The organism is Ruminococcus turbiniformis (genome assembly GCF_020687545.1).
Lineage (GTDB): Bacteria > Bacillota > Clostridia > Lachnospirales > Lachnospiraceae > Mediterraneibacter > Mediterraneibacter turbiniformis.
Genome location: NZ_JAJEQX010000004.1, coordinates 1 through 113,217 on the forward strand (window position 1 = coordinate 1; position 113,217 = coordinate 113,217).

Annotated in this window: 126 protein-coding genes and 1 pseudogene (1 of these 127 only partly in view); 10 read left to right on the top strand and 117 right to left on the bottom strand. The window is 49.4% G+C overall.

Features of this window, described 5'->3' with window-relative positions:
- Nucleotides 1–118 precede the first annotated feature (118 nt).
- Both LKD70_RS03070 and LKD70_RS03075 read right to left on the bottom strand, forming a co-directional pair.
- A complete protein-coding gene (locus LKD70_RS03070) occupies nt 119–373 on the bottom strand; it encodes a hypothetical protein (protein ID WP_265104731.1) in 255 nt (84 codons plus the stop codon).
- A 159-nt stretch (nt 374–532) separates the two neighbouring features.
- Nucleotides 533–1,093, bottom strand: a complete 561-nt coding sequence (locus LKD70_RS03075) for a flavodoxin family protein (RefSeq protein WP_227706586.1) — start codon at nt 1,091–1,093, stop codon at nt 533–535.
- Between the two features lie 105 nt (nt 1,094–1,198).
- On the opposite strand from LKD70_RS03075, the gene LKD70_RS03080 reads away from it, so the two are divergent.
- Nucleotides 1,199–1,540: a winged helix-turn-helix transcriptional regulator gene (locus LKD70_RS03080; protein ID WP_191493666.1), complete on the top strand. Its 342-nt coding sequence runs from the start codon at nt 1,199–1,201 to the stop codon at nt 1,538–1,540.
- 148 nt (nt 1,541–1,688) lie between these two features.
- Here the strand turns inward: LKD70_RS03080 and LKD70_RS18500 are convergent, their stop codons facing one another.
- A complete protein-coding gene (locus tag LKD70_RS18500; RefSeq protein WP_265104732.1) occupies nt 1,689–1,820 on the bottom strand; it encodes a hypothetical protein in 132 nt (43 codons plus the stop codon).
- A 177-nt stretch (nt 1,821–1,997) separates the two neighbouring features.
- A complete protein-coding gene (locus tag LKD70_RS03085) occupies nt 1,998–2,897 on the bottom strand; it encodes a Fic family protein (protein WP_227706587.1) in 900 nt (299 codons plus the stop codon).
- 384 nt (nt 2,898–3,281) lie between these two features.
- Here LKD70_RS03085 and LKD70_RS03090 point away from each other — a divergent pair, with 384 nt between their 5' ends.
- The 3 genes from LKD70_RS03090 (at nt 3,282) to LKD70_RS03100 (ending at nt 5,260) form a co-directional block, all read left to right on the top strand.
- Nucleotides 3,282–4,493: an ISLre2 family transposase gene (locus tag LKD70_RS03090; RefSeq protein WP_227706588.1), complete on the top strand. Its 1,212-nt coding sequence runs from the start codon at nt 3,282–3,284 to the stop codon at nt 4,491–4,493.
- A 227-nt stretch (nt 4,494–4,720) separates the two neighbouring features.
- Nucleotides 4,721–5,053, top strand: coding sequence for a putative quinol monooxygenase (locus LKD70_RS03095; protein WP_227706589.1), 333 nt, complete (start codon nt 4,721–4,723; stop codon nt 5,051–5,053).
- 6 nt (nt 5,054–5,059) lie between these two features.
- A complete protein-coding gene (locus tag LKD70_RS03100; protein ID WP_227706590.1) occupies nt 5,060–5,260 on the top strand; it encodes a MerR family transcriptional regulator in 201 nt (66 codons plus the stop codon).
- A gap of 114 nt (nt 5,261–5,374) precedes the next feature.
- Here the strand turns inward: LKD70_RS03100 and LKD70_RS03105 are convergent, their stop codons facing one another.
- On the bottom strand, nt 5,375–6,268 hold the full coding sequence (locus tag LKD70_RS03105) for a Fic family protein (protein ID WP_227706591.1): 894 nt from the start codon (nt 6,266–6,268) through the stop codon (nt 5,375–5,377).
- A 429-nt stretch (nt 6,269–6,697) separates the two neighbouring features.
- Complete coding sequence (locus tag LKD70_RS03110) at nt 6,698–7,216, bottom strand: tyrosine-type recombinase/integrase (RefSeq protein WP_407690889.1); 519 nt, start codon at nt 7,214–7,216, stop codon at nt 6,698–6,700.
- A gap of 718 nt (nt 7,217–7,934) precedes the next feature.
- On the opposite strand from LKD70_RS03110, the gene LKD70_RS03115 reads away from it, so the two are divergent.
- A complete protein-coding gene (locus LKD70_RS03115) occupies nt 7,935–8,546 on the top strand; it encodes a hypothetical protein (RefSeq protein ID WP_227706592.1) in 612 nt (203 codons plus the stop codon).
- An 89-nt stretch (nt 8,547–8,635) separates the two neighbouring features.
- On the opposite strand, the gene LKD70_RS03120 is transcribed toward LKD70_RS03115, so the two are convergent.
- The 9 genes from LKD70_RS03120 to LKD70_RS03160 form a co-directional block, all read right to left on the bottom strand.
- On the bottom strand, nt 8,636–8,983 hold the full coding sequence (locus LKD70_RS03120) for a hypothetical protein (protein ID WP_227706593.1): 348 nt from the start codon (nt 8,981–8,983) through the stop codon (nt 8,636–8,638).
- The gene (locus tag LKD70_RS03125) at nt 8,983–9,336 is read right to left on the bottom strand and encodes a PqqD family protein (RefSeq protein ID WP_227706594.1); all 354 of its coding nucleotides are present in this window, start codon (nt 9,334–9,336) and stop codon (nt 8,983–8,985) included. The genes LKD70_RS03120 and LKD70_RS03125 overlap by 1 nt, the downstream gene beginning before the upstream one ends.
- Before the next feature lie 178 nt (nt 9,337–9,514).
- A complete protein-coding gene (locus LKD70_RS03130) occupies nt 9,515–11,404 on the bottom strand; it encodes an OPT family oligopeptide transporter (protein ID WP_407690890.1) in 1,890 nt (629 codons plus the stop codon).
- A gap of 176 nt (nt 11,405–11,580) precedes the next feature.
- Nucleotides 11,581–12,456, bottom strand: a complete 876-nt coding sequence (locus LKD70_RS03135) for a NifB/NifX family molybdenum-iron cluster-binding protein (protein ID WP_227706596.1) — start codon at nt 12,454–12,456, stop codon at nt 11,581–11,583.
- A gap of 256 nt (nt 12,457–12,712) precedes the next feature.
- Nucleotides 12,713–13,453: a metallophosphoesterase gene (locus LKD70_RS03140; RefSeq protein WP_227706597.1), complete on the bottom strand. Its 741-nt coding sequence runs from the start codon at nt 13,451–13,453 to the stop codon at nt 12,713–12,715.
- A gap of 40 nt (nt 13,454–13,493) precedes the next feature.
- A complete protein-coding gene (locus LKD70_RS03145) occupies nt 13,494–13,844 on the bottom strand; it encodes a DUF2200 domain-containing protein (protein WP_227706598.1) in 351 nt (116 codons plus the stop codon).
- 43 nt (nt 13,845–13,887) lie between these two features.
- Entirely contained in the window at nt 13,888–14,439 is a 552-nt protein-coding gene (locus LKD70_RS03150) for a histidine phosphatase family protein (protein WP_227706599.1), read from the bottom strand.
- Between the two features lie 36 nt (nt 14,440–14,475).
- Entirely contained in the window at nt 14,476–15,960 is a 1,485-nt protein-coding gene (locus LKD70_RS03155; protein WP_227706600.1) for an AAA family ATPase, read from the bottom strand.
- A 145-nt stretch (nt 15,961–16,105) separates the two neighbouring features.
- Nucleotides 16,106–16,714 (bottom strand): ATP-binding protein, encoded by a 609-nt coding sequence (locus LKD70_RS03160; RefSeq protein WP_227706601.1) that lies wholly within the window; start codon nt 16,712–16,714, stop codon nt 16,106–16,108.
- A 174-nt stretch (nt 16,715–16,888) separates the two neighbouring features.
- On the opposite strand from LKD70_RS03160, the gene LKD70_RS03165 reads away from it, so the two are divergent.
- Entirely contained in the window at nt 16,889–17,500 is a 612-nt protein-coding gene (locus LKD70_RS03165; protein ID WP_407690898.1) for a Crp/Fnr family transcriptional regulator, read from the top strand.
- Between the two features lie 17 nt (nt 17,501–17,517).
- Here LKD70_RS03165 and LKD70_RS03170 read toward each other — a convergent pair whose 3' ends face one another.
- The 5 genes from LKD70_RS03170 to LKD70_RS03190 form a co-directional block, all read right to left on the bottom strand.
- On the bottom strand, nt 17,518–18,627 hold the full coding sequence (locus tag LKD70_RS03170) for a histidine phosphatase family protein (protein WP_227706603.1): 1,110 nt from the start codon (nt 18,625–18,627) through the stop codon (nt 17,518–17,520).
- Nucleotides 18,624–19,286 (bottom strand): nucleotidyltransferase family protein, encoded by a 663-nt coding sequence (locus LKD70_RS03175; RefSeq protein WP_227706604.1) that lies wholly within the window; start codon nt 19,284–19,286, stop codon nt 18,624–18,626. The genes LKD70_RS03170 and LKD70_RS03175 overlap by 4 nt, the downstream gene beginning before the upstream one ends.
- A 97-nt stretch (nt 19,287–19,383) precedes the next feature.
- Nucleotides 19,384–21,738 (bottom strand): FAD binding domain-containing protein, encoded by a 2,355-nt coding sequence (locus LKD70_RS03180; protein WP_227706605.1) that lies wholly within the window; start codon nt 21,736–21,738, stop codon nt 19,384–19,386.
- A gap of 13 nt (nt 21,739–21,751) precedes the next feature.
- Complete coding sequence (locus LKD70_RS03185; RefSeq protein ID WP_227706606.1) at nt 21,752–24,046, bottom strand: xanthine dehydrogenase family protein molybdopterin-binding subunit; 2,295 nt, start codon at nt 24,044–24,046, stop codon at nt 21,752–21,754.
- Between the two features lie 15 nt (nt 24,047–24,061).
- Nucleotides 24,062–24,544, bottom strand: coding sequence for a (2Fe-2S)-binding protein (locus LKD70_RS03190; RefSeq protein WP_227706607.1), 483 nt, complete (start codon nt 24,542–24,544; stop codon nt 24,062–24,064).
- A gap of 228 nt (nt 24,545–24,772) precedes the next feature.
- On the opposite strand from LKD70_RS03190, the gene LKD70_RS03195 reads away from it, so the two are divergent.
- Together LKD70_RS03195 and fliB are read left to right on the top strand one after the other, a co-directional pair.
- Nucleotides 24,773–25,432, top strand: coding sequence for a Crp/Fnr family transcriptional regulator (locus LKD70_RS03195; protein ID WP_227706608.1), 660 nt, complete (start codon nt 24,773–24,775; stop codon nt 25,430–25,432).
- 48 nt (nt 25,433–25,480) lie between these two features.
- Complete coding sequence (fliB, locus tag LKD70_RS03200; RefSeq protein WP_227706609.1) at nt 25,481–26,758, top strand: flagellin lysine-N-methylase; 1,278 nt, start codon at nt 25,481–25,483, stop codon at nt 26,756–26,758.
- On the opposite strand, the gene LKD70_RS03205 is transcribed toward fliB, so the two are convergent.
- The 46 genes from LKD70_RS03205 to LKD70_RS03430 form a co-directional block, all read right to left on the bottom strand.
- Nucleotides 26,716–29,151, bottom strand: coding sequence for a cation-translocating P-type ATPase (locus LKD70_RS03205; protein WP_227706610.1), 2,436 nt, complete (start codon nt 29,149–29,151; stop codon nt 26,716–26,718). The genes fliB and LKD70_RS03205 overlap by 43 nt on opposite strands.
- 56 nt (nt 29,152–29,207) lie before the next feature.
- A complete protein-coding gene (gene ftsH, locus LKD70_RS03210; protein ID WP_227706611.1) occupies nt 29,208–31,070 on the bottom strand; it encodes an ATP-dependent zinc metalloprotease FtsH in 1,863 nt (620 codons plus the stop codon).
- 59 nt (nt 31,071–31,129) lie between these two features.
- Entirely contained in the window at nt 31,130–33,748 is a 2,619-nt protein-coding gene (locus LKD70_RS03215; RefSeq protein ID WP_227706612.1) for a cation-translocating P-type ATPase, read from the bottom strand.
- Nucleotides 33,749–34,037: 289 nt separating this feature from the next.
- Nucleotides 34,038–35,372, bottom strand: a complete 1,335-nt coding sequence (gdhA, locus tag LKD70_RS03220) for an NADP-specific glutamate dehydrogenase (protein WP_227706613.1) — start codon at nt 35,370–35,372, stop codon at nt 34,038–34,040.
- A gap of 323 nt (nt 35,373–35,695) precedes the next feature.
- Nucleotides 35,696–35,872, bottom strand: coding sequence for a 30S ribosomal protein S21 (rpsU, locus tag LKD70_RS03225; protein ID WP_004054229.1), 177 nt, complete (start codon nt 35,870–35,872; stop codon nt 35,696–35,698).
- A gap of 125 nt (nt 35,873–35,997) precedes the next feature.
- Nucleotides 35,998–38,637 (bottom strand): alanine--tRNA ligase, encoded by a 2,640-nt coding sequence (gene alaS / locus LKD70_RS03230; RefSeq protein ID WP_227706614.1) that lies wholly within the window; start codon nt 38,635–38,637, stop codon nt 35,998–36,000.
- Nucleotides 38,638–38,722: 85 nt separating this feature from the next.
- Entirely contained in the window at nt 38,723–40,243 is a 1,521-nt protein-coding gene (locus tag LKD70_RS03235; RefSeq protein ID WP_407690891.1) for a 4Fe-4S dicluster domain-containing protein, read from the bottom strand.
- Nucleotides 40,244–40,273: 30 nt separating this feature from the next.
- Complete coding sequence (locus tag LKD70_RS03240; RefSeq protein ID WP_227706615.1) at nt 40,274–41,722, bottom strand: 4Fe-4S dicluster domain-containing protein; 1,449 nt, start codon at nt 41,720–41,722, stop codon at nt 40,274–40,276.
- 123 nt (nt 41,723–41,845) lie between these two features.
- Nucleotides 41,846–44,260 (bottom strand): homocysteine S-methyltransferase family protein, encoded by a 2,415-nt coding sequence (locus tag LKD70_RS03245; RefSeq protein WP_227706616.1) that lies wholly within the window; start codon nt 44,258–44,260, stop codon nt 41,846–41,848.
- Nucleotides 44,261–44,386: 126 nt separating this feature from the next.
- A complete protein-coding gene (locus LKD70_RS03250) occupies nt 44,387–45,028 on the bottom strand; it encodes a vitamin B12 dependent-methionine synthase activation domain-containing protein (protein ID WP_227706617.1) in 642 nt (213 codons plus the stop codon).
- Between the two features lie 44 nt (nt 45,029–45,072).
- The gene (gene glgA / locus LKD70_RS03255; RefSeq protein ID WP_227706618.1) at nt 45,073–46,521 is read right to left on the bottom strand and encodes a glycogen synthase GlgA; all 1,449 of its coding nucleotides are present in this window, start codon (nt 46,519–46,521) and stop codon (nt 45,073–45,075) included.
- Nucleotides 46,522–46,632: 111 nt separating this feature from the next.
- The gene (gene spo0A / locus LKD70_RS03260) at nt 46,633–47,424 is read right to left on the bottom strand and encodes a sporulation transcription factor Spo0A (RefSeq protein WP_227706619.1); all 792 of its coding nucleotides are present in this window, start codon (nt 47,422–47,424) and stop codon (nt 46,633–46,635) included.
- Between the two features lie 108 nt (nt 47,425–47,532).
- On the bottom strand, nt 47,533–48,630 hold the full coding sequence (spoIVB, locus tag LKD70_RS03265) for a SpoIVB peptidase (protein ID WP_227706620.1): 1,098 nt from the start codon (nt 48,628–48,630) through the stop codon (nt 47,533–47,535).
- A 91-nt stretch (nt 48,631–48,721) separates the two neighbouring features.
- Nucleotides 48,722–50,398, bottom strand: coding sequence for a DNA repair protein RecN (gene recN / locus LKD70_RS03270; protein ID WP_227706621.1), 1,677 nt, complete (start codon nt 50,396–50,398; stop codon nt 48,722–48,724).
- A gap of 2 nt (nt 50,399–50,400) precedes the next feature.
- The gene (argR, locus tag LKD70_RS03275) at nt 50,401–50,865 is read right to left on the bottom strand and encodes an arginine repressor (RefSeq protein WP_227706622.1); all 465 of its coding nucleotides are present in this window, start codon (nt 50,863–50,865) and stop codon (nt 50,401–50,403) included.
- A 2-nt stretch (nt 50,866–50,867) separates the two neighbouring features.
- Nucleotides 50,868–51,701, bottom strand: coding sequence for an NAD(+)/NADH kinase (locus LKD70_RS03280; RefSeq protein ID WP_227706623.1), 834 nt, complete (start codon nt 51,699–51,701; stop codon nt 50,868–50,870).
- 16 nt (nt 51,702–51,717) lie between these two features.
- Nucleotides 51,718–52,524, bottom strand: coding sequence for a TlyA family RNA methyltransferase (locus LKD70_RS03285; protein WP_227706624.1), 807 nt, complete (start codon nt 52,522–52,524; stop codon nt 51,718–51,720).
- A gap of 31 nt (nt 52,525–52,555) precedes the next feature.
- Complete coding sequence (gene dxs, locus LKD70_RS03290; protein ID WP_227706625.1) at nt 52,556–54,421, bottom strand: 1-deoxy-D-xylulose-5-phosphate synthase; 1,866 nt, start codon at nt 54,419–54,421, stop codon at nt 52,556–52,558.
- 22 nt (nt 54,422–54,443) lie between these two features.
- Nucleotides 54,444–55,334: a polyprenyl synthetase family protein gene (locus tag LKD70_RS03295; protein WP_227706626.1), complete on the bottom strand. Its 891-nt coding sequence runs from the start codon at nt 55,332–55,334 to the stop codon at nt 54,444–54,446.
- Nucleotides 55,324–55,545: an exodeoxyribonuclease VII small subunit gene (gene xseB, locus LKD70_RS03300; RefSeq protein WP_227706627.1), complete on the bottom strand. Its 222-nt coding sequence runs from the start codon at nt 55,543–55,545 to the stop codon at nt 55,324–55,326. Before xseB ends, LKD70_RS03295 begins: the two co-directional genes overlap by 11 nt.
- 17 nt (nt 55,546–55,562) lie before the next feature.
- Entirely contained in the window at nt 55,563–56,789 is a 1,227-nt protein-coding gene (gene xseA, locus LKD70_RS03305) for an exodeoxyribonuclease VII large subunit (RefSeq protein ID WP_227706628.1), read from the bottom strand.
- The gene (gene nusB, locus LKD70_RS03310; RefSeq protein ID WP_227706629.1) at nt 56,786–57,199 is read right to left on the bottom strand and encodes a transcription antitermination factor NusB; all 414 of its coding nucleotides are present in this window, start codon (nt 57,197–57,199) and stop codon (nt 56,786–56,788) included. The genes xseA and nusB overlap by 4 nt, the downstream gene beginning before the upstream one ends.
- A gap of 119 nt (nt 57,200–57,318) precedes the next feature.
- Complete coding sequence (locus LKD70_RS03315) at nt 57,319–57,702, bottom strand: Asp23/Gls24 family envelope stress response protein (RefSeq protein WP_227706630.1); 384 nt, start codon at nt 57,700–57,702, stop codon at nt 57,319–57,321.
- Between the two features lie 72 nt (nt 57,703–57,774).
- A complete protein-coding gene (locus LKD70_RS03320) occupies nt 57,775–59,367 on the bottom strand; it encodes a peptide chain release factor 3 (RefSeq protein WP_227706631.1) in 1,593 nt (530 codons plus the stop codon).
- Nucleotides 59,358–61,661, bottom strand: a complete 2,304-nt coding sequence (locus LKD70_RS03325; protein ID WP_227706632.1) for a bifunctional metallophosphatase/5'-nucleotidase — start codon at nt 61,659–61,661, stop codon at nt 59,358–59,360. Before LKD70_RS03325 ends, LKD70_RS03320 begins: the two co-directional genes overlap by 10 nt.
- 241 nt (nt 61,662–61,902) lie before the next feature.
- On the bottom strand, nt 61,903–62,514 hold the full coding sequence (locus tag LKD70_RS03330; protein WP_227706633.1) for a SpoIIIAH-like family protein: 612 nt from the start codon (nt 62,512–62,514) through the stop codon (nt 61,903–61,905).
- 14 nt (nt 62,515–62,528) lie between these two features.
- Nucleotides 62,529–63,167, bottom strand: a complete 639-nt coding sequence (locus tag LKD70_RS03335) for a stage III sporulation protein AG (RefSeq protein WP_227706634.1) — start codon at nt 63,165–63,167, stop codon at nt 62,529–62,531.
- The gene (locus LKD70_RS03340) at nt 63,157–63,549 is read right to left on the bottom strand and encodes a stage III sporulation protein AF (protein ID WP_227706635.1); all 393 of its coding nucleotides are present in this window, start codon (nt 63,547–63,549) and stop codon (nt 63,157–63,159) included. Before LKD70_RS03340 ends, LKD70_RS03335 begins: the two co-directional genes overlap by 11 nt.
- A gap of 19 nt (nt 63,550–63,568) precedes the next feature.
- Complete coding sequence (locus LKD70_RS03345; RefSeq protein ID WP_227706636.1) at nt 63,569–64,822, bottom strand: stage III sporulation protein AE; 1,254 nt, start codon at nt 64,820–64,822, stop codon at nt 63,569–63,571.
- Nucleotides 64,819–65,205: a SpoIIIAC/SpoIIIAD family protein gene (locus LKD70_RS03350; RefSeq protein WP_227706637.1), complete on the bottom strand. Its 387-nt coding sequence runs from the start codon at nt 65,203–65,205 to the stop codon at nt 64,819–64,821. The genes LKD70_RS03345 and LKD70_RS03350 overlap by 4 nt, the downstream gene beginning before the upstream one ends.
- Nucleotides 65,206–65,217: 12 nt before the next feature.
- Complete coding sequence (gene spoIIIAC / locus LKD70_RS03355; RefSeq protein WP_227706638.1) at nt 65,218–65,412, bottom strand: stage III sporulation protein AC; 195 nt, start codon at nt 65,410–65,412, stop codon at nt 65,218–65,220.
- A gap of 14 nt (nt 65,413–65,426) precedes the next feature.
- Nucleotides 65,427–65,945, bottom strand: coding sequence for a stage III sporulation protein AB (locus LKD70_RS03360; protein ID WP_227706639.1), 519 nt, complete (start codon nt 65,943–65,945; stop codon nt 65,427–65,429).
- Nucleotides 65,933–66,871: a stage III sporulation protein AA gene (gene spoIIIAA / locus LKD70_RS03365; RefSeq protein ID WP_227706640.1), complete on the bottom strand. Its 939-nt coding sequence runs from the start codon at nt 66,869–66,871 to the stop codon at nt 65,933–65,935. Before spoIIIAA ends, LKD70_RS03360 begins: the two co-directional genes overlap by 13 nt.
- A 91-nt stretch (nt 66,872–66,962) precedes the next feature.
- Nucleotides 66,963–68,414, bottom strand: coding sequence for a tRNA (N6-isopentenyl adenosine(37)-C2)-methylthiotransferase MiaB (gene miaB, locus LKD70_RS03370; RefSeq protein WP_227706641.1), 1,452 nt, complete (start codon nt 68,412–68,414; stop codon nt 66,963–66,965).
- A 26-nt stretch (nt 68,415–68,440) separates the two neighbouring features.
- Entirely contained in the window at nt 68,441–68,629 is a 189-nt protein-coding gene (locus LKD70_RS03375) for a DUF4250 domain-containing protein (RefSeq protein WP_227706642.1), read from the bottom strand.
- Nucleotides 68,593–69,201, bottom strand: coding sequence for a 5-formyltetrahydrofolate cyclo-ligase (locus LKD70_RS03380; protein ID WP_227706733.1), 609 nt, complete (start codon nt 69,199–69,201; stop codon nt 68,593–68,595). The genes LKD70_RS03375 and LKD70_RS03380 overlap by 37 nt, the downstream gene beginning before the upstream one ends.
- Entirely contained in the window at nt 69,164–69,391 is a 228-nt protein-coding gene (locus tag LKD70_RS03385; protein WP_227706643.1) for a DUF896 domain-containing protein, read from the bottom strand. Before LKD70_RS03385 ends, LKD70_RS03380 begins: the two co-directional genes overlap by 38 nt.
- A 219-nt stretch (nt 69,392–69,610) precedes the next feature.
- The gene (locus tag LKD70_RS03390; RefSeq protein WP_227706644.1) at nt 69,611–69,982 is read right to left on the bottom strand and encodes a hypothetical protein; all 372 of its coding nucleotides are present in this window, start codon (nt 69,980–69,982) and stop codon (nt 69,611–69,613) included.
- 52 nt (nt 69,983–70,034) lie between these two features.
- Complete coding sequence (locus LKD70_RS03395; RefSeq protein WP_227706645.1) at nt 70,035–71,723, bottom strand: putative polysaccharide biosynthesis protein; 1,689 nt, start codon at nt 71,721–71,723, stop codon at nt 70,035–70,037.
- A gap of 15 nt (nt 71,724–71,738) precedes the next feature.
- A complete protein-coding gene (gene ybeY, locus LKD70_RS03400) occupies nt 71,739–72,236 on the bottom strand; it encodes an rRNA maturation RNase YbeY (RefSeq protein ID WP_227706646.1) in 498 nt (165 codons plus the stop codon).
- Complete coding sequence (locus LKD70_RS03405) at nt 72,233–73,225, bottom strand: PhoH family protein (protein WP_227706647.1); 993 nt, start codon at nt 73,223–73,225, stop codon at nt 72,233–72,235. Before LKD70_RS03405 ends, ybeY begins: the two co-directional genes overlap by 4 nt.
- On the bottom strand, nt 73,200–74,456 hold the full coding sequence (locus LKD70_RS03410) for a sporulation protein YqfD (RefSeq protein ID WP_227706648.1): 1,257 nt from the start codon (nt 74,454–74,456) through the stop codon (nt 73,200–73,202). The genes LKD70_RS03405 and LKD70_RS03410 overlap by 26 nt, the downstream gene beginning before the upstream one ends.
- Entirely contained in the window at nt 74,453–74,740 is a 288-nt protein-coding gene (locus tag LKD70_RS03415; protein ID WP_227706649.1) for a YabP/YqfC family sporulation protein, read from the bottom strand. Before LKD70_RS03415 ends, LKD70_RS03410 begins: the two co-directional genes overlap by 4 nt.
- Nucleotides 74,741–74,859: 119 nt before the next feature.
- Nucleotides 74,860–75,162 (bottom strand): Dabb family protein, encoded by a 303-nt coding sequence (locus LKD70_RS03420; protein ID WP_227706650.1) that lies wholly within the window; start codon nt 75,160–75,162, stop codon nt 74,860–74,862.
- 135 nt (nt 75,163–75,297) lie between these two features.
- Nucleotides 75,298–76,314, bottom strand: coding sequence for an aldo/keto reductase (locus LKD70_RS03425; protein WP_227706651.1), 1,017 nt, complete (start codon nt 76,312–76,314; stop codon nt 75,298–75,300).
- Between the two features lie 136 nt (nt 76,315–76,450).
- The gene (locus tag LKD70_RS03430) at nt 76,451–77,437 is read right to left on the bottom strand and encodes a P1 family peptidase (protein ID WP_227706652.1); all 987 of its coding nucleotides are present in this window, start codon (nt 77,435–77,437) and stop codon (nt 76,451–76,453) included.
- Between the two features lie 217 nt (nt 77,438–77,654).
- Here LKD70_RS03430 and LKD70_RS03435 point away from each other — a divergent pair, with 217 nt between their 5' ends.
- A complete protein-coding gene (locus tag LKD70_RS03435) occupies nt 77,655–77,951 on the top strand; it encodes a helix-turn-helix domain-containing protein (RefSeq protein ID WP_227706653.1) in 297 nt (98 codons plus the stop codon).
- On the opposite strand, the gene LKD70_RS03440 is transcribed toward LKD70_RS03435, so the two are convergent.
- The 19 genes from LKD70_RS03440 to LKD70_RS03525 all read right to left on the bottom strand — a co-directional run bounded on the left by LKD70_RS03440 (nt 77,948) and on the right by LKD70_RS03525 (nt 93,450).
- Entirely contained in the window at nt 77,948–78,349 is a 402-nt protein-coding gene (locus LKD70_RS03440) for a DUF5655 domain-containing protein (RefSeq protein WP_227706654.1), read from the bottom strand. The two genes, LKD70_RS03435 and LKD70_RS03440, sit on opposite strands and share 4 nt — an antisense overlap.
- A gap of 23 nt (nt 78,350–78,372) precedes the next feature.
- Nucleotides 78,373–78,765, bottom strand: a complete 393-nt coding sequence (locus LKD70_RS03445; protein WP_227706655.1) for a hypothetical protein — start codon at nt 78,763–78,765, stop codon at nt 78,373–78,375.
- A gap of 12 nt (nt 78,766–78,777) precedes the next feature.
- On the bottom strand, nt 78,778–80,034 hold the full coding sequence (locus tag LKD70_RS03450) for a beta propeller repeat protein (protein ID WP_227706656.1): 1,257 nt from the start codon (nt 80,032–80,034) through the stop codon (nt 78,778–78,780).
- Between the two features lie 16 nt (nt 80,035–80,050).
- The gene (locus LKD70_RS03455; protein ID WP_227706657.1) at nt 80,051–80,464 is read right to left on the bottom strand and encodes a HEPN domain-containing protein; all 414 of its coding nucleotides are present in this window, start codon (nt 80,462–80,464) and stop codon (nt 80,051–80,053) included.
- Nucleotides 80,461–80,856, bottom strand: a complete 396-nt coding sequence (locus LKD70_RS03460) for a nucleotidyltransferase family protein (RefSeq protein ID WP_227706658.1) — start codon at nt 80,854–80,856, stop codon at nt 80,461–80,463. Before LKD70_RS03460 ends, LKD70_RS03455 begins: the two co-directional genes overlap by 4 nt.
- Before the next feature lie 105 nt (nt 80,857–80,961).
- Entirely contained in the window at nt 80,962–83,208 is a 2,247-nt protein-coding gene (locus LKD70_RS03465) for an ABC transporter permease (protein WP_227706659.1), read from the bottom strand.
- Nucleotides 83,186–83,965 (bottom strand): ABC transporter ATP-binding protein, encoded by a 780-nt coding sequence (locus tag LKD70_RS03470; RefSeq protein ID WP_227706734.1) that lies wholly within the window; start codon nt 83,963–83,965, stop codon nt 83,186–83,188. The genes LKD70_RS03465 and LKD70_RS03470 overlap by 23 nt, the downstream gene beginning before the upstream one ends.
- Nucleotides 83,966–84,092: 127 nt before the next feature.
- A complete protein-coding gene (locus LKD70_RS03475; protein ID WP_227706660.1) occupies nt 84,093–85,115 on the bottom strand; it encodes a sensor histidine kinase in 1,023 nt (340 codons plus the stop codon).
- Nucleotides 85,112–85,795 (bottom strand): response regulator transcription factor, encoded by a 684-nt coding sequence (locus LKD70_RS03480; protein WP_227706661.1) that lies wholly within the window; start codon nt 85,793–85,795, stop codon nt 85,112–85,114. Before LKD70_RS03480 ends, LKD70_RS03475 begins: the two co-directional genes overlap by 4 nt.
- 46 nt (nt 85,796–85,841) lie before the next feature.
- Nucleotides 85,842–86,723 carry a carbon-nitrogen hydrolase family protein gene (locus LKD70_RS03485; protein ID WP_227706662.1) on the bottom strand — a complete coding sequence of 294 codons (882 nt, stop codon included), beginning with the start codon at nt 86,721–86,723 and terminating at the stop codon, nt 85,842–85,844.
- 49 nt (nt 86,724–86,772) lie between these two features.
- Nucleotides 86,773–88,719, bottom strand: coding sequence for an AAA family ATPase (locus LKD70_RS03490; RefSeq protein WP_227706663.1), 1,947 nt, complete (start codon nt 88,717–88,719; stop codon nt 86,773–86,775).
- Nucleotides 88,720–88,873: 154 nt separating this feature from the next.
- Nucleotides 88,874–89,764 (bottom strand): phosphoribosylaminoimidazolesuccinocarboxamide synthase, encoded by an 891-nt coding sequence (locus LKD70_RS03495; protein ID WP_320442581.1) that lies wholly within the window; start codon nt 89,762–89,764, stop codon nt 88,874–88,876.
- Between the two features lie 133 nt (nt 89,765–89,897).
- A complete protein-coding gene (locus tag LKD70_RS03500) occupies nt 89,898–90,404 on the bottom strand; it encodes a helix-turn-helix domain-containing protein (protein WP_227706665.1) in 507 nt (168 codons plus the stop codon).
- A gap of 68 nt (nt 90,405–90,472) precedes the next feature.
- Nucleotides 90,473–90,652, bottom strand: coding sequence for a hypothetical protein (locus LKD70_RS18685; RefSeq protein ID WP_407690892.1), 180 nt, complete (start codon nt 90,650–90,652; stop codon nt 90,473–90,475).
- Between the two features lie 37 nt (nt 90,653–90,689).
- Nucleotides 90,690–91,160, bottom strand: a complete 471-nt coding sequence (locus tag LKD70_RS03505) for an alpha/beta fold hydrolase (RefSeq protein WP_407690893.1) — start codon at nt 91,158–91,160, stop codon at nt 90,690–90,692.
- Between the two features lie 11 nt (nt 91,161–91,171).
- Nucleotides 91,172–91,534: a VOC family protein gene (locus tag LKD70_RS03510; RefSeq protein WP_227706666.1), complete on the bottom strand. Its 363-nt coding sequence runs from the start codon at nt 91,532–91,534 to the stop codon at nt 91,172–91,174.
- 38 nt (nt 91,535–91,572) lie between these two features.
- Complete coding sequence (locus LKD70_RS03515) at nt 91,573–92,157, bottom strand: GNAT family N-acetyltransferase (protein WP_227706667.1); 585 nt, start codon at nt 92,155–92,157, stop codon at nt 91,573–91,575.
- Nucleotides 92,158–92,202: 45 nt separating this feature from the next.
- Nucleotides 92,203–92,733: a dihydrofolate reductase family protein gene (locus LKD70_RS03520; RefSeq protein WP_227706668.1), complete on the bottom strand. Its 531-nt coding sequence runs from the start codon at nt 92,731–92,733 to the stop codon at nt 92,203–92,205.
- 69 nt (nt 92,734–92,802) lie between these two features.
- A complete protein-coding gene (locus LKD70_RS03525; RefSeq protein ID WP_227706669.1) occupies nt 92,803–93,450 on the bottom strand; it encodes a flavin reductase family protein in 648 nt (215 codons plus the stop codon).
- 394 nt (nt 93,451–93,844) lie between these two features.
- On the opposite strand from LKD70_RS03525, the gene LKD70_RS03530 reads away from it, so the two are divergent.
- Nucleotides 93,845–95,137, top strand: coding sequence for an MFS transporter (locus tag LKD70_RS03530; protein WP_227706670.1), 1,293 nt, complete (start codon nt 93,845–93,847; stop codon nt 95,135–95,137).
- A gap of 84 nt (nt 95,138–95,221) precedes the next feature.
- On the opposite strand, the gene LKD70_RS03535 is transcribed toward LKD70_RS03530, so the two are convergent.
- The 32 genes and pseudogenes from LKD70_RS03535 to LKD70_RS18710 all read right to left on the bottom strand — a co-directional run.
- Nucleotides 95,222–96,268: an alcohol dehydrogenase gene (locus LKD70_RS03535; protein ID WP_227706671.1), complete on the bottom strand. Its 1,047-nt coding sequence runs from the start codon at nt 96,266–96,268 to the stop codon at nt 95,222–95,224.
- 45 nt (nt 96,269–96,313) lie between these two features.
- Nucleotides 96,314–96,682 carry a DUF3784 domain-containing protein gene (locus LKD70_RS03540; protein ID WP_227706672.1) on the bottom strand — a complete coding sequence of 123 codons (369 nt, stop codon included), beginning with the start codon at nt 96,680–96,682 and terminating at the stop codon, nt 96,314–96,316.
- Nucleotides 96,683–96,847: 165 nt separating this feature from the next.
- Nucleotides 96,848–97,519 carry a GOLPH3/VPS74 family protein gene (locus LKD70_RS03545; RefSeq protein ID WP_227706673.1) on the bottom strand — a complete coding sequence of 224 codons (672 nt, stop codon included), beginning with the start codon at nt 97,517–97,519 and terminating at the stop codon, nt 96,848–96,850.
- Between the two features lie 107 nt (nt 97,520–97,626).
- On the bottom strand, nt 97,627–98,223 hold the full coding sequence (locus tag LKD70_RS03550) for a helix-turn-helix domain-containing protein (protein WP_227706674.1): 597 nt from the start codon (nt 98,221–98,223) through the stop codon (nt 97,627–97,629).
- A 150-nt stretch (nt 98,224–98,373) separates the two neighbouring features.
- Nucleotides 98,374–98,940, bottom strand: coding sequence for an NUDIX domain-containing protein (locus tag LKD70_RS03555; RefSeq protein WP_227706675.1), 567 nt, complete (start codon nt 98,938–98,940; stop codon nt 98,374–98,376).
- Nucleotides 98,937–99,200 carry an aminoglycoside 6-adenylyltransferase gene (locus tag LKD70_RS18690; RefSeq protein ID WP_407690899.1) on the bottom strand — a complete coding sequence of 88 codons (264 nt, stop codon included), beginning with the start codon at nt 99,198–99,200 and terminating at the stop codon, nt 98,937–98,939. Before LKD70_RS18690 ends, LKD70_RS03555 begins: the two co-directional genes overlap by 4 nt.
- Nucleotides 99,082–99,486: an aminoglycoside 6-adenylyltransferase gene (locus tag LKD70_RS18695; protein ID WP_407690900.1), complete on the bottom strand. Its 405-nt coding sequence runs from the start codon at nt 99,484–99,486 to the stop codon at nt 99,082–99,084. Before LKD70_RS18695 ends, LKD70_RS18690 begins: the two co-directional genes overlap by 119 nt.
- A 201-nt stretch (nt 99,487–99,687) precedes the next feature.
- Nucleotides 99,688–100,422, bottom strand: coding sequence for a class I SAM-dependent methyltransferase (locus LKD70_RS03565; RefSeq protein ID WP_227706676.1), 735 nt, complete (start codon nt 100,420–100,422; stop codon nt 99,688–99,690).
- A gap of 165 nt (nt 100,423–100,587) precedes the next feature.
- Nucleotides 100,588–101,028 carry a GNAT family N-acetyltransferase gene (locus tag LKD70_RS03570; RefSeq protein ID WP_227706677.1) on the bottom strand — a complete coding sequence of 147 codons (441 nt, stop codon included), beginning with the start codon at nt 101,026–101,028 and terminating at the stop codon, nt 100,588–100,590.
- A gap of 60 nt (nt 101,029–101,088) precedes the next feature.
- Nucleotides 101,089–101,628, bottom strand: a complete 540-nt coding sequence (locus LKD70_RS03575; RefSeq protein ID WP_265104736.1) for a GNAT family N-acetyltransferase — start codon at nt 101,626–101,628, stop codon at nt 101,089–101,091.
- Entirely contained in the window at nt 101,625–102,020 is a 396-nt protein-coding gene (locus LKD70_RS03580) for a phosphatidylethanolamine N-methyltransferase family protein (RefSeq protein WP_227706678.1), read from the bottom strand. The genes LKD70_RS03575 and LKD70_RS03580 overlap by 4 nt, the downstream gene beginning before the upstream one ends.
- Nucleotides 102,014–102,103 (bottom strand): hypothetical protein, encoded by a 90-nt coding sequence (locus LKD70_RS18700; RefSeq protein ID WP_407690894.1) that lies wholly within the window; start codon nt 102,101–102,103, stop codon nt 102,014–102,016. The genes LKD70_RS03580 and LKD70_RS18700 overlap by 7 nt, the downstream gene beginning before the upstream one ends.
- Nucleotides 102,104–102,446: 343 nt before the next feature.
- The gene (locus LKD70_RS03590; protein ID WP_227706679.1) at nt 102,447–102,926 is read right to left on the bottom strand and encodes a hypothetical protein; all 480 of its coding nucleotides are present in this window, start codon (nt 102,924–102,926) and stop codon (nt 102,447–102,449) included.
- A 150-nt stretch (nt 102,927–103,076) separates the two neighbouring features.
- A pseudogene (locus LKD70_RS03595) lies at nt 103,077–103,322 on the bottom strand (transposase); the annotation flags it as partial.
- 83 nt (nt 103,323–103,405) lie between these two features.
- Nucleotides 103,406–103,690 carry a DUF2442 domain-containing protein gene (locus LKD70_RS03600; RefSeq protein WP_087176953.1) on the bottom strand — a complete coding sequence of 95 codons (285 nt, stop codon included), beginning with the start codon at nt 103,688–103,690 and terminating at the stop codon, nt 103,406–103,408.
- Between the two features lie 19 nt (nt 103,691–103,709).
- Complete coding sequence (locus tag LKD70_RS03605) at nt 103,710–103,970, bottom strand: DUF4160 domain-containing protein (protein ID WP_087156573.1); 261 nt, start codon at nt 103,968–103,970, stop codon at nt 103,710–103,712.
- Nucleotides 103,971–104,079: 109 nt separating this feature from the next.
- Nucleotides 104,080–104,526, bottom strand: coding sequence for a helix-turn-helix domain-containing protein (locus LKD70_RS03610; protein WP_106788251.1), 447 nt, complete (start codon nt 104,524–104,526; stop codon nt 104,080–104,082).
- A gap of 160 nt (nt 104,527–104,686) precedes the next feature.
- Nucleotides 104,687–105,019: a DUF3795 domain-containing protein gene (locus LKD70_RS03615; protein ID WP_087179090.1), complete on the bottom strand. Its 333-nt coding sequence runs from the start codon at nt 105,017–105,019 to the stop codon at nt 104,687–104,689.
- A gap of 94 nt (nt 105,020–105,113) precedes the next feature.
- Nucleotides 105,114–105,761, bottom strand: a complete 648-nt coding sequence (locus LKD70_RS03620; RefSeq protein WP_087179089.1) for a flavin reductase family protein — start codon at nt 105,759–105,761, stop codon at nt 105,114–105,116.
- A gap of 52 nt (nt 105,762–105,813) precedes the next feature.
- Nucleotides 105,814–106,230: a pyridoxamine 5'-phosphate oxidase family protein gene (locus LKD70_RS03625; protein ID WP_087179111.1), complete on the bottom strand. Its 417-nt coding sequence runs from the start codon at nt 106,228–106,230 to the stop codon at nt 105,814–105,816.
- Between the two features lie 247 nt (nt 106,231–106,477).
- Nucleotides 106,478–106,603, bottom strand: a complete 126-nt coding sequence (locus LKD70_RS18705) for a hypothetical protein (RefSeq protein WP_407690895.1) — start codon at nt 106,601–106,603, stop codon at nt 106,478–106,480.
- Nucleotides 106,604–106,882: 279 nt separating this feature from the next.
- Nucleotides 106,883–107,026, bottom strand: coding sequence for a hypothetical protein (locus tag LKD70_RS03635; protein WP_162611243.1), 144 nt, complete (start codon nt 107,024–107,026; stop codon nt 106,883–106,885).
- Between the two features lie 124 nt (nt 107,027–107,150).
- On the bottom strand, nt 107,151–108,029 hold the full coding sequence (locus LKD70_RS03640; RefSeq protein ID WP_227706680.1) for an SDR family oxidoreductase: 879 nt from the start codon (nt 108,027–108,029) through the stop codon (nt 107,151–107,153).
- 116 nt (nt 108,030–108,145) lie between these two features.
- Nucleotides 108,146–108,751: a manganese catalase family protein gene (locus LKD70_RS03645; RefSeq protein ID WP_191375459.1), complete on the bottom strand. Its 606-nt coding sequence runs from the start codon at nt 108,749–108,751 to the stop codon at nt 108,146–108,148.
- Nucleotides 108,751–109,206, bottom strand: coding sequence for a spore coat protein CotJB (locus tag LKD70_RS03650; RefSeq protein ID WP_227706736.1), 456 nt, complete (start codon nt 109,204–109,206; stop codon nt 108,751–108,753). The genes LKD70_RS03645 and LKD70_RS03650 overlap by 1 nt, the downstream gene beginning before the upstream one ends.
- Before the next feature lie 131 nt (nt 109,207–109,337).
- On the bottom strand, nt 109,338–109,892 hold the full coding sequence (locus tag LKD70_RS03655; RefSeq protein WP_227706681.1) for a hypothetical protein: 555 nt from the start codon (nt 109,890–109,892) through the stop codon (nt 109,338–109,340).
- Nucleotides 109,893–110,011: 119 nt separating this feature from the next.
- Nucleotides 110,012–110,671 (bottom strand): suppressor of fused domain protein, encoded by a 660-nt coding sequence (locus tag LKD70_RS03660; RefSeq protein ID WP_227706682.1) that lies wholly within the window; start codon nt 110,669–110,671, stop codon nt 110,012–110,014.
- Nucleotides 110,672–110,784: 113 nt separating this feature from the next.
- Nucleotides 110,785–111,198: a hypothetical protein gene (locus LKD70_RS03665; RefSeq protein WP_227706683.1), complete on the bottom strand. Its 414-nt coding sequence runs from the start codon at nt 111,196–111,198 to the stop codon at nt 110,785–110,787.
- 101 nt (nt 111,199–111,299) lie between these two features.
- Nucleotides 111,300–111,779, bottom strand: coding sequence for a 23S rRNA (pseudouridine(1915)-N(3))-methyltransferase RlmH (gene rlmH, locus LKD70_RS03670; protein WP_227706684.1), 480 nt, complete (start codon nt 111,777–111,779; stop codon nt 111,300–111,302).
- Complete coding sequence (locus tag LKD70_RS03675) at nt 111,776–112,303, bottom strand: pyridoxamine 5'-phosphate oxidase family protein (RefSeq protein WP_227706685.1); 528 nt, start codon at nt 112,301–112,303, stop codon at nt 111,776–111,778. The genes rlmH and LKD70_RS03675 overlap by 4 nt, the downstream gene beginning before the upstream one ends.
- A complete protein-coding gene (locus tag LKD70_RS03680; RefSeq protein WP_227706686.1) occupies nt 112,300–113,184 on the bottom strand; it encodes a damage-control phosphatase ARMT1 family protein in 885 nt (294 codons plus the stop codon). The genes LKD70_RS03675 and LKD70_RS03680 overlap by 4 nt, the downstream gene beginning before the upstream one ends.
- Nucleotides 113,181–113,217, bottom strand: the 3' end of a protein-coding gene (locus LKD70_RS18710; RefSeq protein ID WP_407690896.1) for a hypothetical protein. 92 nt of this gene lie beyond the right edge of the window; the window shows 37 of its 129 coding nt (coding positions 93–129); its start codon lies beyond the right edge, outside the window; its stop codon occupies nt 113,181–113,183. The genes LKD70_RS03680 and LKD70_RS18710 overlap by 4 nt, the downstream gene beginning before the upstream one ends.

Sequence of the window (113,217 nt, forward strand, 5' to 3'; positions counted from 1 at the left end):
CGCACCAGCGGTATTCTTCCATTATGAGGGATGGGGAGTCTTTAAATCAAAAGAAACCCTGGCCGCTCAGCTCCGCATTGCGGCCGTTTTGCTCCGCAAAACCGGCCGTAGTAGGCCGCTATTTGCAGGCGGCAAGTTCCGCATGGTATAGAACGGCTGTCTGGCCGCAGGCGGTAAAAAGATATTCTTCAAGCTGCTCCAGCTCGGCAAGCTGGACAAACTTCTCATTCATCAGATAGTCAAGGGAAACTTCCTGTTCCCACCTCCGGCGCAGCTTCAAAATTTCATCTATGGCGGCGTGACGAATGACAACCTTGCAAAAGGCATTAAAGGTGTACTGGATATGCACTTTGTAGGCTTCATCTTCGGTCATGGAAATGCCCCCTCTCTGAATAATAGTGTGGGGCGGCAGCACTCCTTGCTGTCGCCCCTTGATTGCCTTCCAGCAAAGGCGGGCGGGGCTGTCAACGGCGGCGCGTATACGCCGTTCATCTTGACCGTTGACTGGCTCGGCTGGCTTTGCTATCAATCTTTAAAAAATAGATTTACCTAATGCCTCTGCTTCTTCGAGTTGCTTTGGCTTGTTTAATATTGCTCCGGCGTCCATATTGCCGCCAGCATATACAATTCCAATATTCTTCCAGCCCAAATGAGAAGTTAACCCCTCATAAAATGCTTTGACAGGTGCGAAATTATTTTCTGTATCACCTTCGGCGGCCATAAGTAGAATACAATCCTTTTTAGGATTTTCATAGTTTGGGGTCAGTTCGGCAACTGCGAAAAGTCGGTCGAACGCACATTTCAGTTGACCACTAATTCCCCAGTAATACATAGGAGAAGCTAAAACCACAATATCTGCGTCCTTGTAGGCCGGATAAATCTTCTGCATATCGTCTTTTTGAACACACGGGCTTGCTGTGTCCTTGCCGCCATTACAACAACCTAAGCAACCATGAATGTTCATTTTTTGCAAGTCAAAACATATAACTTCATTTCCCGTGGCTTCTGCTCCCTTTATGAAATGAGTTATAAGGGCTTTAGTATTTCCATTCGGGCGTGGGCTCCCATTCAAAATACAAATCTTTTTGCTCATAAGCTATACACCTCCAAAATTTATGTTATAATTATAGCAGCACATACAAGTAAAATAAAGTACGCACATTTTAGTTAGATACTATCTAAAAGGAGAGTTATATTTATGTTTAAAGATTTTATAGCAAATGCAAATTTTGAAGATACCGGATTTAGTTATACATTGTCGTTAATTAACGGAAAATATAAAATGGTAATCCTGTACTGCCTTATGGAATTTAAAGTAGTACGATATAATGAGTTGAAGCGATATATCAAATCTATATCCCACAAAACTTTAAGTAATTCTCTAAAGGAATTAGAGAAAGACCAACTCATAATCCGCAAAGAATACCCTCAAATACCGCCCAAAGTTGAATACAGTTTATCGGAAAAAGGGCAGTCGCTCATGGAAATATTAGACCAGTTATGTGTATGGGGCGAGAACCATAGAGATAGCTCAAAATAGTGGGGCTGTCGCTTGTCAATTTCTTGTGTGTTACTTTATAGCACATGAGCATTTACTCAAGGCACATATTTATCTACATACAGCAAGCGGCGATACTCCTGCTCTGGAATATCGCCGCTTTCGTTCTCATATATCAAAACTTGTCACATCAAGGCGCTTTCAAAAATGGTGTAGTGGTGGTGTAGTAAGCGCCCTTTTGCTCCGCAGAGCCATTGATTTTACTGGCTTTTTGGGGACTTTTCAAGATACTGCCGTGGCAGATGAAAAGCACTCGTATCATATTTTAAAGTCCTCCTGTTTTGCTAAGATTTGCCCCGTTTTGCCGCGATTTGCCATGTAATAGGCAGAAACAAAGCTTCTCATAATCCAAAATTATCGGAACTAACACTCCAAAAAAATTTATCACTTCCAAAGTGTAAAATTGACACTTTGGAACCAACTTTTGATACTTTGAAAACTACTTTACTTCATATGGGATTCTGAAATAATCCAAATACGCCTTATATCGATCCTGTGCGGTCAGGCAGGTATCTGTCAGATAGCCTTTTTCATTGTCCCACTCCTTCAATCCTCTATAGTAGAACATCTTCAGGTTATCCTCAATAATGAAGGGAACAATATTATATTTTAAACATTCTTTGAACATAATCAGCCTGCCAACACGACCGTTACCGTCCTGAAACGGATGGATTCGCTCAAACTTTACATGGAAATTCAGAATATTCTCAAAGGTCTTTTCTTCTTTTGCATTGTACTCTGTCAGCAATGCTTTCATCTTACCGGCAACTTCTTCAGGCAGAGTAGTATCCATGCCGCCTACCTCATTGGGCAGTTTCTTATAATCCCCCACTGCAAACCAGTCTTTTCTGGAATCGCTGGTTCCGCTTTTTAAAGTCAGATGAAGTTCCTTAATAAACTTCTCAGTCAAAGCAGTTTTTGCATGGTCGATAATCATATCAATACATCGAAAATGATTTGATGTTTCAATCACATCATCTACGTTGAGAACCTCATTTTCCACGCCAATGGTATTGGTTTCAAAAATATATCTGGTCTGATCATGGGTCAGACGACTTCCCTCAATATGGTTTGAGTTATACGTTAAATCAATTTGTGTTTTATGGTAAATACCGCCGGAATATTTACTTGCTTTTTGTTCCTGCAAGATATCCAGCAGTGTAATCGGATGTTCTTTCCTTTTATTGGAACGCTCTGGTTTTTCAGCGTTCTCCGGAATATTCCAGGTCTTTCCGGTAAGAAAAGCACCCTGCACACGCCCATGGGCACAGTAATTTCTCACACTGCGCTCCGATATATTCCATTTTTTTGCTATTTCAACAACTGAAAGGTAGTGCATCTGCTTTCCTCCGTTATCAATCAAATCTAATACTATATGAATCTACACTATAGTATATCACATTACCGGCAATAAATCCATCAAACTTCTATATTATACAATATATTTTGCCGATTCCGAAATCTTTCAACTACGTCCCTCACGGATAACTCCCGGGATACTTGCGTATTTTGGCTTTGTATATTTTATTATAATAGTTATCTTTCATACATTTCCCTCTTGACTGTCAAGTAACTATACATATTATACTAGTGTAGTATCTTTTAAATAACTGGATTTTATATTCCGGCCATGATAGAATACATACATCAAATGGTGGAGGTATCCTATCTATGGGAAGAAAATCAATCGTTATCAACCTCAGTGCTGAGGAGCGTGAATATCTTGAAACACAAACACGTAGGAGATATTACCTTTACGCATACCCTGTATAAAGACCAGACGGGAAAGAGCCGGTGTCTCCTGGATGAACTGTTGCACCTGCCGGATAGAGAAAGATTTACAGCAGCGGCAGAAGCAAAGCTTTTGAATGAAGCGGAAGTCCATTCTTACCAGCATACCGCGGAATCAATCAAGACAAATGGGCAGACGATCACAAAGACGACGGTAATGAACAAAGTCCACTCCATCGAAAAAGAGATCCCGGAGATGGAAGAGCCGCCAAAGGAAAAGAAAGCCTGCGAATATCTTTATATCGAAGCGGATGAGGATCATATCCATCGGCAGAAAGATGGATATGAACAGGGATGTTTTATCGGCAAGCTGGTCTATCTCTTTGAAGGAAAAGAAGAGATCTGCAATGGCAGGAGAAAGCTGATCTCACCGTTCTATTTTGGAGGGCTTTATGCGGGATCGGATCAGAATGCCGCCCTGTGGGAATCTGTAGATGCTTATATCCGGCAGCATTATGATCTGGATGTACTGAAATGCGTTTATATCAACAGCGATGGCGGGAGTTGGATCCGTGCAGCTGCCAACTATGTAGGGAAAAGCAGACTTGTGGCAGACCGGTTCCATCTGATGAAATACATCAACCGGGTAGCCCGGTATACGCTGGATGAAGAAGGGGTCACAAAAGGACGGTTCTATAAGTATATTTATAAAAATAAGCTTCTGGCAGCCAAAAAGCTCCTGACCCGGATCCGGAACCACTGTGAAGGGAGCGAACGCGCGGTAGAAGACTGCAGGACATATCTTGTTGGAAACTGGGAGTATATCCAGAGGGCATTCCATGATAAGCACGTACTGGGGTGCAGCGCGGAAGGACATGTGAGCAGCGTTTTATCTGAGCGGATGAGTTCAAGACCTATGGGATGGAGTGAGACGGGTTCAGACCGGATGTGCAAGCTGCGTTGTTTTATCCGTAATTATGGACGGGAAAAAGTGATCGACCTTGTGAATTACCGAAGGGAGCGAGAGCTGGAAATATGCGCGGCAACAGGGACAGACGGGATGATCGATGAGCCGCAGAGGAAAAAGTATACAGCGAAACAGAGAGAGGTACAGCGGTATGCGGAGGCTTTGCATGGAACTCTGGGAGGGAATTCCACCGTACGGAAGATCCTTGCCATCCGAGAACAGATCGGGAATCTATAATCTTGAAAAAAAGAAACGCCAGTTGTATGATTAAGAAAACAAGTCTGAAGTCACATTATTTTGGGGACGATCTTTTTCATTTCAACTGACAATTCGTTTACTTCATCGATTCATATTGAAGCACTTGAGCAGGATTCCTATTTGTGCTAAGATAAGCATAACAAGTTCGGGTAACTCGAAGTCAAGGCTTTTTTGAAATTTTTATAAAAATCGGAAAGGAAATCACAATGGCAATCACGATTAACATCTATTATACAGGCATGAATGGGAACGCAAGGCGATTTGCTGAGGAAATGGTTCAAAGTGGTATAGTCCATGATATTCGTTCAGAAGCAGGCAATCTTCGTTATGAATATTTTTTCCCTATGGAAGATAAAGAGTCGGTACTTTTAATTGATAGTTGGACAGACCAACAGGCACTCGATTTTCACCATGCTTCTTCTATGATGGAGAAAATAATGCGAATGCGTGAAAAATATGACCTGCACATGAAAGTAGAGCGTTATTTATCTGATAATATTTCCGACCGAGAAACCGATAAAACTTTTATCCGGGAGTGATGTACTATGATTTATTCATTGAAACAATTTGCCGAAATGTTCAATATGACAGAGCATACAATCCGATATTATACCGACATCAATCTTTTGCCCTGCCAGAGAGATAAGGGAAACCGCCGCATTTTTAACGAAGAATCCGTTAACTGGATGCAGGGGATTGCCTGTTTGAAAGGCTGCGGTGCGTCGATTGAGGATATTAAAGAATAATAAAAAATCTACTGTCATTATCTAGGACACAATCAAATACCCCCATTTTATCCAATTCATCGTCTAAACCTAGATATTCTGAAACAAACATTCCCACACACCTCCACAATATTTTCATTCTTCCAACATTGCCAGATAGCTGTCTAATCTTGTACTCACATACCCAGCAAACAACTTTTCCATCGCATTCAGATTATGATTTACATGATATTCATCAAAAGCATTGTAATAAGCAACCCGATCTGTAAATTTAATATCAATCGGCGGATATCCTGCTTTCATCAGTTCCAGATTTACAAGCAGCCGCCCCGTACGACCATTACCGTCTATAAACGGATGAATGCCTTCAAATTCAATATGGAACTGTGCGAGCCTGGGAATGATATGCTCGGTGCTGTTTCTATAAGCTTCCAGCAACTGCTCCATCTTAGGTTGAATAAGATAAGGCTGTACCGGTTCATGTTTTGCCCCCATAATTCTTACTGGAACTCTTCTGTAAACCCCACGGTCATCTTTTTTATCCGCCAGTACCAGATAATGAATCTGCTTTATCACACTCTCTGATAATGGCACCTGCTCCTTTACCAGATCCTGCACAAAATAAAAAGCTTCTTTATGTCCGACCGCCTCCATATGGTCTTTGAGAGGTTTTTGATCAATCGTGAGACCACGCAGCACCATATCTGTTTCTCGCAAGGTCAGCGTATTACCTTCAATCGCATTGGAATTATAGGTATACTCCACCACAAATTCTTCTGTAAGACGCTCTGCCTCTCCTTCTGTCAATGGGCGCCTGGTGTCCAATTCTGCTTTCTTTCGGTCAATCATCTCTAACAGACTTTCTGCAGATCTATATCGACCATCCTCCGGTTTCTTTGCCTCTTCCGGAATCTTCCAACTACGTCCCACACGGATAACTCCCGGGATTTTTCCTTCTAAGCATAAGACCCGTACTCTTCTGTCTGAAATTCCCCACTTCTCTGCTGCTTGTTTCACTGACATATACATAAGTATTTCACCTCGCTTAGATAATAATATACCCCATTATCGGAACAATAGCAACGCTATCGGAATAATATTCAGCGTTTATCGGAATAATGCAAAAAGATCCCGCAGATGCCCTTGACTCTCCCGGATCAATGCTTTCACATTATTCACTTTTCTTTCCTCAGTAGTAGTAAATCCGTAGTCCCCCTCTGCCTCTCCCACCCTGTTTTGCCGCGATTTGCCAAGTATGTAGCTGCCGCTGAAATTGTTAAAACAATCACAGAATAAGCGAATCGGGGCAAATTGAGGCCGTCAAAAGTAGTAAAAACGTAGTAAGAATGGGGGTGTGTTACTACCGTCCTATTTTAGCATAATTCTGTAGAACTGGATAGGACTATCTGGTTATGAAAAAACGCCCTGCCATAGCAGAACGCCTTCATCCTTTCTATATTATATCGCCCGGAACATTTTCTGTGAAACTGTCCCCTCTCCGTTTATCTTTTCCATTTTCTTCCTGGCATTCTCCAGTTCTTCCACCCGCTTCAACTCATCCACGGCATCCTCAAGGCCCAGATGGGTATAGGTGTTCAGCGTTACTCCAATATCGCTATGCCCCATCAGATACTGGAGTGTCTTTGGATTCATGCCTGACTTCGCCATATTGCTGCAGTAAGTGTGACGGCAGACATGGGGTGTGATATTCGGCATCTGAACCCGGTAAATGTCGTTGTATCGTTTTACCATATGGTTAAATCGATGCTCCCAATGCATCGCCACCAACGGAAGGCCCTCTTTATCCGTAAACAGAAAGCCTGTGTATCCGTCCACCACTCTCTCATACCTTGGTGCTTCCCGGTCCTCGATGATAGCCTGGAAACACCGGAATACGTCTTCGGACATAGGCAGCTTCCTGGTTCCTGCATTGGTTTTCGTTGACAGATACCTTTCTGCCAGTTCCTCCACTGTCATGTTTTTTCCAGTAGGATTAGATAAAGAATCCAAATCATGGCCGGTCTGCCTATCCAGTTCCCGAAGGGACAGGCAGGGCTTTTCCCTGCTGGCAGTTTGTCCGTTGGTTCCAACCGCAAATGAAAAACCACCCGTATAAGAAAAAGAGAGTTTTTGTGATGACTACATACAAAAAATCCATGATGTAACGAAGGGAGAACTCGTTGACACAGCTGTTCTTTATGACTCTGAAGAAAAGGCATTTTATCCGGTTACAGTGGGAACACTGAAAGCAGGTGACTACAAATACGAAATTGCATATGAAGATGGTGAATATACTGTGAATATTTTGTATGTGAAGTAAGCAATGTATCTATTGTATGTCATGTATTTCATGTTATATAATAGTTATTATTAAAAATACCGAGGAGGGATGAATTTTATGTGGGGGAACCGTTTGCTGGACAGTTTCATAGACTGGACATACTCTATGAGACTAGGGTTGCGGCGTAAAGACCGTTAATCAAGCGTTCTGTATTGCGGTGTATATTCCACCATCCGCTGAAAATTATAGCCAAGACGGTTACAAACGCTGGTATGCTCAGAATATGCAGAAAAAGGCAGAGTGGGATGCAAGGAATGCTGCAATCGTGGTAAAGGCAGAGCTTCACAAGAAAGACAGAATGATGCTGATTACTGGCGTAATCAATCACGTAGATAACGAATTGGAGGAATCGAAATGGAAGAACGTTCAATTTTATGGTGTATTTTCCACCACCCTTTAAAAATTATCATCAGGACAGGGATTTTTTGGATTGTATTATATGCTGTGATTTACATACTGGGCGCTCTGTCATCTGACGCGGATATGAGCTTTTTAAGCACTGACTTGTACAGATATGGTTCGCTTGTATTATGCTTTATACTTGCACTTTTGAATGTAAAAAAGACAACAAATGACGAACTGATTCGAGCACAAGCATATCAAAATGTGATGAATAAGTACCAGACAAACACACAGACCGCATCCGCACCGACTGGTAAAAAGAAGAAGAAAAAGAGCCTGCTTTTCGGAGCTATGAAATCAATGAATAATTCTATGAACAGCAACCTGGAAGGTTTTGCAAATGGAGTCGGTAACGCTTTCATGGGTTCCAGTGGTTCAAACAACACTTCGTATCAGGAAAGGCAGAAAAAGGCTAATCAGGATGCATGGAATCGCTGGCACGCTCAGGATATGCAGAAAAAAGCGGAATGGGATGCACGAGATGCTGCACTCCGTGGAAAAGACCGGGCAGCTCAGCAAAGAAGAAATGACGCTGACTACTGGCGCAATCAATCAAAGAGATAACATGAAGATATTATCTTCTTGTTTTTCAGAATATTTTCATTTAAAAAAATAAAAGGCACGTTGAAGCAAAGGAAAAGACTGCCTGCCAGTTATTTATTTAACTGATAGACAGTCTTTTCCCCTCTTTTCTCCTCCCGGATCATTTTCTGCCGGACCATATACGGCAAAATGGAATCGAGGAATTTATTAGGTTCGGTTACTCCGATCTGTTCTTTTGAAAATGGCTGGCGGGCAGTCAGTTCTTTCACGAACGGCTCCAGTTCTTTTCTCGTCAGCGGGCCGCTTTTTTTCAGTGCCTTCTTTACTCTGGAAATGCCTTTGGCGCTGAGCATATTGGAAAGATCCTGCTTCTGGCGCATGGCGCGCCACATTCCCCAGACATAGAGGATTGCCGTGGCCAGGGCAAACAGAAGTACAAATGGAATATATTGAAGCATTACCGTTTCTTCGCTCCTTTCCAGTGAATCAGGTTATTGTCGCGCAGGATTTCCAGAAATTTGATCAGCCTTGACAATGACTTTTCCTTCCCGGGAAATTTTTCATCAAACTCTTTTGAAAGCTGATGTACATCCTTCTGTCCGTCAATTGCAAGCCAGACAAAGCTGCCGAGCTCATCCATCTTAATATCACTGATTCTCGGACGGTGGAATATTTTCTGAGCGATCCGGTTGTGAAATCCCTTCCACTCGATAAACAAAGTGACCATGCCGTCCTCCGCGGTTTCGTATTCAATTCCCGGATTTTTCTCCGGAATATAATCCAGATAATTTTTACTGATTTTTTTGCTCATGATTTTTAGAGACGCCCTCTCCTTTTCCTTACACTCGGCTCACACCCGGGGCTCCCATGAGAGCCCCGGTACGGCCTGCTGACCACAAAGTATCATACCGCTGGAAGAAACAGCCTGCAGGATACAGGCTGTTACCGCGCCGGTTATCCGGCTTCCGCAATTATGCAGAATTTCCTGCTTATTTTGATTTCTTCATGCATACTCTGTACAGGTAAGCCAGAAGGAAGATAAAGATAACCAGACTGACAATCTGAGGAACCGAGATATTCAGTTTTGCAGCCACATCGATTGCAGAATCCACTTCAAGAACTGCGAGAACTGCGAGAACAATACCCATGATACCCTCTCCGGCGATCATACCGGAAGTAAAGAGAACTCCTCTGTCTGCACGATCTTTCTTCTCCTCGTCCGTACCTTTGATCTTCTCAACGATAAAGCGGACAACGCCGCCTGCCATAATACCCGCACTTAAGCTGAACGGAAGATACATGCCAACTGCGAACGGCATTACCGGAACTTTCAGAATTTCAACAGTAATTGCCACAAAGACTCCGATAAAGATCAGAGCCCACGGCAGATCTGCATTCATGATACCTTCCACGAGCATCTTCATCATAGTAGCCTGAGCAGCCGGAATCTCCTCGCCGCCGTAGCCCCAAGCCTCATTCAGCAGGTAAAGAACCCCTCCAATTGCTGCTGCGGACACAACAACACCGATCATCTCAGCAAGCTGCTGGTTCCTCGGTGTAGCACCTACGATGAAACCGGTCTTCAAATCCTGTGATGTATCTCCCGCAATCGCAGCGATAATACAGATAACGCCTCCGATTGCGATAGCGCCTACCATACCTGTCGTGCCGTCTGTTCCTGTAGCTTTCAGGACCAGTGTTGCAATGATCAGCGTAGCGATCGCCATACCGGATACCGGGTTGTTGGAAGAACCGATCAGACCGACCATACGTGAAGATACGGATGCAAAGAAGAATCCGAAGATCACGATGAGCAGTGAGCCGAACGGGCTTACCGGGAATGTCGGGATGATCCAGATCAGAATAACGATGGCTGCAAGGATAACGAGCAGCACCGGCATCGGAAGATCCCGCTGTGTACGCAGTGAATTCTCCTGTGCGTGCTTTCTGCTCATACTTGCCATTGCCTGTTTAAATGTCCGGATAATCAGCGGGAAAGTCTTGATCAGACTGATAATACCGCCTGTTGCCACAGCACCAGCACCGATATATTTGATGTAATTGCCCCAAATGTCATCGGGCGCCATAGTGGAAATCGGATCTGTACCCGGGAAGATCGTAGCATCTCCGCCGAACAGAGCGATCGCCGGCATAAGTACGAACCAGCTCAAAGCACCGCCGGCAAGCATATAACTTGCAATCTTAGGTCCGCAGATAAATCCGACACCGGCAAGCGAAGGAAGTACCTGGATACCGATCTGTGAACCGGCATAACCTTTGAATGCATAGCCGATCTCGCTCGGGAAAAGTTTTAATCCGTCGGCGACAAATTTATAAAATGCCGCAATTCCGAGTCCTGTGAAGACTGTACCGGCTTTAGCGCCGCCTTCTTCACCCGCGAGAAGTACTTCTGCGCATGCAGTTCCCTCCGGAAACGGAAGGGTTCCGTGTTCTTCAACGACAAGAGCCTGACGAAGCGGAACCATGAAGCATACGCCCAGGAGACCGCCGAACAGAGCGATAAAGAAAATTGTTATCATGCTCGGGAATTCGATCTTGCCTTCCTCTGCCCACAGGAATAATGCAGGAAGTGTAAAGATCGCTCCTGCTGCCAGAGACTCACCAGCAGATCCGATTGTCTGCACAATGTTGTTTTCGAGAATGGAATCTCTGCGGAGGATCACACGGATAATTCCCATTGAGATAACTGCCGCCGGAATAGAAGCGGAAATTGTCATGCCAACGAGGAGTCCGAGATATGCATTCGCTGCACCGAATACAACCGCAAGGATGATACCAATCACGATGGATGTGACCGTAAATTCCGGAACGACTTTGTCTGCAGGAATATACGGTTTGAACTCATTCTTGTTGTCCATGATGTTCATTCCTTTCTGATATTTTTTTAACGACTTCTTAACGCAGTCCAGACCATTATATCACGTTACTCTGATAAAAAGAAGAAGAAAATTAATTATATTAAAAAAAAGATGCAGGAGCTTTTCCTACTCCTGCATCTTCTCAAGCCGGTATTTTTTTATGATCCGGATTCTGCTCATTTTACTTCTACCAGTTCGATCCGGAAGTTCAGCTCTTTGCCTGCCATCTCGTGGTTGGCATCAAACGTAATCGTTGTCTCTTCTTTTGCTGTCACTTTCACAGGGAAGGGCTGTCCATACTGGTTGGAAAGATAAACCTGCTGTCCGACGGTGAGATCTTCCGAGCCGGGAAGCTGTGAGATCTCCACTGTGAAGATGGCATTCGGATCCGGCATCCCGTAAGCTTCCTCCGGCATCAGGTGTACATCAACAACCTGGCCCACTTCCATATCCGCTACAGCCGCGTCGAATCCCCGGATCATCTGTCCTGCGCCGCAGACAAACTCCAGCGGTTCCCCGCGGTCATAGGAAGAGTCAAACTGTGTGCCGTCGTTGAACGTTCCTCTGTAGTGCGTCCGGCATGTCTTTCCCACGTTGCGTCCTGTAAGAGCCGGTGCTGCGCCGCATCCGCCTCCGCAGCCTGATCCGCAGGAATGGCCGTCCTCGTGATGTCCGCAGGAGTGTCCGTCTCCGTGGTCGCCGCAGCTGTGTCCGTCCTCATGATGGTGGTCACAGTTCGCCCCTGTAGAGACAAGCTCTCCTTTTAAATATGCTTCCACTGCCTGGTCTGCATCGCCCTGTGCGCCGGCGCAGAGCTCAACTCCCGCCTCTGCAAGTGCAGCCTGTGCGCCTCCTCCGATGCCTCCGCAGATCAGCACGTCTACGTTCTGTTCTGACAGAAGTCCCGCCAGAGCACCGTGTCCGGCTCCGTTGGAGCCGATGACCTCGCTGGAAACGATCTTGTTGTCTTCCACTTCATACACTTTGAAAAACTCGGTTTTTCCAAAGTGCTGGAAAATATTCCCGTTGTCGTAAGTTACTGCTATTTTCATTTTCTGGTTCCTCCTCTTTTGCGTCTGTTCCGATCAGACGCCCGCAGGCCTATTCTATCACATACGTGCGGCTTTTTGAAGAGGATTTCTTTTGCGGAAAACGTTGTTCATCTGATTACACAAAGAGTCTCATTTTTTAAACTGCTTTATGAGCCACTTATGAACCAGTTCCGGCCACATTGCAATCTCCTCATCGGGTTCGCCGGGCGCCTGGATCTGCCGGATGTTTTCAAAATAAATGCGTGTATAATCCCCATCACGGCAGCACAGCCGCCGGGTGAAAACCAAGATAATCCCCAGATACAAGCATGTAATTGATCCCGTGGAACATCCCCCGGATGCTGTCGCCGAACCGGCGTTCTCCGTGGCAGTGCGAATACACAACCGCAGTGACGCCGTACTCTTCCGCAATCTCGGTGAAGGGGGATGTCTCCTCGAGAATATTCGTCGGCGGATAGTGAAGGAACATGATATATTTCCGGTATCCCGCCGCTTCAGCCTGACGAAACGACTCCCGCAGCCGTTCTATTTCCCTGGCGACAAGCTTTTTCGCGTGCTCCTCTCTCGCTTCATCCCATCCGGTAATATTTCCCCACGGATCCAGATAAAAGGGGCCCTCAAAAGTATAGCCCTTTGTTCCGACAAGCGCATATTCCCCGTATGAAGCAAAATTATTCTGAAGGAAAAAGAGCCGGCCTTTATATTCTTCATTCAGGCGCTCCGTCTTCTTCGCGTCCCAGAACATGTCGTGGTTGCCCCGCAGAAGGATCTTCCGCCCGGGAAGCCGTTCAATAAAGGCGAGATCCTCCCGGCACTCCTCAAGCTTTCTGCCCCAGGAGTGATCCCCGGTGAATACCAGAGTATCCTCCGGTTTTACGGTTTTGTTTACATATTTCTCAATTTTACGTTCATGATGCTTCCAGACTCTCCCGAATCGATCCATCGATTTATCTGTCTGAAAACTCAGGTGCAGGTCTCCCAGTGCGTACAGTGCCATTACTATTTCCTTTCACCTTACATGCTTCTATCGGGATATTTTACTTTCTCAGAATTTTTTCCATTGTCTTTCCTTTTGCCAGCTCGTCCACAAGCTTGTCCAGATACCGGATCTGCTTCATCAGAGGATCCTCGATCGTTTCCAGCTTCACTCCGCAGACACTCCCCTTAATCAGAGATGCGTTCGGGTTGATCTCCGGCGCGTTTCTGAAAAAATCACCGTAGGTGATGTCGCCCTCCATCATCTCTTCGATCTCCCGGGCTGTGTATCCGGTCAGCCATGATGTCACTTCAAAAACCTCTTCTTTTGCTCTGTTTTTCCGCTCTGCCTTCTGGATCAGATAAGGGTACATTTTTGAAAATTTCATGGAGAATACTTTTTCATTTTCCATCTGCGCTTCCTCCGATTTCGATCTTTTTCCTGTCCTGCTCTCCTCACTGCTCCCCGGGGAATTCATATTTAAGCACTTCGCAGTTCTTCACCCCGAATGCCGCATACTCCTCGTTTGTCATATCTGTAAAATACGACTGGACAACGCGGGCGATGCCGTTGTGCGCCACAAGAATGTATGTCTTTTTGTCAGATTCTTTTCTTATATCATCGAGAAGATTATAAATTCTCTGAGCCAGCTGAAGTGTGGACTCACCATTCCCGTTCCGGCAGGCGAACATTTCTTTCGCTTTCTTAAAGTCTGCTCCGTCTCTTGGCGTAGACTCCCACTTCCCGAAATTCTGTTCTGTCAGGCGCGGCTCCACGCGGGCCGGTATCCCGGTGACCTCGGAAATGTGCCTTGCCGTCTCCGCCGCACGGATCAGCGGTGAATAAAGGATTTCATCCGCATGGATTTTCTCTTCCAGAATCTTCTTTCCGGTCTCAATCGCCTGCTGGTGGCCGTACTCTGTAAGGGCGATGTCCGTGGCTCCGCAGATCTTATTTTCCACATTCCACACAGTCTGACCATGTCTTACAAAATAAAAATGTCCCATAATTCAATATCCCTTTGAACTGTCCAAATTTTTGAACTATCCCAGAAGTTCCTTCACCATCGCACTGTCAAACCGAACCTGTTCCACATGGTTTACTTCGATCTGGTAAAGCGCATTCGCGGCAATATGTTCCGCCGCCTGTTCCAGGTCACGGATGCCGCTTGTGTTCCGATGCAGGTCAATCACTGCCTCAAGCCCATCCGGAGTCAGCGTACATTCATCTTCCCTCATGCCGATACGCCTCAGCACTTTCGGAAGAGCATATCTGGAAAAGATCACCTTCTTTTCCTCAGGTGTATAATCCGGAATCTCAATGACCGCAAACCGGGACATAAGCGGCGCGCTGATCTGTTCCTTATCATTTGCCGTGGCAATGGGATAAACCCCGACTGTCGGGATCATGCATTCAATATAGTTGTCCGTGAAGCCGAGATTGTCAAGCAGTGTCAGAAGCACATCGGCGGGATTGCCGTTTCCTTTTCCTGACGCAGCTTTGTCAAGCTCGTTTATGATAAAGACAAGATTAGACTCCCCCGCCATGGAAAAAGCGTCCATAATAATTCCCGGTTTTGCGTTGGCGTAGATCCTCGAACTTCCGGTAAGCTGTTCCGGATCATTGATAGAACTCATATCAAGCGTCGTCCATGGCAGTTTCAGGATACGGGCAACTGCATAGGCAATCTGCGATTTTCCGGTCCCGGCAGGCCCGATCAGAAGCAGGCCGTAGGCGGGCAGCGTATGGGTACGGTTGATCTGGATAATTGTCTCAATAATACGCTGCTTTACCCGTTCCATGCCGTAGAGTTCCTCATCCAGAATCCTCTTCGCCTCATCCGGATCAACAGATGGAAAATAGTTTCCCTTCCACTGAATATTCATCATGATGGAAAGAGCCCTCTGGGCATGCCGCCGCTCTTCCGCAGATACTTCCTGGGAGCGGGCAACTGCCAGATTTCTCCTGGCCCAGAGCCGGATATTATCCGGGAGGGTCCGGCCGGCACAGTTCATAAAGTCAGTGATGCTCTGAATACTTGTAAGCTTCATGCTGTCACCGCTCTCCTCCTCTTCCTCATCAGGAATATCCTCCGATGGCGCGTCGCTTGAAAGGAGACGTTCTATCATAAACTGAAGGAATCCGTCCTCGGCAGAAAGCTTTCCGGCGCCGCCAAATGCGATCTCACGGATTTTGTACACTGCATATCCTTCCTCCGTATCTGCTCCCGACAGGCGCACGTTGATATGACTCTCTCCAAGCCATTTTAAAAGACTTACAAACCGCGCGTCGATTTTCACAATATCCGCGCTGGCTGTGCCGTCCGTCCCTTTGAACTCAAAAGCTGTCTTGCGGATCGGATTTGTAAACATGCCGCTTGTGTGATGCTTTAACTGTCCGGCATGGTTGTCCAGTATGAGAATGGGGTGCTCCGGAGATGTCTGAGATACACTGGAATAAAATACTTCATAAGTGCATTCAGGCTCCTTCGCGTTTTCTGGGGTATTGTTGAAATCAAAAACCGGCATAATGACCTCCCTGTTCTGCAGTTTTTTCATGTCTTTGCTGTCTGTTCAGTATCTCTGTTATCATTACACAATTTTACCACATAATCAACCGGATGTTTACACATTTTTCTGCAGATTCAGGGAGGGATTCAGGGTGGATCAGGGTTTACCTCTCCAGGATTTTTCCGTCTATTGACACGACAGTCACATTCCAGGGGATCACTTTCCCGCTGTTCTGAAGCGCTGTCTTTACAGCATGCTCCATCCCGCCGCAGCAGGGCACTTCCATGCGCACAACCGACACGCTCCGGATCTCATTCTGCCGGATAATCTCCGTCAGCTTCTCCGAATAATCCACCGCATCCAGCTTCGGACAGCCGATCAGCACAACGTGATTCCGGATAAATTTCCCGTGGAAGGACGCATATGCGTATGCAGTGCAGTCAGCCGCAATCAGAAGATTGGCCCCGTCAAAGTACGGCGCGCTGACCGGCGCCAGCTTGATCTGCACCGGCCAGTTGAAAAGCTGAGCTGACTTTTCCGTCTGATTCTTTCTTGCTGCTTCCTCATCATAGGCCGCAGCCTCCCTCTCCTCGAATGTAATTGCTCCGGTGGGACATGCCGGCAGGCAGTCGCCGAGTCCGTCGCAGTAATCTTCTCTTAACAGCTTTGCCTTGCCGTCAATCATGCCGATAGCTCCTTCATGGCATGCGTTGGCACATGCTCCGCATCCATTGCATTTTTCTTCATCGATATGAATGATTTTTCTTATCATGATAATTCTGTTCTCCTTTTTATTTCTGTTGATTTTACTGAAGCTATCATAGTATAATAGGCAAAGCATGTCTGTTGGATTTCAAACAAAACGGATAAATTTTATTTTGTATAAAGGGGTGATTTCTTGAAAAAGCATTTACCTGTACTGAGAAACAGTTCCTTTTTCAGCGGAATGTCAGATGATGAAATACTTTCTGTCCTTCACTGTGTGGATGCACGCACAGTGACGAGAAGAAACGAAGAATATATATTCCATGCCGGCGAAAGCATATCAGAAATGGGGCTAGTCCTGTCCGGCTCTGTTCTTGTTGTCCAGGAGGATGTATGGGGACGGAGGAATATTATGTCCAGAATAGAGGCCGGAGATATTTTCGCAGAGTCCTATGCTGCCACGCCCGGGTCGGTTCTCAATATCAGCGCCGTCGCCTGTGAAAGATGCGAGATTCTCCTGTTAAATGTCGGCCGGCTGCTGACCGTCTGCCCTTCCGCCTGCGGACATCACAGCCGGCTGATCCGAAGCCTTGTCACCGTTCTTTCCCGCAAGGTGCTTCAGTTTAACGAAAAGATCACACATATGAGCAGGCGGAGCACACGGGAAAAACTTCTCTCTTATCTCTCCGCCGAATCGGTAAAACAGGGAACGCGCTCCTTTGACATTCCATACGACAGACAGCAGCTTGCAGACTATCTCTGTGTGGAACGGTCCGCCATGTCAGCGGAGCTGTCAAAGCTTCAGCGTGAAGGACTGCTCCGGACAAACCGCAATCACTTTGAGCTGTTCTGAACAGAAATGCAGACACATCAGCCTGTGTAACCACGAATTTTTTTCTCCACTGCCTGAGCCTCTGCAAATCTTCTCATGCAGTGCCTTCTGGCCGTGTCGTTTCCTTCCCGCTCAAACCGTTCCATTTTGAGCCTGAAACGCTCCTCCAGTGTAACTTCTTTTTCGCCGCATACAAGCTTGTCCGCAAGATAGACCACGTCCGCCTCACCGGGCAGGCCGCCCGGAATTACAGCTTCGTCCAAAACAAAATCGTGATGTCTCCGGATGATATCAGCAGCTTCCGGATACCCTTCACGGTCCAGGACAGCCGCTCCCTGCTTTGCGTGATCCGGCTCAGTGCGGAGAATGTCATGAAGCAGAGCTGAGGCGCTGATCAGCTTCAGGTCAAGGCCTGCGCCGTATCTGTTCAGCTCTTTTCCGATTTCAATCGCTTTCTTCTGCACCATCCGGCAGTGCCGTCTTACATTTTCCGGTGTCCGGTATCGTTCAAAGAGCGCCCCGCACGTCTCCTCATCCGGAGCATTTTGCGGCATAATTCCGTAACTCACAACCCGCATTTCCACTTTTTCTGTTTCTTTGTCCCCTTCTACTTCAGATTCCCGGATTTCGATCCGGCTGAATCCGCCGTACGGCTGACGCAGTCCCCTTGACGTTTCCAGCGGTGTGCCAAGAAGAAAGGACAGGAAGCAGCAGTTGATCCCCGCATGGGCTACACAGACGATATCTCCGGATGACTCTTTGAGGATCCCGCTGACAGCTGTCTGAAAGCGGCGAAGCCCGGCTGCGCGCGTTTCTCCGCCCTCCGGCTCTGATTCCAGCGTCTTTTTGATCTGTGAGAGAGGCATATTCTCCCACTCCCCCATATCAAGCTCCTGAAGCCCGTCTTTTATGATGACAGGAAAACGGCCGCCAGAGAGAAGCTCTGCCGTCCGCACCGCACGTACAAGAGGACTTGTATACACGGTAAGTCCGTCTTTCCCGTAATCCCGGAAGACGTGTGCCAGTGCCCTGGCCTGCGCCTCCCCCTCTTCGCTTAACTTTAGATCAGTTCGTCCGATGCATCGCCGTTCCCCTCCCGGAAACGCCACCTTTCCGTGACGCACAAGATACAATGTCCTTTGTTTCAAGTCTCTTTCCCTCCGCCGTCCGTTTTTTTCTCACCTGAGCCGTTCGTTTCCTTCTTTCGTGCGCTTTCCGTGGAAAAATACTGCTCTACAAGCCGTTCATATTCCTCCCGCGTATCCACATCCTGCCGCACGCCCGGGTCATCTGTCACAAGTTCCGTATAGGGAATCCCCACAGCCTCCACCGCGCCTTTGAGTCCGCCTGTTCCGCTGTATTCACAGAGCCGCAGAGCCATCTGAGAGCGGATCACGACGGGATGGCCGGGCAGTCCGTTATAGCTCGTCCTTGCAATCTGCGCGTCCGTATCGAGAATTCTCTCAAATGTCTCTCTTCGGATGGCCGGCAGGTCCATCGGCATAACGGCGATGCGTTCGCACTGACCTGCCGCAGCGCGGATTCCAAGACAGATGGAGTCAAACATCTGTGTTTTCTTATACCTCTCATTTACCACAAAAGAGGCCCCTGTATAGGCAAGGCGCTGTCTCAGCTCCGCTCCTCTGTATCCGATTACAACGACGATGGGATCCAGTCCCAGTTCTTTTAAACTTAAAACTACATGTTCCGCGATTGTACTGTCTCCAAAAGGAAGAAGCGGTTTAAAGGCGTGCATGCGGGTGGAAAGTCCCGCCGCCACAAGCACTGCTCCTGTCTTTTCCCTCATAATTATTTCCTCCGCCTGTACAAAAACGGGCCCCGTATATACGGGGCCCGCAAGTTCTGATTCTTTTTTTACCGCCGGCTTTTTCCGTACTGTTTTATTATACACCAAAAGCTTTGCGGAATTGAACCTTAACTTCCTGAATTTTGTAATTATTTTCTTTCAGAGGCTGCGCGTCTTTCAGAGCGATCTCTGCCGCCTGATCCACGTTCTCTGCTGTTTTTGCTTTTCCTTTCAGGAATGCCTCTGCCTCCGAGAAACGTACCGGAACCGGAGCGATTCCTCCTGCCGCGAGACGAACATCTGCAAGAACGCCGTTCTCCTCTTTGTACGCGTATGCGAGGGAGGTCACCGCAAAATCGATGGATTCACGCAGACGCATCTTCAGATATCCTGTCTCGTATCCTTCCATCTTCGGAACCGTGATCTCCGTCACGATCTCACCCGGCTCAAGAATCTCAACTGAGTGCATATTGCTGAAGAACTGATCCGCGCCGAATGTATGCTCTGTCGTCTTTATCTCCGCGTCAAAAGCAACAAGTACAGGACTCATGTCGGATGCGTTCACCGAGTAGCAGCCGCAGTTCATGCAGCGCCCTGCCTCCAGCTTCGCCTCTTCTCTTGTCAGGCTTGTGGAATCCTCATTCTCCAGACTTCTCTCTGCCACAGGAGTATCTTTTTCTTTCATGCTCTCTGTCACAAAGATCCGTTCCGGATCATGTTTTAAGAATCCGCCGCGCGCCGGAGCAGGTTTTACCGGATAACCCATGTACTCGCTCATGTGTCTTGCCGCAATGCCGCCGTCACGGATCGCCTTGATCGCAACAGACGGGCCGGAAGCCGCATCACCGCCCGCGTAAACGCCGGGTTCTCTCGTATCTTTGTGCTCGCCGATCTCGATCAGTCCGCGCGCGCTCTTTAACTCTTCCTTGTATTTCTCGCCGAGGAAGTCAAGGTCAACTCTCTGTCCGGTTGCAAGGATGATACAGTCGGACTCGAATACTTCCTTATCGTTCTCGTCATATACCGGGCTGAAATGTCCTGCCTCGTCAAATACGGATGTGCAGCGTTTCGCCTCAAGTCCGGTTACACTTCCGTCCTCGGCTGAGATAACGCGTCCGAGTCCCCATCCGTTATAGATCTCAACGCCTTCTTCCTCGGCGCGTGCGATCTCTTCTGCGGATGCCGGCATCTCTGCTCTCTGCTCAAGGCAGACAAGCTTTACTTTCTGAGCGCCGAGCCTTACTGCGGTAAGGGCAACGTCCATGGCAACGTTTCCGCCGCCGCATACGAGGACGTTCTTTCCGATCTGACGGTTCATAAACGCCTTGACCTCAACGAGGAAGTTCAGACCGAAATGAGTCAGATGCTCGCCGTCGATGCCGAGGATCGGCTGTTTCCATGCTCCGGTATCAAGGAATACCGTGTCGTTTGCTTCCTTGATCTCCTCGATCTTAATATCTTTTCCGACTTCCGTATTGAAGCAGAAGTTTACGCCCATGTTTTCGATGGCGTGTACAAGGTCTCTCACATAATGTTTCGGGAGACGGTACTCCGGAATGCCGTACATCAGTACGCCGCCGGCTTCTTCCATCTTCTCATATACAGTAACCGTATGGCCTTCTTTTCTTAAATAGTAAGCCGCTGTCAGACCTGCCGGGCCCGCACCTACGATGCCGACTTTCTTCCCGGTCTCTGTTGCCGGTTTCTGATAGAACTTATCTGCATTTTCCAGTATGTAGTCACCCAGTGCTCTCTCAACCGCATGGATATTGATGCAGTCGCCGTCCTCGCACTGGTTGCACTGTGTCTGGCATGTATGCGGACATACTCTTGATGTGAGCATCGGCATCGGGTTCACTCTCATGATGATCTCTGCCGCGCCGTCCCAGTCGTCCTCGCGGATTCTCGCCATGTATCCCGGAATATCCGTTCCTGCCGGGCACTCTGTAGAGCAGGCGTTTTTGCCTGTGTTCATACCGCCCATGATGGAATGATACTGGTTGCGTCCTTTAATGGCATAACACTCATCCCCGCCTTTTCTCGCGCACATCAGACGTCCGCCGATGGCATGGGGATAGCGGTAATACCAGCAGCGCACATCCTGGCAGATATTTCCGCCGATGGTCGCTTCGTTTCTGATAATCGGGGAGGCGATGCTTCTCGCTGCGTCCCAGACTGCTTTTTCCTCTGTCTTAAGGAAATCGGAATCTTCGATGTCACAGAGTTTTGTCATTGCGCCGATGGAGACCGTATTTCCATTGTCCCGGATATAAGACGCGTCTTTGATTGTTTTCAGATTGACAACTGCCTCCGGAGCATCAGGAAGGATCTGCTTTTTCAGCGTTCCGATCAGATCGGTTCCTCCTGCGATGGGCTCTGCCTTTTTGTAAGAGCGCAGTGCGGATGATGCCTCTTCATAGCTTTCGGCATTGATATGGTCAAATTTTCTCATTTCCCTTCACCTCCTAAGCCTTGCCAAGTGCTTTCAGAATCACATCCGGAGTAACCGGATACTCGTTGATCTCGATGCCGCCGAGCGCGTTTTCCACAGCCATCAGAACAGCTGCCGGACCTGCGGCTCCCGTGATCTCACCGATTCCGATCGCCTTGAACGGATGGGCCGTAGAGAACTTGGACTCCAGAATCTCCGTGTTAAACGGCGGAAGCTCGTTGAAGGTTCTCCACTTGTAATCGATCATGTTGTGGGTCATCATACGTCCGATTCTCGGGTCAAGGATGTGCTCCTCAAGCTGTGCCGTATCCATTCCGGCTGAACCGAGTCCGCCTTCAAACTGCATCTTCAGTTCGAGCGGGTTGACAACCTGGCCTACGTCGGAGGCACTGAGAAGATCGCTCAGTTTTACAAGTCCTGTGTCTGTATCCACTTCCACTTCTACGAAGTTCATCACGCAGTTGTTGTGGTTAAAGTCGCCTTCCAGTCCGCCTGTTCCGGAAATCGAGTAGTACAGCGGGCAGATTGCAATCCACGGAAGGGAAACGCTCGGATCGTCTTTCTTAAATACGACGAGATCTTTTGTATCCAGCTCTTCCGGCTTGCAGCCCATCTTCTTTGCCGCTTCCTCGAACAGCTTCTGTTTTGCAGCCTCTGCAGCTCTTCCGACTGCCGCTCCGCCTGTGATCGTTCCACGGGATCCTGCCAGACCGAAGTCAGCCGGGTTGTTTCCGTTATTGCACGGCACAAGAGTCACGCGCTCCATCGGAACATTCAGGATCTCTGCCGCAACCTTTACAACGCCGAGGCGCTGTCCGTTTCCACACTCCGGAGTTACACAGTGTACCATAACCTGGTCGTTTTCGATACGCACATATGCGAATGTCTCATCACTCTGCGGGTCGCCGCTGCTGTGGAGGCTGAATCCGACGCCGTATCTCTTGTTTCCTTCCACGCGGCTCGGTGTCGTCCATCCTTTCCAGCGTCTGCTCCATCCGAACTTCTCAGCCGCAGCGTCAAAGCACGGGCCGTAGTCCATCATCGGGTTTCTGTATTTGTGTCCGGTTCTCCAGTAGTACTCCTCGCCCGGGGAACAGAAGTTTTTCTTGAATACTTCCACCGGATCAAGATCCAGCTTCTTCATGGCTCTTGTCAGAAGGTGGAGAGCGCAGGACTTAAGTTCCTGTCCTCCGAATCCTCTCGCGATTCCGACCGGGGGAAGATTGGAGACGACAACTTTCGATACAACATCCCAGTTCGGTGTCTTATTGAGAACAAGGTTCAACTCGCCAAGCCCCTCTGCCACCTGGCCCTGTGTCAGCTCGGAGCTGATTCCCGTGCTCACAAGCCAGTCGCCCTTGATGGCCTTTACCATGCCGTCCTTTGTCATACCGATCTTTCCGATAAACTTGTTGCTCAAGCGGCGCTCATAGACGAGCATCTGCTCTTCTTTTGTCATGTAATATCGGATCGGAGCGCCTGCAACCTTCGCGGCAGCGACAGTCAGCATTGCGTTGTAGCTGAGCGCGTCCTTGTTTCCGTAGCTTCCGCCTACGTTCGGCGTAATTGTAAAGATATGCGCGTTGATTGTAAGTCCAAGCGGTTTTGCAACCATATTCGGGCCCTGTGAGGATGCCCACACTGTCACATGGCCCTCATCTTCCCAGCGCGCTGCGATAAACGGAGCCTCAGGAGCCCCCGGGAACGTCGGCTTGTCGTAGGAAACCTTGCCCTCTACAACAACGTCGCACTCTTCAAATCCCTTCTCCGGGTCGCCTTCCTGGATCTTGTAGAACGGCGGATCATCTCCCTCGAACCAGCTTCCGGGCGGCAGACAGTTGTGGTCATAGTGATATCCTTTGGATTCGATGTGATCGTCTGCGCTGTACACTTCCGGAGCGCCGTCTTTGATCGCATCCTCCACATCATAAACCGGTGTCAGCTGTTTGTACTCTACCTCGATCAGATCAAGGGCTGCTTCCGCGATGTCGTTGCTTACAGCCGCAACTGTGGCCACGGTATCACCGGTGAAGCGTACCTTCTTTCCAATCACCGGTCTGCATGCCGGAATACCTGTCTTCCAGTCCGGTGCGTTTTTATATGTCATTACGGATTTTACACCGGGAAGCGCCTCCGCCTTCGACGTGTCGATTGAGACAATCTCAGCGTGCGGATACGGACTTCTGAGCACTTTCATGTAAAGCGCGTTCTGGATCTTGATATCATCCGAGTAAAGCGCCTTTCCCGTGACGATACCCGGTCCGTCCTGACGGCGGCGAACCTTGCCTATATGGCGATATTCACTCATTGTACGTCCCTCCTTCTACAAAATAGACTTCACTGCTTCGATCACCTGATAGTGACTGATGCAGCGGCAGAAATTACCTGAAAGTCCTTCCTCAATCTCCTCCACTGTGGGATGAGGATTCTTGTTCAGTATCGATTTTGCTGCGATGATAATACCCGGTGTGCAGAACCCGCACTGGAACGCATTGTGGGAAAGGAATGCCTCCTGCAGCGGATCAAGTTTTCCGGTAACCGGATCGCTTAATCCTTCTATGGTTACAATCTCCCTGCCCTCACATTCGGTTGTCAGTGTGATGCAGGACGCAACCGCCTTTCCATCCATCAGAACCGCGCAGCACCCGCAGGCGCCTTCGCCGCATGACAGTTTTGTCCCGGTCAGTCCGAGGCGGTCTCTGAGTGTCTCCACCAGTGTCTCCGTCTCCGGGATCTGTCCCAGATTGTCGCCAACAGTGAATGTATATGTCTCGCCGTTGACTTTCAGAGTCAGCTCTTTGCTCACGATAAGTCCTCCTTTCAAACCGTAAAGTTCGTATATTTATTAACGATACTATTGTTATTTTATTCTCAATCTTTCCTGTCTGCCGCATATACATACACCTTTTTTACTGAATTTTTGTGTACATACGCACATTTTTTTGTTAAAATATGTCTATAAGAAGCTTGATTTTCTCTCAATAACTTGTTAAAATTTAGATTTGGTATAAATCTGGAAAGTGAGGCTTGTTATATGAATAATATCAGTTTTATTTTAGAAAATGAGCTTGACAAATATCTGGATATGTTTGAATCATTCTGTCCGCCCCCGCTTACTGTCTCAAAGGGGAATGATCTGCTCAAACAGTGTGAGACATCCGGGTGGATGTACTATCTGATCGACGGTATTGCGAAAGTATATGTCACCAGTTCTCTCGGAAATGAACGTATTATCGATCTTATGAAGGGCGGTACACTGATCGGTATGGACTGTATCAATCTGGATTCCCGCTCTGTGGTGAGCATCCACGCAGTAACGGATATTCACGTGCTCCCGTTCAACAACGATATTCTCAGAAAAATGATACATAAAAATGCGGACTTCGCTTATGATCTTGTCCTGTATTACGGAAAGGTGCTCAGGCAGGTTACTTATAACTCCGGCGTGCTTGGCATCACGGATCCGCTGATCCGTTTTGCAAATTTTCTTTATCTTTTCATAGATACAGGGAGTTACAAGAACGCAGGAGGTGTTGAGATGACTCAGGAAGAGATCGCTGCCGCCATCAATATTTCCCGTGCTCAGGTCACGAAGATGTGCCGGAAATTCCGGCAGGAGGGGATTATTCAGACAGGCAGCCGCAGGATTACCATACTCGACTGGGACAAACTGCGCTCCTACTGCCGGTTCTGAATGTGCCTGCCCGATAGCATAGACCGCATGATAAAGACGGCATGATAAATGAAAAGACAGAAAGGAACCGTATGCACCATGCATTATACCGCGCCTCACTATTATAAGAAATTTCACTGTACCGCGGACAGATGTCCGGATACGTGCTGCGCCGGATGGCTGATCCAGATCGACTCCTGCTCGCTGAAAAAATACCGGGAGATGAAAGGTCCCATCGGTAACCGTCTTCACAACGAAGTGGACTGGAAAAGGGGATATTTCCGCCAGTATGAAGGCCGCTGCGCTTTTTTAAATGAGGAGAATCTGTGTGATCTCTATCTTGAAGGCGGCGGGGAGTCCGCATTCTGTCATACATGCCGGTCATATCCGAGACATATCGAGGAGTTTGAGGGCCTGCGGGAGATCTCCCTTGCGCTCTCCTGCCCTGAGGCGGCACGGCTGATCCTGACGGAACAGGAACCGGTTCGCTTCATTTCCGGAGAAAAACATGGAGAGGACGAAAATTTCCCTGATTTTGACTATCTTCTCTTTACGAAACTTGAAGATGCCCGCGTACTTATGATCCGTCTTCTGCAGAGCCGCGAGCATCCCTTTGCCCTGCGCGCCTCCGTCGTTCTTGCCCTGGCCCATGATCTCCAGGAGCGGATCGACCGGAATATGCTTTTTGAGGCTGACAGCCTGTTTGAACGGTACTCTTCTGACCATGTATGGAACTGGTTTGAGCGACGCCTGGCAGCGTCCGGATGCCGTGCGGCGGGGTCTGGTTATCGTCTGGCAATGCCCGGACGCCGTCCGGCAGAAGATCCCGCGGAAGACGTCTGCAACAGGCTTTTCTCTGTCCTTAACAGGCTTGAGCCTCTGAAAAAAGACTGGAAGCCATATTTAAGAAAGATGAAAAAAACAGAAATAATAAAAAAATCCGCTTTCTCTCATCCTGAAGCGGACAGCTCCGGGGTTGAAGCAAGCGGATTTGATCGTCTGTTCAGCGGCACAATGTCCGAACAGCTCATGGTCTATTTTGTTTTTACTTATTTCTGCGGCGCCGTATATGACCGGAACGCATATGTAAAAATCAAGTTTGCCCTTGCGTGTACCTGCCTGATCCGCGAGCTCTGTCTCAGAGAGTGGAGTTTATCAGGCGGCGGCACCGGTGTGGCTGACATCATCCGAACAGCATACCGATTCTCGCGAGAGATCGAGCACTCCGATCAGAACCGGCTCCGGTTTGAGAAGGCGCTGGAAAACGAAAAGCGGTTTCCTCTGGAGGACATGATCCGTTTCTGTTACTGCTCTTCCTCTGGCTCCCGCCCTCTCAGGCGCAGATAGTAAAATCTCAGTTTGCCCACAAGCAGCGTCAGATATCTCAGCACCGGTTCTGTTGCAATTGCGAACACGACAAAGAGCATGACGCATTCCGTTGTCATTCCCGTGATGGCGAACAGGTCGTTCAGGAAAATGCTGCAGAACAGAAGTCCGGCAATACATCCTGCGAGAATCACGGTACGGAATTTATTCATCGGCGCACTGATCTTGTAGAGGATCATGAATCCGACGATTGCCAGAAGCATGGTCGCCGCGGTAGAGATGTCCGTCGAGTTTACGCCGAACGTGCGGCCGAAGATCACGAGGGCTCCCACGGCAAGGGCGTCCGTTACGGCTGCCGGCAGTGCTTTCAGAACTACATTTGTCAGGAAATGCCCCTTTATTCTGTTCTTATTCGGCTCCATGGCCAGGAAAAAGGCCGGTATTCCGATTGTAAACATACTGATCAGAGAGATCTGCGATGGTTCCAGCGGATAGGTAAACATAAACACAAGTGAGATCAGGCTTAACAGGAATGAAAATATGTTTTTCACAAGGAAAAGTGTTGACGATCTCTGGATGTTGTTTACGACACGGCGTCCCTCCAGAACAACCTGCGGCATGCACGAGAAGTCAGACTCAAGAAGCACGAGCTGGGATGCCTGTGCCGCCGCGTCGCTTCCGGACGCCATGGCAATGCTGCAGTCCGCGTCTTTGAGCGCCAGCACGTCGTTGACACCGTCTCCGGTCATGGCGACCGTGTGTCCGGCGTCTTTTAATATCTGCACGAACTTTCTCTTCTGATCCGGGGTGACCCGGCCGAATACCGTATTGTTCAGCACTGCTTTGCGCAGTGTTTTTTCGTCTTTCAGCCGGGAAGCATCCACGAATTTGTCCGCATTCTCGATCCCCGCCTGCTTTGCCACATTTGACACGGTAACCGGGTTGTCTCCGGAGATAACCTTCACTTCCACTCCCTGCTCCGCAAAGTATTCAAAGGTTGACTTCGCCGCTTCACGGATCGGGTTTGCCAGAAGGACAAAGGCAAGCGGCGTCACCGCATGATCCAGCGGTTTCCCGTCGATCTCTCCGTCATATGTACCGAATACGAGCACACGCGCCCCGGTGGAAGCGTGTTCCGTGATTTCTTCCGCATAGTCGCCGTATTTATCTTTCAGGACGAACTCCGGCGCGCCGAGCACATAGGATATGTCTTCAAAGGTCACACTGCTGTATTTTGTGGCAGAAGAAAATCCGGTCTTGGACACTGCCTTTTTCTCTGAAGTTGCGGTAAAATACTCTTTCACCGCGGCCATGGTAATATTGTCCTTTGTCATTGCCGCCGCGAAATCTCCGATCATTGTCCGGATCGGCGGCATTGTTTCGGAGTCGTACTCCTCCGTCTCGATCACATCCTGCACTTTCATTGCCGTCTCTGTGATCGTTCCCGTCTTATCTACACAGAGCACATCTACCCGCGCAAGCGTCTCGATGCACTTCATATCGTGAAGCAGAACCTTTTTCTGGGCAAGACGGATGGAACTGACCGCAAGGGCCACGCTTGCAAGCAGGTAAAGTCCCTCCGGGATCATGCCGATCACTGCCGCGATCATAGAGGTGACACTCTCGCGGAAGCCGTCATGCTGGATGAAAAATGCCTGTGAAAAGAGCACCAGACCGATCGGAATGATCGCAACGCCCACCCACTTCACCAGTTTATCCAGTGAGCGGATCATCTCCGACTGTTCCCCGGACTGCATCTCCTTGGCCTGAAGGGTCAGTTTTGAGATGTAGGAATCCTCTCCAACACGGTCCAGCCGGGCATGGCACTGACCGGAGACAATAAAGCTTCCGGACATCAGCCTGTCCCCTCTTCTCTTTGTGATTTCGTCCGCCTCACCTGTCAGAAGGGATTCGTTGACCTGCACTTCCCCTGCCGAGACAACTGCATCGGCACACACCTGGTTGCCCGCCTTGAAGATCACAATATCATCAATGACAAGCTCCTCCGCGTCGATGACAGACCGCTCTCCGTCACGGACAACCATTGCGTGTGGCGCGTTTAACATGGTAAGCTTGTCAAGCACCTGTTTCGCCCGCACTTCCTGTATGATACCGATCAGCGTATTTGCAATGATAACCGGAAGGAAGGTCAGATCCCGGAAGGACCCGACCAGGATCAGCAGCACCGCGAGTACTGTGAAGATCAGGTTGAAATAAGTAAAGATATTCTCGTGAACAATCTCTCTGGTCGTCTTCGACGGAGGATCAACCGCGCGGTTCACCCAGCCGTGGAGCCGGTGCTCCTGCACCTGCTGGCTCGTCAGACCTTTTCTGTAATCCGGGTTGTATCTCGTTGTCGGTATTCTTCTGTCTCTCTTTTCTTCTGCTGTCTGCGGAGTGCTTCTCCTGGGCATTCTGTCAGATCCCTTCCTTCTTCTGTCTGTGTGTCTGTCTGCGTGTCTGAGTGGTATCACTCTGTATCTTCGGATCTCTCCCCGTAAGTCAGACTTTTCCGGTTCAGTATTTCCATAAACTCTTCCCCGGTAATCGTCTCTTTTTCGTAAAGGAATTTTGCCAGTTCATGAAGTTTTCCCTGGTTGTTTTTAAGGAGTTCCATAGCTTTATCATACGCCTCTTTCACCGTTTCCACAACCATGTCGTCGATTGTCGTTGCAGTCTCCGGCGAGCAGCTTAAGCTCGAATCCCCTCCCAGGTACGGATTGACCTGGGTCTCAAGGGCAACCATCCCGAAGCGGTCGCTCATTCCGTAACGTGTAATCATGGCTCTTGCAAGCTTCGTCGCCTGCTCAATATCGTTGGCCGCGCCGGTAGTGACAGAGCCAAAGACCAGTTCCTCCGCACAGCGTCCGCCGGTGAAGGTGACAATCTTGTTTGCAAGCTCTTCCTTTGACATGAGGTTTCTCTCTTCCTCGTCCACCTGCATCGTATAGCCGAGCGCGCCGGATGTTCTCGGGATGATCGTAATCTTTGTGACCGGCGCGGAATTTGTCTGAAGCGCAGCCACAAGCGCGTGTCCCACTTCGTGGTACGCCACGATCAGTTTCTCCTTTGTCGAGAGAACCTTGTTTTTCTTCTGGTATCCGGCAATGACAACCTCAATGCTTTCCTCCAGATCCGGCTGAGTGACATACTTACGGTTTTCTCTGACCGCGCGGAGAGCCGCCTCGTTTATCATATTGGCCAGATCTGCTCCCGATGCGCCGGAAGCCGCTCTGGCAATCGCGTTGAAATCAACATCGTCGCCCATGCGTACTTTCTTTGCGTGTACTTTCAGAATCTCTTCTCTTCCCTTTAAATCCGGAAGCTCCACCGGTATTCTCCGGTCAAAACGTCCCGGACGGAGAAGTGCCGGATCCAGTGTATCCGGACGGTTTGTAGCGGCAAGGATCACAACTCCTTTGGAAGCGTCGAAACCGTCCATCTCCGTCAGGAGCTGGTTAAGCGTCTGCTCTCTTTCATCGTTGCCGCTGAATCCGCTCCCGTCACGCTTCTTTCCGATCGTGTCGATCTCATCGATAAAGACAATACACGGAGCTTTCTCATTCGCCTGCTTAAACAGATCACGCACTTTAGATGCGCCCATACCTACAAACATCTCAACGAACTCTGAACCGGAAATTGAGAAGAACGGAACACCCGCCTCACCGGCAACAGCTTTGGCAAGGAGTGTCTTTCCGGTACCGGGAGGTCCCACAAGCAGCGCGCCCTTTGGACACACGGCTCCGATCTCCTGATATTTTCCCGGATTATTCAGGAAGTCAACGATCTCTGTGAGCAGTTCTTTTGCCTCGTCCTCCCCTGCCACGTCGTTGAATGTGATCCCTGTGGTGGACTGCACATATACCCTCGCATTGCTCTTTCCAAACTGCATAAAGGGTCCGCCTCCGCCTTCACTGCCCATCTTCTTCATGAGCTGGCGTGAGAGCAGCTGGCCTACTACGATAAAAATAACAATCGGTATCACCAGGGAAAGAAGCATGCTCACCCACGGATTCATCTGCTCCTGAGCCACTCGCCCGAACTGGCACCCGGATTCCTCCAGGCGGTTTACCAGATCCGGATCGTCAAATCTGGTCGTCTCATACTGTTTTTCTTCATCGCTGGTGTCTGTAAAATAGATTGTCTCACCTTCAAGCTGGACGACGGAGACCTTTTTCTCCTCCAGCATGGTAAGAAAGGTACCGTAATCCACCTCCGTAATATTCCTGTTTGTGAACATCGGGAACACAAACAGATTCAATATAATCAGTACAGCCAAAGCTATAATATAGTACACCGCCAGCGGTTTCCTTGGCTTTTGTACTTTTTTCATCCAAATCCTCCTTATGTTCCTTCAGGGAAAAGAACCGGTCTTTTCCCTGAAACAATGAATTATTTTCTCTTCTTAAGCGCAAGACGGATTGCCTTTAACAGCTGGATGACCGGGATGTTCACTGCCGCAAGGCCATATACTGTAAACAGCTGAGCGACTGTAAGCGTCTGCACTTTGAAGATGCTGTGCAGTCCCGGGATCATCACAACGCATGTGATCAGAGCGATACCGAGTACAAATGCGCCGATAAGGAACTTGTTGTTGATTACTCTTCTTGTAAATACAACCGGTTTGTCATCTTTACAGTTGAATCCATGGAACAGACGTGCAGAACACAGCGTAGCGAACGCCATGGTGCTTCCGAGCAGTTCGTTTCCGCCCTGGTAGCCAATCAGGAACGCGATCATTGTCGTCACACCGATGGAAAGTCCTTCTGTTCCGATCTTGAGCAGGAAGTCTTTTGTCAGGATCGATTCGTTCATCGGTCTCGGCTTCTCTTCCATAACATCCGGGGAGTGCGGCTCCAGTCCGAGCGCAATCGCCGGGAGACTGTCTGTCAGCAGGTTGATAAACAGCAGGTGAACCGGAGCAAACGGCACCGGCAGTGCTGTGATGGATGCGTAAAGCACGGCAAGGATCGCTCCGAAGTTACCGGAAAGCAGGAACTGGATCGACGCCTTAATGTGGCGGTAAATGTTTCGTCCGTTCTCCACTGCCTTTACGATCGTTGCAAAGTTGTCGTCTGTCAGTACCATTGCGGCTGCGTCCTTGGACACCTCGCTTCCGGTGATCCCCATGGCAACGCCGATATCCGCCTGTTTAAGCGCCGGAGCGTCATTGACGCCGTCTCCGGTCATTGCCACAATGTTGCCCTTATCCTGCCATGCGCGGACAATACGGATCTTGTGCTCCGGAGAGACACGCGCGTAAACGGAAATTCCCGGGACGAAATCTCTCAGCTCTTCATCGGACATTTTGTCAATAATCGCGCCTTCACATGCTTCGGACTCATCCTTAAGAATTCCGATTCTCTTCGCGATCGCCGCAGCAGTTACCTTGTGGTCTCCTGTAATCATAATCGGACGGATACCGGCTTTCTTACATTCTTCCACTGCCGCCTTTGACTCTTCTCTCGGCGGATCCATCATCGCGATCAGACCGATAAACGTAAGATTGTACTCATCGTCAACCGTCAGTTCAAGTTCATCTGAAACTTCCTTGTATGCAAAAGCCAGAACACGGAGTCCCTCTCTTGAATATTTCTGATTCTGCGCCTCGATGGCAGCTTTGTCTTCCTCTGTCATGGGACGCACCTCGTCGCCGATGCGGATCTTGTCCATGCGGGTGAGAAGCACATCAACCGCACCTTTTGTCACCATCGTCGGGATGCCGTCAAACGTATGCTTTGTGGACATCAGCTTTCTGTCACTGTCGAACGGGTTTTCACTCTCGCGCGGATATTTTGCGCGTACTGCCTCGGGATCAAGTCCGAGACGGCTTCCCAGATTGATCAGTGCAGTCTCTGTCGGATCACCGATCTCCACGCCGTCTGTGTTCTTCGAGTCATTGCAGAGCATACTGCTGATGAGCAGACGGCTCTGGGACGGATCATTTACATCCACGTCAGCTGCAAGAATGCTTCTGCCGTCTGTATAGTAATCTTCCACTGTCATCTTGTTCTGTGTCAGTGTCCCCGTCTTGTCTGAACAGATAATGGAAACGCTTCCGAGTCCTTCCACAGCCTGAAGCTTACGCATAATCGCGTGCTCTTTTGCCATTTTCTGCGTACCGAAGGAAAGAACGATCGTCACGATGGAACTTAAAGCCTCCGGGATTGCCGCAACTGCAAGCGCGACAGCGAACAGGAACGCATCTCCGATATTGTCCCCTCTGAAAATGCTGATTCCAAACAGGATACCGCAGAAGATAAGAATCAGGATAGACAGCTTCTGTCCGAACTGATCCAGGTTTACCTGAAGAGGCGTCTTCTTCTCTGATGTGGTCTTCAGAAGGCTTGCGATCTTTCCAACCTCGGTGTCCATACCGATTCCGGTTACTACGAAAGCACCGCGGCCATATGTCACAAAGCTTCCGGAATATACCATGTTCAGCCTGTCTCCAAGCGGAACTTCCTCTTCTGCTATAATGTCGGTTGTCTTCTCAACGCCAAGACTCTCTCCTGTCAGCGCGCTCTCGTCAACCTTCAGGCTTGCGCACTCTGTCAGACGTCCGTCCGCGGGGATATAATCGCCCGCGTCAAGCATCACGATATCGCCCACTGTAACTTCTGAAGAGGGGATCTGCACTACGCTTCCGTTCCTTAAGACTTTTGCCTCCGGACCGGAAAGTTTCTTCAGACTGGCAAGCGACTGCTCAGCCTTTACAGTCTGAACCGTGCCGAGGATCGCGTTCATCGTAATTACAATAAGAATAACCACGGTACTCTCCACGTCTCCCATAAAGCCGGATGCGATTGCGGCGATAATAAGGATGATTACAAGGAAATCCTTGTACTGCTCCAGGAAAATCTGAAGGACGGTCTTTTTCTTGCCCTCTACAAGTTCATTCGGACCGTATTTTTCCTGGTGCGCCCTCACTTCCTCTTCTGTCAGAGGTTCCAGTGAGCCGTTAACCGCCTGGAGTGTCTCCTCGCCGGTCATCTGATAATACTGTTTCATGTTATTCCTCCTCCTGATAACTGTGCGATGCAATAAAAAAAGACTTTTATTGCACACTGTTGTTATGTAATGCAATAAAAGTCTCACTGTTTAATCACGATACGGATGGAATCCCATCGTACTGACGATATCGCAAACACTTGAACTACAAGCGCCAGTTACTCCCTTTTACCAAACAATAATATAAAGGAAAACTCCGGAACTGTCAACGCTTTTAACGGAATTTTCATAAAACAGTTCAGCGCCTTTGCGAATAGCGCGGGCTGAACTGTCATAATCCGGCCGGGCTCTATACGATTCCCTGTGCCTCCATTGCGTTTACGACTTTCTCGAATCCTGCGATGTTCGCGCCGACAACATAGTTGCCTTTGAATCCGTATCTCTCTGCAGCATCAGCCATGTTGTGGCAGATGTTTACCATGATGTTTTTCAGTCTCTCGTCAACTTCCTCGAATGTCCAGCTCAGTCTCTCGCTGTTCTGTGACATCTCAAGAGCGGATGTCGCAACACCGCCTGCGTTTGCGGCTTTTCCAGGTGCGAAGAGAACGCCGTTCTCCTGGAGATACTCTGTTGCCTCCATTGTTGTCGGCATGTTTGCTCCCTCTGCAACTGCGATGCATCCGTTGGCAACAAGTGCCTTTGCATCCTCAAGGTGCAGCTCGTTCTGTGTTGCGCACGGAAGAGCGATATCAGCCTTTACAGACCATACTCCTCTTCCCTCGTGGTACTCGGAGTTCGGACGGTACTTCTTGTACTCTGTCAGTCTTGCACGGTTTACTTCCTTAATTTCTTTGAGCGCTGCAACATCGATTCCGTCCGGATCGTATACCCATCCGTTGGAGTCGCTTACTGTAACAACCTTTGCGCCCAGCTGCTGAGCTTTCTCTGTCGCGTAGATAGCAACATTTCCGGAACCGGATACAACGACTGTCTTTCCGGCGATGTCCTGTCCGTTGATCTTAAGCATCTCTTCTGTCAGGTAGAGAAGTCCGTATCCTGTTGCCTCTGTACGAACGAGTGATCCGCCGTAGGTTAATCCCTTTCCTGTAAGAACGCCTTCGTACAGTCCGCGGATTCTCTTGTACTGACCGAACATGTATCCGATCTCTCTTGCGCCTGTTCCGATATCTCCTGCCGGAACGTCTGTATCAGCGCCGATGTATTTGCAGAGCTCTGTCATAAAGCTCTGGCAGAACGCCATAACTTCTCTGTCAGATTTTCCCTTCGGATCAAAATCAGAACCGCCTTTTCCGCCGCCGATCGGAAGTCCTGTCAGAGAGTTTTTGAAAATCTGCTCAAATCCAAGGAATTTGATGATACCCAGGTTTACAGACGGGTGAAGACGAAGTCCTCCCTTGTACGGTCCGATTGCGCTGTTGAACTGTACGCGGTATCCTGTGTTTACATGAACCTGTCCGTTGTCGTCTACCCACGGAACACGGAATTTGAACTGTCTCTCAGGCTCTGTCAGTCTTTCAAGAAGAGCTTCTTTGCGGAACTTCTCCTCATTGGCCTCGATTACAACGCGGAGAGACTCAAGAACTTCTTTGACAGCCTGGTGAAATTCCGGCTCAGCCGGATTCTTTTTCACGACTAAATCAATTACCTCATCAACGTATGACATCTTAAATTACCTCCTGAAAATGAAAATAGCGGGCAGATAAATCTGCCCGCAAGCCAGACATCTTTGTCTACCCGTTTATTTTATAAAGAAAGTGAATTATTGTCAATGAAAAATTTCATTATTTTACAGTTTTACCACTTTATTTCGCTGAATTTGCAGGGGACATGCGCTGCGGGCTGCATAAATCTGCATAAACATAGTCCACATCTGCCGGATTTTCATAAAAACCGCCGTCGGTCCCGGGCAGCCCGGACTTAAGAACGCCGCCATGCGCACTGCAACAAAACAGGATGCCGAAACCGGCATCCTGTCCAGTGCACTTATTAATTATATTTACGTTTTCTTGCAGCTTCAGACTTTTTCTTACGTCTTACGCTCGGCTTTTCATAGTGTTCCCTTTTACGGATCTCCTGCTGAATTCCGGCCTTTGCACAGTTTCTTTTGAATCTGCGTAAAGCGCTGTCCAACGTCTCGTTTTCTTTAACGATTACATTTGACATAGTCTCACACCTAACCTCCCCTCCAGCCTTGTATTGTGCATAATACGACTGTTCGGGTATTTTTATTGCACTAACAAGAATTATATCATATTTTTCTCAGCCGTCAACTGTTTTCGGCGAAAATCTCACAAAATCTGGGCCTGTACCGTTTCTTCAGCCTTCCGGAGCGCGTCCGCAATTCCTGCCGGATTTTTTCCTCCGGCCTGAGCCATATTCGGACGTCCGCCTCCGCCACCGCCGACAAGACCCGCAATGGCCTTTACAAGATTGCCCGCGTGCGCACCGCTCTTCACTGCTCCGTCGGTTGCCGTTGCCATCAGGTTGACCTTGCCGTCGTTTGCAGAAGCAAGCACGATGACAGAATCACCCAGCTTCTCTTTCATCTGATCGCCCAGATCTCTCAGGCCGTTCATATCCACGCCCTCGATCTGTGCCGCCAGGAACCGGATTCCTCCGATCTCCTTCGCCTGATCCATCACGTCACCCGCTGCATCCTGCGCCATTTTGCTCTTTAAGCTCTCTACTTCGCTGTGAAGGGCTTTGTTCTCCGTCATCATATGGCTGATTCTCTCCGCCAGGCTGTCCGGGGAAGTCTTGAGAAGAGACGCCGCGTGGCGGAGCTTCTCCTCCATGTCCGCATAGTAGCGGAGAAGGCCCTCGGATGTGAGTGCTTCGATTCTTCTTACGCCGGCTGCGACACCGCTTTCAGATACAATCTTAAACGCCATGATCTCAGATGTATTTTTCACATGGGTACCGCCGCAGAACTCGATGGAGAAGTCACTCATATTTACGACACGGACGATGTCGCCGTATTTCTCTCCGAACAGAGCCTGCGCTCCCGTCTTTTTCGCCTCTTCGACGGGCATGTTCTTCACGATAACGTCAAGGCCCTTTCTGATCTGCTCGTTGACGATGTCCTCCACTTTCTGAAGCTCCTCCGGCGTCATTGCGGAGAAGTGGGTGAAGTCAAATCTTAAGCGGTCTTCATTGACGCTTGAACCGGCCTGCTCCACATGTGTGCCGAGAACCGTGCGCAGCGCTTTCTGAAGAAGATGCGTCGCACTGTGGTTTCTTGCGGAGAGGGCTCTCTTCTTTGCGTCTACCTCAAGGGATACCTTCTCCCCGGTACGGATCATGCCTTTTGTCATAACGCCGATGTGGCCGATCTTGCCGCCTAAAAGCTTCACGGTATCCTCCACGCGGAACTCGCCCTCCGCTGTGCGGATATATCCGGTATCCGCCTCCTGGCCTCCGCTTGTAGCGTAGAACGGAGTCTCATTTACAAAGATAGTACCCTTCTCTCCCTCGGACAGCGCGTCCACAATCTCAGTCTCCGTCGTAAGAACCGTTACGTCAGACTCATGTGTCAGGCTGTCATATCCGACAAATGTACTTGTAACCGACGGATCGATGGACTCGTAAACGGTCACGTCCGCACCCATATAGTTGGTCACCTCGCGGGCGTCGCGGGCTTTCTTTCTCTGCACTTCCATGCACGCCTGGAACGCCTCTTCGTCCACGTCAAGGCCCTTCTCCTCCAGGATCTCCTTCGTCAGATCAAGCGGAAAGCCGTATGTGTCATAGAGGCGGAAGGCGTCCTCGCCGCCCAGCGTCTTAACACCCTCTTTTTCAAGTCCTTCGATCATATCCGAGAGAATGCCAAGTCCCTGATCAATCGTCTTGTTGAACTGCTCTTCCTCTTTCGCAATTACCTTAAGAATGAATTCTTTTTTCTCCTCCAGCTCCGGATAGCCGTCCTTTGATCCCTCAATGACCGTCTGTGCCAGTTCCGGAAGGAATCCCTTATGGATACCGAGAAGTCTTCCGTGACGGCAGGCTCTTCTTAAAAGGCGGCGGAGTACATATCCGCGTCCTTCATTGGAAGGCATAATTCCGTCGGAGATCATAAATGTCACTGAACGGATGTGGTCTGTAATCACACGGATGGACACATCGTTCTGATACTCCGCTCCGTATTCTTTCCCTGCGAGGGAGCAGACGTGATCTCTGAGCGCTTTGAGTGTGTCCACGTCAAAGATGGAATCCACGTCCTGAACAACGGATGCGAGACGCTCCAGTCCCATACCCGTATCGATGTTCTTCTGTTCCAGTTCTGTATAATTTCCGTTCCCGTCGTTGTCAAACTGGGTGAACACATCGTTCCAGATTTCCATATACCGGTCGCAGTCGCATCCGACTGTACATCCCGGTTTGCCGCAGCCATATTTTTCTCCCCTGTCGTAGTACACTTCAGAGCAGGGGCCGCACGGACCGGATCCATGCTCCCAGAAATTGTCCTCTTTCCCGAATTTGAAGATACGCTCTGCCGGGATTCCGATCTTTTTGTTCCAGATCTCAAACGCCTCGTCGTCATCCACATAGACTGACGGATACAGGCGGTCCGGATCGAGTCCGACTACTTCTGTCAAAAACTCCCATGTCCACTGGATGGCCTCTTCCTTAAAGTAATCCCCGAAGGAAAAGTTTCCGAGCATCTCAAAGAATGTGCCGTGGCGCGCGGTCTTTCCGACGTTTTCAATATCTCCTGTACGGATGCATTTCTGGCAGGTGGTGACCCTTCTTCTCGGGGGAATCTCCTGTCCTGTAAAATATGGTTTCAGCGGCGCCATACCCGAATTGATGAGCAGCAGGCTCTTATCGTTGTGCGGCACCAGGGAAAAGCTCTTCATTGCAAGATGCCCCTTGCTCTCAAAGAACTCCAGAAACATTTTTCTCAGCTGGTTAACTCCATATGGCTGCATTGTATTAATCCTCCTCTTTCGCTCAAAAAGCCTGTTTTATAATATATCACAGCAGGATATATTTGTAAAGCGGACGGTTTCAATGCTATTTCAGCTCAATCTCTTCCAGTTCGATCGGCGGTACTGCCCGGCTCGACTTCTTCACAAATGAATCCAGACTCTTCTTTGCCTTTGCAACCGGAATATTTGTGCCTGCGCCGGCGATACACCCGCCCGGGCAGCCCATTCCTTCGATCAGGCATCCGTTCATCTTCCCGGCTTTCGCCAGTGTCAGGATCTTGCGGCACTCGGAAAGTCCTTCCGCATGCTCAATATTTACCTGTACATCCGGATAGTATTCGTTGATACATTTTTCAATAGCGGAAGCCACGCCGCCTGCGCATCCGTATCCTCTTCCCGCTCCCGTGGCATTATGGAAGGAGGACTCTGCCTCGTAATGGGTCAGGTCAATTCCCTTTGCATCGAACATGGCCTGCAGTTCCTCGAATGTAACGACGAAGTCTACGTCACTTCTGACCGAACGTCTGGACGCCTCCAGCTTCTTTGACGCGCAGGGCCCGATGAATACAACGCGTGCGTCCGGATGTTCCTGCTTGATTGTACGCGCAGTTGCAACCATCGGAGTCAGCTCCTGTGAGATCTCATCGATCACATCAGGGAAGAATTTCTTCGCCATCACCGCCCAGGACGGACAGCAGGATGTAAGAAGGAACGGAAGTTCTCCCGTCACTACCTTCTCCACATAATGGCGTGCCTCGGCAACCGCTCCGATGTCGGCTCCCAATGCCACCTCGTAAACCTCGGAAAACCCAAGCTCTTTAAGAGCCGCCTTGATATTTCTCGGCGTAATGTTGTCACCGAACTGGCCCACAAAGGCGGGCGCAATCTCCGCGATGATCTTGTCTCCCTCAGAAAGAGCTCTCGCCAGCTGAAATATCTGGGATTTGTCCGAAATCGCGCCGAACGGGCAGCTCACCATACACATACCGCAGGAGACACATTTGTCATTGTCAATAAACGCTCTGCCGTACTCGTCCGATACGATCGCGTTTACACCGCACGCCTTCTGGCACGGGCGCTCTTTCTTCGCGATGGCATCATAAGGACAGACCGACTTGCATCGGCCGCATTTGATGCACTTGTCCTGGTCGATAACCGACACTCCGTTCACCATGGAGATGGCGTCCCTCGGACAGACCTCCTGGCAGGGGTGCGCCAGACATCCCTTACAGATATTGCTTACTTCATATTTGTTCTCCTCGCAGCTCTCACACGCGGAGGGGATCACCTGCATCAGCGGGGGCTCATAATACTTCTCGGAAATATTGCTGGCCTCCACCCCTGCGGTCAGATGAACCGGTTTGTTCTCGGGTCTTAACGACATTCCCATCGCAAGTCTCACACGCTCGCTCACAATTGCCCGCGCGCGGTAAATGCTCTCACGGTACCGCTGCGACTCATCGCTGACGATCGTGTAAGGGATCGCCTCCATATCCGGAAGCAGCGTCTCCGCATTGGCTTTAAATCCAAGCTTCGCCACCTCGGTAAACACCCGTCTGCGGATCGCGCGCACGGTGGTCTGAAGCCCTCTCATGTTAGATTCCATAGATAACCTCCTGAGTTTTTTGCTTTTTCTTTATCTGTGCATGGAGAATGACTCCTCGTCGTAGTTACTCAGATTGGAGTAGATTCCCCGGTCGTCCGCCTCTTTGATCAGAGCATCCCGTGATTTCTTAGCAAGCATCTGATCTTTGAAGGAGCTAGGTCCGCCGACACATCCTCCGTCGCACGCCATACCCTCGATAAAGTCTTCCGGAAGACGTCCTACTTTCAACAGAAGAAGCGCCTTCTTGCACTCTGCCGCTCCGTTCGCTTTGCATACCTTGATGTCGATGTCGTTTCCGGACTCCTTCAGGCTCTCAAGCACTGCCGCCGTCACTCCGCCGGAATTGCCGAATCTCTTTCCGAAAACGGATGCCTCCTGGTATGTATTTTCCGCAGGTTCGAGCTGCACATCTTTCGCACGCATCATAGCGCGGATCTCACTGTACGTGAGCACGTAATCCGCATTGCCCTCGATCTGCTGGTCAACGACCTCTGATTTCTTCGCCAGGCACGGCCCGATAAATACGGTCACTGCGTCCGGGTCTTTCGCCTTGATCATTCTCGAGACAGCGCACATCGGAGACACCGTTGTTGAAACTGCATCGGAAAGCTCCGGATAATGCTTGCGCACCATATTTACGAATCCCGGACAGCAGGAAGTCACTTTCTTCTTTCCTTCCGCGTATGCCTCGCGCCACTCTTCCGCCTCGCTTTTCGCCGTCAGATCTCCGCCAAGTCCTACTTCCACGAAATCGGTAAATCCGATTTCGATCATTGCCTTCTTCCAGCTCGCCATGGTGATCTCCTCACCGAACTGCCCTTCCGTCGCCGGAGCAAGCATGGCGTAGACATGTTTACCCGACTTGATTGCCCTGATCACGTCAACGATCCATGTCTTTGAGCCGATTGCCCCGAACGGACAGCTGTGGATGCACTTTCCGCAGCGGATGCACTTTTCTTCGTCGATTACGGAAATACCGTACTCGTCATAGGAGATTGCGTCAACCGGGCAGCTGAACTTGCACGGTCTCTTCAGATGCGCGATGGCGTTGTACGGACAGGCCTCCGCGCATTTTCCGCATTCTTTACACTTGGACGCATCGATGTGGGTGCGGTGACGCCCCGGCTCGATCGCCCCGAACTTACAGGCGTTGATGCACGCCTTTCCGATACAGTTCTGACAGTTTTCAGTCACCGTGTAGCTGGAGATCGGACAGTCCTCACACGCGGAACTGATTACCTGAATCACATTTCCGTCGTCCTTAAGCCCGGGAGCCTTTCCCTCTGCCAGGCGGACTCTCTGCCGGATGATTTCCCTCTCCTTGTAAATACAGCAGCGGAACTGCGCTGTCGGCCCGGGAATCAGCTTCATCGGGATCTCGTCTTTGCGCACCTCGAGCTCGCCGTCAAAGGCAAGGCGCGCCACTTCTTCCAAAACAGCATGTTTGATCTTAATTACATTTGCGTCTGCGTACCTCAAAACTCTCTCCTCCAAAACAGTGTTTTTTCATACCCTTAATATAACATGTGCCGTACAAAAAACATAGTGATTCATTTAACAATCCTTTGTATTCTTTACCATACAAAACCGGAAATATGCACATTATTTGCCTTCGCCGAAAAGCTTCTGTGCGTAGCGGACCGACTGCATGGCGTCCTTCCCGTAGAAGTCGGCTCCGATCATATCCGCGTACTCCTGGTTCAGGACAGCCCCTCCGACCATCACGCGGCAGTCCGGCGCCGTTTTCCTTAAGAGCTTTATCGTCTCCTCCATGCTGACAACCGTTGTCGTCATGAGCGCGCTCAGTCCCACGAGGCGGATTCCCTTTTCGGCTACTGTGTCAGCGATCTTTTCCGGAGGAACATCCTTTCCGAGATCAATCACGTCGAAGCTGTAGTTCTCCAGAAGGACCTTGACAATATTTTTTCCGATGTCGTGAATGTCGCCCTTTACCGTGGCAAGCACGATGGTTCCCTTCTTCTCGCTGACTTCCCCGCTTCTGTCCATCCGCTCCTTCAGCACGGCGAAAGCGCTCTTTGCCGCCTCCGCGCTCATGAGAAGCTGTGGAAGAAATACTGTTCCCTTCTCAAAACCGTCGCCCACCTCATTGAGCGCCGGGATCAGCTCCGAAGAGATGATATCCAGCGGATCTTTCTCTGTCACAAGCGCCGCGGTGATGGACGATGCATCTTCTTTCAGCCCTTTCTCTATGGCCTCTTTGAGCGTAAGGGTGGAGCCTGTCCGGTTCCGGGATGCAGATATGCTCCCCGCGCCGCCTGCCTGATCCGAAGCAGCCGAAAATCTTCCGATATACCTGCCGCAGTTCGGGTCCAGGTTCATAAGCGCGTGGAAGGCGTACCACGCCCGCATCATATCTTCGGAAGACGGATTGATAATGCCGGCGCTTAAGCCGTTCATCATTGCCATCGTGTAGAAAGCCGCGTTCACAACCGGACGCGCCGGAAGTCCGAACGAGATATTCGACACTCCGAGCACTGTGTGGACTCCCAGCTCATCTCTGAGGCGTCTCAGTGTCTCCAGCGTCACCTTTGCCCCTTCGGGTTCCGAACTGATCGTCATCGCCAGAGCGTCTATGACGATATCTTTCTTCGCGATCCCGTATTTTGCCGCCTCGTCTATGATCCTGCGGGCGATCCGCACCCGGCCTTCCGCGTCCGACGGAATACCGCTCTCATCCAGCGTAAGCCCGATGACAACTCCGCCGTACTTCCGAATCAGAGGGAACACCGTGTCCATGGACTCCTGTTTTCCGCTTACCGAGTTTACCATGGCTTTTCCGTTGTAGATGCGAAGCGCCGCCTCCATCGCCTCCGCGTCTACCGTATCGATCTGAAGAGGCAGGTTCACCACGCTCTGAAGCGCCTCCACAGTCTCCCGCATCATGGCCGTCTCATCGATATCCGGGAGCCCTACATTGACATCCAGAATGTGCGCTCCGTTATCCTGCTGGGTGATTCCCTCCCGGAGAATATAGTCAAGGTCGTGTTCTTTGAGCGCCTGTTTGAACCGCTTCTTTCCTGTGGGGTTGATGCGCTCGCCGATGATCTTCGATCCTTCCCCTAAAAAGACACTCTGTCCATAGGAGGACACGACCGTGTATGACTTCTCCTCCGGAATCTTTGCCTCCATTCCCCGGGTGAGTTCCGTCATGGCGCGGATATGATCCGGCGTTGTGCCGCAGCACCCTCCGATCAGGCAGGCGCCCATCCCGGCAATCTCCTTCATGCACTGCGCAAATTCTTCCGGGGAAACATCATAATACGTCTGTCCGTCCCGCTGCTTCGGAAGTCCGGCGTTGGGCTTTACGATGACGGGCAGGGAGGAGTATTTCAGATACTGTTTAAGAACAGGCAGCATCTGCTCCGGTCCCATCCCGCAGTTGATTCCAAGTGCATCCACCTTAAGACCTTCCAAAAGCGCTATGACAGCGGGCACATCCGCCCCGGTCAGAAGCTTTCCTCTCTCGTCAAAAATCGCTGTAGCGAACACGGGAAGGGAAGTGTTCTCCTTCGCAGCCAGAACTGCCGCTTTCAGTTCATACGTGTCGCTCATCGTCTCGATATGAATCAGATCCGCCCCGGCGCGTTCTCCCAGAACCATGACTTCCTTAAATGCGTTATATGCAGTCTCAAACGCCAGATCACCCATGGGCTTTAACAGCTTTCCCGTCGGTCCGATATCGAGCGCAGTATACACTTCTCTGCCGCCCGCCGCTTCTTCGGCCGCCCTCTTCACATGCCCGACGGCGGACGATACAATCTCTTCAAGGGAGCATTCATCGTCGTGAAACTTCAGCGCATTGGCACCGAACGTATTCGTCAGGACAATGTCGCTGCCCGCCTCAATATATTTTCGGTGTATTTCCGTGACCACGTCCGGATGCCGGATATTCCACGTCTCCGGAAGTTCCCCGGGGGCAAGTCCCCTCTCCTGGAGAAGGGTTCCCATTCCCCCGTCAAAATACAGCAGTTCTTTTCCAAGTCGATCTCTGATCATAGATAAGTTCCTTTCCCAAGTTCTCTTTCGTCTGTCCGTTTCGCGTTCTCAGTACCCGGAGTCCACAGCGCGCCTCATCTTTTCAGCACCGGCGTCCGCATCATGCCTCATCTTTTCGGCACCCCATCACCGCCGGTACTCACAGTCCCTCTTTTCACATACTTCGCACCCCTGCACGGGACACCGCTCTTTCACGGGGCTTGCTCCGATCACGGCAGTGACGGATTTTGTCGGCGTCATCATATAGTTTTCCGTCATCGTCAGGCCAATCGTCTTCGCGCAGTCCAGCATCCGCATCAGCGGCTCCTGAAAACGGATGTCAAAGTCTCCGTACCCGGGACTGAATCTGGGCCTAAGCCAGAGGCCCTCGCGCTCAATATCCCTGCCGATCTCCTCCTGCTTTTCATCGCAGAACTCCTCAAGCATGGCAGCGGCGCACGCCTGAAGGACCACGGCCTGCGCCATATCTGTAACGGACGTCCTTGCGATGAGCCTGTCCACCCCGGCCCCGAGTGTGGCGCCGAAGAGTACCACTTTACTGCAGCCTTTCAGGTTTCTCCCGAGGCTTTCGCTTTTGATGTTCATATTTCCGATAATCACCGTGCCGTCCTGCTTCTGTTCCATATCAAAAATGCGGCAGATGGCTTTCGGCCCTGCCGCTGACTGAAGCGCATCAAAAGCATCCTCAATCATCTGCAGCGTCCTGTCATCTGCCGTATTTCCCCTGTATCCAAGATAACGGACGGCTTCCCGTACCCGTCTTTCCATAAATGTCTTTCTTAATTCCTTACTTAATTTCTTCTCTTTCCCGCCTACTCGCCGATCAGGCTTCTGTAGAGATCCTCATACTGTCTCGCGGAATTCTTCCAGGAGAAGTCCTGGCTCATCGCGCGCTCCACGATCTTGTTCCAGTCTCTCTTTCTGTCATAGTAAATGCGCTCCGCATAGCGGATCGTACTGAGCATCTCGTGTGCATTGTAGTTGCAGAAACTGAATCCCGTTCCTGTCTTCTCATACTCATTGTAAGCCTCAACCGTGTCTTTGAGACCGCCTGTCTCGCGCACGATCGGAATCGTTCCGTATCTGAGGCTCATCAGCTGGCTTAAACCGCACGGCTCGAACAGCGACGGCATCAGGAACGCATCGCAGGAAGCGTAGATTCTGTGGGACAGATCGTCAGAGTAATAAATATTCGCCGATACTTTTCCAGAATATTTCCATGCAAAATGGCGGAACATGTTCTCGTATTTCACATCCCCTGTTCCAAGCACAACGATCTGAACCGCATCCTGACAGAGCTCATCCATCACATAGTCCACAAGGTCGAATCCCTTCTGGTCTGTAAGACGGGATACCATGCCGATCATCATAACCTTCGGGTCACATTCCAGCCCGAGTTCTTCCTGAAGCGAAGTCTTGTTGGCCGGCTTGTTCTTCCGGAAATTACCGATATTGAACTGCTTTGCAATCCGGTAGTCTGTCTCCGGATTCCAGTCCGTATAGTCCAGTCCGTTCACGATTCCGCACAGGTCGCCGGATCTTGCGGACATCAGTCCGTCCAGCCCCTCTCCGTAGAACGGTGTCTTGATCTCTTCCGCATAGCTGCCGCTGACCGTTGTCACCTTGTCGGCATAAACGATACCGCCTTTTAAGAGGTTTGCGTCTTTGTATGCCTCCATCTTGTCCGGAACGAAATAGTACTCCGGAAGACCTGTAATGCCGCGGACGGTCTTTGTGTCCCACACGCCCTGGAATTTCAGATTATGTATAGTCATGACTGTCTTGATTCCCCGGTAATATTCCCCGAGATATCTGAAGTTGTCAAGATAGACGGGAATCAGTCCGGTCTGCCAGTCATGGCAGTGGATGAGGTCAGGTCTGAACCCGATCACAGGCAGGATGCTTAAAACCGCCTTGGAGAAGAATGCGAATTTCTCGATTTCCCACTTCGGGTCCCCGTCATACGGAGCAAAACCGCTGAAATAATGCTCGTTGTCTATAAAATAAAATGTAATGTCATTCAGAACGGTCTTCAGCACGCCGACGTACTGGTTCTGTCCCGCGATATCCATGTAGAAATGTGTGACATACTCCAGTTTTTCTTTCCACTCCTGCTTCATACATGTGTAATTTGGGATGACAACTCTGACATCATACTTTTCCCGGTCAAAATCCTTTGGAAGTGAACCTACAACATCTGCAAGCCCCCCGGTCTTGATGAAAGGTACACACTCTGACGCTGCAAACAAAATGTTCTTCATAAAATGATCCTCCATTTTCTGCATTAATCGCCGCAAGGCATATTACTATCTGTTATTATACTCCATTCGGCAGATTATGCAAAGGATTTTATCGGTTCAGTTTCTCTGCGGTCAGTTTCTGTGCCTGTATTCAAGCTGTATCGTATCCGCGATCAGTGCGATGAACTCCGAGTTGGTCGGCTTCCCCTTGCCTGTGCTCACCGTATACCCGAACAGTTCATCCAGCGTATCCAGCTTGCCGCGGCTCCAGGCCACCTCGATTGCATGCCGTATCGCCCTCTCCACACGGCTTGAGGTGGTCTGGTATTTCTTCGCCACGGTTGGATAGAGAATCTTTGTGATGGCGTTTAACACATCCATATCGTTGACCGCCATGATAATTGCGTCCCTCAGGTAATGGTATCCTTTGATGTGGGCGGGAATGCCGATCTCGTGCAGCATATTGGTTACACGGTTTTCAAGGCTTTCTCCTTTTGCGGAATAATCATTCTGTATTTCGTCGCTCTTTTTATCTGAATTTTTTGACATCTTTCTTACGGATTTTATCCGGTCCAGCAGCATACTGTTGTTGAACGGTTTTAACACATAGTAATTTGCCCCTTTATTAAAGGCATCTTCCGTGATTCTTTCCTGGCCAACCGCTGTGATCACAATAAAATATGGACGTTTGTTGACAAAATGCTCCTGATTCACCTGCTCCATCACAGTGAGTCCGTCCATTTTCGGCATGATCAGATCGAGAAGAACAACATCCGGCTGTCTGTCTTTGATGATCTGACACATCTCCTCGCCATTTTTAGCCTTTCCGACTAAATCCAGCTCTTTATCCGTGCTGATGATATCACCAAGTATGTCGAGAATTTTCTGATTATCATCGGCGATGGCCACACTCAAATGCTCCATTCTCTGCTCTCCTTTAGATTTGAGAGTATTCCTTAAAACACCACACTCGCTAATTATATCTGCGCCAATATGCAGAATCAAGGAGATTTTGTAGCTCTAATTCGACATTCATTTCGACTCTTCAGAATTTTCGACCTGTTTTAACATATTTTCAACAAATATCCCATACCCTTTTGTCGAATCCTGAACGAACACATGTGTGACCGCTCCGATCAGTTTCCCGTTCTGGATGATGGGGCTGCCGCTCATCCCCTGGATAATCCCGCCCGTCTTTTCAAGAAGTTCGGGATCTGTCACCTGAATCACAAGACCTTTGTTGATCTCTGTATCCGACATGTCAATATCTGTCACCTGAATTTTGTACTCTTTTATCTCATTGTCGATAAAACAGCGGATCACGGCGTCACCGGTGACAATCTCCTCCTTTGCGGCAGTCTCGATCGGAATCTGTTCGTCAAAAAGTTCGTCGATCCGGTCGATGGTCCCGTAGATTCCCGCCTCTGTGTTCTTATCGATCGTACCGAGTACATTGTAATCGTTGTACACGATAATCCCTTCCATGCTTCCCGGAGATCCGCTCACCCCTTTCCGGATATCCTGGATGCTTGTTCGGTACACGGTTCCGCTGTCGATGGACATCAGCACATTTGTGTCCGTATCATGGATTCCGTGTCCGAGCGCCCCGAACCGGCTCTGCTCCGTGAGGAAGGTGATTGTACCGAGTCCCTGCACGTTGTCGCGCACCCATATGCCAAGCCGGTACTCGTCCGGTTCGTACTCAACAGGGGCAATACGGATATCCATCGTCTCACCGTCTCTTTTCACCGTGAGAGTCACGCTGTCTCCGTCCAGATGACTCACCGCGTCCAGAAGGTCCGCCTTGCCGGATATCTCTGTATCGTTGACGGCCGTAATATAATCGCCTGACTGCACAAGATCGGCGGCAGGCTCATAATCCGTGCCGTCGATCCCGGTAATCTCCTCCGTACTCAGCACCATCACGCCGTCCGTCTCCATATAGATTCCCACTGGCATGCCGCCTAAGAGGACTGTATCGTTTTCCAGAACCGAAGTGCTGGCCTCCGCCTGACCGGAGGAAATGCGCTCCGCCGGGGAAAGTTTTTCCTGAATGCAGACCGACACCGCAAAAATGAGAACCGCACACAGGAAAAAACGTCCGGCTTTCTGTTTCCGTCTTTCTGCCATGCTCACACATCCTTTCCACGCTGCGCCGCAGCCGTTTCTAGTATGTGTGGGTTTTCATTATTTCACTCTGGTATTATCTTTCACTTCGGCATTATCTTTCACTCTTTGCCAATTGTTTCATCTCTCTGGCGCTCTCCGTGATATGCTCTGTCACTTTTGAGCCGCCGAGAATCCTGGAGAGTTCTTTCACAGACGCTTCCTCGTCAAGGAGCTCAATCTGAGTCGTGACAGAATCGTTCTCCGCCTCTTTATGTATGAGAAAATGTTCGTCCGCCGCAGCCGCAATCTGCGGAAGGTGGGTGATGCAGATCACCTGGCGGCTCTTTCCGATCAGCCGCAGTTTCCGGGCCACTCTGTCCGCGGTAATTCCGGAAATCCCGGCGTCGATCTCGTCAAAGATCAGCGTCGGCGTATCTTCCTCATCCGCGAGCACCGTCTTGATCGCCAGCATGATACGGGAAAGCTCACCGCCCGAGGCAATATTTCCCAGAGACTTTAACGGTTCTCCCGGATTCACAGCGAGATAAAACTCCGCCTCATCCCGCCCGTTGGCGCTGTAATGTCCCGAATCTGTCATTCTCATTTCCAGTCTGTTGTCAAGAAAGTTAAGCTCTGCCATCTGCTTTCTGATCTCTTCTGCGAACGCATCCGCGCTTTTTGTCCTGATATTGTGAAGCGTTTCAGAGACTGCTGAGACTTCGGAAAGCGCTTTTTCCTTTTTTTCGGCAAGGTCTCTCATAAACGCATCGTAATCATTCAGCTCTTCTATTCTCTTCCTTTTTTCATCTGCATATGCAAGGATATCACTGAGCGTTTTTCCATATTTTGCCTTGAGATGATTCAGCAGGTTGAGCCGCTCTTCCGTCTCCCGGAAGTCTTCCTCGGAAAAGTCAAACTCTTTCGCATATTCCGACAGCTCTCTGTTAAAATCGTTTAACAGGCTGTCCGCGTCCAGAAGCTGGCTGTAAAGACCGGATGCGGTTTCATCAAACTCTGACACTTCCTGGAAAGCCCGGATTGCACGGCTTAAGCAGTCACTTGCATTCCCGGACGTATCCTCGCAGGTATAGCGGTACGTCTCCCCCACTGCCTCTTTAATCTTCCGGCTCTGGGTCATCTTCCGATAGAGCTCTTCCAGCTCCTCATCTTCCCCGCAGACAATCCGCGCCTCCTCAATCTCCTGCAGTTCAAACTCTGCCAGGGAAAGCTCTCTTCTGCGGCCCTCCTCATCAAGCGACGCCTCAGACTCCCTGCGGCAGATCTCCTGGTACACGCGGAATGCATCCGCCATCTTCGCCCTGACAGGAGAGATCTCCTCCCTCGCGTAAAGGTCAAGCAGCGTCAGATGGTTCTTCCGGCTTAAAAGCGTCTGGCTGTCGTGCTGCCCGTGGATGTCGATTAAAAGGCCGGCAGCCTCCTTCAGAAGAGACATGTTCACAGTCTCCCCGTTGATCCGGCTCACACTTCTGCCGTCCATCAGTCTTCTGCTCAGAGTAACCGTTCCCTCCTCGGGGAAAAGATCCAGCTCAGAAAGCCTCCTTTGTGTCTTTTCGTCATCAATGGAAAAGGTAAGCTCCACAAGGCCGCTTACCGTTCTGTCTCTTAACATATCCGCGCTGTATTTCCCGCCGAGGGCAAGAGCCACAGAGCCTAAAAGTATTGATTTTCCCGCTCCGGTTTCCCCGGTAAGTATATTGAGTCCCGGGCCGAAGTCCACCTCTGTCTCGTCGATAAGAGCGAGGTTTTTTACATGAAGATTCTGAAGCATTTTTACACCTGTACCCCTTTTGAAACAATCCGGCGGATTTTCTCCATCACGGCTTCCGTGTCCTTTACCGTCCGGATGGCACACATAATCGTGTCATCCCCTGCAATGCACCCGACGACTTCGTTCCATTTCATGGCGTCCACCGCGGCCGCTACCGCCATAGCCATTCCGGATACAGTCTTGATCACAAGAATATTCTGTGCCATGTCCATAGAGACAAAACCGTCCCGCAGCACGCGGATGTATTTTTCGTTCATCTCCGGCTCTTCATGCCGGTGAACGACATACTTCTGCCTGCCTCCGCTTACGGACACTTTCGTAAGCTTCAAATCCCGGATATCTCTTGACACGGTAGCCTGTGTCACCTTGAACCCTGCACGGTTGAGATATTCCGCCAGTTCCTCCTGAGTTTCAATGTCATACTGACTGACAAGTTCAATAATTTTTGCGTGTCGGCTGACTTTCATTCTCAATTTCCTTTCATCTTCCTGCGCATTGTCTTCATAAAACTTTCCCTGCTCAGCTTGATCAGCCTTGCGCTCTGTTCTGCCCTCCGGATACAGACCCGCTCTCCGGTCACAAGAGTTGTCTGCTCCGCCCCGTCAAAACAGAGGGAAACCTGTTCCTGACGTCCGTACCTTCCCTCGCAGATCTCCACCTCGATCACATCGTCCGCGGAGAGCACGACACTGCTCGTATTCAGCGCATGGGAACAGATCGGCGTAATCACGATCATCTCCGCTGTGGGCTCGATAATCGGACCTCCTGCCGAGAGATTATATCCCGTGCTGCCCGTAGGCGTCGAAAGGATCACACCGTCCGCGTGATACGTATTCAGGAGCGTACCGTTTACATAGATATTAAAACTTACGATACGCACCTTTCCCTCTCTGGCCAGAACGATATCGTTCATGGCGAGGTCTTTCCTCGTATTCCGGAAGACTCCTTCGAGCATCATCCTCTCCTCAATATCGGGCATCCCCTCAAAGAGACGGTCCAGTGCGTCTTTATAATCTTTCAGCTCCACATCAGCCAGGTAGCCGAGTGTCCCAAGATTTATCCCAAGGAGCGGCAGCGTCCGGGCTCCCAGATCCCGCACTGCCCGGATCAGGGTTCCGTCTCCGCCGAGGACAAGCCCGCACTGGGCGTCATCCGGAACCGTGCCCGGAATGATATGTCCTTCCCCGTCCTTCTCTGAGACACAGCACTTTTTCCCGTGTTCCTCGATATACCTGCGGATTTCGTTTGTGATGGCGTAGTCTTTGTCTTTCAGTTTGTTTGTTATGATGTAAAAGCAGTCCATATCACACCTCACGCTGTCACTTTGCAAGCGTATCGAACGCCTGATCCACGGTCAGATCAGGATCGATTCCGCAGTTGTTCCCGGTCTCGCATCCGCTTTTTTTAAGGTGAATCAGATATTCGATATTTCCTTCCGGCCCCCTGATCGGTGAGAAGTCAAGGGCCAGCAGGTCGAACCCAATGGACACCGCATAATCCATCACTTTGCGGATCACTTCTCTGTGTGTGCTCTTTTCTCTTACCACGCCCTTTTTCCCGACTTTCTCTCTGCCCGCCTCAAACTGAGGCTTGATAAGCGCCACGATTTCCCCGTCTTCTGTCAGATAATCGCGGATCGGCATGAGAACCTTTGTCAGAGAGATAAAGGAGACGTCAATCGACGAGAAGGCAACCGGCTCCCCGATATCCTCCGGTTTCACATAGCGGATGTTCGTCTTTTCCATGCAGACAACTCTCGGGTCGTTCCTTAACTTCCAGTCAAGCTGTCCGCGCCCCACATCGATAGCGTACACCTTTTTCGCGCCGTTCTGGAGCATGCAGTCGGTGAATCCTCCGGTGGAGGAACCCACATCCGTACACACTTTGTCTGTCACATCCACGTCAAACACGGCCAGAGCCTTCTCAAGCTTTAAGCCGCCCCGGCTCACGTAGGGAAGCGTATGTACCCGGACTTCAATATTCACTTCCGGTGCGAACGTGCTTCCCGCCTTGTCCTCTCTTACGCCGTCCACGAATACGTTTCCGGACATAATGACAGCCTTCGCCTTCTCTCTGGACTCCGCCAGGTTTCTTTTTACAAGCAATACATCCAAGCGTTCTTTCATGTTACCTTTCCCTGTTCTGTACTTTACCTTTTTATTCTGATTTCAGACTTTTTATAATTCCGTCAAGAATCGAGTCTTTGTCCAGTCCCACTTCTTTTCTCAGCAGCTCCACGCTTCCGTGCTCCACATAGTCGTCCGAGATGCCGAAACTGCGCACGGAAACTTCCAGCCCTGTCTCTGAGACGTACTCCAGCACCTGTTCTCCGAACCCGCCGGTGATCACATTCTCCTCGATTGTGACAAACAGACTGTGGTTTTCAGAAAGCCGGGTGAGCATCTCCTTATCCAGCGGTTTTACGAATCGGGCGTTGACCAGGCTGCACGCATATCCTCTCTCTTTTAAGCCGTCCCGCACATCCGCGGCAAGCTCCGCCATATGCCCGACAAAGATCACGGCGATTTCGTTCTCCTCGACCAGGAGCTCGCTTTTCCCGTACTCAATCGGCGTCCGGAACTCCTTCATCCCCTCATACGCGCCGCCTCTTGGATAGCGCAGAGCCACCGGGTAGGGGAAATCTACCGCAAAGCGGAGCATATCCGCCATCTCCCAGCGGTTTTTCGGCGACATAACGGTCATGTTCGGAATGGATGATAAGTAGGACAGGTCGAAAACGCCCTGATGGGTTTCCCCGTCGCTTCCTACAAGTCCTGCCCGGTCAATGGCGATCACCACCGGGAGGTTCTGAAGACAGACATCGTGCAGAAGCTGGTCGTAAGCCCTCTGAAGGAACGAGGAATACACCGCAAACACCGGCTTCATGCCGCCTGCCGCAAGTCCGGCCGCGAAAGTAACCGCGTGCTCCTCCGCGATTCCCACGTCGAAAAAGCGCTGGGGAAAATACTTTTTAAATGTATTCAGTCCGGTTCCGTCAGACATGGCCGCTGTGATCGCCACTACTTTGTCATCGTGGCGGGCAATGTCTGTGAGCACTTTTGAGAATACCTGCGTGTAGGTATCCGGCCCGCTTTCCTCTTTCGGCTCTCCTGTCTCGATATCGAACGGACCCAGGCCATGGAAGCGCGACGGGTTCTCCTCTGCCGGAGGATAGCCCTTTCCCTTCTTTGTAATCACATGGACGAGCACCGCGTGGTCCACCCGCTTCGCCTCGTGGAACACACGGACAAGATTCCGGATATCGTGGCCGTCCACCGGTCCCAGGTAAGTGATATCCATATCCTCAAAGAGCATGCCCGGAACTAAAAGCTGTTTAATCCCGCTCTTTGTCCTTCGGATCTGGTTTACGATCTGATCGCCCTTTCCCGGGATGCGCTTTAACGTATCCTCAACACCTCTCTTCAGATCCGTATATGCCTGGGCCGTGCGCAGACCGCTCAGATATTTTGACATGCCTCCCACATTCTCGGAGATTGACATGTTGTTGTCGTTTAACACGATGATAAAATTGCTCTTAAGCCGGGATGCGTTGTTCAGCGCCTCATACGCCATGCCCCCGGTCAGAGAGCCGTCCCCGATGACGGAGACAACCGTGTGTTTCTCTCCCAGAAGCTCTCTCGCCGCCACATAGCCCAGCCCCGCCGAGACAGACGTGGAGCTGTGTCCGGTATCGAAAGCATCGCAGTCGCTCTCCTTCCGCTTCGGGAATCCGCTCATTCCGCCGTATTTGCGCAGCCGGTCAAAGCCTTCTTTCCTCCCGGTGAGAAGCTTGTGGGTATACGACTGGTGTCCTACATCCCAGATCAGCTTGTCTTCCGGGAAATTCAGCGTTAGGTGAAGGGCAATTGTAAGCTCCACCACGCCTAAATTAGACGCAAGGTGCCCCCCTGTAACGCTGATCTTCTCGATAAGAAAGCGCCGGATCTCATCGGCAAGCTGTCGGATCTGCTCTTCATTCAGCTTTTTGATATCATTTTCTTTCCGGATCATTTCCAGTACCATAAATGATCCCCCTCTCTGTCTTCTATTTCTCTCTGTACACAAGCCATTTCAACAGCGCTGTGAGAAATTCGTTTTCATATCCCGTACCCCGGAGAATCTCAAGAGCCTCCTCTGTGAGTTTCTCCACTTCCGCCCGGGATTCATCAAGCCCCTTCCATGTTACATAAGTGGTCTTCTCGTTTTTCTCATCGCTGTGCACCGGTTTCCCGAGCACTTCCGTTGTGCTTGTCACATCGAGAATATCGTCCTGTATCTGAAATGCGAGACCTATTTTCAAAGCCGCGCTCTCCATCTTTTTCGTCTCCTCATCTCCCGCTCCGGCGAGAACGGCGCCGACCATGACAGCTGCCTCGATGAGCGCGCCTGTCTTGAGACGGTAGATAAAATCGAGAACTTCGCCTGTTATTTTATTTCCGGACTCTTTCACATCCACAACCTGTCCGCCGATCATGCCGTAGATTCCCGATTTACGGGCGAGAATCCGAAGAGCCCGTCCGATCTTCAGGCTGCTCTCCGGCTCCAGGTCAAAGGCAGTACATGCTGTCTCGAAAGCATAGTTCAAAAGGGCGTCTCCTGCAAGTATCCCCATATCTTCCCCGTAGACGACATGGGTCGTCTTTCTTCCCCTTCTGTACTCGTCATTGTCCATGGCCGGCAGATCATCGTGCACGAGAGAATACGTGTGGATCATCTCCATCGCCGCCATAAACGGCTCAACCAGTTTTGAGTTCCCGCCGAAAAGACGGTATGACTCCAGCATCAGCATGGGTCTTAAGCGCTTGCCTCCCGCCATCAGGCTGTACTCCATAGCCTCCATAATCAGTTTCTGATATCCTTCCTTCTCCGGAAGATAACGGTTCAGCACCTGCTCGATATATTCGACCCGTGATTGATATTCTTCTTTAAAATTCATGTGTCTCTCCATCCTCATCCAGAATCAGTACCTTTTTCTCCACTTCATCTATAGCTGTATTGCATTTTTTCAGAAGCACCATGCCTCTGTTGTAAAGATCAAACGACTTTTCCAGAGATCCGTTTTCTTCTTCCAGTTCCCGGATCACTTCCTCAAGATTGCTGAACAGCTCTTCGAGATTCTCTTTTTTCTCTGTCTTTTCTTCTCCCACAGTGAACCTCCTTTTTTTCAGTCCGTCTTATGCGTATCCGGATATTTCACCGGCGAGACCGAAGTCACCCCGGCTTCAATCACACCGTCGCTTACATAGATCTCTATTCTGCTTCCCGGCCCGGTCTGGCGGATACTCTTTATATTCTGCCCGTTTTCCGTCTGCGTATAGGAAAATCCCTGACTGAGTTTAAGAAGCGGGGAGAGCCCCTTCATCTTCTCCGCATACAGAGACAGCCGGTGTCTCTCCCCTGACAGTTTCTCTTCCATCTGCCGCCGCAGCCTGTTTTCCAGATCCGCCGCGTACTGGCGGCTGTCGCTTAACTTCTGCCTCGGGTGCGCGTATTTAAGCCGCATGCCGAGCTGGTCGGCCCGTGCGCGTTCCATATCGATACACACACGGATGGAGCGGTTTAATTTCCGCCTGTACTCATTCATACGCTCTAAGGCCTCCCTGAGATCATAGACAGCCAGCTCTGCGGCTGCAGACGGAGTCGGCGCTCTTAAATCAGCTACAAAATCCGTGATGGTCGTATCCGTCTCATGGCCCACTGCCGAGATCACCGGGATTCTGCACTCGAAGACAGCCCGGGCTACGGCCTCCTCGTTAAAGGCCCAGAGATCTTCCATACTGCCGCCTCCGCGGCCTGCAATGATCACGTCCACATCGGTTTTCTCAAGGGCATGAATGGCGGATACAATACTTTCCGCCGCTCCTTCCCCCTGCACCTGGGCAGGGCTTAAGATGATCTGGACGCAAGGATTCCTCCGCCCCGCGATGTTGATAATATCCCGGACTGCCGCCCCTGTGGGAGCCGTCACAACTCCGACAGATCTGACATACCGGGGAATGGGCTGCTTGTACTCCGGCGCGAACATTCCCATCTCTTCCAGCTCTTTTTTCAGCGCCTCAAATTTCTCGTAGAGAGCACCCAGGCCGTCCCGCACGATCTCTTTCGCGTAGAGCTGGTATCTGCCGTCCCTCTCATAGACGCTCACGCTTCCGAGGACAATTACCTGCTGTCCTTCCTGAAGCCGAAAAGAAAGCCCAGCCCTCGAGCCTGCAAACATGACACAGGCAATTGTGCCGGACTCATCTTTGAGTGAGAAATATATGTGTCCCGAAGTATGATATTTGCAGTTGGATATCTCTCCCTTTACATAGATCCGGTTCAGCATAAAATCCTGCACAAACATATTTTTGATATAGGAATTTACCTGTCTGACCGTATATACATTTTTCATTTTTCAGATTCCTGCCTTGTCAGCCTGCCAAGCACGCCGTTTACGAACGCGGAACTGCTGTCCCCGCCAAAGCGTTTTGCCAGCTCCACAGCCTCGTTGATGGCGACCTTGTCCGGAACATCTTCATCCCATTTGATCTCGTATACGGCAAGCCTCAGGATCGTGAGATCGACCCGGTTCATCCGGGATGTCTTCCATCCCTGCACCGTTTCGTTGAGTATCCCGTCGATTTCGGGCACGCGCTGCACGATAGCCTCATATTTTTTTCTGATATACTCTTTGTCAGACTCTTTCGCGTCCTCGAGCGTGTCAAAGTAATATTGCATGTGTTCGGGCATATCCGCCGCCTCGTTAAATTCAATCTGAAACAGCATTTTAAAAATATGCTCCCGCAGTTCTGTCCTTATCATAACGGTTCCTTTCTCTCTTCGTTCTTGTCACGGCTGCATCGAGAACCGGATTCCCCTTCTCCTGCAGTCTTATTATAGAAAAAGGATGTCTTGCGACATCCCTGGATTGCCGGCAGGAATTATTCCTGTTTGTCCATCTCGACGCCGGCCACTTTGATATTGACGTCAGCCACCTCAAGTCCGGTCATGTTTTCCACGGCATTCTTGACTCTTTCCTGCACCTTGCCGGTCACTTCCATGATACTGTAATCATACTTGACATTCAGTGCCAGAGACACTGTCACAACGCCCTCGAGCACATCGACTTTCACGCCTTTTGACAGGTTCTTTATGCCAAGCTTTCCGATCACTTCATTTGTAATATTTCCGGCCATCGAAGCAACGCCGTCGACTTCAGTCGCAGCAAGCGCGGCGATAATCGCCACAACTTCATCCGCGATCTTCACTTCACCAAGACTTGCCTCGTTCTGTATCGTATAGGTGTTTCGTTCTTCCTTCGCCATAATCAAAACCTCCGTTTTGTCTAATCTCTTTCCTCATTATAGCAAATATCAATCCGTTTGCAAAGGGAAACTTCAGGAGCGTCCGAATTCGGAAAGGACCAGACCTTCGTTGCGGTCCAGCGTCATGCGGATGCTCCACTCATGGATAAACAGAAGCAGCGGCCTGCCCTTTAAGTCCTTGATCTTCTTCATATCCGAAGTTCCGCTTAAGTGATCCAGATCCGGATTCTCATTTTCGATCCAGCGGATATGCTCAAACGGAAGATTCTCGAGGATAATCTCTACGTTATACTCGTTTTTCAGGCGGTACTTCAGCACGTCAAACTGGAGCACGCCGACAACGCCGACGATGATCTCCTCCATTCCCGTATTGTACTCCTGGAAGATCTGTATCGCACCTTCCTGGGCGATCTGGTTGATTCCCTTTACGAACTGCTTCCGCTTCATCGTGTCCACCTGACGCACACGGGCGAAATGCTCCGGGGCGAAGGTCGGGATTCCCTCATAGGCGAACTTTTCCTTCGCGTTTGTCAGCGTGTCGCCGATCGAGAATATGCCCGGATCGAACACGCCGATGATGTCGCCGCCGTACGCCTTGTCGATGATCTTTCTCTCACTCGCCATCATCTGCTGGGGCTGGGAGAGGCGCACTTCCTTTCCTCCCTGGACATGGTACACACTCATTCCCGCGTTAAACTCTCCGGAACAGATGCGCATGAACGCGATTCTGTCACGGTGCGCCTTGTTCATATTCGCCTGAATCTTAAACACAAAAGCAGAAAAATCAGGCTCTGTCATCGGATCGATCTCGCCCCGGTCTGACATTCTCGGAAGCGGGGACGTGGTCATCTTCAGGAAATGCTGAAGAAATGTCTCCACGCCGAAGTTCGTGAGAGCAGACCCGAAAAATACCGGGGAGAGCTTTCCCTCATCGACCAGACTCTGGTCAAACTCCGCGGAAGCGCCGTCCAGCAGTTCGATCTCGTCCTCCAGCGCAATCTTCGCCTCAGTTCCGATCAGCCAGTCCACCTCCGGATTGTTGATGTCCACTTTCTTTACTTCGCCCACGGACGTTCCTTTTCTCGTGTCTGAAAAAAGCTCCACTTCTTTTTTATTCCGGTCATAGACTCCTTTAAACGCCTTGCCCGAACCGATCGGCCAGTTGACCGGGCAGGTTGGGATTCCGAGTTCCTTTTCGATATCGTCCAGCAGTTCAAACGTATCCATGGCATCCCGGTCCATTTTATTGATAAATGTGAAGATCGGAATATGTCTCATGGCGCAGACTTTAAAAAGCTTTCTTGTCTGCGCTTCCACACCCTTGGACGCGTCAATGACCATGACCGCCGAATCCGCAGCCATCAGTGTGCGGTACGTATCCTCGGAGAAGTCCTGGTGGCCCGGCGTGTCAAGAATGTTGATACAGTAGCCGCCGTAGTTAAACTGAAGTACGGAAGATGTGACCGAGATACCTCTTTCCTTCTCAATTTCCATCCAGTCAGAAACCGCGTGCTTCGCGGTCGCCTTTCCCTTGACGGAACCCGCCTGATTGATGACGCCTCCGTAGAGAAGGAACTTTTCGGTCAGCGTAGTCTTACCCGCATCGGGGTGTGATATAATGGCAAAAGTTCTTCGTTTCTTTATCTCATCTGTTATCAGTGACATATAGACTCCTTTGTTCGTTTCTTTCTGTATACGGCCACAGCAGCCCCGGCTGAGAGCGCCATCGCCGCAAGGAGAACTGCCGCCGGCATCATGATCTCTTCATCGCCGGTCTGAACCGCTTTGCCGTTCTCCTTTGTTTTTCCTGTGTCTGATGCTTTATCGCCGTCATTTTCGCCGGGATCTGCCGTGACATTGTCCCCCGGCTTTTCCTCCGGGTCAGGATCGGGATCCGGAGCCGGCTCCGGATCAGGTTCTTCCGTTACAGGGATCTCGCTTCCTGCCTCCGGAACCGTAAGTTCCGGCATTGCGCGGATCGCATCCACAACGATGCCGATTCCCGTATAGTTATCCACGTAGACTTCGCTCTGGCTGTCAGACACACGGATTCCGTGTCCTCCGTCTGAGACAGTCACTTTCAGAATTCCGTCTGCGTCTGTCGTGCCCTTCATTCCCTCTCCGCCGTCCACGCGGTATGTGATCTCTCCGTTTGCGTACGGAGTGCCGTCTTCATTCTTAATCAGAACAGACGCTTCGTAATCTTTCGGCTTGTATACGCTTCCGGTGTACGAAATTCTTCCTTCTGTTCCGCGGTATCCGGCAAGCACACCGTCCTGCACATTCGCCGTAATGTAAGACTGGATTGTCTCAAGTTCTCCGCCGGCTTCCGCATATTTCGGCAGGCTGCCTAGCATGGTGTAATCGTTTCCTCCGCTCATGATATAGTTGTTTCCGACCACCATGATCTGCGTCTCGGTATCTTCCCTGTCAAGCGGTGTGTCCTGCCCGTCCAGTGTGATGGAGACAACACGGTTTCCCGCCTCCGCGTCCGGATTGAACACTACATTAAAACCGCTGATCTGGAGGAATCCTCCAGATATGGTTGTCTGGAGGAGCATTCCAGTCTCCGGATCCTGTCCGTCCAGATCCGAACCGGACACTTCCATCACATCATAGAGAAGCGCCGGGGTAACAACCTTCATATAAAGTGTGTTTGAAAACGGGAAGGCCGTCGTAAGACTGCCGAGCGTGATATTGCCGTTGTACACTGCCGCCCGGATTCCGCCGCCGTTTTCGATTCCGACAACCGGCATGTCCGCATTGCCCGATGCGGCAAGCATGGTTCTTCCGGCATCTGCAAACGCATCTGCCGCAAGGTTTCCGTAGTTTGTCTCTACAAAGCGTGTCGGCGCAGCCTGTCCGATCCAGCCGGCCCAGAGCGTAGTCGCAGTCTGTCCGATAGATTCTCCCAGCATGGTATCCTGGGACACACTGATCTGCGCAAGCAGTTCCTCAGTCGCGGCATCCGGCGTTACATCAGCGAAGTCCGCCACGCTAAGAAGCGACTCTTCCGCCTCTACTTCTCCGTCTGCCAAAACCGTTACTGTCAGTTTTCCAAGCGCATTTAATCCGGTGCCTGTCTGTACGATCAGCACGTCGTTGACTTCCGCATTTTCCACCGTATGGCTGTGGCCGTCGATAATCACGTCAAGATCGCCGTAGAACTCCCCTGTCATCGCCTCTGCAAGATCTGTGGAAGTGCACGGCGCACCCGCCGTCTCGTCTCCCAGGTGTCCCACTGCGATGATCACATCCGCACCTGCTTCTTCCAGATGGGTGATCTCCTGCTTTGCAGCCTCGATCTCGTCTGTGAACTCAAGTCCCTGAATTCCTTCCGGATTGGTCGCCGATGCTGTTTCTGTCGTTGTAAGACCGAAGAAACCCACTTTCACGCCGTTTCTTTCTATAATCGTATGGCATCCGCTGTTTCCTTCCTGTATTCCGGACAGGAGAAGACTGCCTCCTCTGTAGATATTCGATGAAATAACCGGAAACTCTGCCAGTCCTGCATTGGTCAGGAACGCGTCCGTGCCGAAATCAAACTCATGGTTTCCCGGCACCATCAGATCGTATCCCGCCAGATTCATAAGACGTATCACATCATTCCCCTTTGTAAGCGAGGCGATCGGAAGTCCCTGGGTCGCGTCTCCCGCATCCACAAGGATGGAATCCGGATCCGCATTTCTCAGTCCCGCTACGAGCGGCAGGCCGATGATGCTCTCTCCGTCTCCTTCAAGATAACCGTGAGTATCATTTGTGTGATAGATTGTAACCTGCGTCTCTGCAGCTGCTGCCGCCTCCGCTGATGCCCCGTCCTGAGACAGTTCTTCTACAGCGGATGCTTCTTCTGATGATATTCCCTCCACAGGCAGTTCTTCTGCAGCCGCACTGAGCGAAGCCCCTGCAAGAACAGCCGCAAACAGAAACGCTGAAATTTTCTTTCTGAAGTTTTTCATATTCCTTTTTCTCCATGAAAACATACCTTCTGGCTGCAACTTTTACTATTCTATCACAAAACATTCCATGAAGAAAGCAGTTTTATGCAGAAAAAAGGTCAGAAAATAATCAGAAAATAACAGTTCAGCCATCCAAACATCAGTCAGCGGATTCTTATGCAGAAACAAATCCGTTTTCTGATGCCGGACGGCTGAACTGTTACGGCAGAAATGGTTTTGCACCGATATGCAAAAATGCGCTTCACTCGTGAATCGGAGTAATTACAATATTCTCCGGGGCAACCTCTGTTCTTCTCGTAACGATATCCTCAATCTGTGCCCGGTTCGCGTCTGTCAGCTCATCGGCTTTCACGACAACGTCCGCCGAATCCGCGTCAAGACTTACCACAGCTTCCGAAAATCCTTTGGCGGCCATCAGCGTCTCAATCGCAGCTTCCTGTTCCGCAAGTTCTGTGATCTCCGTCATGCGGGCCACGGCGTCCTGCTTTTCGGCTTCCGTCAGGTTTGTGTTGTCAATGATCGCCTGAAGCGTTTCTTTGTTCTGTGCCCGCACCTGCTCTCTTGTCACCTTGGCCTGCGCGACGGTCGTCTCGGCAGTCCCTCCGGTGAGCACTGCCTCTCCGGGAGTTCCCTCCACCTCGGAGTCATTGCTCACAATATCTTCCGTTGACGTTTCAAGATCCTCCTCGGAGATATCGAGCAGCTCCTGGCTGGCCAGATCTGCGTTTGCCTCCTCTGTCCCGTCAGTCTCCTCCCCGAAAAGTCTGCCGGAATAATTCAGATATCCGGCTACGGCGATCATAACAGCCAGCGTGGCGATGATGATCTGATTCTTTTTGAACAGTCGTTTCACTTTCCATCCTCCTTCTATGTATCCGCCCGTTTCATTATTTTTATCTTATGCGCTTCCACGCCGAATAATGCCTGAACCGCCTCCGTAATATCGGCTGCCACGACCGCGTTTCCTCCGCCCTGGGCGATCACGACCACGCCCTCAATCTCCGGAGAAAGTTTCTTGCTTACATAAGGAACAGAAGCCCCGTCGGCGCTCTGTTCATAGACACTTGTGCTCTCGGAGGTGCCGTCTTCCGTATTTCTCGTTCCCCCGGCGCTGTCCTCTTCCTCTGTGGTCTGGCTGCTGCTTGAAAGGTCTTTTTCTATCACACTCTCCTCTCCCGACTTAAGTGTGATCATAACAGTTACTTCCCCGACGCCCTCCACCTGGGTAAGAGCTTTCTCCGTCCGCTTCTCCAGTTCTCTGACATAGGCATCTGCATCCCCGCTGTTTCCGCCTGTCCCGGACGCGGTTCCTGATCCTGTTCCGGATTCCTCCCCGGCGCTTTCCGAAACGGTGCCGCCTGTTATACTGCTGCTGTCCGGCACCGGAAAAACAATGACAAACAGAAGGAGGCCGATCAGGAAAATCACAAGAAGCTGATTTTTCTTCGGCAGCTTCTCTCCAGAACGGATGCCGTTTATCAGATCTTTCCACTTTTTATTCTCCAATCACGATCTCCTCCACTTCTATCTTCCCTTCCTGCGCTTCACTTTCGTTCCCGGAAGATGGGGCGTCCCCGCTCCCGTTTTCCCCGCCCACAACTTCCTCAGGAAACAGAATTTCGGATTCCAGTTTCTCATATCTCCCGGCCGCGTCCTCGATCTCTTTCCGGTTCATCCTGTACTCCTCATCCGCCCAGATTGTCCGGAAGCGCTGCTCCATTCCCGAGAGCTTGAGAAGCGGTGTAAACATAAGAATGATGAGCACAAGCCCGGTAAAAAACCGGATATATTTTACATAGTCCTTTCCGGGGACCGCGTGGAGCACAGCCGTCATCACGACGAGACAGACTGCGATGCTCCGTATCCATTCATAAATCTGCTCAAACACCATTTCACCTCCCTGCACTTCAGGAGGTGGACGCAGCCACCACCGCAATCGTGAGAAGAAAAAGCACCCCTGTCGTAAAGACGGAACGCATCATCAGTTCATACCCTTCGCTGACTCCGCTTATGCACATCGTAATCCGCTTGTCGGATACCGGCTGAACAAGTGCGGCCGTCAGTTTGTACAGAAATGTCATAACCGCCATCTGCAGGATTGGCGATGCGCAGACGGCAACCGCCGCAGCCGCCCCTGCCATTCCGATTCCGTTTTTGATCAGCACGGCTGTGCCAAGAACAAGCTCCGCCGCGCCGCCCATCACGTTTCCCACCCAGGGCAGCGCTTCGGCGGTACGCGTGAGCGCGCTTCTTTTCAGCGTATCAATAGCCGGTGCCAGCAGCCCCTGCACGACGTTCACCCCGACTACACAGGCCAGAAGCGTCCTTAAGGTCCATGTAACTGCCTTCCGGATCAGATCTGCGAATTCCGAGAGGAAATCTTCCCCGGTGAGACAGCCCAGCACGCGCACCATAATGTAGATATTGATTACCGGGAGAACAAACCGCACAACGACTGCCTCCGCCACATAAATCAGGAGAAGAATAATATTGTAAAAGAACAGCGCCGACGTACTTCCCGAGGCAAACGCCACCGCCATAAAAAACCCAGGGCACAGCACCCGCATAAAATCCATCAGGGAATCCAGCCGCTCTTCCACACCAAGAGACAGTGTCTGAAAGGAATTCAGGCACAGCGTAACAAGCAGAATATACGTTACATAAAAACTGATCTCCGAGATCTGTCTGCTTTTCAATGCGCCCGCGAAATTGCTGAACACCGCTGCCGTAAGCGCCACCGCAAGTATATATGCCAGAATATGCCTGCTGCTGTTAAATTCATAAAAGAGCTGGTCCGCAGCAAAGTTGAGAAACGTCTGTCCAAGCTCTGCCGTCTCTCCCGAAATCATCACGTTTACAAGATCCGAAAACGATGTCTTCGCCTCAGGGAGCATCTCTGTCAGACTGTCCTCGATCTCACTGAAGTCGATCTCCGAGAACATTGCCTCCTCCACTTCTTCCTGCAGAAACCCGTCCGCCGTATTCTCTGCGTTCTCCTCGTCTCCCGCACGCTCATCATTTTCTGCCGTCTCCATGTTTCCCGCAGCTGCCGCATTCTCCGAATCCGTCCGTTCCTCAGCGCTGACAATCCGTGTTCCCAGCCCGAATACAAGGAGCACAAGCGCTACAGTGAGAAGGAACTGCTTCCTGCCCCTCATCATGTCAGAAACTCCTGTATCGTACCGAGCAGGGCGGTCAAAACAGGCATTCCGAGCACCAGAATGGTCAGCTTCCCGAAGATCTCAATCTGACCTGCCAGCGTCTGATACCCTGCGTCCCTGCAGATTCCGGATGAAAATTCCGCGATATACGTGATTCCGATCATCCGCATCATGATAGATAGGTAGCCGGAGTCTATATTTACATAGGAAGCGGCCTGTTCGACTGCCTGTACAAACACCTCCAGCCTGCCCGCGATGAACGAAAGGAGAAGGATTCCGGCCGCAACGCTTATATACACCGCGTACTCTGCCTTCGTTCCCTTCAGCTGCACTGCAAGCACCGCTCCGACCACGCCGATGATCCCGACCTGCATCACACTCATCCACTCACCTCCTCAGAGCGCGAAAAGCTGCCGGATCGTCTGAAAGAGATCATAAATATACGGCAGAATCCACGACAGAACCAGAATCAGGCCGGCAAGGCTGGCAAGAAACGCCTGCTCCTCCCTTCCGCTGTGTTTGAGTACCTGGCTTAATATGGACACGAGGATCCCCACCGCGGCGATCCGAAAGATTAGATTGATATTCATGCTTCCTCCATAGTCTAAAGCAGGATCACGATGAGAAATATGCCGCTCATCACACCGAGGCAGCTGCCGACCCGGACTTTTGCGGCAAGTCCGTCACGCAATTTCTCTATTTCCAGATCCATTCGGTTTAAGTAGAGCTGGAGCGTGTGATCCAGCGTGTCCTTCTGAAGACTCCCCAGAAACGTCCCCGGCTCTTTGATAAGAATCATGTGCTCATACTTTAATCCAAGTCCTCTCAGATACCGGTCCGCGCACCGGTTCCACGCTCTTGTAAAGCCGGACTCCTCCCGATCCTCAAGCTCCCGCGCCGTCATTTTAAGCCACAGCCCGTAAGGTTCTCTGATCTTTTCCCCGATCGAGAAAAAGATCTCCGGCAGCGGGGCGGACGTATAGGAGATCTCTCCCCGGATCAGGCCGAATACATACCGCAGATAGATCATTTTCCTCAGATATTCTTTCAGATCCCTGCCGTACATGTATCCCGCGCCTGCCGTAGCGGTCAGAATCAGCACAGCTCCGATCACCCTCTGCACAGCACACTCCCCCGCTCATCATAAATTCCGCGTATTTCCCCGGGATGACTGCCGTTTCCGAGAACAACGTACCGCTCAAACATCCGCCTCCGGATCAGTTCTCCGAGTACAGGCCTGTTTTTCGCCTCGTTCATGTCAAGCCCGTGTACGCTTGCAATCAGCTTGCAGCCGCACTGCATGGCATATTCGATGGCATGGATATCCTCGCTTGTCCCGATCTCATCCACAGCGATAACCTGAGGCGCCATAGACCGTATCAGCATAATCATCCCCTCTGCTTTCGGACAGCAGTCCAGAATATCCGTCCTTCCTCCCAGGTGGTTCTGGGCAATGCCCAGATAACACCCTCCAAGCTCTGACCGCTCGTCGACCACGCCGACCGTACACCCTTTGACATACTTGTTCCCGTCCGAGATCTGGCGGATCAGATCCCGGATCAGTGTTGTTTTTCCGCAGCAGGGCGGTGAGATAATCAGCGTGTGGCATACCTGCCGGTTCTTCGTAATATAGGGGAGCAGTTCGTCCGCACAGCCGATCACCTCGTGAGACACCCTGATATTGACCGATGATATGTACTGAATGTTTTTTACCTTTTCTTTCTCCATGATTACCTTTCCCGCCACGCCGACTCTGTGTCCTCCTTCCACTGTCAGAAATCCCTGTCTTAATTCATTTTCATATGCGTAGAGGGAGTAATGGCTGATATATTCCATTGTCTCCCTCATCTCTTCCTTTGTCATAATATGCGGCTTCTGCTCACCGGGGAGGATTCTCTCCCGGTCCGTCATCACAACGCGTACCGGCTGTCCGGTTCTTAAACGGATTTCCTGAACTCCTTCAAAATCCGGAATCTCATCCTGGATAATCCGTCGCACGCTTTTTGCAAGAATGTTAAGTATCTGTGATTTTCTTTCCCTTCTTTCCATCTTGTCCACCTCTTTACACAATATATGAGGCCGGACGGAAAATATGACCTAAAAAAAGAGTCCCATTCTCCGGAACTCTTAATTTAAAACTTTATTTTTCCTTCTCTGTCCTCTCCCCGATGTAGTAAAATCCTCTGCATTCATTGAGACGGACATTCACATAGCTGCCGATCATCGACTCGTCTCCCGGGAAATGCACAAGAAGGTTATTTCCAAGCCTTCCTGTCACAAGGCTGTCATCATGTTCGTTTACCGACTCCACGAGCGCCTCCTGAACCGTCCCCTCGTGGACGGCACATGCCTCGGCCGCGATCGTCTGCACTTCGTCGAGAAGTCTCTGGAAACGCTTCTTTACAACCTCCTCCGGCACCTGATCTTCCATAACCGCTGCCGGAGTTCCGGTCCGTTTGGAATAAATGAACGTAAACGCACTGTCATAGCGAACCTTTCTCACCACGTCCATCGTGTCTTCAAAATCTGCTTCTGTCTCCCCCGGAAATCCGACAATGATATCTGTTGTAAGAGAGATATCCGGCATCGCCTTTCTGATTCTCTCTACAAGGTCAAGATATCCTTCTTTCGTGTACCGGCGGTTCATCTTTTCAAGAATCCGCGTGCTTCCGGACTGAACCGGAAGATGAAGATGCCGGCAGATCTTTTTCGACCGTGCCATCACTTCGATCAGCTCGTCCGAGAGATCCTTCGGATGCGACGTCATAAAACGTATTCTGCGGATCCCCTCTACCTTCTCGATCTCTTTTAAGAGCTGCGCAAACGTAACCGGCGGATTGAAGGTCTTTCCGTAGGAATTGACATTCTGTCCGAGAAGCATCACCTCGGACACCCCGTCAGCTGAAAGCCGTTCAATCTCGCGGATGATTGCCTTAGGATCCCGGCTCCTCTCCCGGCCGCGGACATAGGGGACGATACAGTAGCTGCAGAAATTGTTGCAGCCGAACATGATATTCACTCCGGATTTAAACGGGTATTTTCTCTCACTCGGAAGATCCTCCACAATCCGGTCCGTGTCCTTCCATATGTCGATCACAGTCCGGTCAGACTCCATCCTTGTCGCGAGAAGCTCCGCGAATTTATAAATATTATGCGTACCGAAAATCAGATCAACGAACCGGTAGCTCTTTTTTAACTTTTCCACCACTTCCGGTTCCTGCATCATGCAGCCGCACAGCGCAATCATCATATGAGGGTTTTTCTTCTTGATCCGCCCAAGCTGGCCCAGCCGTCCGTACACTCTTAAGTTGGCGTTCTCCCTCACCGTACACGTATTGTAGATCACGAAGTCCGCCTTCTCCTCGTTCTCCTCTTCCACATACCCGATTTTTTCCAGAATTCCGACAAGCTTTTCAGAATCCCGGGCATTCATCTGACAGCCGAACGTTGTGACGCAGAATGTAAGCGGTCTTCCCGCCTCCCTGCTCATCTCTCTTAAATGCGCAGCCGCCTTTTCGATAAAATAATACTGCCTCTCCGGCTCCGTAACAGGGATGTTCTCTGTCTCTCTGATTTCTCTATTCTTCTCCATATAATCTTTCCTGTATTCCTATGTAATCAAACGAACTGGTTTCTTCCCGCGTCATAAGCATAATCGATGGCGCCGAGGGATTCCGTAAGTTCCTTTTTATCAATCTGCATATCGTCGCACAGCGCTTCCAGCGACGGATAAAAATCTCTCAGTTTCGTGTTGATGACGCTAAGAAGCATCACCGGATCTCCCGGAAGTCCTGCTCCTGAGGACATACGATCATCTCCTTTTCCGTAAATATCACATGGGGACGGACATCATGAGGCTCTCTCGGAAGCAACTGCGTGATCTGCACGGAATAGGCAATGGCAGCTCTTTCGCACTCCGGGCATCTGCTTAAGTAGGCGTCATAATAGCCTCCCCCGTAGCCAAGCCTTGCCCCCTTCCTGTCAAAGGCTGTGCCCGGCATGATCACAAGGGCGTCGCTCCCCGGAAGAGGCGCCATCTCACATTTCGTCACCGGCTCCGGTATGGAATGAAAACCGGGCGACAAATCCTCCGTCGTTTCGAGGAAAAAGAACTCCATTCTTCTTTTTCCGAGTACCCTGGGCGCCGCCGTCTTCTTTCCCCTCCGAAGGGACTCTTCCAGAATCCGTCTCGTGTCCGCCTCGTGTCCATAAGACACATAGCAATAGACAGACTGCGCCTCCAGAAAGAGACTGCTTTCAAGAAGCCGTTCCGTTATTCTCCGGTCCGCATCCGCCCGTACATCCGAAGGAATGCTTTTCCGGATCCCCAGATACTGTTTTCTAATGTCCTTTTTTTCTTCTGTTCCCGTATTTTTCACCAAGATTCACGACGGTGCCGTCTTTCTCCTCAATATCGATATTGTTGAGCTGTCCGCGCAGATTGGCCTTTACTGCTTCCAGATACTCTGCCCTTAAGATCTTCTGCTCTTTCTTCTCGTCGTCAGTTAATCCCTCTGCCTTCGACTTGCGGTACAGTTCGTTGATCCGTTCTATTTTCTGACTGTCCATACTTCTCTCCCCGCTGATAAAGCGGACTTCTACCGATTCATGCTGCCGTCCGCTTTTCTTCGTTTCTTCTCTGTTTCATTCTCTGTTTCACACAGAAAGCTGCATCCCTGCGGAATGCCGGATTGTATTATACACTATTTATTCCGGTTCGTCCACCACTAAGTCAGGCAGGAACTTCCCGGCGCGCATAACTCAGGCAGAGCTTCCCTGCGCATCCGGTCAGCTCGAATAGTTTTCCAGAAACGCGTAGAGGTCCCCGTGGTCTTTCATATATTTTCCTTCCGCCACTTCCTGCTGTACTTCTTCGGGCAGGTCTGTAAGCGGTATCTCCGTAAACTCGTAGATCGTTTTCCTGTCTTCCAGATAAACGACGACAAATCCCTGAAGTTCGCAGAGATAGTATCCGCCGCCGTCTTCTGTATCGTTTACCGCGTCACCCTCTGCCGCGATGCTCTGCGCATCGGATATCTCTTCCTGCTTAAGCGCCTGCCTGTCCATCACCCGGTCGTAGGTGATCTGATATCCCGCCGAGAGGAACAGGACAAAAAGGACAAAAGCAGCAACAAAGCCAATCATGTATCTGGATCTCATCGTCTCCACTCCTTTTTTATACAGTATTGGCTTTCTGCTGCTTTTTATTCACTCAGATGTCAAGATCCGCCGGTTCCGGCATGAGGTGAAGCCTTCTGCACACACGGAGAATCCGCGCGCCCATGGGGAGCGACTCCACATCGTCGTCGGACACTGCGCCCATCTTCAGAATGAGCACCACATACACTGCCATCGCAATGAGAATCGCAACGACTGTCGGAATCACCCTGCCTCCGATCAGACGGTCAAGGCCGAAATGCACCGCATATGTAATAATGCCCATGATCAGAGAAGCGAGTATGGGCTTTAAGAACGTTTTCTTTATATTGACACGGAATCCGCACACCTGATGAATCTTTCTCTGATTCAAAAATGCCATTACAAGAGAAAATACAATGTTGCCTGCTGCCAGCGCGTAAACGTTCATGCGGAACACAGTCATCATAATCACAAAGGCGATCAGATGCACGACCAGCGCGATAGCCGCGTTTTTCGCCGGTGTGCTCATATAGTTCAGCCCCTGAAGCACAGAGTTGGTGATCGTGGACCAGCCGTACAGCACAATGACAATCGCTCCCATCATCAGAAGATTAGCCGGAGTCGCGCTGTCGTCATTATACAGAAGCACCATCAGCGGCGATGCAAGGGCGATGAATCCCACGCAGCTCGGTATCGTTATGATCGTCGTAAGACGGAGTGTCTGATCGATCTGGTAATAGGTCTTCTTCTTGTTTTTCGCCATTACAACCGCGGTCAGGCTTGGCACGATCGATGAACTGAGCGCGTAGGGAATCGACATGGGGACATTGATCAGAGGATCATATTTTCCTGTATAAATACCCTGCAGCGACATGTACTGCTGCTCCGTAAAGCCCTGCGCGTCCATGATATGGTTGAAGATTGTCAGGTCCAGGATCTGGTTGATATTGTAAATCGCAGTACTGAAAATCACAGGAACAGCGGTGAGGACAAGCGCTTTTAAAATGTGAGAATAGGTCTCCTCACGGCTCCTTCTGTCCCTCCTTAACTGTCTTCGTATTCCTCCGCGGAAGGCCCAGAGCACAAAGAGCAGAAACAGAAGTCCTGCCAGCGCCCCGAGTACGGTTCCCAGCGTTCCGCCTGCGGCCCCGTAGGCAGGGCCCAGAAGTTCCTCCCCCGCTTTCTCCCCTGCTCTTGTTCCCATTCCGAAGAGTACGCTTGCTCCTACGATACTGACAACCGCATTGATAATCTGCTCAATGATCTGGGAGATCGCGGTCGGCATCATCGTTCCGAGCCCCTGAAAATAGCCTCTGAGAACAGCCATCACCGCCACAATAAGAAGGCCCGGAGCAAGCACTCTGAGCGCGTAGGCACTCAGCGGAGCTCTCATCATATATTCCGAAACGGCACCTGCGCCGAAGAAAATCGCAAGGGAAACTACAAGCCCTACAACCGCAGCGAACACAAGCGAACATACAAACACGCGGAACGCGTTTCTTCTCTCTCCGGCAGCTACACGCGCGGAGACAAGTTTGGACACCGCAGTCGGAAGACTAAGAGATGACAGCATCAGAGCGATGGCATACACCTGGTACGCATATCCGTAGAAGCCGTTTCCCTCATCGCCCAGAATATTGGTAAGCGGAATCCGGTACACGACACCGATTACTTTCGTAATCACAACCGCCGCGGCCAGGATCGTTCCCTGGACAATGTAGTCGTCTTTTTTTGTTTTTCTGTTCCTGGGTGTGTCAGCCATATGACTCCTCCTTTGTCATCGCGGTATATTGATCTTTTCCATGATCTCTCTCTGTTTTGCTTCCATCACTTCGCGCTCCCCCTCTTCCATATGGTCAAAGCCGAAAAGATGAAGCATACTGTGTACAATCAGAAACGCGTATTCCCGGCGCTCGGAGTGCCCGTACTCCGCAGCCTGCGCTGCCACATGGTCGGTGGATATCACAATATCCCCCAGCATCAGTTCGCCGCTCTCCGGGTTGAATACGTCCTGACATTCTTCCTCAAACCCGGAGAACTCTCCCGGGATCTCAAACTCAAGCATGGGGAAAGAGAGAACGTCCGTAGCACGGTCCGTTTGCCTGTGTTCCCGGTTCATTCGGTGTATCTCCTCATCTGTTGTAAGAAGCAGGTTTACCTCTGCCTCAAATGGACAGCCGATATAGTCAAGCGCCCCCTCCACTGCGAGATGGGCCGTCTCCTCTGCGTCGAAAGAAAACTCCCTTTCATCTTCCCTCTCTATATAAAGGCTCATGATCTGCTCCTTCTGCCGCGGGTCTTCGCCGCGGACTTTTTCTCGTATTCTTCATATGCCTTTACGATCTTCTGGACAAGCGGGTGGCGTACGACATCCTTGCTTGTCAGCGTACAGATGGAGATGCCTTCCAGTCCCTTTACAACTTTTACCGCCACATCCAGCCCCGACACCGCTCCGGACGGCAGGTCTTTCTGGGTGGCGTCTCCGGTGATCACGACCTTTGAGCCGAAGCCGATTCTTGTCAGGAACATCTTCATCTGCGCAGGAGTCGTGTTCTGCGCCTCGTCCAGAATGATAAACGCGTTGTCTAAAGTCCGCCCTCTCATGTACGCAAGGGGCGCGACCTCAATCAGCCCTTTCTCCGAGTTTTTCACAAAACTTTCTGCGCCCATAATCTGATAGAGCGCATCATAGAGCGGACGCAGGTAAGGATCGATCTTGCTCTGAAGATCTCCGGGGAGAAATCCCAGCTTCTCCCCCGCCTCGATAGCCGGTCTTGTCAGTATAATCCGGCTCACTTCGTTGCGCTTAAACGCGGTGATCGCCATGGCCATTGCAAGATAGGTCTTTCCTGTCCCCGCAGGCCCCAGGCCGAACGTGATCATGCCGTCGCGGATGGCGTCCACATATTTTTTCTGTCCGAGTGTCTTGGGCTTGATCGGCTTTCCCTGAAGGGTATAGCAGATCAGATCCTTATCGATCTCCACAATTCCTTCTTCCTGATCCTCAAAGACAAGGGAGATGGCATAGTCCACATTCTGCTCTGTAATCACGTTTCCCCGCCTTGAGAGTTCCAGAAGCTGGTTTAAGATCCGCTGCACTTTTTCAGCGGCGGCGCTCTCCCCTACAATCTTTGTGCTTCCGTCTCTCGCGATCAGCGTGACGTGAAATGTTCTCTCAAGTTTCTTTGCATATGCGTCAAACTGACCGAACACATTCGCCTCGTGCCCGGCCGGTATGTCAATCATCAGTTCCGACAGACTCATCCGTTTCTTTCCTTTCGATCGTTAATATTTCCGTATCGGCTTCCTGGGCGATACTCTCAGTGAGATACACCGTGCCCGACGCCTCCGCGGAATCGTCATACAGGTGTATTTTAACACTATTATCCCGGATTTGAACACCTTTTTCCTCCAATTCCCCGCAAAACCGGCTGAAATTCACGCTCAGGATCTCTCTTGCCTCCTCCTGCTCATATCTCTTTTCCGCAAGTGTGTAGGCGCGTGCCGTCTGTATGCCGAAGGAGACAGGAGGGCGGAAATTCTCACCCAGTTTCAGCGCCGTCTCCGAAGAAGTGATCTCACAGTGCTCGAAATCATTGTTCAGCGTTCCAACCGACAGCGTCACGCTGCCGATCCGCAGGAAGGGGCGGTATCTCATTTTGTTTTCATAATTCTTTTCCTCATAAATCAGGGAGATTGTATCTGTGTATTCCATCTGCGTGTCCGCGTAAATATCTGCGTCAGAGTGCCGGTACTGGTATCCGGTCACCTCACCCGCATCGTTTAATACATCCACCCGCCCGAGGACAAGGATGTCTCCCTTTTTCACTTCATCGCCCACATGGACCTGCGGCACGCCGGACCTTGTGACAATCTCCGTAATCACGCCGTCCGCCGATGCGACAAGATCGACAGGGGTCTCATCCTTTAAGACATCCGCATCCTCTCCAAGAGAGGGGTCTTCGTTTTCCTTGACCTGAATTTTCAGTCTGCTCCCGTCAAGAGATGCGGAAACCCAAACGATATCATTATATTCCTTCCTGATATTTTTTACAATACCCGGACAGTCCACGCTGCTTTTGAGCATGAGCGGGCGGACCCCGGTGGATTCCAGATACGCCGAGAGCGCCTCGTCCGTCCGCCTTTCATTCCCCTCAAAATGGATATCCCATATAAAGAGTGAGTAGACTTTAAGCAGAATAACACAGACAAAAATCCCGAAGAAAAAAAGCTTCCTTTTTCTGTATTTCACCGCCAGAAACGGCAGGCCGTACCGCCCGGTCACTCTGATCTTCGTGTGCGTCTTTCGGGCAAGGGGCCTGATCTTTTTCAGATCGCGGGCGCTCATACAGAACTCATACCCCTGCCCGGAGGGCGCCAGCCCCCATATATAGAGACTGTGATAAGAGCACATGTTCAGAAAACGCTCGGGAGAATATCCCTCCACCCGGATTCTGACATACCCTCTCAGGAAACGGATCAATGTATGGATCACTCTTCCTTCCTCCCGTCGACGAATTCTATTTTGCTGATTTTCCCGGTAATCTTCATCTCACTGTTTGTGTAGTACTCCACCTGGAGTCTCTTTCCGCTTACGCGGATCTGCCCCTCTTTCGTCTGCACTCTGACAAGAGTGTCTGTATATTCCGTGATCCCGCGGTAATTTTCCACGCACACCTCAAAATTTCCCAGTGCCGTAAGAACCGCTGCGCCCATGACGACGTCTTTCGGCATACTTGCAGCCGACGCCAGTCTCTCCCTGATCTGCTCTCTGTCCATAAAAATGCCACACATACGCCTTTTATATTCAGTGTATGTGCGGCACATTCATTCTATGCTGTCTGTATGCTGCAGATATCAGCAATGCCTGTCAGTTCTGTTTCCTGTTTCCTCTTTTCTCAGTCCTCATAGTCGAGACATGCTCTCTCTGTCACGAACGGGCGCACATATGTGTTGGCCACATTCTGATGAGCCGGATGTTTGGAGTATGCAGGGATATCCTCCGGCTTCTCCATCGTCGTCACAAGCGCCATGTCATGGGTTGCGGACGGAAGCGGCTCTGCCACAAACTTTACGCTTAAGAGTCCCGGCACCTGACCTACAAGGGAAGACAAGTTTTTCTCCATGTCCTTTTTCAGCTGAGGCTTTCTCTCCTCTTCGATTTCCGGTTTGAATTTCCACATTACAATATGATGTACCATCCTGTTTTTCCTCCTTCGATATGCCTGCGGCGAATCCCGCATTTCCTCTGCTATTATAATAAATATTTTCCCCGTTTACAAGCGGGTTTTCCGGATCTTCTGTCTCACCTTCTGTTTCCGGAATTCCCCGGTCTTCTATTTCAGAAATGTCTTATAGTCCTCGTAATTTTTCACAAGCAGCTTCGGCGTGTCCAGTCCGTAGGGGCATCTGCTTCTGCACTGTCCGCAGTTCAGGCACCCTTCGATCTTCTTCATCTTCTCCTGCCACTCTTCCGAGAGCCATCCCGCCTGGGGCGCGCGCCGCAGAAGGAGACTGATTCTCGCACAGTTGTTGATCTCAATTCCTGCCGGACATGGCATGCAGTATCCGCAGCCCCTGCAGAAATCCCCGGAGAGCTGTTCTCTGTCCGCGTCCATCTCCGCTTTCATCTTCCCATCCAGAACCGGCGGACATTCCTGATATGAGAGGAACTCATCAAGCTCTGACTCTCTCTGGATTCCCCAGATCGGCGCCACATGATCAAACTGCGGCTGATTCATATAGGCATAGGCGCATGCGGAGTTATGGATCAGGCCGCCTGAGAGTGCTTTCATGGCGATAAATCCCATTCCCGCCTCTCTGCACGCCTCCACAATCTTTAAGTCTGCCTCAGCCGCCAGATAGGAAAACGGGAACTGAAGCGTCTCGTAAAGGCCGGACTCAATCGCCTCCCGGGCTACCGCGATCCGGTGGTTCGTGATGCCGATGTGCCGGATCTTTCCCTGCTTTTTTGCTTCGAGAGCCGCCTCGTAAAGTCCTGTCCCGTCACCCGGTTTCGGACAAAACGCCGGGTTGTGGAACTGGTAAATATCGATATAATCGGTCTTCAGAAGGCGCAGGCTCTCGTGGAGGTCGCTCCAGAATTTCTCTGCATCTCCCGCCATCGTCTTTGTGCTGATGACGATCCGGTCCCGCGTATACTCAAAGGCCGCACCCATTTTTTCCTCGCTGTCCGTGTAGCCGCGGGCCGTGTCGAAATAATTGATTCCGCCGTAAAACGCTTTCTGAAGCAGGTATACCGCATCCTTCTTCTCCACTCTCTGGACCGGCAGCGCGCCAAATCCGTTTTTGTTTACTTCCAGGCCTGTTTTTCCAAGTATGACTCTGTCCATCTTTCTCCCCCTGTGGTCTTATTTAATTTTTTATCTTTCTGATTTCTATTCTTTATTTTTCAGAATTTCATGCTGTGCTGCGGTGTACAAATTGCCGTATTTCATCGCTGCGCTTCGGCGTGCAGACCGCTGTATTTCACTGCTGTGGTTCAGTATGCAGATCGCTGTATGACGGAAATCCGTATGCTCCTGCCGCGTTTTTCACAGCCCGGGTAATCGCCTCGCTTACTGCCTCTGCGGCAAGTGTTCCGACGAGATCCTGATCCGCTCTGATCCTGCCAACTGACAGAGCATAAATACTGTCTCCGTCTGCAGTTGTATGTACCGGGCGCACGGAACGTGCCAGCCCGTCCTGCGCCATACCGGCAATCTTGCCAAGCTCCGCCTTGTTAAATGCCGCATTGGTAATAACGACCCCAAGCGTCGTGTTTCCGGTAAATTTGTTCTCTATCACTTCCGTGGAAGCGTACATCAGCTCGCATGAGTCGCGGAACGTTTTCCTGTCTTCCGTCAGCATGCCTGCAATCTTCTCCCCGGTCTTCCAGTCATAGACATCTCCCAGGGCGTTGACAGCTACTACCGCTCCAACCTGAAGTTCACCGAGAGATACCGCGCAGCTTCCGATGCCGGTTTTCATGCAGAACTCCATACCGGCGAATTTCCCGACTGTAGCCCCGCATCCGGCGCCGCAGCTGCCGTCCCGGTAATTCTCCTGCTCCGCGCCGAGACAGGCCGCATACCCCATCGCCTTGTCCGGTCTTATCCCGGGATCACCGACAGTCAGATCAAACAGGGACGACTGACATACAAGCGGCACTTTCGTAACGCCCACATCGAAACCGATTCCCCGCTCTTCCAGGTACTGCATCACTCCGCCGGCTGCATCCAGGCCAAAGGCACTGCCCCCGGAAAGCAGGACTGCGTGCACTGTTTTTGCCGCTGCGAGCGGACTGAGCAGTTCAGACTCCCTTGAGGCCGGTCCGCCGCCCCGCACATCAAGCCCTGCCGCCATTCCTTCGCCGTTTTCCGCCAGGAATACGGTACACCCTGTCCCCGCCTCTGTATTTTCCGTCTGTCCGATCCGGATTCCCCGGATATCCCTGATCCCGATCTCACGCTTCATGCGCACCACTCCTTAACCGAATGATTTTCGAATAATTATAGCATACCGTCACCCTCCTTCTCTGTCAACCGACTGTTCACAGAAAAAACCCTGTTTATGTTTAACATAATAGTCACACGTTGACATTCTATAGATGTCAACTCAAATCGGTTCATGACATAGAATACCTCATAACTGACATCAAATGTCTATTGCATAATTCACAGGAGGGATATTATTGTTTAAAAACAAATCTTCAAAAGGTACAAATAACATCTGCGGCAGAAAAATAAAATTGCTCCGTGAGCAGATCGTGCCAAAAGTCTCGCAGAGAGAATTCGCCGATATGGTGCAGCTGGAGGGACTGGATCTCGATAAAAACGCAATTCAGAGGATTGAATGCGGAAAAAGATTTGTAACTGATATTGAATTGAAAATATTTGCTCGTGTACTCAAAACAACAACGGATAACCTGCTCAGCGCAAGCCCGGACTTTGGCTCGTTGCCCGAACAGAAAACGGACCAGGAATCCTAACGATTTCCGGCCCGTTTTCTGCTTTTGGACGCTGAGAACCGCGCCGCCTCTCTGATCCATTCCATCAGTTCATCGTCGATCTCCTCCTGCTCAGACACAAGCACATGATGCGTCCAGCGGTTTGGGTGCGCCTCCGTGGCGATGTCAATCCGCGGGGATTCCTTCCTGTATCCCAGTCCGAAGGTGACGACAATATAGGATTCCGGCCGCATGGCCGCCTTACGCACCTTTGCGAATGAAACACAGGCAAACATATGGGGATTGTAAAATGAGATCTGTGTCTTCTGTACTTTCACTGTCACATCTTCGATCTCATCCGTCACTCTTCCCTCAAATTTCTCATAGAGCGGCAGCGCATCCGGGTGCTGATCAAAAAACTGCAAAACATCCGCATCCATTGTTTTTGTTCCTTTCTTCTCAGTTATCTTTCATGATTTTTCGCGAAAAATACGGCTGCGGCAAGAAGAAGCGCCGCTCCGAGCGTCCCTGCTGCGGCAAAAAGCGCGGCAAACGGGGAATACAGTCTTATCACATGAAGGACCACCCCGGCGGCAGCACATCCGAATACAAGGACTGTCACAGCCGGCAACATACCCGGCGCGGGATTTTCCCACGCAGAGGACTCGGAAAAAATGCCGTAAAACCGCATCATCGACCACACAAAGAGAGGGAATACCGCGCATCCGGCCGCCATTGTAAGGAGCCCCAGCCTGTAATCCCGGTACCAGAAAAAGAGCTTTCCGCCTTCGTACAGATACATTCCCGAAAGGAAGGCGGCTGCAATACCAACAATTAGCCACAGTATTTTTTTCATTTTTCCCGCCTCCTATCCTGCCTCTTCCGGCGTGTCATCTGCCACTTCTTCCACAAAGGTAAAATTCAGTCCGTCCTCAGACCGGTACAGTGCTTCCATCAGCACCCCGCCTTTTACATAGTCTCCGTCCTCTCCCTGACCGAGAATCAGAAAGAGAACCCCGTCCTCCTCATACATCCTTTCCACCGTGTCAAAAGGATTGAATCCCTGATCCGCAGTCACTTCCGCTGCCTCAGGTACCGTGATCATCTCGTAGGACGCGCCGCCGTCCCGGGTCACCCAGAGTACATTTTCTCTGGCATAATACCCCCTGTCATCAGCCGTCCAGAAAACACAGTCCAGGCCGCTCCATCCGCTCTCGATTGACGGCACATCTGTCCACGTCTTAAGGTCCGATGAGTAAAAAGTGGCATAGTAGTCGTTTCCAAGCGACCGGTCCACTGCAATTGTCACATAATATCCGCTGTCCGTCTTTGAGAGGAAACGGTTTGCAATACTCGGCCAGTCCGTGATATGGCTTGTCTGCCATGTTTCGCCCTGATCCATACTGTAGAGAAGATCATTTCCGGCAACAAAGGCAGTAAACTCTTCTGTCACAATATAGCTGTTATATGCCAGAAGCTCATTGTATGTTCCGTTTTCCGTACCGCAGACTCTCTCGTATCCGTCCGGCACCTCGATCAGGTTTTCTCCGGAATCATATGTCACATACAGAACTCCGTCCGCGATATAATACGTCATCGGCTCTTCTGTGTTCATCTTATAGTGTTCTGTCTGAGGCATGTTCCGCTCCTCCTGAAACTGGGGCGTTCTGATCTGGTACTGAACAGGCCGCAGTCTGTCTGTCAGCGTATATGTACCGTCTCCGTTGTCTTCAAAACTGAGCACCATCTGTCCGATATACACATTCCGTGTATCCGTGCCCGCCAGTTCCAGATTCTGCACAATCCGGTCATTCGCGCTCGCCACCCGAACCGTATAATCAAGCTGAACATACGGGACATCCAGATCGGTAAGTATCTCTGACTGATCAATCTGTACATCCACGATCCGGTACTCATAGGGCACGGTCCACCCTTTCAGCCGGTCAAAATATTCCTCAAACCATTTTTGCGCTGTCTCTTCCGGATCATCGCTCAATGTCTGCACTGTGCTTCCCACGCTCTGAGGCGGATCAAAAAAGTGCCAGACAATCTCCCGGAAGACGGCTGCGATCAGAAACGCCCAGAGAAATATGGCCGCAGAGATCATGATTCTCTTTATCTTCATACCGCTACCTCCTCGTTCATACCGACATCTCCCCGGGCTGTTCATCGAGTTTTTTCAGTCTGCCGACTGTATCGTACATGATATCCAGACATTTCTGAAATTCTTTCTCTGATACAGTCATAAAATCATCTCCCGGGTATCGTGCGTCAAAATAAAAATCGGTTAAATATGCAAGTCCAACTGTGTCGAGTTCCAATTCAGGATAAACATCGTTAAGTTTTGAGGCAATTCTTTTCATATTGTGCTTTCTCAGCAGATCTGAGACATCTTCATCAGTCATCAATTTATCAAGATAACCTTTCAGGTATTTTTCAGCAACCTGCTGGCACTGCACTGCGAGCTGATTATAAAACCTGCTTCCTGTACGCAGGACAGATTCCAGATATTCCAGGTCATTTTCCGCAATGTCAATATAAGAATTCTTTATCACTTTTCCACCTCCAGTATCAGTTTTTTATCCCGCTCTATTTCATTTCCGAATACAGACGGGTTTTCCGTCGATTCTCCGCTCATATAAACAATGTCCGTATGAACTCCATCGATCTCCTCATCCAGAGTCCACCGGATATCAGCGGCAAGCACGCGATCCTGCAGACGCTGCCCTGTAACAATCAACAAATCTATATCACTTGTACTTCGGACCTCTCCACGAGCGCAGCTTCCGAAAAGGAATATTTTTCTGAGGTCCGGAATATTTCGCCGCTGTATATAGTCAAGGTCATGTTCTATTTTTCTTCTGAATCTTTCCGGGAGATGTGTATAATTTTCTCTGTAAATTCTGACTGTTCCCTCCAAAATCTGCCGCCTCCCATTTAAATGCACACTCTGAGTGCATTTGATATCAATTTTAGGAAAAGGGGCGCCGCCCCCGTCCCGTCCACTGTCATTGTAGCAATATCCCCCGGAAAAGACAAGGCATATTCCGGTTCACTGCGCCTCCCCGACTGCCCGCCTGAACAGGATCCACGTACTGATAAAGTAACACACTAGCAGCATCGCAAGGATCAGCACCGTAATCCCAAGCTGCATAAGAAGTGTTTCCGCCCCGATATAGGCGGATATCTCAGCGGAAAACGTCTGAATGAACCCTGCCACCACAACGCAGGATATCACCAGAGCGAGAGCAACCGGCAGGCCGAACCAGACGCCGAGCTGTCTGAAAACAAGTCTTCTGATCTCCCGTTCTTCCACGCCCAGGCTCCGCAGAACAGAGAAGCGGTACCGGTACTGGGAAGCGTCGAGAAGCTGCTGAAGCGAAAGGACGGTAAGACAGATTACCATCAGCACAATTCCGCCGTAAGTCATCACCGCCTTCAGCATGAAGTTATTCGCAAGCAGGCTGTTGACCTGCAGTGTATTTAACCGGATCGTATACTGCATGCCGGTATCTCTCATTCCTTCTCCACTCCCGCTCTCTCCAGGATCTTCCGGATAGACTTCCGCGAATGCTCTCGCGATTTCCTGCGCGTCTGCAAAGGGAACCGGCCGCTCTGTCATAATATACCGGTTTCTCATAACCCCCATAAGATCTTCACATACACTATCCGGGAAGATGTACACCACATTTGTGTAGGAATTATACACGGTTTCCCCGATGGGTTCCTCATAGCAGGAATTCTCCGCAAGAGAGAGAACGCCTGCGTCTGTGCCGACCTGCTGATGTTCTGTAAGAAACTCCGCCTTTTCTTCCTCTGACGCGATGGACTGCCACTGAGTCGTAAACTCGTCTTCTCCGAGGCTGACCGGCTCATATCCGAGCATCTCCCTGATCCCGTTGTAATCGCTGAGTGACATCGCAGCAACAGGGAACTCCCATTTGATTCGGCTGTGGAATTCTTCCCGCTCCGGAAGATAGAGGGAAAAGGTGCACTCTTCCGCTGTTTCAATTCCTTTTTCCCTTAGAACTTCTGTAACAGGCTCATAATCTCCCTGATACAGATCTTCCTCACTCATCACATCGTTGTATCTGGAACTGATCTGTATATCGTACAGAGACCGGACATCCAGATACCCGAGGCTCCATCCCGTAAGAACGGGCGAGATGAGAAACAGAACGACAGCCATCCCAAGCGTGATGCAGATCAGGATCATTGTCTTCGTGTTTGCGGCCAGTTTTGACGTGATCTGCCCCAGAAGGAACAGACTGGTTCCGCGGTACCTGTTTTCCGGCGACTTTTCTTTCCAGGAGACAAGCCCGCTGTTTGACAGGTAAACGATGCCACAGATGAGATAAAGCATGTCGGCCAGCAGGAAGAGCATGTATTTATTCATAATTCCGGCATCATAGGAAAGCATGTACGGCCCCCGCATCATAAGCACGGCGGCATTGGAAAAGGCTGCCAGGATGGCGGCGGCGCACTCAAAAGCCACGCAGGACTGTTTTCCCCGTTTTCCCGAAGCAAAAAGCGCCGCCCCGCAGAGAGCTCCCGCCGCCGGAACAAGAATATTCGCCCAGAACATGATGTGTACCGGCACGTCAAACCGACTGTCGAAATAGTAATATCTCAGCCGGATCCCTGACACTGACATCCACACAAGGACAAAAAGCCAGATCAGCGTAACGACGGGCATGAAGCGGTTCTTTTTCAGCGGAGGTTCATTCCGCCTCTCCGCATTGATCATATCGATAATCCGGATCTTCTTTATCGTCCTGACATTTGCCCCTCCGACAAGAAGAAAAATAATCACGAAAAAACCGGCTGTCATAAGCGCGGTATCCGGGAACAGTGTCCATGTCAGCTCAAAATCCTGTCCGTAATCATGAAGCAGCATTGCCGTGACAAACTGGGAGCAAACCGCCCCAAGAAGGATGCCGAGCACGATCGACAGGGCTCCCATGACAAGCGTTTCGGCAAGAAACATCCGCGCCACAGTCCCCGCCTCCATTCCGATAACGGACTCTACCGCGAACTCTTTCTGCCTTCGTTTCAGCATATAGCCGTTTACATACCGGATCAGGAACAGAAGAAGCAGAGCCACCGCGCAGACTGCGATCTTCATCCCGTCACTTAAGACCGTGACATCGTACTCCGTGCCAAGATCCGGGCGGTAATATCTGCTTGAAATGGACAGGAACGCGTAAAACAGCATGACACAGATCGTCAGGGTGACGAGGTAGATCAGGTAATCCTTCGACGAGCGTCTGACATTTCTAAAAATCAGTCTGGCGTACATCGCTTCCCCCTCCTCCCATCATCGTAAGAACATCAAGAATCTTTTCAAAAAACGCTTTCCTCGTGTTCTTCCCTTTTACAATCTCTGCGAAAATCTCCCCGTCTCTGAGGAAGAGGATCCTTCCCGCATAGCTGGCCGAAAAGGCGTCATGGGTAACCATGAGAATCGTAGCTTTCATCTCCCGGTTCATGCTCTCCAGCGTGGAGAGCAGCATCTGGGCGGAATGACTGTCCAGCGCCCCGGTAGGTTCATCTGCCAGGATCAGTTTCGGATGATTGATCATCGCTCTCGCACAGGCGCACCGCTGTTTCTGCCCTCCGGAGATCTGATACGGATACTTGTCAAGAATCCCGGAAATATCAAGCTTCGCCGCCATTGCACGCACAGCCGGCTCCACCTCATGCGCCGGTGTTTTGCTGACTGCAAGCGCCAGAGCGATATTCTCCGACACTGTCAGCGTGTCCAGAAGATTAAAATCCTGGAAAACGAATCCCAGGTTCTCCCTGCGGAACCGGGCAAGCTCCTTTTCCCTGATCTCGGTCACATCTTTTCCGCCGAGATAAATATGTCCTGCGCTTACAGTGTCAATGGTTGATATACAGTTTAGCAGCGTCGTCTTTCCGGAGCCGGAGGCCCCCATGATTCCGAGGAACTCTCCCTCGCAGACCGAGAAACTGATATCACGGAGCGCTTCCGTAATATTTCCTTCATTTCCGTAAAACTTCTGAATGTGTTCCAGTGTAAGGATCTCTTTCATCAAAATTCCTCTCCTTTTCCTTCTTGCTTCCTTACTCCGCCTTCCGGCGTTCTGGTTTTATTGTAGAGAAATTTTCTCCGGAACTGTATCGGTTCTTCTTACGAAAATCTAACAGAAATGTAAGTTTTTAATCACTGACCTGCCGCATGAAATGATCCACACGGAATGACAGCACAATCTCCGTGCCCTGCCCTCCGGACTCATCTGACCTTGCGCATATGCCGATTCCGAGCCTGCCGCACAGGCGCCGGCAAAGATACAGCCCAAGCCCGGTGGAATTCTGCCGTTTCCGTCCGTTCTGCCCGGTGAAGCCTTTCTCGAAAATCCGCGGGAGATCTTCCGGCGGGATTCCCATTCCGTTGTCCCGGACACACAGATGCACCGTGTCGCCCCTTCTTTCGGAAAAGATCTGAATACACGGATGCTCTGTGCGGTATTTCACTGCATTGGCAATCAGCTGGTTTAAGATAAACCGTATCCATTTTTCATCCGAATACACCGTATCCTCTATCTGTTCCGCCTCCACGGCGACATGGTTCTGCATCAGGAGATATTTATTGTCCGCGATGGCCTGGTGCACCACATCGCTTAAACGGATCTCGCGTATGGAATAGTCTTTCTCCGCATGTTCGCTCCGCGCATAGTAAAGCGCCTGCTCTGTATACTGACTGACCTTCTCAAGCTCCGCCAGCAGTTCTCTCGAGAAGTCGGACCGCTGATTCTCGCACTGAAGCCGGATCGCCGTGATCGGCGTTTTCACCTCGTGGATCCACTGTTCGATATACTCCCTGTATTCCTTCTGTTCCCGCCGGACTGCATTTACCTGTTCAAGCATGGACTTCTCCGCCATTTTCAGAATTCTGAAATACACCTGATCTTCTGCTCTCCCCGGCTTTTTCATCACTTCCGCGATCAGATACCGGTCACTTAACTGCTCCGTCATCGCAAGAAGGCGGTCCATCTCTCTTTTCCTGTAAATGCATGACAGGATCAGACCTGCCGCCAGGATCAGAACCCACACGGAAAGAATGAGAAAAACACTGTCCGCACTGTTTCCCGAAAGCAGCAGAAAAACGGAAAGCAATACCATACAGAGCACATTGACGAGCAGAAACGGAAGCCTGTTTTTCAAATACTGCGCTGTGCTCATATGAGATACCCCTGCCTGTATTTCGTTTTGATAAAGTCTTCAAGCCCGAGAGATGCAAGTTTCTCCCGGATCCGGTTCACGTTTACACTGAGCGCGTTGTCGTCGATATAGAGCTGGCTGTCCCAGAGATAATCAATCAGATCGTTTCTGGAACAGATCGCGCCCGCATGCTGAAACAGGCAGTACAGAATCTTCACTTCATTTTTCGTAAGTTCTGCCTCCTGTCCGTTGTATTCGATCGTACTCTTCTCCGGATGGAGTGAAGCGCCTCTCCACGTAAGCTTCATCCCGTCTTTCGCTTCCTCCCCGGATATCGGGTACGCCTTTTTCAGAAGGGAGGCGATCTTCGCCAGCAGGATCGCTGTGTTGTATGGCTTTGTGATAAACGCATCCCCGCCGAGCATAATACTGTTCAGCTCATCCATGTCTGTGTTGCTGCTCGTCACAAAGACAACCGGCATATCCGAAAACGCCCGGATCTGTGAACAGATGTCAAATCCGCTGATCCCGGGAAGTCCGATGTCGAGCAGTACAAGATGGGGCGAGAAGGATTTTATCTGTTCCGCCGCAGATGTAAAATCAGACAGGATCTCCACCAGGTAGCCGTTGCCCTCAAGAAGTGTTTTCAGCTGGTTTCTGATCGCAGGATCATCTTCGATAATCAGTATCTTTTCTCTCATCGTCCTCTTTCCTCTCCATCCTTTCCTCTCCGTCCCGGATCAGTGTCTATGCCGGGAATCCTTCCCTGACAAACGGTTCCTCGATTTTTGTCTCCGTGAGCATCCCGTATATGAGCGGCCGGCGGTACGCATTGCCGTGTACTTCGCTCTTCCTGTAATCTCTCAGCATGTCCAGGTCAAGCTCTGCAATATAGATTCCCTCTTCCCCTCCTGCTTCCAGAACGCACATATCCCTTGAACCTTCCATATCCGGAAGATAGGCAACGCCGTCAAACAGCGTTGATCTTCCGTTGCAGTCCGGAACGGATTCCGGATAATTGCAGGTGGCGACTGCCAGCATATTCTCATAGGCCCGGCCCCGCAGCTGGGAGAGACGGTTAATCTCCATCGGGCAGGCGTTCGGCACAAGAATCAGCTCCGCCCCTTTGAGCATCAGAATCCTCGCGCTCTCCGGAAACTCTCTGTCAAAACAGATCATTGCACCGGTCTTCACTGTCCCGCACGCCGTGTCCAGATCCGTGACATAAAAGTCCTCCCCTGCTGCAAGCGGACGCTCCGCGTCGAACGCACACGTATGCACCTTTGCGTAAGTGAACTTCCTCTCTCCGAAACGGTCAAAAAGGACCATTGTATTGCGCGGCCCCGTTTCATGTTTTTCCAGAAATGTAACCGCGATTGCCATCTCAAGCTCCGCGGCAAGTTCGCTGAAAGCACAGACAAACTCACTGTCCGCGGAAATCGCCTCGTTTCTCCATTCCTTAAACGGCCGGCCGCAGATCCGGTACCCGTTGCTCCACATCTCAGGGAACAGGGCAATATCCGCTCCCATCTCCTTTGCCCTGCGGCACGCACGGATCCCCTTCTCCTTATTTTCTTTCAGCGTATCGCACGGAGCGATCTGAAGCAGCGCTGTTTTCAGCAGATTCATTTTGAAATCCTCCCTGTTTTCCCTGTTATCCAACTGTTCCGATGCCGTTTCATGCCATCCTCTTTTCCCAGCGGACTTCCGCGTCCTTTCCCCGGTGCGCCAGCCCGATATAAAGGACCGGTCCTGTCATTTCCGCGTCATATTTTCTTTCCTTTATCTGCGCGACGGCATCTTCCGCCAGATCTTCAAGTGCCGCGGACATATCCTTTGTATATTTAAATTCCAGGATCATATTCGGATACTCCGGTTTTTTCGCATACAGAAGGAGATCGCCTCTTCCCCGGCCGCTCTCCCTGTTGCTCCTCACCTCATAATCCTTCTGCATGAAAGCGCACATGCCGAGCATCATCATATGGTAACTGTTTTCATCTTTCAGGTCATGAAAAGACGGAAGTTTCATCAGCATTTTCCTGTATTCTTCCGCGAATTTTCCGATCTGCTCCGCCTGAAGGAAACAAAGCATTCTGCTGATGTCTCCCTCTTCGACCCGCAGATAAAATGCCGTCAGCTCCTGAAATACTTTCCACACTTCCTGATTCGGGACACAGATCACACAGAGATTCTCACTTAACTGTTCCTGTATCGCAACCATGCCCGCATTGATCAGCATTCCCCACAGAGACGCATCATCCGGCTTCTCATAATATGCAGAAGACAGCTCCGCATACACGGTTGCCGTCCCGTTTCGGATCAGATCATTGTAAGCAGACCGGAAAGAACCGCTCTGCTGTGCAAGCGCGTTTTTAATCAGACTGTTCTCGCCTGTATTTACCCAGTATGCTTCCAGTTTTTTCCGGGCCGCATAGCAGGATATGGACCAGGGATTATAGACTTCCTCTCCTCCGAACCGGTACCCGTCGTACATCCGCTTCACTTCATCGGTAAATTCCGCGCCGCACTCTCTCAAAAGATCTTTCACTTCATTTTCTGTAAATCCAAAACAGTCTGCATATTCCGGATCTTTTACTGTGCATACAACCAGATTGTTAAGTCCTGAGAATATATTCTCTTTCGCCACCCTCTGAATTCCTGTGAGCAGGGCTCTCTCCAGAGAACGGTTCCCTTTCAGAGATGAACTCAGAATTCCGGAGAGAACACCCCGTACCTCATTGTAGTATCCGCCGGAGTTTGCGGAGATGAAAGGAGTATCATACTCATCAAGCAAAAGAACGGTCTTTTTGCTGTAGCGGACTTCCAGAACACTGCACAACTCACTGACTGCATACTGAATCGCCAGCCTTCTTTCTTCCGTATTTCCCCGCATGCACAGACACTCATAATTCTTCTGAAACCTGTTTCTCATTTCCGCTGTAAGTTCCGTCTCACGGACAACCGGAAGATATCTTTCATACTCGTCCCTGAGCGCGGCCGCAAGCTGTTCGATCATTCCATCGGCACTGTCGGCCTTCGCATTCAAAAAGGAAATAAACACGACGGGATACTGATTGATCTCCCGCATCCAGTCGGTTCTGCTGATCTTCGTCCCCTCAAAGAGCTCTTCCGATTTCTTCGTACAGTCAAGAAATTCCGCCAGCATCGACATATTCAGCGTCTTTCCGAAGCGTCTGGGCCGTATGATCAGAGTCACCTGATACCAGGAGTTTAAAAACTGTTCAATCATCTGTGTTTTATCTACATAGTAGCCGTGTTTCTCCCGCAGGAAACGAAAATCCTGCGCGCCGATCACAAGCTTCCTCTCCGACTTTTTCCGGCCTGTGTCAGAATCTGTGCCGCTGATCCGATAAAGCGCCTTCTCTTCACACACTGCACCTGCCATGCAGTCCGCTCTGCGCGGATACCTGCCGAACAGCTCATCCAGAGTACAGTTCAGTACATCACTGATATTTTCCAGCGTCTCAAAGTCCGGCGAGCGGTTTCCGCTCTCATAGTTTGCATAGGTGGAACGGGAAATTCCGAGTTTTTCGGACATCTGCGCCTGTGTAAGCCCTCGCAGATTTCGAAATCTCGTCAGCTGCTCATGAAATTTTGTTTTCATTCGTCCTCTCCCTCCTTTCCTTTTGCCATTCTCTTTTCGTTATAATACCACAGATAGTTTCAATTCGCAACATTGTATATATAAAAGTCGGGGAATGTTTCTTTTTGAATCCATCCCCCGATCAGATTACAGATCGTCAGCGTTTCCGTTCTCCTTAAAGATCTTTTCCTGTAAGCATCTTATAGGCAAGCAGATATTTGTCTATCGTCTTCTGTACGATGTCATCCGGCAGTGTCCAGTCATTGTCCGGATTCGCTTTCAGCCAGTCGCGTGCAAACTGCTTGTCAAAGGACGGCTGTCCGTGTCCCGGCTCATACCCGTCTGCAGGCCAGAAGCGGGAGCTGTCCGGTGTGAGCATCTCATCTCCGAGAACGATATTGCCCTCCTCGTCAAGGCCGAACTCAAACTTCGTATCAGCAATGATGATGCCGCGGCTCAGAGCATAATCCGCACATTTCTTATACAGTGCAATCGTGTAGTCGCGAAGCTTTGAAGCGTACTCCTCGCCTTTTCCCGGGAAACATTTCTCCAGATGTTCAACGCTCTGTTCATAGGAAATGTTCTCATCATGATCGCCGATCTCCGCCTTTGTGGACGGTGTGTAGATCGGTTCCGGCAGCTTGTCGGACTCTTTCAGTCCTTCCGGAAGGCGGATGCCGCATACTGTGCCGTCCTTCTGGTAGCTTGCCCAGCCGCTTCCCGTAATATAACCGCGCACGATACACTCAACCGGAAGCATGTTCAGTTTCCGGCACATCATGCTGTTTCCGTCAAACTGCGGCTGACGGAAAAACTCCGGCATATCGTTCACATCTGTAGAGATCATGTGGTTCGGAAGGATATCCTCCGTCATCTCAAACCAGAATCTGGACATCTGTGTCAGTACAGTTCCCTTTTTTGTCACATTGTTTTTCAGAATAACATCAAAACAGCTGATTCTGTCTGTCGCTACCATGATCAGATTATCGCCGTTATCGTATATCTCGCGGACCTTGCCTTCTTTAATCGGTTTCACTTTATATACCTCCCTGTTCGCTTCATTTATGTCTATCGATTCCTATGACATTATAGCATCCCGTTTTCGCCTTGTCATTGCTTTTTATACCGCAAAATACAGAAAAAACGCGAAAATCCGCGGTTTTATAAGCGGGTGTTATAAAGCATTATCAGCCTGTTTTCTATATGTTCTTTTTCCGAATTCTGAACGCTGTCAGTGCGAAACCGGCTGCAGCCAGAATGATACACAGACTCCCCAGTATCGAAATAGGCAAAACGGGCATTCTCCAGATATATTCCGTCGAATCAGTAAAAGCCTGGCCAAAATGCTCGAGTTCATATCCCTTCCAAAACCCACATATCAGAGGAACAAAACACCAGATAAGAATACCCGCCAAACCGGCTCCTGTATAAAGGAAATATTTCTTAGAGTTGAATTTTCCCGTCTGCTTTTTCTCGTCTGCCACATCCGGATCTGCCACACTGTCACAGCTGATGCCACGAATCAGATAATCGCAGCTCGTCCCGAACAGGTCACATATCCGGATAATATTTGAAATATCCGGAGTATTCTGACCTGATTCCCACTTTGATACCGCCTGTCTGGAAACCCCCAGCTTATCAGCAAACTGATCCTGGGACAACCCGTTGTCCATGCGGATTTTTCTGATGCGCTCGTTCATATCCATCTGCTCACCTCCATGTTCAGTGTGACATGTTCCTGCATTTTCAGCAACCAACCAGTGCGTTCCTTTTGTCAACCTGTCGTTGCGAAGTCCGTGGAAACTCTTTCGAGAAACTCAGATATCACATCTGCAGCTTGCTCCGCGTTTGTCGCGATCGCGGGATGCACGCCGTGTTCAAACATCCGGACCGAAGCATCCGGAATAAGCTCCGCCATCTCTTTATATTCTTCTTCCAGATTTTCACGGCACATCTGATCCTCCCTGCTTCCGATAAACAAAACAGGAACTTTAAGTCCGCTCAGCGGTTTCTGAAAAAGTGGCCGCTTTTCTCTCAGAAACCAGATTTTCCTCAAAATGTCTGTTGAGCGTACGGCCGTCGAAACTGTCCGCCACAACCGCACTAAATAAATCCGGCCGCTCCAGAGCCGCATTGACCGCCGCCCACGCCCCGCCGCTTGTTCCGATAAGAGAGAGTTTCTCTTCGTTTTTCAACTGTCCCGCAAGTTTCAGATGCTCCGCAAGCGCAATTACCTGCATCGCCTCATCATGCCACAGATCCGCCGGAAAACCGGACACCCTGTCCGACCTGCCGTTTCCGAGGAAATCAATCAGTATGCATCTGAATTTCCCGGCATACAGTGGCATCAGCAGCTCAAACATTCTGGAAGAAGCCGTGTTGCCGTGCAGAAAAACAACCGGAGCGCCTTCCCCGTACTCTTCATAAAAAACGGATTTTTCATGATATGTGAAATATGCCATCTTATCTCCCCTCACATCGGTGTCCCGACCTCGATCAGATTGCCGTCAGGATCATAAAAACGGAGTACTTTCTGCCCCCAGGAATGCGTCATAAGCCTGTTGACATATTTGACTGACGGATACAGCGTTTCAAGCTTCTGAGCAAATCCTTCGATGTCCCACTCTTCAAAATACAGCTCACAGGAATTGTTTTCCGGAACAACATCCTTTCCCAGGAATTTCTTCCAGACCGACTCCTCCTGCAGCACAAGCCCTTCTGTCAGAATCATATTTCCATCGTTGTCCAGTATCGTATCAAGTCCGAACAGATCATGATAGAACTGCCTGGACTTCTCGATATCTTTCACGACGATCAGTATATTTTTCAGTTTCACTGCACTCCACCTCCTGCTGTCTTCCGTAAATCAGAAACTCATGTTATCTCTTCCACAAAATGATTCTCCGAATGATCCCGGTATTTTTTATAAATCCGATCCTTCTGTCCGTCAAAGTTTAACTGATACATGCGGAAAATAACAGATATATCTTTTGGTTGCCACTGCTCTTCGTAAGAATACATGTACTTCATTCCAAGCCGCTTCATCACACTGCCGCTCCGCGGATTGTTGACGTCGTGGGTCGCTGTGATATATGGAATTCCATCCTGCTTCAGGCGGTTAATGAGTGCACCTGCGCCTTCGGTTATTATTCCGTTATGCCAGAATTCTTTTCGCAGGCCATAGCCAAAATCATAGCTGTCCGCTGCACCGACAGTGATATATCCGATCGGGATATTCTCCTTTTTCAGACACACCGCACAGCTGTATATCTTCTTTCCATGCTCAGGATCCAAATGCGTCCTGTAAAACAGTTCCGCTTCCTCCGGCGTTTTAACAGGGAACCACGGTAGAAACCGATTGACCTCCTCATCGCTGAAGATCCGATATACAGCATCCAGGTCATTTTCCGTAAATTCTCTTAAGATCAGTCTCTCGGTTTCCAGATTTATTTTACTCATTCAGTTTCTCCATTCTTTTCTACCTCCGACATCCGCTGTCAGAAATCATCTTCGCACATAGATCAATTCTGTCATTCCATTATACGACCTCGTATTGAGCAGTCTCAATTTTATTTCTCTGTTTCCGCCTTTAAACAATCGTATACCGGAACCTAAAAGTGTCGGTATTATTGTAATATAATAACAGTCGATCAGATCCTCGTCCATCAACTGCTGTACAATACTTGCTCCTCCGCAGATCCAGATATCTTTTCCTTCTTCTTCTTTCAATTTTCTGATCAGCCCAGCAGGATTTATATTCGTAAAATGAATTTTCTCAGAAGATTCATGCCGGTGGTGTGAAATAACATAGGTTGTGAAATCATCATATATCCATTTATCCGGCGAAAGTTCTGTTACAACCTGATTGTACGTTTTCCACCCCATCAGAATCGTATCTATATTTTCTGTAAATTCAGAATAGGTGTCGATATTTTCTTCATCCTTTCCGTGACCTTCCAGCCACCCCACATCACCCTTGCTGTCTTCAATATAACCGTCGACACTCATTGCAATATACAGTTTGGCACTTCTCATCTCAAACCTCCCTGACACGTCCGCACGCGCATCTGTCATGCTTCCTTCTGCCTGCGTAAAATCATTTTTTCAGTCATATTTCCTAATATCCACCGTGGCGATAGCCGACTGTCCCGGTTCTCCGTTCAAAAGATTCTGCGGTGCCGGTACAAGTATCATAAATCCGTCTTCCCCGTAGCGCTTCTCATATCCGTGCGCGTATTCTTCTTCCACAGAGATATGCTGCACCTGTCCGGTCACCATCGCCGTAATCCCCGCACCGCTTAAGTCCTGTATCTCCTTCAAGGTACATTCTACATTTATAAAAGCTTCCTGAATCGCCGGCGCGTGAATTGTTTTCGCATTGGAAAGGGTGAAGTTCCCCGCCGCAAATTCATCCGTCTCAAAATCGTTCTGGTGAATGGTATCTACAAGCTGGTCGTAACATCTGAGGGGAAGAAAATTAATGCAGAAACATTTTTCCCTCCGGATATTTGCGTAAGTATGCGTGTGCTGATACAGATTCCCCATAACGGCGAAAAAAGCTGTCTTATCTCCATGAAAACATCCCCAGGAGTGAAAGCATATATTGGGCTGTCCATTCTCTTTCCATGTAGTAACCGCAAAGAGAACCGTGGGGATTCCCGCAGTCACCTCGAAGTGCGAAAACAGCTCAAATTCACCGGGATACGCGGGCTTAAAATACTGTGGGAACTCTTTTCCGATCTCGATTTTCATAAAAGCACCTCCCGCAGAAATCACTTCTGCTTTAAACCTGGATTTTCCTGTTCTTCTTAACCTTTATTGTAACATCCTGCCTCTGAACTGTCACTTCTTTTGTAGACATGCAAAAGCCAAAATGCTATACTCATTCTATCTGTAAATATTAGCGTCAGTGTACACTGACGATATAGAAACAGGAGAAATGAAAATGAAATTGTGCATTGGAATCGCTCCATGCAAGGTCTGAGGACGCTGCATGGAGAGGATCGGTCACAGCGGCTTCCAGACGGCTTTCTGTGATCTGAGGGCCTGAACCGGCCCAGTCCTCAGGCTTTGCTTCGTGATGCCCGCATCTTTTCTGCGGAATATTTGAAAAAATATCAGATCATCAAAGGAGCAAAGTATAACAATGAAAAATTCAATAAAAGAGTTGAGAACATTTCTTATTTTATGGAGCACACAGTCGCTGTCCCAGCTTGGAAGCTCAATGACGGGCTTCGCGCTGACCCTGTGGCTGTATCAGGAAACAGGTTCCGCGCTGCAGACAGCGCTTCTGTCTATCTGTTCCTACGCGCCCTACGTTGTCATGAGTATTTTCGCAGGCGCGTTTGCCGACCGGTGGGATAAGAAGAAGACAATGCTTGCGTGTGATACCTTCGCCGCTTTCTGTTCCGCTGCTGTTCTTGTTCTGCTGGAAACAGGCCAGCTCATGCCGGTGCATATGTACCTTTTAAATGCAGTAAACGGACTGATGAACACCGTACAGCAGCCCGCCAGCGATGTGGCGATGACAATGATCACCCCGGAGAAATACTATCAGAAGACGAGCGGTATGCGCTCATTTTCCAATTCTCTGATTACGATTTTAAATCCCATGCTTGCAACAACTGTGTTTTCCTTTGCCGGTATGGAAGCTGTCGTTTTCATCGATCTCGCGACTTTTGTCGCGGCGTTTCTGGCCCTTCTCTTCGGAGTCAGGATTGCTCCTGAGAAGGAGCGGGTTTTGGAAGAGACGGAGTCTTTTCGCGAGACTGTCACATCAGGACTTCTGTATCTGCGGGACAACCGGATGATTCTGACCCTGATCCTGTTTCTGGCCGGGGTAAATTTCGTGGCATCGGCATTTGACGCCGCCCTTCCGGCCCTTATTCTTCCAAAGGAAAACGGCGGGGAACAGGTGCTTGGAATGGTAAGTTCCTGCGCGGGAATCGCGACACTGGCCGGCAGTTTTCTGACCGTGCTTATGCCGGCGCCTCGCAACCGGGTCCGGGTCATCTCTCTTACCATGCTGTTTTCGCTTGGAACGGAGAATTTTCTGCTTTCACTTACCCGTACTCCGGCGCTCTGGTGTCTGGGACAGCTGATCGGCTGGCTTCTGATCCCGGTAATGAACGCAAACCTGGACGTGATCATGAGAAGCTCCATTCCTGTGGAAATGCAGGGGCGGGTGTATTCCTGCAGAAACACGCTGCAGTTTTTCACAATCCCGATCGGACTTTTCGTCGGCGGGGCGATGATCGACAATGTATGCGAACCTCTGATGGCCTCTGTGCATGAAGGGAGTATACTGTCTCTTCTGTTCGGTACGGGAAAAGAATCCGGCGCCGCCCTCATGCTCTTCCTTCTGGGGATAGCAGGCGTCACTGTCTGCCTGGTGTTCGGACATCTTCTGAAAAAGTATACATACAGAGATCCGGCCTGAAACATAAATCAGAATACCGCCGCGCGGACGCTGATATATTATCTGCGAGCCGCAGCGGCGGTTTTCCACTCCGATTATTCTGTATCATCCTCTTATTTTCACTGCATATTTGATCACATGATCTTTCCTGTTTTCAAAGACGTCATACGCCTCCATAATTTCTTCCAGACTGCACCGGTGGGTGATTAGAAATTCTGTGTCAAGCTTTCCGCACGCCGTCAGGTCCATGATCTCCTGACAGAAGCTTCCGTCCACACCGCCTGTCTTAAACACAAGATTCTTCCCGTACATGTCCGGCAGGGGAATCGTCTGCGGTTCTTCGTACATGGCCACGACAACAACGACGGCATTTGGTCTGGCGATCTTCCACGCCGTCTGGAAAGTGTCCCCTCCTCCCGCGACTTCAAATACCGTATCTGCTCCTCTTCCGTCTGTCACTTTCCGGATCACTTCCTCCGGATCGTCTCTTCCCGGAACGAGTATCATGTCTGCCAGACCCTTCTCCTTTGCAAGTCTCAGTCTGTATTCATCCGTATCAATCGCAATGATCTTCGCCGGTGTGTACAGCCGCGCGCAGAGCATGGTGCAAAGGCCGGTCGGCCCGGCTCCGATTACCGCCACTGTGTCCGCAGGTTTTATCTCCCCGATTTTCGCCGCCCAGTATCCTGTTGATAGAATATCGCCGTTAAAAAGCGCCTGTTCATCCGTCACATGATCCGGTATCACGGTCAGTCCGTTGTCCGCAAACGGTATTCTCACATACTCGGCCTGTCCTCCGTCGATCCGGCACCCAAGCGCCCATCCGCCATTTTCATCTGTGCAGTTATTTACAAATCCTCTCCTGCAGAAATAACATTCCCCGCAGAAAGTCTCCACATTCACTGCCACCCGTTCTCCCGGCTTTACCTTTTTTACCGCGCTGCCCGTCTCCACGACTCTTCCAACAAACTCATGTCCCAGGATCACACCCGGCACAGCACGCGGCACCGCGCCGTGGCGGATATGAATGTCGCTGGAACAGATCGTCGTCAGCGTCACCTGTATAATTGCATCTTTCTCATCTATGATTTCCGGCCTGGGCCGCTCCTCAAGAGCTATCCTGCCGTTTCCTCTGTAAACAACTGCTTTCATGAATTTATCTCCTGCCCTTTCGGTACTTTACGCTGCCTTCCGTTTTCACTTCCGCTTTCGCGGATTCTGCGTCTGTGAAATCCGTTCTGTATTTTCCGTCTTCACTGTCTGCGCGGATTCCCGGACCGCGTAAACAAGAGCGGCCGCAAGAACAGCGACAGCCAGGAAGAGAACCAGATCCTTCTCGCATATGATAAATACTGTCAGAAGCGCAAACGCAGTCGCAACTAGGGAATAGACAACGGTCGCAAGACGGTATTCCGCTTTCAGATCCATCTTTTTCCGCTCCTCTTTCGTTGAGAACAGATATGTGTTGGAAAGGATCGGTCCTTTTCCTCTCGCAGCAAACGACACGTAGATATACAGAACAACTGACAAAACACCGGTAATCAGGGCAAAAATCATATCTGACATCTTCCTTCTCCTTTCTCTTCCTCATATACAAACAGGGCTTGAGTCCGTATGCTCAAGCCCATTATATCACAGCTTTTTTTCACTGTCACGCCAGCGTATTTTCCCTTTGTACACTCCTTTGTACACTCCTTTGTACACTGACTGTTTGCCCCTTGTATACCGGCGCTACCCAAAGATGATCATTCCCACAATCATGGCCAGCATCGTATCCACATCTTCCACATAGGTAATCATATCGTTAAGCTGCCTGTTCTGCGGGTCTTCCTTCAGTTCATTTATCCGCGCCTTAAGCGCCTCTCCTTCATATTTTGAAAAATACTTATTCAGGTTTTTCGATGCCTTCAGTATACAGAGCAGAACCACATCATGGGGCGAGAGCGCTCCGTTTCCGGTTACTGCCGCTTTCACAGTATCCGCCAGCTCATCCTTGTACTCCTTATTCGGAATATAGAGCACTTTCGGGCCAAACACGCCGCCCTTTCCTTCGCATGCCAAGTTCTCTTCGCAGAGTGATTTCCCGATCATATCGACAAGCTCTTTCTGACGGGGTCCCTCATAGTTATCCGCCATCATTTTGTCCACGGTGCGTTCCTTTTTGCTCAAATACCGGTACAGAGGCCCGATGTGATCGAGTTCCTCCGGGAGACTGCTTTCCACGGTGATCTTTTTTCCGAACTTTTTGTTAAGGTCTGCCGTGATCACATGATTCAGCAGCAGATCCATAAATGCTGCGGCTACAAGCCCCGCTGCAGAATCTTCTCTGTGCATGGGCGGCATATATCCGTTCTGATCCACCATCAGTGTATAGTATTCCTGTGCAATTGATCTTCTTTTCATTCTGTTATTCCTCCGAAACTTTTCCCTGATTCTCCGGCGCTGTCATTTTCGTTCCGGCAGGACAGCCGCGCCGGGTCTGCCCGCCGCTTAAGTCTTTCGTTTCCAGCTTACATTCCAAGCACATATAAGAAGAACAGGCTTACGAGCAGCCCGAGAGCCCCGGCTCCCACAGCGAGAAAGATTTTCTGATAGACGCGTTTTCCTTCTTCTCTCGCCTTTTCAATCTCGCTTAACGTCTTTCCTTCCGTGAAAGCTACGATCTCACGATAGCTCTGGATGTCGAATTTCTTTTTCTCCTTCTCGACGAGATACGCCATGTATCCGCCTGCCGCGACGATCCCGATCCAGATCGCGATTCCCACGCGGGAGAGAAAATGCTCCAGCGGGAACGGCGTGATGAGAATAAGAAGGAAAAACACACCGAACAGTAAGCTCAGGCGGTCAAACCTTTTCCGGTCGGCCTCGCTGACCGGTCCGGCCTTTTCAATCTCTTCTTTCATCTTTTCCACATCTCCTTTTATCAACTGGTCTAAAGAGACTTCAAATGTTTCACTGAGAAGGACGAGACTGTTGACATCGGGATAGCTTTTGTCGTTCTCCCAGTTTGAGATCGTCTGCCGCGAAACAAAGACCTGCTCCGCTAGCGCGTCCTGAGACAGCGACCTTTCATTCCGATATTTCCTGATCTGTTTTCCCAGTTCCATTGTTGTCTCCTTGCAATTCAGATTGTAGTTAAAAAAGATGTGTTTCGTCTATCAAATGGCTTTGACAGAGCCCTTTTTTCGCGGTTTTCGTGCTGTCAAAACGCTTTGACAACCGCCAAAAACCGCCAGTTTCGGAGGGTTACGGCAAGATTATACCACAGGTTTTTCGTCTCTGCCAGATGACACGATATTTTTCGTCAGAAGGATGCCGATCACGGTCTTCGCGTCGTCGATCTCCCCTGATGCGGCAAGATTTGCCGCCTCTTCCAGAGAGATCCACCTTTTCTCGATATCCGCTTCCTCATGTTCCCGTGCGAACTCCGGCACGTCTCTTAATCCTTCCGCCAGATAGAGATACGTTCTCTCGTCCGTCCATCCTGCAGAGTTGAGAAACAGGGTGAGAAATCTGACCGAGTCCGCCTCTGTATCGGTCTCCTCTCTCAGTTCACGGAGCGCTGTCTCCTCCGGCTTCTCTCCTTCCACATCCATACGCCCCGCCGGGATCTCCCACACCGGACGCCCCACCGGATGGCGGTACTGGCGGATCAGAAGAATACGCCCCTTCTCATCCATCGCCACGATTCCGACTGCATCTCCCGATACCGCGGTCTCCCGGACAAACGTCTTTCCATCACCCCGGGTCAGTTTGTCCCGGCGGATTGATGTAATTTTCCCGTGATAAACAACTTCGGATTCCAGTACTTTTGGAATGTTCATTTTAATATACCTCCTATTTTGATATATTTTTCAAATCCCTGCTCATATTCCACCGGATATGCCGTTCCGAGGCTTTCGGCATTCCGAACCGCTGTTTCACGGAACAGGCCGCAGGAGACTTTAATGGCCTTTCGGAAGTTTTCATAGCTGCTGTCCGGGAATGTCTTCAGATAGAGCTGATACGTCTCCTCCGGAAGGTACCGTCTGAAATACTTGTTCAGTTTTCCGCAGGAAACCGAATACTCTGTCTGCGCCCCGATCCGTCAGCTCAGCATCGTTTCGAGCATATGGTGTGACTGTGTGTAATAGGGCGTCATTGCAGCATCCCCGGAACTCCTCTTCCGCAGGTTTTCTGACATAGAACTCTTCATCTGTCGGCGGGGGCAGCTTAGGAAGGCATCCTGCCTTATCGATAAGCGGAAGGAACAGTTTATTTCTATTGCTTCCACTTTTCATCGTCTCCACGGTTTCGATGCCGATGTCGATCCGATTGCCGTCTTCAAAGATCAGAAGCCAGGAATAGGTTTTATCATAGTGACTGCGCAGGCCGAAACGGTCCCCATAGCCGAATCTGTCGTCCTGCTCCTGTCTGTCGAGACTGCTCTTACTTTGGAATGATAATTCCCTTTTTCATCTTTACCGGCGGTTTTGCAGGTTCCGCCTCCTGCTTTTCGCTTTCCGCCGCAGTTTACCTCTGAATTGTTTTTGTAAGATTTATAAATTATTTCGGAATTATTAAAACAGCTTCTATTCCGTCTTAACCGCAGATACAAGCAGCATCATAGGCCGTCTCATTTCATCTTTCATCCCGGGAATATCCATCATTTCCTCCGGAGGCGCAGGCTCTATGATATGCCGGAGTGTGAATCCGTTTTGCAGCAACGTATTCAGATATGTTGTAAGCGTCCTGTGGTATTTTATTACCTTTTCTCCCAGAAAGACCGCTTCCCGCATACCCTCATAATAATAGTTGTCGACAGGAAAATGGAGAATATTTCCCTCCTTGTCATAATACCAGTCCTGCGTTCCGAATGCAGTAAAGACGGGGTGCTCCACAGAGAACACAAATTGTCCGCCATTTTTCAGCCATGATGATATATTTCTCACCAATGGTTCAAAATCCTTTACATAATGAAACGCCAGAGAGCTTAACACAACATCAAATGTTTCTTCCGGGAACCGCAGATCTTCCATCGCAGCACACCGGTAGTCTATCTTTTCATCATAATTCTTTTGTTCTGCAGTCTCCAGCATCCTGCGGGATATATCGATTCCAAGAACTGAATCAGCGCCGTTCTGCACCGCATATTTACAGTGCCATCCATAACCGCACCCAAGATCCAGCACCTTTCTGCCCTTAAAATCCGGAAGGATTTTCTGTAATTCATGCCATTCTCCAGCACCTTTTAAACCCTTTCTGGATCGTTCCATTTCACTGTATTTCATAAAGAAATTTTTTTCATCGTATTTGTTTTCTTTCATAGGCTTCATTTCCCATCACTTTTTCATGCTTCAAAGGTGGAACCTTTTCCGGAGGGCTGGAGATAATCCCCTTTTTCTGCCTGTTAACCAGAATCTCTGTAAAAGAGGATTTCGGAATCTTCAGCCCGCTTCCATCCTCCAGTTTATATTCATATTTTTTATTCTTTACAGTTTTCTTTGCAGGTAAATCATATCGACAAGCTGAATCCCGCATTCAAATATAGGATGGTCATAATTGTCTGTAAAAAAATTTTTAATCCTGTGAGAACGTATAAATCCGCATTTCTCATAAAACGGAACTGTCAGAGGGCTGTCCCCTGTCCCGACCTGCAGGACAGAATACTTTCCTTTATATTTCTCAGCGAGAAATTCTATCATAAGCCTTCCGTAACCTTTTCCCTGGCATTCTGGTCTGGTGGCAATATTTTTGATTTCAAGAATGCCGTTTTTTTCATCAGTCACGACGCATTCACATTTAATTTCTCCATCCTCCAATACATACATTATACCTTTATCAATATAACGGTCTATCATATCCTCCTGTTCATCTGCCAGAAGCAGCAACTGAAGATATTGTTTTTTATTTTCTTTCACTTCTTTAAACACGGCTCACACTCCTCCGGCGTCATAAAACGGGGCGCCGATTAAATAAAGATTTTCATACTTTCAGCGGTATGCCACATACCTGTAATGGGGCATGTCTACTCCTTTATAATGTTTTGTCCATATATCCTTTTTTACCATGCCGTTTCTTACCGCCACTTTTTGGGACGCTGTATTTGTATCTCTGATAATCGAACAGACTTCTTCTGCCTTAAGTATATCAAACGCATACTCTTTACATGCCCGGGCTGCCTCGGTCGCATACCCGTTGTGCCAGTACCGGCGTTCAAAGAGATATCCCACTTCCAGCACCTCTTTTTCTTTCCATTTCTGCATAGTAAGACCGCACTGGCCGATCATTTCCCCTGTTTCTTTCAGAATAACCGCCCATAATCCAAAATCCCATTTGCGATATCTTTCAAGCTGCCGGTCAAGCCACTCATGAACTTCCGCATCGCTGAACGCACCCTCATAGGCATACATTGCTATATCATCCTGCAGTGTTCTGCACAGTGACTGATAATCCGTCTGCCGCATCTCCCGCAGATATAATCGTTCGGTTTCCAGTATAATGTCTCCTTTTTTCTGTGTTCCGCTCTTCATATAAAAGCCTCCGTTTCTGTTTTCCAATATTCTTCAAAATATATAAAATATGCTACATACATAGGATTGCGTGATAATCGATAAACTCCATTTGTATTTAAACCGGTATCATCAGGAAATGCAAAATTTACAACAGAGACAGCACATAAGCATAATCCCGCAAAATAGAATACTATTCCAAAGCATAATTGCCACGATAGTTTAAGTTTTACTGTCAGGCAGAATAAATATAGGAATAATACAGTATTTGATATTTGATAAATGTAATATGCTGCTTTCTCATTTCCTTCTGCTGGTGCGAAATGCGCCGCCCGCTGAAGCGCATCTCTCTTTTCTGTTACCTCCTTGTGGCCTTGATGTGCCATGGCTTTCCATGTCTTTTCATTTAGCACACATTATTCCTGTTCGGTTTTCTTTTAACTGCGAGCAGTTTCATATGGTCATCAAACTCCGTTGTACCGGCCGGTTCAAACATTACCCATTTCCCGTCATGATAGGTTTTTGCTTCGTCATATTGTCTGATTTCTTTCCCCCGCTATTCCATATCTGTTCCATTTCATATTTTTCATCAATAACCGAACACAGTTGTTGCCACACATCGAACAAAGATTGTCCCCAGTTCAGCCATGTCTGACTGAGACGGTATGTTTTCAGACATTATATCCCCTCTTTTCCAATCATTTTTGTCTATTATAGCATTGGATTATTTTCCTGTCACTTTCTTATACAAACGGCACCACGGCAGGCGCTTTCCGGGCTTATCGCTCAAAAAAACACCCTGCGGCTTTATGATATGCCGCAAGGTGCAATACTGTAAATTATCTTCTGTATTTTTTCTTTTGAATGTAAAGAACCGTGCCGGCCAGAGCCGATCCCGCCAACATAAAAGCAATCCAAATCAAGATTTGAACTTCATCACCAGTCTGTGGAGGCTGCTTATTATTATCGTTTCCTGAAACAGCCTTGACCGTAAACTCCGTTGTTGCTGTACCTGTATCGGAAATAACGGCCAGCGTATGCTTTCCAACGGAAAGAGTCTCCAGATAGGTTGCCTTTAATGTAACAATTGTACTGCCTTCCTTAACCTCGTAATTTACTGCATCAAGGTCTTTTCCGTCTATTTGTACTTTCAGGAAATCATCAAAGGCTGCATTTGAAGTAAAGGAAAGTACATTCTTGGTTCCTTTCTGCCATGTACTGTTTGCACCCTTGATAATTCTGGGTTTAAAGCCTTTCTCTACAGTACCGCAGACAGAACATTTGCCATCTTCATAACTATGCCCTGCCGCCGGGATCACTGTTTCGGAACGAAAATAGTCCTGTTACCTTGGATATCGGTATTCCATCAAAAGTGCATGTATACTGCCATATTCTTTTTCAGAAAGTATCCCTTCCCTATAATCAGAATATGCTTGACGGGATAATTCATCTAGTGCATCGTTCGATAATTAACTGGACTTTTTGGCCGACAATGTATCAACAATAACCTCTTCAGATACATCTATGTCATCAAGATTATATTTCCAGTGAAATATTACCGGTTCCTCGTTGATCTCATCAAAATACTTGTAGATGCGTTCTTTTAATTCTTCTTTCGTTTTAACTCGTATTCCACGAAGCATCTGCTTTGTCATTTTGCTGAAAAAACCTTCAATCATATTCAGCCATGAGCCATGTTTAGGTGTGAATACAAATCATATCCAAATGCGAAAAACCTCCTCTATTTGTGATACGGTTCTCCATAACATATCAAAGTGCGGTTTATATATTTAATATTCTATGCTATTCGTTCTTTACTTTTTTTCAACTCGTGCAAATATAAAGGATCGATATCAATGCACTCGTTTACATTCCTTCCTCCAGCCACATCCCATGCCAACGTTCCATTTAAAACCACACATTTATTCATAAAAATATGATATTCCTTTATTCGATCAAAAATATTAGGAGACAAATCTTTTTCTGCATGGCAGCATACAATTTTCCCATCATCAAAATATACATCCACAGTATAATCTTCGTATGGTATTACCTGAACCACAGTTGGAATATATTCTAACATTACAGCACCTCCTTCATATTTAAACCAAAGGATTGATTCTGTTTAACGGTTTTCCATCCTTTGCAAGTTCCCAGTTTTGCATTAATTCATCCTGATGGATTACACACCATGCCAACACAAGTTTCAGTTGCCTTGATGGCAATGCTCCCTGCAAAACACAGGCATCATTTATATCGATCAAAGCCTTTTTCCCATTATACTCCACATGAAAGTGGGGTGGATTATGGTCATCATAATACATAGTAATCCTTATCCCATAAAACAAAGCAATTTCTGGCATACATATACCTCCACCTTAACAGCTCACTTCTTTAAACTTACACACGATTAACTTTATTATAGCTTAGACATCATATTGTGTACAGATAAATTAGGATTTGTTTGTATCTTTATTGCTCCTTTTCTTGCTTTTCCAGATACTTAACAACCTCTTTGTCCCATCTAAGTTTCTTAACTCCACCAATTAAAAACATCGCAATCCCAATGCAAAGTATAACCGTTCTTCTAATTGAATCTGGAGAAATACAACACGAAATCACTAGTCCTGTACCCGCACCTGTAAAAAAATCAATAATAGATTGCTTATGTTTATAATACTTCCCGTATAATCTTTCCTTATCTATTGTTTTTACCATTTGTTTGTCCTCCTTCAATAATTTATCCAGAGAAATTTCAAACATATCACTCATAGTTACTAACGTATTCAAATCTGGATAGTTTTTTTCATTCTCCCAATTTGATACCGTCTGTCTGGTAACATGAAATAATTCGCCGAATTCCTCCTGTGACATTCCTTTTTCCTTTCGAACATTTAATATTGTTTTTCCAATACTCATCGTTTTACCTCCTAAGGATATTATCAGTGGAATGTAACAAAAAGAAAAGCAATCCATCTTTTACAGTCCGCTATTATAAACGCAAAGATTTTTTGACAAGGAAATTTTTATTAGTTTATAGCCTTCAGTCCTGCAAATTCCAAGTTGTTACTCTATGTATTTATTTTTTCAAATTTTCCAAAGCAACAGGATTATTTGAAATGATCGCCCCGACAGTCCCACAGATTTCCAACTCAGGACAGTCGCCGCAAGTGGAAACGCCTTTGCTCAAAGCGCATTTACGGATTTCACACATATGCTCGCAAAATACTGTTTTTACTCCGTCCACACGGCAGCCCACGCAGTTAATATGTTCCGGCAGAATCGGTGCGTTATTTAACTCTGCCCATAATTTCGCTGTTTTCTCCCGCAATGTCTGATCGTCATTGACAGTCGCTATGTATGCATCGCATTTTTCGCAGTCCAGCCCGCAGTACCCAATCATATCTCTCATAGATTATTTTCCTCCCAGAGCGTTTCTTATATCCGCAGCAAACCGTGCCTGCTGCTTTTATATTTGAAGTCGCCACTTTCGCACTCTCCTTATATCAGTCGTATTTCTCAATATGTACAGTAGCGATCGCCGACTGATTCGGTTCTCCGGTGACAAGATCCTGCGGAGCGGGGATCAACATCATAAATCCGTTCTTTCCATATCTTAATTCATACCCTTGTGCGTAGGCTTCCTCCACAGAGATATGCTGCACCCGCCCGATCACCATAGCCGTAATCCCCGCACCGCTTAAATCCTGTATCTCTTTCAAGGTACATTCCATCGTGAGAAATGCTTCGCTGACCGTAGGTGCATGGATAGTCTTTGCATTGGAAACCGTAAAGCCTCCTGCCGAGAATTCGTCATCGTCCATTTCGTTGTAATGAATGGTGCTTACCAGCTTATCATAGGAACTTACAGGAAGGAAGTTGATGCAAAAGCATTTTTCCCTTTGGATATTGGCATAGGTGTGGGTATGCTGATACAAGTTGCCCAACACGGCGAAGAAAGCATTCTTATCCCCGTGGAAGCAGCTCCACGAATGAAAGCAGACATTCGGCTTTCCGTTTTCCTTCCAGGTCGTGACGGCAAACAAAACAGTGGGTATTCCCGCCGTCACTTCAAAATGGGAAAACAAGTCAAATTCCTCCGGATATGCCGGTTTGAAATACCTTGGTAAATCTTTTCCGATTTCGATCTTCATAGTGCACCTCCCGATTCAGTATGAACAAAGCATAGCGACTCAAAGCTGCAGACTAAAACTCATACCTTATTCCATGTGAAAGTAACAGACCATCAGTTAATTCTACACATAAAATCACAGTATTCTCATCCTCAAAATCGTTATGCCCATTGTCGATCCACTCAGAAAATACATTTTTCAATTTCCCGGCGATCCGACAATTTTCCTCTTTCCCGAAATATCCCAAATTGATACCCTTCCCATGTGCCGTAAACCATTCGCCAGCTATTGCAACAGCAGGGTTGTTTTCTATATGCTTCATTTTATTTGAAAGTGCATATGTAATAATATAAAATGCGCCATCCTCGTAATAAGCGTTTACATAGCGCACAGAAGGCACCTCATTTTCTACTGTCGCCAATGCAATAATGGTATCTTTTCCAAATCTTTCCGCCATTATTTTTTCAGCGTCTTCACTTAGTTTTTTCACAGGCTCGTCCTCCTTGCCCTGCCGACACCAGACTGTCAGGCTATTTTGGTATACATCAGGCATCTTTATCCCTAAAATATTCTCTTAATGCATCTTTTACTGCCCATTTCACAATATAATATAACCCTAATATTCCTGCAAAAACTGCTATTACTATAAGCGCTATCCATTCCATATCTTTTATCCCCCATTTCTATTCCCAAGTCCTCTGCTCTTCTTTTATCTTTTGATATCTTCAAGATAGAATTTACCGCACTCCTGTCAGGATAAAGTTCATCAGCTGATCCACATCATCAAAATCATCATAATCTCCGTTTAAGCCCTCTCTATGATACACAACTCCGTTTTTCTCATTTCTCTCTAAGCAGTCCAAAAGCTTTTCTTCCCCATACTTTTTTGCAAATAAGGTAAATGTGTATGGTTTAATTTTGCTCAATAATCCTTGCCTGCAATTTTCTTCACATTTATAACAATGTGTCAGTCCTTTTGCTGTCGAACATTTTTTATTCTCACAGAAATCATTATCCGGACAGCCGTTTGAGCCACATCCATCGCAGTCAGCCTTTTCTGTGCATAGACAGCACGCAAGACCACATCTGGCAATGCCTAATTCTCGTCTCATAGGATACCTCCAATCTCTCCAAGTTCTTGATCACAAGCGAAAAAATAAATAAGAATCCCCATGCCAACAAGAAGCATCTCCATCCCCGCTGAAGAAAGTAAAGGCAAGTATATTTCCGGCAATGATAAGTACAATTCCAAAAAAGAGCTGTCTTTTAAACGTCAGTTTTTCCATGCACACCGCCTCCTAAGATATCCGAAATTATCAGATTCTTTTTATCTATTGTAACTTAGATGGAATATTGTGTACAGTTAATTTTACATTTCATTTTACTCCATTTTGTCATGTGATCTTTCTCTCAACTCCCAGTGATCGTCCCGCCGTTCACATGGATCACCTGCCCGGTCACATAAGACGAATCTCCTGACGCAAGATATACATATGCCGGAGCCAGTTCGCATGGCTGGCCTGCACGGCGCATCGGCACGTCCTGACCGAACCTTGCCACCTTTTCCGCCGAAAAGGATGCCGGGATGAGCGGAGTCCAGATCGGTCCCGGAGCGACTGCGTTGACCCGGATATTCTTTTCCGCAAGCGACTTGGACAGCGCCCGGGTGAAGGATACGATCGCTCCTTTTGTCGCCGAATAGTCCAGAAGATCCGTTTCCCCCTGATAGGCGGTGACGGATGCCGTATTGATGATACTCTCGCACCCGACGCCGTGGTCCAGCACTGCTTTTACAAAATAGAACATTGAAAATACGTTCACTTCAAATGTCGTATAGAGCTGCTCTTCCGAAATATCCTGGATCCTCTGCTGCGGGAACTGTACGCCGGCATTATTGACAAGGATATTGATCTTCCCAAACTTCGACGCTGTCTCATGTACGATCTGCCTGCACACGCATTCCTGCCTGACGTCCCCGTGAAGGAGCAGACATTTTCCGCCCATATTTTCTATATACTGCTTTGTCATTTCCGCATCGCTTCGCTCGTTCAGATAAGCAATGGCGACATCTGCCCCCTCTTTGACAAAAGCGACCGCTGCCGCCCTGCCGATCCCGCTGTCCCCGCCTGTGATCAGGGCAGTCTTGCCTCTGAGCTTCCCGCTCCCCCGGTAACACGGATCGTCAAATACCGGGAGCGGCTCCATCCATGATTCGATGCCCGGCTGACAGTCCTGATGCTGCGCCGGAAAACGCTTCGGAAAATATTTCTGGTCTATACATTGTTTCATATTTTTAATTTCCTGTATCACTCTTCTCTCACTTATACATTATTCAGAACGGCAAAAGGCGTGCCGGAAATCCATCCGGTCCGCCTTTTGTACATTCCTTGTTTACGTTATATGATTTACAGCATCTCCTTGTCAAATTCAGGATTAAAGTAATAATAATTTTTTTCATCCATCTTTTCTTTCGTCCGCTCCAGAGCCTCTCCGAATCTCTGGAAATGCACGATCTCTCTTGCCCTCAGGAACTTAAGGGGTTCCCGTATTTCCGGGTCCGGTATCATCCGCAGAAGATTATCATATACCGTACGCGCCTTCTGTTCCGCCGCCAGATCTTCCGTCAGGTCGGTCACAGCGTCTCCTTTTGACTGAAATTCCATCGCGGAAAACGGCAGGGCGGACGCCGCCTGCGGCCAGATCCCGGACGTATGGTCAATATAATAAGCGTCAAAGCCTGCTGCCTTCGCTTCCTCGACCGTCAGATTTTTTGTCAGCTGGTATACCATGGCGCAGATGATCTCCATGTGCGCCAGCTCCTCCGTACCGATATCGGTCAGAAGTCCGCCTACGGATTTAAGGGGCATGGTATAGCGCTGGGAAAGATACCGCATGGAAGCGGACAATTCCCCGTCCGGCCCGCCATATTGGCTGATGATAAGCTGCGCTGTCTTCGGACAGGTTTTTGTGATCCTCACAGGGTACTGAAGCCTTTTTTCATAGATCCACATCAGCAGCACACCCCTTCCCACGGAGCCGCGCCTTTCTGCCAGCAGTAGCAGGATGAGGAAGGCTCCTTTTCATATATTTCCGCCATACAGTCCGGAGTCAGAGGATAAAACTGCTCCGCAAATTCGGACAGCGTCTGCTTTCTCTGTCTCACAACATCCCTGAACACAGCCAGGGCGTCCTGATCTTCGGGATGCGTATCCAGATACAGCCTCAGGTCATCCATCATAAAACTGACCTTTTGGACTTCCAGCATTTTATCGCGGCATTTTATTTCTTCCGGGCTCTTCAGGGAATCCTCCAGAGAAGACAGAGCCCCCGGAATCTGATCAGCTGCAAAAAACGGAAGATCCAGATCTTTAAAAATAGTTCCTGTTTTCAGCGCCGCATCCTGATCGTACAGCTCTCCCCAGTTCTGGACCGGGACAGATGCGACGGCTAAATGAGCATTCTGCATTTGCACAAAAAACAACTCCCTTCTGAAACATGATCGGTTTCCTGATTATTATCTGCCAAACCAATCTGAATGTTCCGAGGGAGTTTTTTCAAATTAGCAGCCGAACACGATGAGCTGACGTCAGGATGAGATCAGAGAATCTCTGTTATTTCCTGTATCAACGCTGGGGAATCCTGCATACTGTAGCATCTGTCGTTTACAGATATGTCCCCTGTATCCGAGACGATTACAGTGTTGACAAGCTCATTGTCCCTATATATGTAAATACAGATCAGCCATTCTCCAAGATCTGATAAAGAACCGTCAGAGAATAAAGTTCCCGGCGTCCTGCGATAGATATACTGCTGTAGAGAATCAATGATGCGCCGGGTCTGATCTTCTGACAGGTCATTATAGCTCTCTGTATCAATCTCTGGTTCACCGTTTTCGACATATATATGCTGCCGGCTGATCGAAAGTTCTGACGTTGGATCAGCGAGATCAGCCAAATGCAACGGCTGAAAATAAATTACCAAAATCAGGATCATTAATCCCAGCGCCGAAAGCAGCCTGCACAGAAAAAGATATAAAGAGGAAGGTGCTTCTTTTTGGAAAGACTTATATTTCCATGAGTCGATATACCACAGAATCCGGGGATTTATCACATTAACGAGCAGGACGGCTGCTATAATGATGTACAAAATCATACTCTCTCTCCTCCCTTAGTTTTCATATTTTTGCATTTCATGATCTTTTGTCTGTAATACCTGACAGCTCATTTCAAAATCTTCACTTTACAGCGCCTCAGCATATATTTTATATCTTTTTACAGATAAGACTTTTTTCTCTTCATATCTGTGATCAACTCCGGATTTTCCTTTTTCATGTTCTCGATCAGGATTGGAAGATTGTCGAAGTCTTCCCGTATCTTGTTCAGCTCTGTTTCCGTTATTCCCACAAACTGGATGAATTCCACTTTTCCATGGACAGTGTCCAGCGTCTGCGCGGAAGTATCATTCACCGCGATAAGCGCTGTGATCAGAGAATCTGTTCCGATATGAAGCGGCGTTCCATTTCCCGGTACACACGCTCCGGCTTCAAAGAATCTTTCAGTCGTATAGGTATACCGGGCAAGATTGGACAACATGTCCAACGCCCAGAGGCAGTCCTCGGCTCTGTCTTCCTTCAGCTTTATGGTCATCTCATAACCCCACCGGCTGTACTCGCCTCCGAAAGCATCTTCGTCGGTATAAAGCTCACTCATCCCAAATGTAACAATGTGCTGATAGCCTTTTCCCGAATCATAGATCGAATAGCCGTCAAGATAATTATCTCCGCCAAATATGGCTCTTGCATGGATCTCAGTGCCATAATGAGACGGTTCTCTGCCTGGGTACAGCCGGTTAAATTCCTCTTCGACCGCATCCCAGCCGGGAGCCCAGTCATCTTCTGAATTCATTCTTGCCACATATTCCTCTCGTGTCATTTATATGATCTCCTTGTATATACTTTTTTGAATCACTTATTATGAGATAGCTCTCCATAACATATCCAGGTGCGGGTATGAATTCAATTTTGAAACAAGGGCGAAGCAGCCGTTCAGCTTGAATATTTTTCTTCAAGCTCTTTCAAATAATCAAAGCACAGGTCGCCGTCACAACGATAGAAAAACGGGTCTTTGCGAATTGTATTGGAACTATTTATAATGAAGCTCTCAATTTCCTTTCCATTTTCATCAAAGAAACTTATACGAAAACTATAACCCATATATCCTATGGAGAGCGTATCTTTCTGCATTTTGGTGCTTTGTATATTTTCTGCAACATAACGTATTTCATCTCTATCGCTAAAGTCAAAACTTTCGCCTGTATTGCCATCAAAAACAGATATAGATTTTATATCGGACGGGTTAACTTTACTCAAAAAAGTAGTTGGCATAAAATACCATATGGTCAAAGCAGCTATTAAAACAAATACTATCGCAATTATTAAGCGGATCTTTTTATTTTTCACAGCAATCTTCCCTTGTAAAATTCCAATTTATCACTCTTACCTTTTTTTCATTATATCATCCGTTTACTTCACACCGCATCACCCAAAATAAAAAAACGCATTTATTTATGATACGGTTCCCCGCTGATAATCCGATACCCCCGGTACACCTGTTCAAGCAGAATCACCCTCATGAGCTGATGGGGAAATGTCATCCTTGAAAAACTGAGTGCAAAGTCCGACCTTTTCAGCACTTCCTGTCCAATCCCGATGGACCCGCCGATGACAAAGGCAATGCTGCTTTTGCCCTGAATCCCAAGTGTGTTGATCTTATCCGCCAGTTCCTCGGAAGAGAGCATCTTTCCTCCGATCTCCAGAGTGATTACATACATATCATCCCGGATATGCTTCATGATCCGCTCTCCTTCTTTCGCCCGGATCATATCCTCCACTGTCTCGCTGGCCTGATCCGGCGTCTTCTCATCCGCCACTTCGATGATCTCCAGTTTACAGTAACGGCTCAGGCGTTTCACATACTCGGCGACCGCGTCTCTTAAATACTTCTCCTTAATCTTTCCGACTGTAATTAACGTGATCTTCAAACCTGTCTCTCCGTTTTCCTTTTTCTCTCTTTCCCGGTGAAATGTTCCGCATCGATCCGGTACACGGCAGTTTTCTCAAGCATATCCGGACGAAATACAGTCCCTGCGCCGGGAGCCATATGTTCCATCAGCTTTTTGAGCCCGTACTGTTTCTCTCCCTCATTTTCCAGCCTTTTCACCGTTCCGCTTCCCATGATGCTCCGGTATGCATAGGAATAGCTGCATGTATAATCCCCTGTGATCACTTCATGCCGGCAGTCCATCTCAAAGGCGACATGCGGATCTGCCTCAAAAGCTTCCGCCTTACGCCCCTCTTTCGCCCCGTGAAAATACAGGGAAAGCTTCAGTGTCTGCTCTCCGGATGCCGCTTCCGCATCCTCAAATTCATATCCGAAGTTCACCGGCACGATAAACATCCCTTCCGCATCTTTCGCGCCGATGCGCACCACATTGCATTCTTCAAGTATCTCACGCAGAGTACCGTTATCCGTGATCTCCCTTTTCTTAAGGCGCATTTCTTTCATTCCGGAATTCTCCTTTCATTGACAAACATTCCCTGGAATCGCTCCGCCTGAAACTGCCGCATAAACCAGTCGCATTTGCAGAGGAAAAGATAATAAATGTTCAGCCCGCATCCGTGCAGTGTCTCAAAGTTTCCCTGCCCTTTTGACACAATAATGTCTGCGCTTCGGATCTCTTCCTCCGCCTCCTGGCTGATATCGCTCAGGTCCGTCCCTGCGATCTCGCTTCCGTTGTCCATCACAGGTACGACACGGTCAAGTCCTGTGAAACACGCCGCCTCAAGATCTGCGTCGTTTACCACCTTTGCCCCGCGGACAATGGCAGTGATATTAAGATCCGGGTACTGCTCTCTTAAGAGTTTCAGCGCGATTTTGTCAAGCACGATCTCTCCGCAGTTGTCGGTCAGATAGACGAGGCGGGATGCGTTTTTCAGCTCCTCTGTAAATCTCCCATACTCATCCGGGTCAAGACCTTCTCGCCCCTGACTTTCCAGCAGTTCGAGAAGTTTCTCCTTTGAGAGATCCTTCACCGCCGAATAGTCGATATAGTTTCCGGTCCGGGCATATGTAAGTGCCGCCTGGAGCGGATCTTTATGATTTCTGATTTCCTTTTCAAGTTCTTCTTCCATTGAGAGCAGATACTCATTGAACTCCTGCTTCACCCGTTCCACGTCTTCCCTTCCCGGCTTTTCTCCCCAGTATTTTTCATAGATCCGGGTCAGCGGCCGGATCAGAGTCGGAGCCGAAAGATCCGGATTGCATGTGCCGAGGAAACTTAAGATCTCCCTCATATGCCGGCATTTTTTCTCTTCATTGTCAAAATGTTTTAACTGCTCTTCCTGCATTCGGATGAGGCAGGCCAGACAGTGCGCGTTTACTTTCAATTTTCTCCTCCGTTTCTCCCGTCATGCTTTCCG

Excerpts from the sequence above, each read along its gene's own strand:
- LKD70_RS03650 (WP_227706736.1), bottom strand. The coding sequence starts at position 109,206 with ATGCAGAATGCTCATTTAGCCGTCGCATCTGTCCCGGTCCAGAACTGG.
- LKD70_RS03485 (WP_227706662.1), bottom strand. The coding sequence starts at position 86,723 with ATGAATCTGCTGAAAACAGCGCTGCTTCAGATCGCTCCGTGCGATACG.
- LKD70_RS03620 (WP_087179089.1), bottom strand. The coding sequence starts at position 105,761 with ATGAAGATCGAAATCGGAAAAGATTTACCAAGGTATTTCAAACCGGCA.
- LKD70_RS03295 (WP_227706626.1), bottom strand. The coding sequence starts at position 55,334 with ATGAATTTTAAAGAAGAATATCAATCACGGGTCGAATATATCGAGCAG.
- argR (WP_227706622.1), bottom strand. The coding sequence starts at position 50,865 with ATGAAAGTCAGCCGACACGCAAAAATTATTGAACTTGTCAGTCAGTAT.
- LKD70_RS03350 (WP_227706637.1), bottom strand. The coding sequence starts at position 65,205 with ATGAGTGTGATGCAGGTCGGGATCATCGGCGTGGTCGGAGCGGTGCTT.
- LKD70_RS03165 (WP_407690898.1), top strand. The coding sequence starts at position 16,889 with ATGTCAGATGATGAAATACTTTCTGTCCTTCACTGTGTGGATGCACGC.
- LKD70_RS03470 (WP_227706734.1), bottom strand. The coding sequence starts at position 83,965 with ATGAAAGAGATCCTTACACTGGAACACATTCAGAAGTTTTACGGAAAT.
- LKD70_RS03115 (WP_227706592.1), top strand. The coding sequence starts at position 7,935 with ATGGAAGAACGTTCAATTTTATGGTGTATTTTCCACCACCCTTTAAAA.
- LKD70_RS03250 (WP_227706617.1), bottom strand. The coding sequence starts at position 45,028 with ATGGAAAGACGGGTACGGGAAGCCGTCCGTTATCTTGGATACAGGGGA.
- LKD70_RS03475 (WP_227706660.1), bottom strand. The coding sequence starts at position 85,115 with ATGAGCACAGCGCAGTATTTGAAAAACAGGCTTCCGTTTCTGCTCGTC.
- LKD70_RS03575 (WP_265104736.1), bottom strand. The coding sequence starts at position 101,628 with ATGAAGAGCGGAACACAGAAAAAAGGAGACATTATACTGGAAACCGAA.
- LKD70_RS03315 (WP_227706630.1), bottom strand. The coding sequence starts at position 57,702 with ATGGCGAAGGAAGAACGAAACACCTATACGATACAGAACGAGGCAAGT.
- gdhA (WP_227706613.1), bottom strand. The coding sequence starts at position 35,372 with ATGTCATACGTTGATGAGGTAATTGATTTAGTCGTGAAAAAGAATCCG.
- LKD70_RS03150 (WP_227706599.1), bottom strand. The coding sequence starts at position 14,439 with ATGGGACATTTTTATTTTGTAAGACATGGTCAGACTGTGTGGAATGTG.
- LKD70_RS03405 (WP_227706647.1), bottom strand. The coding sequence starts at position 73,225 with ATGAGTCTGTCGGAACTGATGATTGACATACCGGCCGGGCACGAGGCG.
- LKD70_RS03235 (WP_407690891.1), bottom strand. The coding sequence starts at position 40,243 with ATGGAATCTAACATGAGAGGGCTTCAGACCACCGTGCGCGCGATCCGC.
- spoIIIAA (WP_227706640.1), bottom strand. The coding sequence starts at position 66,871 with ATGGAAAGAAGGGAAAGAAAATCACAGATACTTAACATTCTTGCAAAA.
- LKD70_RS03550 (WP_227706674.1), bottom strand. The coding sequence starts at position 98,223 with ATGGAACTGGGAAAACAGATCAGGAAATATCGGAATGAAAGGTCGCTG.
- LKD70_RS03655 (WP_227706681.1), bottom strand. The coding sequence starts at position 109,892 with ATGATTTTGTACATCATTATAGCAGCCGTCCTGCTCGTTAATGTGATA.
- rpsU (WP_004054229.1), bottom strand. The coding sequence starts at position 35,872 with ATGTCAAATGTAATCGTTAAAGAAAACGAGACGTTGGACAGCGCTTTA.
- LKD70_RS03095 (WP_227706589.1), top strand. The coding sequence starts at position 4,721 with ATGGCAATCACGATTAACATCTATTATACAGGCATGAATGGGAACGCA.
- LKD70_RS03080 (WP_191493666.1), top strand. The coding sequence starts at position 1,199 with ATGTTTAAAGATTTTATAGCAAATGCAAATTTTGAAGATACCGGATTT.
- alaS (WP_227706614.1), bottom strand. The coding sequence starts at position 38,637 with ATGCAGCCATATGGAGTTAACCAGCTGAGAAAAATGTTTCTGGAGTTC.
- LKD70_RS03445 (WP_227706655.1), bottom strand. The coding sequence starts at position 78,765 with ATGAAAAAAATACTGTGGCTAATTGTTGGTATTGCAGCCGCCTTCCTT.
- LKD70_RS03500 (WP_227706665.1), bottom strand. The coding sequence starts at position 90,404 with ATGGATATGAACGAGCGCATCAGAAAAATCCGCATGGACAACGGGTTG.
- nusB (WP_227706629.1), bottom strand. The coding sequence starts at position 57,199 with ATGATAAGGACAGAACTGCGGGAGCATATTTTTAAAATGCTGTTTCAG.
- LKD70_RS03660 (WP_227706682.1), bottom strand. The coding sequence starts at position 110,671 with ATGACACGAGAGGAATATGTGGCAAGAATGAATTCAGAAGATGACTGG.
- LKD70_RS03440 (WP_227706654.1), bottom strand. The coding sequence starts at position 78,349 with ATGGATGCGGATGTTTTGCAGTTTTTTGATCAGCACCCGGATGCGCTG.
- LKD70_RS03520 (WP_227706668.1), bottom strand. The coding sequence starts at position 92,733 with ATGAGAAGTGCCAAACTGTATATTGCAATGAGTGTCGACGGTTATATT.
- LKD70_RS03135 (WP_227706596.1), bottom strand. The coding sequence starts at position 12,456 with ATGAAAATAGCAGTAACTTACGACAACGGGAATATTTTCCAGCACTTT.
- LKD70_RS03465 (WP_227706659.1), bottom strand. The coding sequence starts at position 83,208 with ATGTACGCCAGACTGATTTTTAGAAATGTCAGACGCTCGTCGAAGGAT.
- miaB (WP_227706641.1), bottom strand. The coding sequence starts at position 68,414 with ATGGAGAAGAATAGAGAAATCAGAGAGACAGAGAACATCCCTGTTACG.
- LKD70_RS03565 (WP_227706676.1), bottom strand. The coding sequence starts at position 100,422 with ATGAAAGAAAACAAATACGATGAAAAAAATTTCTTTATGAAATACAGT.
- recN (WP_227706621.1), bottom strand. The coding sequence starts at position 50,398 with ATGCTTCAGAATCTTCATGTAAAAAACCTCGCTCTTATCGACGAGACA.
- LKD70_RS03525 (WP_227706669.1), bottom strand. The coding sequence starts at position 93,450 with ATGAAAATCGAGATCGGAAAAGAGTTCCCACAGTATTTTAAGCCCGCG.
- LKD70_RS03180 (WP_227706605.1), bottom strand. The coding sequence starts at position 21,738 with ATGAGAAAATTTGACCATATCAATGCCGAAAGCTATGAAGAGGCATCA.
- LKD70_RS03105 (WP_227706591.1), bottom strand. The coding sequence starts at position 6,268 with ATGTATATGTCAGTGAAACAAGCAGCAGAGAAGTGGGGAATTTCAGAC.
- LKD70_RS03555 (WP_227706675.1), bottom strand. The coding sequence starts at position 98,940 with ATGAACATTCCAAAAGTACTGGAATCCGAAGTTGTTTATCACGGGAAA.
- spoIIIAC (WP_227706638.1), bottom strand. The coding sequence starts at position 65,412 with ATGAATATCAATCTAATCTTTCGGATCGCCGCGGTGGGGATCCTCGTG.
- LKD70_RS18500 (WP_265104732.1), bottom strand. The coding sequence starts at position 1,820 with ATGATACGAGTGCTTTTCATCTGCCACGGCAGTATCTTGAAAAGTCCC.
- LKD70_RS03155 (WP_227706600.1), bottom strand. The coding sequence starts at position 15,960 with ATGCCGGTTTTTGATTTCAACAATACCCCAGAAAACGCGAAGGAGCCT.
- LKD70_RS03605 (WP_087156573.1), bottom strand. The coding sequence starts at position 103,970 with ATGCCAGAAATTGCTTTGTTTTATGGGATAAGGATTACTATGTATTAT.
- LKD70_RS03640 (WP_227706680.1), bottom strand. The coding sequence starts at position 108,029 with ATGAAACAATGTATAGACCAGAAATATTTTCCGAAGCGTTTTCCGGCG.
- LKD70_RS03185 (WP_227706606.1), bottom strand. The coding sequence starts at position 24,046 with ATGAGTGAATATCGCCATATAGGCAAGGTTCGCCGCCGTCAGGACGGA.
- LKD70_RS03205 (WP_227706610.1), bottom strand. The coding sequence starts at position 29,151 with ATGCCCAGGAGAAGCACTCCGCAGACAGCAGAAGAAAAGAGAGACAGA.
- LKD70_RS03075 (WP_227706586.1), bottom strand. The coding sequence starts at position 1,093 with ATGAGCAAAAAGATTTGTATTTTGAATGGGAGCCCACGCCCGAATGGA.
- LKD70_RS03085 (WP_227706587.1), bottom strand. The coding sequence starts at position 2,897 with ATGCACTACCTTTCAGTTGTTGAAATAGCAAAAAAATGGAATATATCG.
- LKD70_RS03320 (WP_227706631.1), bottom strand. The coding sequence starts at position 59,367 with ATGTCACTGATAACAGATGAGATAAAGAAACGAAGAACTTTTGCCATT.
- LKD70_RS03390 (WP_227706644.1), bottom strand. The coding sequence starts at position 69,982 with ATGAGATCCAGATACATGATTGGCTTTGTTGCTGCTTTTGTCCTTTTT.
- spo0A (WP_227706619.1), bottom strand. The coding sequence starts at position 47,424 with ATGGAGCATTTGAGTGTGGCCATCGCCGATGATAATCAGAAAATTCTC.
- LKD70_RS03645 (WP_191375459.1), bottom strand. The coding sequence starts at position 108,751 with ATGTGGATCTATGAAAAAAGGCTTCAGTACCCTGTGAGGATCACAAAA.
- LKD70_RS03325 (WP_227706632.1), bottom strand. The coding sequence starts at position 61,661 with ATGAAAAACTTCAGAAAGAAAATTTCAGCGTTTCTGTTTGCGGCTGTT.
- LKD70_RS03145 (WP_227706598.1), bottom strand. The coding sequence starts at position 13,844 with ATGGAAAATGAAAAAGTATTCTCCATGAAATTTTCAAAAATGTACCCT.
- ybeY (WP_227706646.1), bottom strand. The coding sequence starts at position 72,236 with ATGAGCCTTTATATAGAGAGGGAAGATGAAAGGGAGTTTTCTTTCGAC.
- LKD70_RS03160 (WP_227706601.1), bottom strand. The coding sequence starts at position 16,714 with ATGATAAGAAAAATCATTCATATCGATGAAGAAAAATGCAATGGATGC.
- LKD70_RS18685 (WP_407690892.1), bottom strand. The coding sequence starts at position 90,652 with ATGTGCCGTGAAAATCTGGAAGAAGAATATAAAGAGATGGCGGAGCTT.
- LKD70_RS03490 (WP_227706663.1), bottom strand. The coding sequence starts at position 88,719 with ATGAAAACAAAATTTCATGAGCAGCTGACGAGATTTCGAAATCTGCGA.
- LKD70_RS03120 (WP_227706593.1), bottom strand. The coding sequence starts at position 8,983 with ATGCTTCAATATATTCCATTTGTACTTCTGTTTGCCCTGGCCACGGCA.
- LKD70_RS03100 (WP_227706590.1), top strand. The coding sequence starts at position 5,060 with ATGATTTATTCATTGAAACAATTTGCCGAAATGTTCAATATGACAGAG.
- LKD70_RS03635 (WP_162611243.1), bottom strand. The coding sequence starts at position 107,026 with ATGGAAAAACTGACGTTTAAAAGACAGCTCTTTTTTGGAATTGTACTT.
- LKD70_RS03515 (WP_227706667.1), bottom strand. The coding sequence starts at position 92,157 with ATGAGTAAAATAAATCTGGAAACCGAGAGACTGATCTTAAGAGAATTT.
- LKD70_RS03215 (WP_227706612.1), bottom strand. The coding sequence starts at position 33,748 with ATGAAACAGTATTATCAGATGACCGGCGAGGAGACACTCCAGGCGGTT.
- LKD70_RS03430 (WP_227706652.1), bottom strand. The coding sequence starts at position 77,437 with ATGAAGCGTGAGATCGGGATCAGGGATATCCGGGGAATCCGGATCGGA.
- LKD70_RS03425 (WP_227706651.1), bottom strand. The coding sequence starts at position 76,314 with ATGGACAGAGTCATACTTGGAAAAACAGGCCTGGAAGTAAACAAAAAC.
- LKD70_RS03480 (WP_227706661.1), bottom strand. The coding sequence starts at position 85,795 with ATGAGAGAAAAGATACTGATTATCGAAGATGATCCTGCGATCAGAAAC.
- LKD70_RS03610 (WP_106788251.1), bottom strand. The coding sequence starts at position 104,526 with ATGAGTATTGGAAAAACAATATTAAATGTTCGAAAGGAAAAAGGAATG.
- LKD70_RS03285 (WP_227706624.1), bottom strand. The coding sequence starts at position 52,524 with ATGAAAGAACGCTTGGATGTATTGCTTGTAAAAAGAAACCTGGCGGAG.
- LKD70_RS03540 (WP_227706672.1), bottom strand. The coding sequence starts at position 96,682 with ATGTCAGATATGATTTTTGCCCTGATTACCGGTGTTTTGTCAGTTGTT.
- LKD70_RS03110 (WP_407690889.1), bottom strand. The coding sequence starts at position 7,216 with ATGACAGTGGAGGAACTGGCAGAAAGGTATCTGTCAACGAAAACCAAT.
- LKD70_RS03505 (WP_407690893.1), bottom strand. The coding sequence starts at position 91,160 with ATGGCATATTTCACATATCATGAAAAATCCGTTTTTTATGAAGAGTAC.
- LKD70_RS03130 (WP_407690890.1), bottom strand. The coding sequence starts at position 11,404 with ATGGACAACAAGAATGAGTTCAAACCGTATATTCCTGCAGACAAAGTC.
- LKD70_RS03345 (WP_227706636.1), bottom strand. The coding sequence starts at position 64,822 with ATGATGAGGGGCAGGAAGCAGTTCCTTCTCACTGTAGCGCTTGTGCTC.
- LKD70_RS18700 (WP_407690894.1), bottom strand. The coding sequence starts at position 102,103 with ATGTTTGAACCGGCCGGTACAACGGAGTTTGATGACCATATGAAACTG.
- LKD70_RS03175 (WP_227706604.1), bottom strand. The coding sequence starts at position 19,286 with ATGAGGGAAAAGACAGGAGCAGTGCTTGTGGCGGCGGGACTTTCCACC.
- LKD70_RS03415 (WP_227706649.1), bottom strand. The coding sequence starts at position 74,740 with ATGGACAGAGAGCAGATCAGGGAGAGACTGGCGTCGGCTGCAAGTATG.
- dxs (WP_227706625.1), bottom strand. The coding sequence starts at position 54,421 with ATGGTACTGGAAATGATCCGGAAAGAAAATGATATCAAAAAGCTGAAT.
- LKD70_RS03615 (WP_087179090.1), bottom strand. The coding sequence starts at position 105,019 with ATGAGAGATATGATTGGGTACTGCGGGCTGGACTGCGAAAAATGCGAT.
- LKD70_RS03420 (WP_227706650.1), bottom strand. The coding sequence starts at position 75,162 with ATGGTACATCATATTGTAATGTGGAAATTCAAACCGGAAATCGAAGAG.
- LKD70_RS03450 (WP_227706656.1), bottom strand. The coding sequence starts at position 80,034 with ATGAAGATAAAGAGAATCATGATCTCTGCGGCCATATTTCTCTGGGCG.
- LKD70_RS03140 (WP_227706597.1), bottom strand. The coding sequence starts at position 13,453 with ATGGCACTGTACGCACTGGGAGACCTGCACCTGAGTTTTCAGACAGAT.
- spoIVB (WP_227706620.1), bottom strand. The coding sequence starts at position 48,630 with ATGGCAGAAAGACGGAAACAGAAAGCCGGACGTTTTTTCCTGTGTGCG.
- LKD70_RS03600 (WP_087176953.1), bottom strand. The coding sequence starts at position 103,690 with ATGTTAGAATATATTCCAACTGTGGTTCAGGTAATACCATACGAAGAT.
- LKD70_RS03245 (WP_227706616.1), bottom strand. The coding sequence starts at position 44,260 with ATGATCAGAGATCGACTTGGAAAAGAACTGCTGTATTTTGACGGGGGA.
- LKD70_RS03675 (WP_227706685.1), bottom strand. The coding sequence starts at position 112,303 with ATGAAAGAAATGCGCCTTAAGAAAAGGGAGATCACGGATAACGGTACT.
- LKD70_RS03280 (WP_227706623.1), bottom strand. The coding sequence starts at position 51,701 with ATGGACTGCTTTTACATCATAACAAACAAACTGAAAGACAAAGACTAC.
- ftsH (WP_227706611.1), bottom strand. The coding sequence starts at position 31,070 with ATGAAAAAAGTACAAAAGCCAAGGAAACCGCTGGCGGTGTACTATATT.
- LKD70_RS03125 (WP_227706594.1), bottom strand. The coding sequence starts at position 9,336 with ATGAGCAAAAAAATCAGTAAAAATTATCTGGATTATATTCCGGAGAAA.
- glgA (WP_227706618.1), bottom strand. The coding sequence starts at position 46,521 with ATGAAGAACATTTTGTTTGCAGCGTCAGAGTGTGTACCTTTCATCAAG.
- LKD70_RS03535 (WP_227706671.1), bottom strand. The coding sequence starts at position 96,268 with ATGAAAGCAGTTGTTTACAGAGGAAACGGCAGGATAGCTCTTGAGGAG.
- fliB (WP_227706609.1), top strand. The coding sequence starts at position 25,481 with ATGAAAAGACAGAAAGGAACCGTATGCACCATGCATTATACCGCGCCT.
- LKD70_RS03545 (WP_227706673.1), bottom strand. The coding sequence starts at position 97,519 with ATGAAAAGAAGATCAATTGCACAGGAATACTATACACTGATGGTGGAT.
- LKD70_RS03195 (WP_227706608.1), top strand. The coding sequence starts at position 24,773 with ATGAATAATATCAGTTTTATTTTAGAAAATGAGCTTGACAAATATCTG.
- LKD70_RS03395 (WP_227706645.1), bottom strand. The coding sequence starts at position 71,723 with ATGGCTGACACACCCAGGAACAGAAAAACAAAAAAAGACGACTACATT.
- LKD70_RS03530 (WP_227706670.1), top strand. The coding sequence starts at position 93,845 with ATGAAAAATTCAATAAAAGAGTTGAGAACATTTCTTATTTTATGGAGC.
- LKD70_RS03375 (WP_227706642.1), bottom strand. The coding sequence starts at position 68,629 with ATGTCCTCAGGAGCAGGACTTCCGGGAGATCCGGTGATGCTTCTTAGC.
- LKD70_RS03385 (WP_227706643.1), bottom strand. The coding sequence starts at position 69,391 with ATGGACAGTCAGAAAATAGAACGGATCAACGAACTGTACCGCAAGTCG.
- LKD70_RS03070 (WP_265104731.1), bottom strand. The coding sequence starts at position 373 with ATGACCGAAGATGAAGCCTACAAAGTGCATATCCAGTACACCTTTAAT.
- xseA (WP_227706628.1), bottom strand. The coding sequence starts at position 56,789 with ATGAAAAATGTATATACGGTCAGACAGGTAAATTCCTATATCAAAAAT.